Raw genomic sequence first — 115,343 nt, 5'->3', positions numbered from 1 at the left:
CGAAGAAAGCCTGGAAGATTTGCGCAGCCGCTATAAAGCGATCGGCGGATTGTCGCCGCTTGCGAAAATTACACAAGACCAAGCGGATGCTTTAGGCGCTCGCCTAAATGAAGTGCAGGATGAAATCGACTTCAAAGTATACCTTGGATTGAAGCATATCGAACCATTTGTGGAAGATGGTGTTGCTGCAATGGCGCGTGATGGCATTAAAGAAGCCGTATCGATCGTTCTTGCACCGCATTTCTCTACTTTCTCGGTAAAATCCTACAATGGCCGCGCAGCAGAAGCTGCTGAAAAAGCGGGCATCGAGTTAGTATCTGTTGAAAGCTGGTATACAGAGCCGAAATTCATCCAATACTGGAGCGAAAAAGTGAGTGCAACTTTTGCTGCCATGTCGGAAGAAGAACGCGCTAAATCTTGCTTGATCGTTTCTGCGCATTCATTGCCAGAGAAGATCATTGCAAATGGCGATCCTTACCCGGACCAATTGAAAGAGACAGCGGCTTTGATTTCTGAAGCGGCAGGCGTAGAAAACGTAGAAGTGGGCTGGCAAAGTGCCGGCCAAACGCCAGAGCCATGGATCGGGCCGGATGTACAGGACTTAACGCGTGAGTTATACGAACAAAAAGGCTATACTTCATTCGTTTATACGCCAGTCGGCTTTGTAGCGGACCATTTAGAAGTTCTTTTTGACAATGACTATGAGTGCAAAGTGGTTTGCGATGAAATTGGTGCAGCGTACCACCGTCCAGAAATGCCGAATGTGCAGCCTTTGTTCATTGATGGCCTGGCAGATGTGGTATTGAACAAACTAGCAGAATAATAATTGGATCGGGAGTGAATATGAAACGTGACAGAACGGACGCTGAAAGCAGCAGTCGTGGGCGGAGGAATATCGGGCCTGTCTGCTGCATACTATTTGCAAAAACAAGCGAAAGAGCAGGGCATTTCGCTGGATCTCACAATTATTGAAGCGGTGCATCGCTTAGGCGGAAAAATCCAGACGCTTCATAGAGACGGTTTTGTAATTGAGCGTGGACCAGACTCGTTTCTTTCCCGTACGAAAACGATAGATAGCTTAGCCCAAGAGTTAGGAATTGAACACAAGTTGATAGCTAGCGGATCAGGCGAAAGTTTTGTAGTGGTTGAAGATCAATTGCACCCGATTCCGAAAGGGTCCGTCATGGGCGTCCCTACGGAATGGGGGCCTTTTATCGGCTCGCACTTGTCTTCCTGGAGCGGGAAATTTCGTGCAGCGGCTGACTTGGTCATGCCGAAATCTGCCGGATCCGCTGACCAGCCGCTGGGCAAATTCATGCGCCGCCGTTTCGGAAAAGAATTGGTGGAGAATTTGATCGAGCCGATTTTTTCCGGCCTGTACGGCGGTGATATTGACCGCATGAGCTTGGCTTCTACTTTTCCAGCTTTCTATCAAATTGAGCAAAAACACCGCAGCCTGATTGCTGGCGTGAAAAAAGATGAAGCGCTGGATGCAAAAGCTTTTACCACAACGAGTGAAGGCATCTTTCAAACATTCGAGAATGGCATGCAAACCTTAGTGGACGCGCTGGAAAATGCGCTATCCGGTTGCACCATCCTCAAAGGTGTGAAAGTCGATAAGATTCGGCATGAGCAGGACAAAGCGCTTCTGCGTTTGAACAATGACTCGGACCTTCTCGTGGACGAAGTGATTTTTGCCTTGCCGCATGAAAAGATTCAGCCCTTATTTGAACCGGCCGGCTTGTTGAAAGATCTGAAAGAAATGCCATCGACGTCCGTAGCTACGGTGTCCATTGCCTTTTCGCGAGCGGCCATCGACTCTTCTGCTGCAGACGGCATGGGATTTGTGGTTTCCAGAAACAGTGATTTTACGATTACGAAGTGTTTGGCGATGCATACGAAATGGCCGGCCCATGTTCCGGCAGGGAAGATGCTCTTTAAAGCATTTGTCGGCCGGACCGGAGATGAAGCGGTCGTCGATTTATCGGACAAGGAAATTGAACGGATGGTGCTGGAAGATTTGCGGAAAGCCATTCCGATTTCTGGAGAGCCTGACTTTACCGTCGTCACTCGCTGGAATAATTCGATGCCGCAATATCAAGTAGGGCATGAAGCCCGCACCCAAGCGGCAAAAGAAGACTTGAATAAAGCATTCCCGATGGTTCAGCTGATTGGCAGCTCTTTTGAAGGAGGCGGCATGCCGGCTTGTGTCGAGCAAGGCCAAGCAGCGGCGCAAGAAGCCATCAAACGGCACCAATCGAAGAAATGAATGCGGAGGTAAGAACATGAAGAAATTAGCATGGCTCAGCCTGCCGATGCTGCTGTTGGCAGCATGTGGATCGAACGACGATTCAGCTGGCGCCGGAGATTCAACGGAAATTGTAGAAGTGGAAATTACGACGCCGCAGGAAGTAGAAGTGGCTGAAGAAGTTACTTTATCCGTAACGGTGACGCAAGGAAGCGAAACGGTAGAAGACGCTGACGAAGTCGTTTACGAAGTTTGGCAGTCCGGTGACCGCGATAATAGTGAAATGATTGAAGCTGAACATACAGAAGACGGAATTTATGAAGCGGAAACCGTTTTTGAAGAAGAAGGCCTGTATTATATGCAGGCCCATACGACGGCCCGGCGCCTTCACGTGATGCCGAAACAGGAAATCACAGTTGGCGACCCGGATCCCGCTTCCATCGTTCCGGATGACAGCGACGATTCTGAAGGCATGGACAAAATGGATATGGATGAGCATTCCGGCCATTAATTCAGCAAAAGGCAAGCACCCGACGGGGGTGCTTGCCTTTTTTGTTTTACAAATTGATTTTAGAAGTTCGTTTACGATCTCATGCTCCGGCAGATAAGATAAGGCCAAATGAATTTGCCCATATCTTGCCTTTCGAATCTACCCGGGAGCTTCCGCTTTTCTGGTGTCCAGACTCCAGCGCCCAGATTCTCGGATCATAAGCCACTCTGGCTATGCGGCTGAAGAAATGCCGCTTCGCCAGATCGTCTTATGCCTTTCGAATCTACCCGGGCTCTTTCGCTTTTCTATTGTCCAGACTCCAGCGCCCAGATTCTCGGGTCATAAGCCACTCTGGCTATGTGGCTGAAGAAACGCCGCTTCGCCAGATCGTCTTATGCCTTTCGAATCTAACCGGGCGCTTCCGCTTTTCTATTGTCCAGACTCCAACGGCCAACTCCTCGGCCTTAAGCTGCTCTTCCTGTGCGGCAAAGAACGCCGCTTCGGAAGTTCAGCTTAAGTCTGCCGGAGCTACCCGGCCGCTTTCGCTTTTCTGTACTACAACTCGTTGCAGGACTCACATTTGCTTCCGTAGCACTCGTGCTGCTCTTCAATCTTTTCTCCACATGTTACGCATTGTTTCGGCGGCAAGTTCTTGAAAAATTCGACTACGTTTTCAATCATTCATCCCAGCTCCTTTGTTATAGTACTGATTCGGTTTATTGAATTGTATTATAACAGTTTGGATTCGTCAACCCTAAACCATGAAATTTTTCAAATTATCCGTTAAACTAAACAAGGTAGAGAAGGCAAAGGAGAGAGATTATGTATTTCGTAGACAATAAAGGCATTACAGACCCGCGCATTAACTTGGCAATCGAGGAATACTTATTGAAGACGATGGATGTGGAGAAAGATTCGTTTCTGCTGTTCTATATCAATGAGCCATCCATCATTATTGGGAAGAACCAAAACACGGCTGAGGAAATCAACACCGACTACGTCGATTCGAACGGGATCCATGTAGTGCGCCGCTTGTCGGGCGGGGGAGCAGTTTACCACGATCTTGGCAACTTGAATTATAGTTTCATCACAGTGGACGACGGCAACAGTTTCCGAAACTTCCGCAAGTTTACGGAGCCGGTTGTGCAAGCGCTTCAGTCACTGGGCGTAGATGCAGAACTTTCAGGGCGCAATGATTTGATGGTGGCAGGGCGCAAAATTTCAGGGAATGCCCAGTTCTCCACAAGAGGGCGCATGTTCAGCCATGGCACCTTGATGTTCGATACGGAAGTGGATGCTGTTGTTTCCGCTTTGAAAGTCAGCAAAGAAAAAATCGAATCGAAAGGCATCAAATCGATTCGCAGCCGAGTGGCGAACATTTCGGAATTCCTGGAAGAGCCGATGACGGTCACTGAGTTCCGTGCAGCGATTTTAAATTCTCTTTTTGAAGGGGAAGCCAATGTGAAGTATTGGGAACTGACCGATGAAGATTGGGCAAACATCCATGCACTGTCCGCAGAGCGCTATGGCAACTGGGACTGGAACTACGGAAAGTCGCCAAAGTTCAATATGAAGCATTCGCATCGCTTCCCGGTCGGCGGCATCGATGTCCGTCTGCAAGTTGAAGGCGGAGCCATCAAAGACGCCAACATTTACGGCGACTTTTTCGGCGTCGGCGATGTCGAGGAAATTGAACGGGCGATTACAGGCATTAAATACGACCGTGCTTCGTTGGATGCAGCTATCAGTGAATTTGATATTCCGAAATACCTCGGCGGCATTACGAAAGAAGAGTTTTTGAAATTAATTTATTAAGAATTCATGAAGAGCCTGCTTTTAAGCAGGCTCTTTTGTTAAAATGGAAATAAAACGGAAAGGGGGAATCCGGATGGCAGCCCAACGAATTTTTATCGTAGAAGATGATTTGAAAATCGCGGCATTATTAGCAGAAACGCTTCGCAAATATCATTACGAAGTGGAAACCGCAAAAGATTTTGACCGCATCTTGGAAGAATTCGAAGCATTTGATCCTCATATGGTTTTATTGGATATCAATCTGCCTTCTTTTGACGGCTATTACTGGTGCCGCCAACTTCGCCAAAAATCCACATGCCCCATTCTTTTCATCTCCGCAAGGTCTGGAGAAATGGATCAAGTATTTGCCTTGGAAAATGGTGGAGACGATTTCATCACGAAACCTTTTCATTACGAAATCGTCCTTGCAAAAATAAGAAGCCACCTGCGCAGGGCGTATGGTGAATATGCGCCAAAACAAGAAGAGCGTTCCGTCAAAGCCGGCCGCATCGAATTGTTTTTGGAGCGCATGGAATTGCATGTGAAATCGGTGATTATTCCGCTTCAGAAAAAAGAGTGCACCATTATGGAATTGCTGTTGTCCCAGTACCCGAAAGTGGTCACACGGGAACAATTGCTGGAAGAGCTTTGGGACGATCAAGCTTTTGTAGATGAAAATACATTGAACGTCAATATGGCCCGTGTCCGCAAAAAATTGGCGGATTATGAAGTGAAATCTTCGATTGAAACGGTTCGGGGATCCGGTTATCGTTTGCTGTTGAATGAGGAGGAGCTGTAATGTTCCGTCTGTTTTTTAAAGAGCACGCGGCGTTCATTGTCTTCCAGGCAATTTTGGTGGCCTTCATCATGGCGCTTTACTGGCTGGATGGCTTCCGGAATGTCGATACCGCGATTTATTCGTTTGTCATCAGTACGTTATTGGTCATTACCTTTTTGGCGGCTCGTTTTGCCAAACGCTACCGCTTTTACCAAAAGATTCTCTCTGTTCCGGATAAGATGGAGCATGCCATCCAGCGTGAAGGCCGATCGCCGGAACAGCTGCAAAGCGAAAAATATATGCATGAACTGTACCGCGTGTATCAGCACGAAGCCCAAGCTTTATATGCTGCGGAAAAGCGCCATCTTCAATTTATGAACCAATGGGTGCATCAGATGAAAACTCCGCTGTCCGTCATGCAGCTTCTCTTGCAGGAAGACAAGGAATTGGATAAAAGCAGTGTGCAGGAAGAAATGGATCGCTTAAAAGCAGGGCTGGATACGGTCTTGATGAATGCCCGCCTCGATACATTTGAAGACGATATGCAAATTGAACAAGTCCATTTGCGTGGGCTTGTATCCGAAATCGTAACCGAAAACAAACGGCTGTTCATTTCAAAGCGGGTTTACCCGGAAATTGACGTGGACGATAATTTTACGGTCACAACCGACCGGAAATGGATGAAGTTCATCCTCGGCCAGTTTTTGACCAATGCCATCAAATATACATTTGAACCGAACAAAAAAGTCTACATCCAAGCAAAATGCCAGGAAGGGCATCTCTTGTTGACCATCCGGGATGAAGGCATCGGGATTCCATCATCTGACCTGCCGCGCATTACGAAAGCTTTCTTTACGGGAGAGAATGGGCGGAAGACGGGAGAGTCCACAGGCATGGGCTTGTACTTGGCGAAAGAAGTGTGTGGAAAACTTGGCCACCAATTCTCCATTTCCTCGGTAAAAGGAGAAGGCACGACGGTATCTGTCTTATTTGACAATGAAGATACAGCAACAGGAGGAGAAGGCAATGCCGTTATTGAAAATCGACGAAGTGACGAAGGTCTATGAAGGAAAAGTGACGCATAGAGCCCTCAATCAATTAAGCTTCGAAGTGGAAAAAGGCGAATTTTTGGCGGTCATGGGGCCGTCCGGAAGCGGGAAAACCACCTTGCTGAATTTGATTTCAACGATTGATTCGTTGACGGCAGGGGAGATTCTGATCGACGGCATCAATCCACATCGTTTGGATAAAAATGAATTGGCCCTATTTCGCAGAAGAAAATTGGGCTTTATCTTTCAAGACTTTAATTTGCTGCAGATGCTGACAGTGGAAGAAAACCTGGTGCTGCCGCTGACACTCGATTACGTGCCGGTCAATGATATGGCCACAAGGGTGCTGGAATTGGCGAAGCGCCTGGATTTGACGCCGATCCTGCATAAACGGCCGAATGAAATTTCAGGTGGGGAAGCCCAGCGCACGGCCATCGGGCGCGCGCTGATCCATAAGCCCGCCATCATCTTAGCGGACGAACCGACCGGGAATTTGGATTCCAAAGCGTCCAAAGACGTTTTGGATCTTTTATCGAGAGTCAGCGCCAATGAAGGCGCGACGATTGTCATGGTGACGCATGATCCGATTGCCGCCAGCTATTGCAATCGGGTGCTATTTATCAAAGACGGTGAATTTTTCAATGAAATCTATGGCGATGAACGTCGCCAAACATTCTATCAAAGGATCTTGAATGTATTATCCTTGCTTGGAGGAAATGTGAATGACCTTTCGGCAACTCGCTTACCATAATGTGTTCCGCAACCGGAGAAGCTATGCCGCTTTTTTCCTCGCAAGCGTCGTTTCCGTAATGGTGTTCTTCGTCTATTCGATGTTCATCTTCCATCCATTATTTGAAGAAGACGGCTTGCAGGTGCTCGCTGTCCGCGGAATGTTCATCGCGGAAGTTGTCCTGTATATTTTTACGCTGTTTTTCCTGTTTTATTCGATGAGTGCTTTTTTGCAGGCCCGCTCGAAGGAATTCGGGATTCTCATGCATCTGGGGATGACCAAAAAGCAGCTCAATAAATTAATTTTCTTTGAAACGATGATCCTCGGTTCGGTTTCAACCGTGGCGGGCATCGCTTTCGGTTTTGCCTTTTCAAAGTTTTTCTTTATGATCGGCCGTGAAATCATGGAGCTCGAATCGCTTCCGCTGTATGTTTCGTGGCAGCCCTTTGCCCTGACGATTGGGGCATTTGCGAGCCTTTTCATCATCATTTCGGTGATCAGCGTCGCTTTTATCCGGACGAAAGGAATCTTGGATTTGCTGCAGGGCTATTGGAAAGTGGACGAAATTACGAACGCCTCGCGCTGGCTGTCTTTTTTAGGCTTTTTGCTGCTGGCCATCTCGTACGTGCTGGCCTCGATCGTGACGGATCAGACCGTTTACACCATGGTGCTGATCATTCCGCCGCTGGCTACATTAGGGACCTATCTGTTCTTCACGCATTCCGTCCATTCTTTGCTGAATCTTTACAAACGAAGAAAAGGGATTTACTGGCATAAGACCCGGTTGGTTTCTCTGGCAGAAGCTTCGGTCAAACTGAAAGACAGCGCACAAATGTTTTTCATCGTGACGATCGTGTCCACTGTCGCTTTTTTAACGGTCGGCACACTCGCTTCCTTTATGTCGTATACGGGGGACTACCGGGAATCAAATCCGCTCGGGCTTGTTTACATTTCATTTGACGGCAATGGCAAAGAGGTGGAGCATGTCGAGGCCTTGACGGCTGAACTTGAAGAAAAGGAATTGGCATACGATCTCGTTCCATTAATAGTGAAGCGGCAGACATCCACGTTTACCGGAAACGATGTGGATATCATCCGCATGTCCGAATTCAATCGTCTGGCGGCATCGCTCGGCTTCGAACCTGCGTATCCCGACCGGGGGGAAGCACTGTTCATCCCGTATTCAAAAGAATCCCTAAAAGAACTGGGTAAAAGCCAAGTCCAAACGGAATTGATGGAAAGCGGAGTTGAACTGTCGATCGACCAAGTCTATCCGCATATTCTTTTCCCGGTGCATACGATCAATTTCAATAGCATTGTCGTAAATGACCTGGACTATGCGGCAATCGACGAACCGCTCCAAGGCTATGCGGACGGGGAATCGACTTTCACTTATTACGCCTTCGATATTCCGTCGTGGGAAGAAACGGTAGCCATTGGTGCGGATTTAACCGCTCAAATTGATAAAGCCGTGGAGAAGGAAGATTTCAGCGGGCTGAATTTCTTTTTTGAGAACCCGGGGGAAGATTACCGCTGGTTCAAATCCTCTTTCGCTATCTTGCTCTTTATCGGTGTCATGGTTGCTGCCGTATTCTTGTTGGCAGCCGGAAGCTTCATTTACTTTAAATTGTATACAGGGCTCGAACGGGACCGGAAGCAATACCTGCTCTTGGTCCGCCTGGGGATGACGGAGAAAGAACTTGGAAAGATCGTCAACCGCCAGCTCATCCCGCAGTTTTTCCTGCCGTGGATCGTTGCCTTGCTGCATAGCACTTTCGCGTTCATTTCGCTCCAAGTGGTGTGGGATGAATTTGCGGAGCTTTCGATACTTGGTGAAATGGTTCTGGTCCTGGCCGGATTCACGATTGCCCAAGTGCTTTATTTCTATTTAATACGGTGGCGTTATATCGCCCATTTGCAAGCATCGTAAAAACGGTGCTTGTTGTATTGTCAGAAGATTTATTCTATAATGATATAGTGTAAATAATGAATGACTGTTCATTCAACACGAAAGAGGGATGGAAAATGAATTTAAGCAAACGTGTTCATGAAATTTCACAGCAAGATCCAAGCAAAGCGGCGTATCATTTTATGGGGAAAGATACATCGTACGGGGAATTCGACCAGTCCGTATCCAAATTTGCCGGCGCGCTTAAAGCATTGGGAGTCGCACAAGGAGACCACGTGGCATTTTTGCTCGGCAACTCTCCGCATTTTTTGATTTCTTTATATGCAACGATGCGGCTCGGGGCAACTGCTGTGCCGATCAACCCGATTTACGCGCCGGATGAAATCGCTTACATAGTAAAAGACAGTGATGCGAAAGTGGTTATTGCCCTTGATGCATTATTGCCGCTTGTTGAAAAAGCGCACATGGCGCTTCCGAAAGTAGAGGAGTTTGTCATCTGCGAAACGGATGCAGCGACGGCTGCCAAATTGGCTCAATTGCCGAAAGAGGTCGGACAAAAAGTCGCGGCTTTCTCGGAAATTCTTTACAAAGCAGATCCGATTGAACAGTCGGCTGATGTGCAGACAGATGACAACGCTGTCATTTTGTATACATCGGGTACTACAGGAAAGCCGAAAGGGGCGATGCTGACACACGGCAATTTGTATTCAAATGCCCGCGATGTAGGGGATTACCTTCAGATCGGCCCAGAAGACCGTGTTATCGCAACATTGCCGGTCTTCCATGTATTCGCCTTGACGGTTGTCGTCAATGCACCGTTGATTCAAGGGGCTACGATCATCTTGATTCCGCGCTTCAATCCGAAAGATGTATTTGATGCGATCAAGTCGCAGAAAGCGACCGTTTTTGCCGGAGTACCGACGATGTTCAATTTTATGTATCAATTCCCGGAAGCGCAAACGGCTGATTTTGAAACCGTCCGTCTCGCGATTTCAGGAGGATCGGCATTGCCGGTCGCATTGCTCCATAATTTTGAAGAGAAGTTCAATGTCCGTGTATCGGAAGGCTACGGCTTGTCTGAAGCGTCGCCGGTTACATGCTTCAACCCGGTTGACCGTGAGCGGAAAGCCGGTTCGATCGGAACTTCCATCATCAATGTAGAAAATAAAGTCGTGAATGAATTAGGCGAAGAAGTGGCAGTAGGCGAAGTCGGCGAATTGGTGGTCCGCGGGCCGAACGTCATGAAAGGCTACTACAAGATGCCCGAAGAGACGAATGCTGCACTACGGGATGGCTGGCTCTACACGGGCGACTTGGCTCGAGTAGACGAAGAAGGCTATTTCTATATCGTTGACCGGAAAAAAGACATGATTATTGTAGGCGGCTATAACGTCTATCCGCGTGAAGTCGAAGAAGTGCTATTTGCACATCCAGGCATTTCAGAAGCGGCTGTTGTCGGTTTGCCGGATCCGAATTTCGGAGAAGAAGTGAATGCCTATGTGGTATTAAAAGATTCTTCGATTACGGCAGAAGAGCTTCACGCGTATTGCGCCGAGCACTTGGCGAAATATAAAGTGCCGAAGCATTTTGAAGTGCTTGACGATCTTCCGAAAAATACGACAGGGAAAATTCTTCGCCGTTCCTTAAAAGATCAAGCATTGAAACAATCCTAAAGAAAAGAAAGGCTCAGGCAGTCGGATTGCCCGAGCCTTTTTTTGGCATTTGATTGAAAAGACTGACATTTTTCATTATAGTAGGAGAAGTAGTATTGCGAGTTTCGAAATAATTACCTAGGGGGATTTCACGTGGCGAAAAAAGCAGTAGAAATCAAAGACTTGACCAAATTAATATCGGTGACCGATCCTCACATTTCTCCAGATGGAACGCAAGCCGTGTTCGTCCGGACCCATATGGATGAAGAAGAAAATACATATATTGCCCATCTGTACCATAGTGATTTGGCAAGCGGAAAAGTGACGCAGTGGACGTACGGAAAAGAACGCGTTTCTTCGCCGTCGTGGTCCGCAGATGGAACGAAAATCGCCTTTTTATCGACGCGCGATGAGAAAAACCAATTATACGTCATCCCGTCATCCGGAGGCGAAGCGAAAGCTTTGACGGATTATGAAAAAGGCGTAAACAGTTTTGTCTGGTCGCCTTGCAATCAGAAAATTTGGATCAATGCCATGGCAAAAGACGGAAAAACATTTACCGATAAAGAAGAAAAAGATGAAAAGAAAAAGCCGGAGCCGGTCTTCGTCACGACCATGAAATACAAAATGGACGGTGCGGGTCTTGTGCCGCAAGATGTCCATCGCCAAATTGGAATCGTCGACATTGAAACAAAAGAAGTGGAGCAAATCACAGAAGGCGATTACCATTTCGGTTTGGAGACCATATCGCATGACGGCAGCCGCCTTGTTTACAGCGTAGTACGGGAAGAAAATGTGGATCACCTCTTCCAAGAACCATTGTATTTATACGAAGTTGAAACCAAAAAAGAAACATTGATCATTGATGAAGGCGGTTATTTTGGCGGGGCAGCCTTTTCATTTGATGATTCGAAAATCGCCTTTGCGGGAAGCACTCGTAACTTCGAAAATGCGACACATACAGAAATTTACGTATACGACGTGGCTGCAGGCGGCTATTTCTGCCTGACGGAAAGCATGGATTTCCCGATCGGCGATTATACAGTGGCTGACCATCAGCAAGGCGCCGCTGCCCCGGCAGTGGTCTGGACAAAAGACGACCACCTGTATTTCCAGGTGTCGACTATGGGCGATGTCCGTTTGTACTTCGCTTCGCTCGACGGCGCCATCTACCCGGCATCTCCGGAAATGGAACACATTTACGGCTACGATATTTCACGGGACGGCGTATTTGCAGTAGCTGCCATCAGCAATCCCGTAAATCCCGGGGAATTGTATAAGTTGACCATTGCGACAGGTGAACGCAAAGCCCTGACAGAGTTCAATAAAACCTATCTCGAAGAAACGGAATTGATTCAGCCCGCCTCGATTATCGCAAAAGGGGCCAATGACTGGGCGGTGCACGGCTGGCTGATGAAACCGCGCGGCTATACGGAAGGGGAGAAATATCCGCTGGTCGTGAATATTCACGGAGGCCCGCACGCCATGTACGGCAATACGTTTGTCCATGAAATGCAGTTGCTTGCAGCAAGAGGCTTCGGCGTTCTTTACGTCAATCCAAGAGGAAGCCACGGCTACAGCCAGGAGTTTGTGGATACCGTCCGCGGCGATTACGGCGGGGCGGATTACGAAGATATCATGAAGTCACTCGAAGACATGGTGGCTGAACATAGCTGGATCGATCAAGATCGGTTGGGCGTCACCGGCGGAAGCTACGGCGGATTCATGACCAACTGGATTGTCGGCCATACGGATCGGTTTAAAGCGGCCGTGACGCAGCGCTCCATCTCCAACTGGATCTCGTTCTTCGGAGTGTCGGATATCGGATATTATTTCAGCGATTGGCAAATCGGCGCCGATATGGGCGATATCGAGAAACTATGGAAGCATTCGCCGCTGAAATACGCAGCCAATGTCAAAACGCCGCTGCTGATCCTCCATTCAGAAAACGATTACCGCTGCCCGATTGAACAATCGGAGCAATTCTACATCACGCTGAAAAGCATGGGCAAAGAAACCGAATTCGTCCGTTTCCCGGAAGCCGACCATAACTTATCGCGCACCGGTAAACCGAATCTCCGTTTCATCCGCCTGGAGCAAATTGCCGGCTGGATGGAAAAATACCTATAAGAGTCTAAAGTGAGCGGCGCCTAATTGTTAGGTGCCGCTTTTTTAGGGAGTTTCGGGGTTTATTTGCGGGATTCGAGAGTTTGCTTGCGGGATTCGGAAGGTTGTTTGCGGAATACGTGGGTTTATTTGCGGAATGCGGGAGATTATTTGCGGAATAAAAGAGTTTACTTGCGCGAAGGGAAATTTCAATAAGAAAAGCCGTGCAGGCTGCACGGCTTTTTTCATTTCTTACTATTTTCCTTTGAACACCGGTTTGCGCTTTTCGCCGAATGCCATCAACGCTTCGATGCGGTCTTCGGTCGGAATCGTCAGCTCGTAGGCTTTCCGTTCGATATTCAAACCGGTCTGCAAATCTGCGTTCATACCGTTCTTGATGGCGTATTTCGCTTGCTGCAGTGCAATTGGGCCGTTCGCGAGCATCATATCCGCAAACTGAGCAGTCGCCCCAATCAACTCTTCGCGCGGCACCACTTTGGTCACCAGCCCGTATTCAAGCGCTTCCGGTGATTTCAAGCGGCGCGCCGTCAAGATCAATTCCATCGCTTTCGATTCGCCGATCAGCCGCGGCAAACGCTGGGTGCCGCCAGCTCCCGGGATAATCGCAAGGCTCGTTTCCGTCAAGCCGAGCAGCGTATCATCCGCAATTATGCGGAAATCACAAGCGAGGGCAAGCTCCATGCCGCCGCCGAATGCAAAGCCGTTCATCATGGCGATGGTTGGCTGCGGCAAATTTTCAATCGTTGTAAAAACTTCCCCGATTTTGAAGATATTGCGTTTGACGTGCTGGTCGGTCAACGTTTTACGTTCTTTCAAATCAGCTCCTACGCTAAATGCCTTCTCGCCAGCCCCTGTAAACACTACGACCCGGATATCCGGATTAATGCGGATCGCTTCGACGACTTGTCCAAGTTCCGTCAGCATCTCGTAGTTGAACGCATTCATGGCCTCTGGCCGGTTCAGCGTAATAAAAGCCAGATTCCCTTGTTGTTCGTAATGAATCGTGTTCATTTCCATCCCCCTTTAAGAACTTTCCATCCTTTAAAAACATACCACTTTTTGGACTATTCCGCTAACAAACTCTATAATGGAAGCCAGGGAAGGAGGCTCACAAATGACGCGCATCGCATTCATCCGCATTTTCCGCATTGTCTTCATGGCAATCAAATTCTACACGCAAGTGATGCTTTTCCAGCGCCGCCACCGGGGCAACTGGAATCCGCTTGTGCAGGAAAAATGGGAAAAACTCGTAACGAAACAAGCAAAAGAGTACAAAGTGCTCGCTTTGAAATTAAGCGGATTAATGATTAAACTGGGCCAATTCCTATCTACGCGAGCCGACATCATGCCGCCTTCATTTTTAGTGGAACTGGAAGGGCTGACAGACCGGGTGCCAGCCGTGTCTCGCCAAAAGATTGTCTCGGTGCTGGAGCAGGAGTGGAATTCGCCTCATACCAGCTATTTGGCGAGCCTATCCAATGAGGCGGTTGCTTCTGCTTCTATCGGAGAAGTTTACAAAGGCATTTTAAAAGATGGAACGGAAGTGGCCATCAAAGTGCAGCGCCCTGGCACCGATCGGATTTTGCGCGCTGATTTTCAGGCAATCCGAATCGTGATTTGGTTTCTGCGGACATTTACACCCCTATCCAAACAGATGGATTTCAAGCAATTATACGATGAAATGACGGAAACGATTGGAGCCGAACTGAATTTTCTTCAAGAGCTTCAAAGTGGACGCGCTTTTTCTGAGCGTTTTGAGGGAATGGAAGGCGTCCGTTTTCCTGTCTATTTCGATGAATATACGACGCGCCGCATCCTCGTCATGGAATGGATCGAAGGCGCGCGCATTACGGATCTGGCCTTTATCGAAAAGCACAATCTCGACCGGCATGAGCTGTCTGAGCGTTTGTTCATCCTGTTTCTTGAACAAGTGCTCTACGGAGGACAATTCCATGCGGACCCGCACGGCGGCAATATTTTATTGAAGCCTGACGGCACGATTGTCTTGATCGATTTTGGGATGACCGGAACGATTTCAAAAGCCGATTCACAAGCGGTCCTAAGAATTGCAGAAGGCATCATTTTCAAAAACTACGACGAAGTGCTCGATGCACTGGAAGAGCTGCGTTTTCTTTTGCCGCAGGCGGATCGGGCCCTTCTCGCCGATACGATTGCCCGGCTCGTCGCTGCTTATGAATCGAATGAACTCATGCAGATGGACAGCTTTGTGGTCGAACGCTTGCTGAAAGATCTGCAAGGCATCGTCCGGACGCAGCCGGTTCAGCTTCCGGCAGAATTCGCGTTTTTCGGAAGAGCGGCTTCGATTTTTGTCGGAGTGCTGCATGTCCTGGATCCTGGCATTGATTTGCTGGCGCTGGCCCGTCCGCGCATACTGGAATGGGCTTCTTCCCAAAAAGAAGGGAAGCGGATGTTCGGCAAAGAAGATGTCTGGCGCTGGGTGATTCAAGCATCCAATCCGCTGCGGGTTTTCCCGCAGAAAGTGCTCAATTACTTGGAAGAGCCGGAGCGCATGCGCCATTACCTGGAAAATCGGGACGGCCGCATTCGGGAGCACCAAAGAGATTTGCAGAGCCGCATGTTCGCCGGCATCTTCACGATCTTGTCATTTGGCGGCATCTCTGTAGCAGTCTGGTTTTCCCACGAAGCATTGATTTGGGTATCTTCTGCATTTTTCGTCGGATCTTTATGGACATACCGCTCCATTAAATAACCATCAAAAAAACTGCGCTAATGACAGCGCAGTTTTTTTGATGTGTTGAAAAAGGTAGAAAAGGAAAAAATCCGCCTGAAAATTCGATGCTCTGCAAAACTGCTGCGAAGCGATTGATCGCGGCTTATTGTGGAAACGTTGTCCATAGCGCCGCAGTACGGAATTCAGAAGTACATGCATCAATCCAACCAGTTTCTCGACAATTTGAAAAACTGCGCTAATGGCAGCGCAGTTTTTTTACATAAGGGCTATTGCTTTCTGCCATTTTAGCTGTAAAATGAAAATAAGAACAAATGTTCTCTTTTGGGGAGGTGGACCAGATGCCGTTGATCTCACAAGAGGAAGTAGCCCATTTTGAAAACATGATTTATTTGCCGATGGTGTTGATCATTTTGGAACGCGACCGCGCCTTGATCGAAAAAGGTTCTTTTAAGCTGAAACGGCCCTATTTGGAACTTATAGAAGGCGCGAGCAAACATGCGCAAAGAGAACTGACGGATACAAAAATCCATATGCGGAAGCGCCAAATGAAAGTGATGAGAGGGAAAAGAGATGATACGTTCACCGAATATGTTTTTTACCATGGCGGATTTGAAGACCATCGCCGCTATTTGAATGTCAGGCTGCGCAATCGGGTAGAGGAATTATTGAGGGTGTATTTAGCGATGGCCTACAATGAAACATAAGGTGAAGGAGACGATTGAAAGAGGGTCGATCAGGTAGAAAAGAGGCTGACGAATCGTCGAGGTATGAATCTCTGCCTCTTTGCTTAAAAGAAGTCAATCAGTCGAGCGGATGTTCTTTGCGCGGTGTATAGCGGCGCTTGGTCAAATAGATCATCTGGTGTTTATGGACCTGCTGCGCGTTTTTAAAATAACGGCGAAGCGAACCGGCGAATGAATGCTGGTTGCGGAGTGCGATGGGCGAGACGTCGAGCGGCACCGTCACCCCGTTGCTCAAATGCACAATGCTTCCTTTTCCGCTTTCATCGGTATCGACAAGGTCCACAGCATCAAAGTTAAACCAGACGGAATCTTTGTTCTTCGGGGAATGCGTCGGGAAGAAGAGCAAGGGATTGCCGTAATATTCGCCGATAATGACCGGCGGTTTGTGCTTGACGCGGATGGCCTTCTGGGAATATAGCGTTGCGCTTTCCAAAGATCCCCGGTAAAACGAACAGGAAGAAGTGACCGTTTTATAAACCGATTCTTCCACTATGAATTCACTGCGGTCTTCAATTACCCGTGTGCCCTCGCGGTGGCCGTTCATGTATGGCATAAGAGCGTAAGTGTTGCTGCACACCGTATAAGATATGGGATTTTGATTCCTTCTACCCATGATAAAACACCCCTTTAATTTACTATACATATAACATTATAATAAAATATGGAAATTTAGCAACGCATTTAATCGGAATATAAATTTTTTTCTATTTCATTAGAATTTTCAAAAAAGTTATTGATTATTCCTATTGCTTTCATGTATACTAATGAAAAGCATTCGGGGTGAAGAAGAATGGAAAACTATTATTCTTATGCTGATTTCATGAAAGCGATGGCTCAAACAAAGAAGATTACAGAAGCGGAAAAACTGCTAAATGATATTTATCTGGATTTATTCCTAAAGCATGTTCACCGCTCGCAGCAAGAAGCTCAGCTCATGACACTAATCGATGAAGCCCTGGACAATAATGACCGTCAATCATTCGCCACTTATACCGCACAGTTGCAGAGCCTGCAATGTGATGAAGATTAAATGAGAAAACCGCTCCTTGTGAGCGGTTTTTTTTGTTGGCCGGAAAAGAAAAAACGAAAAAAACATACGTTCGCTTTTTGTTAGGGGATTTTTAGGGCATATGATAAAATAGAGAGAGCGATATAATGGGAGGACGTTGACTATGAAACAGGAATTTAAACTCCAGGCCCCTTATGAACCGGGCGGAGATCAACCGCAAGCCATAGCGGAACTGACAAAAGGCATCATCAATGGCAAGCGCTGCCAGACATTGCTTGGGGCGACAGGGACAGGGAAGACGTATACGATGTCCAATGTCATTCAGCAAGTGAAGAAGCCGACTTTGATCATGGCCCACAACAAAACATTAGCTGGCCAGCTTTACAGCGAGTTCAAAGAATTCTTTCCGGATAATGCGGTCGAATACTTTGTCAGCTACTACGATTACTATCAGCCGGAAGCATACGTTCCGCAATCGGATACTTATATAGAAAAAGATGCCAGCATCAACGACGAAATTGATAAATTGCGGCACTCTGCCACAAGCTCTTTGTTTGAACGCGACGATGTCATCGTCGTTGCCTCGGTATCCTGCATCTACGGGCTCGGATCTCCAAAAGAATACCGCGAACTCGTGGTTTCTCTTCGAAAAGGAATGGAAATCGAACGCAATCAGCTGCTCCGGAAATTGGTTGATGTCCAGTATGAACGCAACGACATCAATTTCATTCGCGGAACTTTTCGTGTGCGCGGAGATGTCGTGGAAATTTTCCCGGCGTCCCGTGACGAACATTGTTTGCGTGTCGAATTTTTTGGCGATGAAATCGATCGGATCCGTGAAGTGGATGCGTTGACCGGCGAAATTATCGGCGAGCGCGAACACGTCGCCATTTATCCGGCATCCCACTTTGTAACCGGTGAAGAAAAAATGACGAAGGCCATTGCCAATATTGAAGCGGAATTGGAAGAACGCCTAAAAGAAATGCGTGCAGAAGATAAATTGCTGGAGGCGCAGCGCTTAGAGCAGCGGACGCGCTACGATCTTGAAATGATGCGTGAGATGGGATTCTGTTCAGGCATCGAAAACTATTCCCGCCATTTGACTTTGCGTCCGCCGGGCGCTCAGCCGTATACACTCATCGATTATTTCCCGGAAGATTTCCTCTTGGTCGTTGATGAAAGCCACGTTACATTGCCGCAAGTCCGAGGCATGTTCAATGGGGACCAAGCGCGCAAAAAAGTGCTTGTGGACCATGGTTTCCGTTTGCCGTCTGCCATGGATAACCGCCCATTGACCTTCGATGAATTCGAAGAGCATATCCATCAAGCGGTATTCGTATCAGCAACGCCGGGGCCGTATGAACTTGAACATACGCCGGAAATGGTCGAGCAGATCATCCGTCCGACAGGCTTGCTCGATCCAACAATCGAAGTGCGGCCGATTGAAGGGCAAATCGATGATTTAATGGATGAAATCCGCCAGCGTGTGGAACGGGATGAACGGGTACTCGTAACGACATTGACCAAAAAAATGTCGGAAGACTTAACGGCTTATTTGAAAGAGGCAGGCGTGAAAGTAAATTACCTGCATTCCGAGATAAAAACATTGGAACGCATTGAAATTATCCGGGAGCTGCGCATGGGTGTCTACGATGTGCTGGTCGGCATCAACTTGCTTCGTGAAGGATTGGATATTCCGGAAGTGTCGCTCGTCACCATTCTCGATGCAGACAAGGAAGGTTTCCTCCGTTCCGAGCGGTCATTGATCCAAACGATGGGCCGGGCAGCCCGGAACGCGAACGGCCACGTCATCATGTATGCGGACAAAATGACCGATTCGATGACGAAAGCGATTGAGGAAACGACTCGACGCCGAACCATCCAAGCGGAATACAACGAAAAACACGGCATCACGCCGGTTACCATCCAGAAGAAAATCCGCGATGTTATCCGGGCGACGACCGCAGCGGAAGGAACCGAAGAATACGTGACAAAAGCAGCGGCAGGCAAAAAGCTCAACAAAGAAGACCGCCTGAAGCTGATTTCGTTATTGGAAACAGAAATGAAAGAAGCGGCAAAAGCCCTCGATTTCGAACGGGCAGCCGAACTTCGAGATACTGTGCTTGAATTGAAAGCGGAAGGGTGATGGAATTTGAAAAACCAGGAAATACGTATAAAAGGGGCGAGAGCCCACAATTTGAAAAACGTTGATGTCACCATCCCGCGCGATCAGCTTGTGGTGATGACGGGCCTTTCCGGTTCAGGAAAATCTTCATTGGCTTTTGATACGATTTATGCAGAAGGGCAGCGGCGCTACGTCGAATCGCTGTCTTCTTATGCCCGCCAATTTTTAGGGCAGATGGACAAACCGGATGTTGATTTGATTGAAGGGCTATCGCCGGCCATTTCAATCGACCAGAAAACGACCAGCAAGAATCCGAGGTCTACGGTAGCGACTGTAACTGAAATCTACGATTATATGCGTTTAATGTATGCGCGGATCGGCAAACCGATCTGCCCGAACCATGGCATTGAAATTTCGTCCCAGACGATTGAACAAATGGTCGACCGCTTGCTCGAATATCCGGAGCGGACCAAAATGCAGGTTTTAGCGCCAGTGGTTTCCGGGCGCAAAGGGACGCATGTGAAGATGCTGGAAGACATTAAAAAGCAGGGATATGTACGGGTGCGCATCGATGGCGTCTTAACCGATCTGGATGATGACATCAATCTTGATAAAAATAAAAAACATTCGATTGAAGTGGTCATTGACCGCATCGTCATGAAAGAAGGCATTGCCCCGCGCCTCAGCGATTCGTTGGAAGCGGCATTGCGCTTAGGCGAAGGCCGCGTGCTGGTCGATGTCATGGAAGAGGAAGAGCTCTTATTCAGCGAGCATCATGCATGCCCGATCTGCGGATTTTCAATCGGTGAATTGGAACCGCGGATGTTTTCATTCAACTCGCCTTTTGGCGCTTGTCCGGAATGCGACGGGCTTGGCCATAAGCTCGAAGTGGACCCTGATTTGGTGATTCCTGATTGGAGTTTGTCGCTCGAACAGGATGCCATCGCGCCTTGGAAACCGACAAGTTCGCAATATTACCCGCAAATGCTGAAAGCCGTATGCAAGCATTATAAGATCGACATGACGGTTCCGATGAACGAATTGCCGGAAGAGCATATCCAAATTCTGCTTCACGGCTCAGGACACGACAAAATCCGCTTCCGTTATGAAAATGACTACGGCCAAATCCGGGACAATCATATCCATTTTGAAGGGGTCTTGACGAACGTCGACCGCCGTTTCCGCGAAACGTCTTCTGACTGGACTCGGGAACAAATGGAAAAATACATGGGCGAACAGCCTTGTCCGACTTGCAAAGGGTACCGCTTGAAACCGGAATCGCTTGCAGTTAAAGTAAATGATCTGCACATCGGTTCCGTTTCTGAATTCTCGATTGTCGAAGCGGATAAATTTTTTGCAAAGCTGGTCCTTTCGGAAAAAGATGCTCAAATTGCCGACGCGATTGTGCGGGAAATCCGGGAACGCGTCAGTTTCCTGATCAATGTCGGCTTGGATTATTTGACGCTGAATCGTGCATCGGGCACGCTATCTGGCGGAGAAGCGCAGCGCATTCGCCTCGCTACACAAATCGGTTCACGGTTGACCGGCGTCTTGTACATCCTGGACGAACCGTCAATCGGCTTGCATCAGCGGGACAATGACCGGTTGATCGGAGCGTTAAAAGATATGCGCGATCTCGGCAATACGCTCATTGTCGTCGAGCATGATGAAGACACAATGCTTGCAGCCGATTATTTAATTGATATCGGACCCGGAGCAGGCGTACACGGCGGAGAAGTGATCGCTGCCGGCACTCCTGAAAAAGTCATGAAGAATAAAAAATCGTTGACTGGCCAGTATTTGAAAGGAACTAAGTTCATCCCAATTCCTGCAGAACGCCGGCAATCGGATGGACGTAAAATTTCCATTCGCGGAGCCAGCGAAAATAACCTGAAGAATGTAGATATTGATATTCCGCTCGGCTTGTTTGTAGCGGTTACCGGTGTATCGGGCTCCGGTAAAAGTACCCTAGTCAACGAAATTCTCTATAAATCATTGGCAAGCCGTTTGAACCGGGCACGCATCAAACCGGGGAAACATAAATCATTGGAAGGCATCGATGAATTGGAAAAAGTCATCGATATCGACCAGTCGCCAATCGGCCGTACCCCAAGGTCGAATCCGGCAACCTATACCGGCGTATTCGACGACATTCGCGACGTATATGCCTCAACGAATGAAGCGAAAGTGCGCGGCTATAAAAAAGGGCGGTTCAGTTTCAACATCAAGGGTGGACGCTGTGAAGCCTGCCGCGGAGATGGTATTATAAAAATAGAAATGCACTTCCTTCCGGATGTATATGTCCCATGTGAAATTTGCCATGGAAAGCGCTATAACCGTGAAACGTTGGAAGTGAAATACAAAGACAAGAGCATATCCGACGTATTGGAAATGACGGTGGAAGCAGCGTCGCAATTTTTCGAGCACCATCCAAAAATTCACCGCAAGCTAAAAACCATCGTCGATGTCGGCTTGGGCTATATTACTTTAGGCCAACCGGCAACCACTCTGTCCGGAGGCGAAGCGCAGCGGGTCAAACTGGCTTCCGAGCTGCATAAACGCTCGAACGGCAAATCCTTCTATATCTTGGATGAACCGACGACGGGGCTCCATGCGGATGACATTTCAAGGCTCCTTCTCGTGCTCCAGCGCTTAGTCGACAATGGCGACACGGTCTTAACCATCGAACATAATCTTGATGTCATCAAGACTGCGGACCATATTATTGACCTTGGGCCGGAAGGCGGCGACAAAGGCGGCACGATTCTGGCGACAGGTACCCCGGAAGATATAGCTGCTGTAAAGAAATCTTATACCGGCAAATACCTTGGCCCGATTTTGGAACGGGACCGCGCCCGTACCGATGCGAAAGTCAAAAAAGCGACAAGCAAGAAAAAAGCAGCAAAATGAAACTTTTCCAGTCAGTAAACGTATGAATAAGTAGAACATTCAGCTTGGATTTTGTTCGGCCAGCAGAAGCAAAGCGCTGGCTGATCAAGAGTTCGGCGAAGAGGAGGCCGCAATACATGCAAAGTGAAAAAGAACGCATATTGGATATGGTCGAAAATGGTACGATTACGGCGAGAGAAGCGGTTGAATTGCTGAGAGCGATTGACGGCGGCGGAAACCAGGAATCATCTCGTGATTCTTCTTACGGCCGCAATGAATACCGTGAAAAACGCGGGAAGCGTGGATTATTCAGACCAGAAGACATGATCAAAAGATTCTCAAAAGATGTTTCCAAAAACGTGACGAAAGATTTTTCGAAGAACGTTTCGAAGGATTTCAATCAATTGGGCGACCGCATGATGACATTTATGCAAAGTTCGGTAAGCAAATTGAAAACCATGGATTTTGATTCGCCTTTCGGTGAAGCGATCCAATTCAGCCATACGTTCCGCGAGGAGAATTTAGCGATTGATAACATCATTGCGGATTTAGCGAACGGGCAGCTTGAAATTTTTGCTTCGCAAGATGAGACCATCCGGGCTGAATGTACCGTTAAAGCATTCCGTGCAGAATCGGAAATGCAAGCGAGAGAAGATTTCCTGGATAAATTTGTTTTTATTGCAGATAACCAAAAGCTGCGGATCATCAGCGACATGAAAACGACTCAAGTAAATGTCGTTCTTTATGTCCCTGCGAAAACGTATGACCATATTACAGCCCGTTTGTTCAACGGCGGATTTACAATGAAGCGCATTGATGCGGCATTGGTCAAAGTGAAAACCGCGAACGGGAAAATCGATTTGAAGAACAGCAATTTCGATGATGCGGAACTGGAAACGGCGAATGGAGCCATCCAAGTCCAGGAAGCCGCAGGGAAATTCCTAGAAACGGAAACGCTGAATGGCCGCATTTATATAGACGGCGATATTCAAACGGTTGAAGCGAAGTCGTTAAACGGCAATGTCGTCGTAACGTCAAGATGCAAAGAAGCACGCAAAGTGGAAGCGAAGACCATTGCGGGAAATTTGGAAATCTACATCCCGTCCCATTTGCCGCTCAGAGGTGAAGTTTCTTCCAACTTAGGAAAAATGGATGTCTTACTGGCAGATGTGGAAAACACCCATGAGCAAGGGCAGTTTATGCAGAAATCCATCCGCTTCTCGAAAGACAGCGGGGAAGCTGTTGCAGCTCCATTACTGATCCATGGCGAAACAAAAACCGGTACGGTTCTTGTCCGCTACCTGACAATCGAATAAACATAAAAAAGCCGGCATGCGTATGCCGGCTTTTTCTATGGAGTTGGGGGATAAAGCTTTTGCAAAAAGGCGATCGACTGGACGATCAGTTCTTTTAAAACACTGACGTCGATATCCTCTGTTTTATTGATGTATACACAGGATTTTCCGCTTGTGTGCTTTCCAAACTTTTCGAGTAATTTGCTTCGTTCGTCGTCGCCCGTTGCGAAGTAAAGCGCCGTTTTTGCTTTGCGCGGCGAAAAACCAACGAGCGGTGCATCGCCTTCATGCCCTGTAGCGTAAACGTAGTGATAGGAACCGAAGCCGACAATGCTCGGCCCCCACATTTTAGCCGGATACCCGCTTGTTTCTTCGAAAATCTCTAGCAATCGATAAGCGTCTTGCCGTTTTTTCGGATTTTCCACCGCTTCGATAAATTCGATGACACTGTCATCCGTTTCTTTTGTCTTCGGTTCGTACATCGTCTTCCCCTCATTTCTGAAAGAATTTATAAAAGGTGCATGGCAGCTTCCGCTTCATCCCATGGCACCTTATAGCCATGGCCTTTGGCACAAAAAATCGACGTAGAAGTATAAGCGGGATCGGCTTCTTTATCGTACTGAATCTGTTGGATGATTTCTTCTTCATTGTGGCAGAAATCATAGCCGCCGAACAGCAGATTTAAACTTCCTTTGCCGTGGGTGAACGAAGCGAATTCCGTACTGTAATTCATGAAAGTGGCTACAGGGACGGTGCCTTCGATGAAAACTTTGCCGTCCGCCGTGTGCGGTGCGTCAAACTTTCCGTGAGCTTGCTGGATATCGGACAGCACTTTGCCCATAAAATCAATGCTCGTACTTATTTTAAACCGGTACATCGGTTCCAAAAGCCGATTTTGGGCTTTTTCAAGCCCTTGGCGCAGGGCTCGGTAAGCGGCTTCACGAAAATCTCCGCCGGAAGTATGCTCTTTATGTCCGCGGCCAGTCAACAACGTAATATGGACATCCGTCAATGGCGATCCTGTCAATAAACCATGATGATCCCGTTCGCTTAAATGGTGAAGAACCAGGTTCTGATTGCCTGTGGATAACTCATCCGCATGGCAAAGGTTTGAAAGGGTGACGCCGCTGCCGCGTTCCGCAGCTTCGATTTTCAGATGGACTTCCGCATAGTGGCGCAAAGGTTCAAAATGGCCGTAACCGGTAACGCTGTCTGTGATCGTCTCTTTGTAGAGAATTTCGGGATTCCCAAACGTGACCGTGAAACCGAAACGGTCTTTGACGATTTGCTCGAGCACTTCCAACTGGATCACGCCCATCACGTGGATATGGAGTTCCTGAAAATGCTCATCCCAGTTGATATGAAGCGAAGGGTCCTCGGCATCGAGAAATTGAAACGCCTTCAACACTTCTTTTACGGAAAGAGAATCTTCAAAAAGCACTTTCGATTTCAATGCCGGAATCGTATCAGTGGAAGGGGAGTGGATCAATGTTCCCACCCCTTCGCCAATCGCAGTTTCGCTTAAACCGGTTGCAGCAATCAGTTCGCCGGCATGCGCCAGCTCAGCCGGTTGGAATTTAGCGCCGCTGTAAACCCGGAGCTGCGTCGCTTTTTCTCTTTTTCTCGAACCAGGTTCTCCGTATTCGATTTCATCGCGGACACGCAGCGTTCCGCTCAGGATTTTAAAGAAAGTCACGCGGGTGCCATTGGCTTCGTGCCGAATTTTATAGGCTTTGGCAGAAAATGGTTGTTCTTCGTCATAGGAGGTTTCCGTCAAGGCATCCAGCTTCTCGAAAAATGTTAGGACACCGATGTCTTTTAGCGCAGAGCCGCTGCCGCTAAGGAAAATCCGGCGGTCACGGATCATGGAGATTAAAGTTTGCCGCCATAACTGCGCATCGTAGCCCCATTCCATATAATGCTCCAACAGACCCTCGTCCCGTTCTGCAATAAATTCAATAAATTCCTCGGAAAGCTCTTCATTGCTAAATTCCTTCGTCATATCAAAAACGTCAGGCGTCAACTCATGTTTCATTTCTTGTAAGACCGCTTCCGGATCTGCTCCTTCCCGGTCGGTTTTATTGAGAAAAAAGAAGACCGGCACGTTATATTTGTCCAGCAGCTGCCATACAGTTTCCGTATGGCCTTCGATGCCGTCAGCCGCATTCACGAGCACGATGGCATAATCCATCACTTGGATGGCCCGTTCCATCTCCGGAGAAAAATCGACGTGGCCTGGCGTATCGATTAAATAGTAAGTCGAATCGCCATGCTGAAATCGGGCTTGGTCAGCAAAAATAGTAATTCCCCGGTTTTTTTCGATTTCATGGCTATCGAGAAACGTGTCCTGATGATCGACGCGCCCGCGCTGCCGAATGCTGTGTGTATGAAAAAGCAGCTGTTCGGAAAAGGTGGTTTTTCCTGAATCCACATGCGCTAAAATTCCAATTGTTTTGTACATCATGCACCTCTTTATGTTCAACTTCTTAAAACAAGTGTAGCAGAAAGGGCAGAAAATAAAAAAACCGAAGGAAGCGGTTAGGCTTTCCTTCGGGAATGCAATGCAGTCTGATAGCAATTGATGGCGAAAACAATGGCACCGGCGCAAGAAGTTCGGTAGTTTTCGGATTTTAATAACTCCAGTTCGATCCGGTTTGTCATAAAGCCGCATTCAATTAAGACGGCCGGCATTGACGTGTCGCGGAGAACGGCAAAATCAGCTCCTTTCACACCGCGATCCGGGCGCCCGGTTGCAAGAACCAAAGCGTTTTGGAGGGAGGCGGCTAATGTTTTGGCAGCTGCGGAAGGCTTCGTATACGTAAAGCATTCAATTCCGCAGCTCGAATTAAAAGCAGAACCGAATGCATTAGCATGGATAGAGATGAACAATTCCGCTTTTAGCCGGTTAGCCAGGTGCGTCCTTTCGTGCAGCGGGACATCGGCCTCTTTTTGGTGGCTGAAAATGACCGAATGGCCATCTAACACCAGCCGTTTTTTGACCGCCTCCGCGACAGCGGAATTAAAGTGAAATTCCCGAAGCCTGCCGTCAGGAGAGCGCTTGCCTGGCGTTTCCGGGCCATGCCCTGCATCAATGATTATTTTCATATTTTCTCCTCCTTTTCCACTTATATAGAAGAGAGCGGACAGAAAGGAGACATCAAAAACTTCAATTTCATTGTTTCCATGTTAAAATAGGAGCAAACCGCTTGAAAGAAGAAAGAACTTTGAAAAAGTTCTTTCGTTCTGAGTGTAAAAGGAATGAGGGTAAAGATGGGACAAGTTACAACAAAACAAGTAATGGAAACATTTGATTTGAAATTGATCAGCGGCGAAGAAGGGTTGGGCCGCCATATTCCGATCAGCGATATCTCGCGTCCAGGCCTGGAGATGGCCGGATACTTCACGCATTATCCGGCAAACCGGATGCAATTGCTCGGCAAAACAGAATTGTCGTTTTTTGCTTTATTGGAAGCGGATGAACGCCGTACCCGCATGATGAAACTCTGCACCGAAGAAACTCCGGCAATCATCGTTTCCCACGGCATGGATGTGCCAGTGGAATTGGTGGATGCCTCAAGCAAAACGCACGTACCGGTGCTCAGCACGCAAATGCCGACTACGCGTTTTTCCAGTTTGTTGACGAATTACTTGGAAAGCCAACTGGCGCCGACAACAGCGGTTCATGGTGTGCTAGTCGATATTTATGGCGTGGGGGTGTTGATTACGGGCAAAAGCGGCGTCGGGAAAAGTGAGACTGCGCTCGAATTGGTCAAAAAAGGCCATCGCTTAGTGGCAGATGACTGCGTAGAAATCCATCAGGAAGGCGAAAATACGCTGGTTGGCCATCCGCCGAAGTTGATTGAGCATTTGCTTGAAATCCGCGGCGTCGGCATCATCGACATCATGACGCTTTTCGGTGCAAGCGCCGTCCGGATGTTCAAACGGATTTCATTGGTCATTGATTTGGAGATTTGGGACCAGGAAAAAACTTACGACCGATTAGGGTTGGAAGAAGAAAAGATGCGAATCATCGATACAGATTTGACGAAATTAACGATTCCTGTCCGGCCCGGGCGGAACTTATCCGTCATCATCGAAGTGGCCGCTATGAATTACCGGTTGAAGCGCATGGGCGTCAATGCAGCGGAAGAATTTTCAAAACGTCTGGACGAAGTGATTGCCCAAGATGCAAATTAAGTGGACAGGAAGGTGCAAGTCATGTATTCGATTTTAGCTGTAATTGATCCGGTCGCGTTTTCACTCGGCCCGATCGATGTCCGGTGGTACGGCGTCATCATTGCTACGGGCATCATCATTGCGTTTTTAGTAGGCCAGCGGGAAATGGTCAAACGGGGGCTGCATCCGGACTTTTTGACGGATCTCCTCATTTGGGCAGTGCCGCTTGCCATTGTGGGGGCGCGGATTTACTACGTTGCATTCCAGTGGGAGCATTACAAAGACCATCCCGCTGAAATCATCGCCATTTGGAATGGCGGAATTGCAATTCACGGCGCGTTGATTGCGTCGGTCATTGTCGCCTATATTTTCACGAAACGCCGCAATACGCCGTTTTTGAAAGTGGCGGACATTTTAGCGCCAAGCATCCTCATCGGCCAGGCTGTCGGCCGGTGGGGGAATTTCATCAACCAGGAAGCGCACGGCGGAGAAGTTTCACGAAATTTCCTGGAGAATTTGTTTTTGCCCGACTGGATTATTAACCAAATGTACATAGACGGATCGTATTACCATCCAACGTTTCTTTATGAATCGCTGTGGAGCCTTGTCGGCATCATCCTGTTATTGCTGCTGCGCCGGGTGAATCTGGTCCGCGGCGAAATGTTCTTCTTCTATGCAATCTGGTATTCAGTTGGCCGTTTCTTCATAGAAGGAATGCGGACGGACAGCCTGTATGTGATCGGGGAGCTTCGTGCGGCGCAAGTCGTGTCGATTGTTGCGATTTTGATCAGTGCTGTGTTCATCATTTACCGGAGAGTGAGCTTGAAAAATCCTCCCCGTTATTTGGATAAATAATAGAGAAAGAAGCGATGGAATGTCTACTTTGAAAAACGGATTAAAAGCAGGCCTTAAAACGACATGGACACTCGGGAAAGTGATTTTCCCGATTACCTTAATCGTGACCATGCTCCAGTTCACGCCTGTTTTGCCTTTTATAATTGATTTAGTATCTCCGCTCATGGGATTGTTTGGGCTCAGCGGAGATGCCGCCATCCCGCTGGTTCTCGGGAATGCCTTGAACCTTTATGCCGGCATTGCCGGAATCCTTTCCTTGGATTTGACCGTGAAGGAAGTCTTCATTCTCGCGGTCATGCTGTCGTTTTCGCATAATATTTTTATTGAAACCGGGGTCGCCTTGAAAGTTGGCGTTAAACTATGGGTCGTGTTAGTGGTCCGTTTCGGATTAGCTGCGCTTTCAGGAATTATCATCAACCTGGTGTGGAAAGGCGGCGGCGAAATTGCCCAGTACGGATTTGCACCGGAAGCGGCAGCCGATCCTGAAAGCTGGATGGGCATTTTCCTGTTAGGCCTTGAAAAAGCGACATTCGGTGTTTTGCAATTAGCGATGATTGTCATCCCGCTTATGCTCATGATCCAAATATTGAAAGACAAAGGGTATTTGCAGCGCATTTCGGATGGCATGGGGCCATTGACACGCCTTCTGGGAATTAAAAAAAATGCTTCTTTAACTTTGGCATCCGGCTTGATTTTCGGCTTGGCGATGGGAGCAGGCGTCATGATCCAAGCCGTCCAGGAGGACGGGGTCAGCAAAAAAGATGCAACGTTGGCGTTTATCTTCCTCGTTGCCTGCCACGCCATCGTCGAAGATACGCTGATCTTTATTCCGCTTGGTATCCCGATTTGGCCGCTGTTCTTGATCCGGCTCGCCACAGCCCTTGTTTTGACGATTTTCGTATCGTACGTCTGGCGGAAATCGGAAGCTAACCGGAAGGAAGTGTATTCGACATGACGAAAGAAATCAATGCACTGCTGTTCGACTTTGACGGCACGCTGCTCGATACTAACGAATTGATCATCCAAACCTTTATGGCGGTTCTTGCAGAGCATTTCCCAGGGCGCTATGAAAGGGAAGACATCCTGCATTTTATCGGTCCGTCGCTCGAGCAGACATTCGAATCGATCGATGCGGAGCGGGCTGTCGAATTGATCGCACAATACCGCGCAACCAATAAACAAATGCATGATGAACTGGTGACTGAATATGATGGAGTTGCTGAAACGTTGCGCTTGCTGAAAGCGCGCGGCGTGAAGATGGCGATTGTGTCAACGAAAAGAAGTGCGAACATTCGGCACGGCTTGAAGCTGATGGGGATTGAAGAAGTGTTTGAGCATGTCATCAGTTTGGATGAAGTGAAAAATCCAAAGCCGGATCCGGAGCCCATTTTATTGGCATTGGAGAAGCTGGGCGCTTCAAAAGAAGAAGCGTTGATGATCGGCGACAATTACCACGACATCGAAGGCGGCAAAAATGCCGGCGTCCGGACGGCGGGAGTTGCTTGGTCGATTAAAGGAGAAGCTTTTTTAGCAAGCTACGAACCGGATTATATGCTGCAGCACATTAGCGATTTGCTGGAATTGACGAAAGAAGCGGTCCAATGAGAAAGACGGAGCGCCATTTCGTCACTGGCCCTAACTCACTTTGGCATGTCTACAAGACGGTTCCGTTCTGGAAAGTCGCAAAGAACTTTGTGGTTATTCAAATAGCGCGCTATACTCCGTTTTTGCCCATGAAAAATTGGCTTTACAAAACGTTTCTCGGCATGAAAATCGGCGAGCATTCTTCCTTCGCTTTAATGGTGATGCTCGATGTCATGTTTCCGGAGAAAATCAAAGTCGGCAAAAATTCGGTCATTGGCTACAACACCACGATTCTTGCCCATGAATATTTAATCGAAGAATACCGGCTCGGGGAAGTGGTGATTGGCGACCGGGTCATGATCGGTGCAAACAGCACCATTTTGCCCGGCATTGCCATTGGAGACGGCGCCATCGTTTCTGCTGCCACATTGGTCCATAAAGACGTTCCAGCCGGCGCTTTTGTCGGCGGCAATCCGATGAAGGTCATTTATACAGCTGAACAAATGGCAGAACGCCAATTAGAAAGCGCTGCTGAACAAGCAGCAATAGAAAGCCTGTGAAGAAAAACAACCCTTTTCTTCACGGGCTTTTTTTCTAATTCCTTGACGGTTGATAGAAAGATAAGTTAAAATTAAAAATACTTCACCACTCTAACTAACTAAAGTAAAATAACCAAATTTAGGAAGTGAATCCAATGACGATCCAAATGTTCGAAAAACCGCTCGGCATGCGGGATGATTTCCCTTTTATCGCAAAAAAGAAAACGGAATTGCGTTCAAAAGGCACATCCATTATGGAAAAAGCAGGCTATGATCTGTTGCAGACGCCGACGCTTGAATATTACGAAACGATCGGGAAAATCAGCGCAATCGCTGACAATGCCCTCTTTAAATTATTGGACAGCCAAGGCGAAACCTTAGTACTGCGTCCAGACATGACTTCGCCGATTGCACGCGTTGCGGCATCCAAATTATTAAAAGAAAAAATGCCGGTACGCTTGGCTTATTACTCCAATGTTTTCCGGGCGCAAAAGCGTGAAGGGGGACGCCCTGCGGAATTTGAACAGATGGGCGTTGAATTGATTGGGGATGATTCTCTTTATGCGGATGCGGAAGTGATCATTCTCGCTTCTTCCATCCTGAAAGAGCTGCAAGTGGAATCGGTTCGGGTGGTCATCGGCCATACCCAATTGCTTCAGTTGATCTTAAAGGATTTCGGCTTATCGGAGGAACAGATCGATTTGGTCCGGGAAGCGTTAGTTTCCAAGAACAGTGTCGGATTTGAACAATTGGCTTTAACCTTGCCAATAAAAGAAGAATCATTAGAAAGCTTTAACCGGCTGATCACAACTTCTGAGCTGGAAGAATGGAAGCAATGGATCGACCCTTTAAATACAGAACAAAACAGCTTATATGAAGAAATGCTGAAATTGCATACCATTATGGAACGCAATGGCCTGACGGATTCAGTTACATTCGACCTGTCGTTTATTAGCCATATGACGTATTACACAGGGCTGGTTTTCGAGTTCTACGGAGCAGGAAGCGGATTTCCGCTCGGCAATGGCGGACGCTACGATGGATTGATGAAGCAATTCGATCTTCAAGTCGGCGCAACCGGATTTGGTTTGCGGGTTGACCGCCTGCTGGAAGCAATGGCGCCAAACCGCGAAAAAGAATCGCAGACGCTTGTTTTGTTCACAGAAGAAACGGAGCAGGAAGCGCATGGATTGGCGCAAAAACTTCGTTCGGAAGGGCAGCGGACGACGCTTCAGTACGCTCCGGCTGTGCAGGCTTTAGATGAATTTACGGCATTGTTCAGCGATGTCAGACGATTGGACGGTGGGAAGAATGGATGAATTGACGATTGCGATGCCAAAAGGGCGCATTTTTGAAGAAGCTTATGAGTTATTGGTGAAAGCAGGCTATGACTTGCCGAAAGAACTGGACGATTCCCGCAAGCTGATTGTCGAAGCGCCGAACGAGCGTTTTCGATTTATCCTGGCAAAACCGATGGATGTACCGGTTTATGTAGAACACGGAGTTGCCGATGTCGGGATTGCCGGCAAAGATGTGATGCTCGAACATGACCGTTCGGTCCATGAATTATTGGACCTTGGCATCAGCAGCTGCTACATCGCGACAGCCGGTTTGCCGAATACGACCATGAACGAAGTGACGCCGCGCATCGCGACGAAATATCCGGAAGTCGCTTCCCGCTTTTATCGCAGCAAAGGCGAACAAGTGGAAATTATCGAATTGAACGGTTCGATTGAACTGGCGCCGATGATTGGCCTTGCGGACCGCATTGTCGACATCGTTTCGACAGGAAAGACGTTGAAAGAAAACGGCTTAGTGGAATATGAAAAAATTGTCGATATCACGTCCCGATTAATCGCGAATCCAGTTAGCTACCGATTAAAACAGCAGCGCATCTCGGAAATGGTTGAAAAGCTGAGAAAGCAGGCGCTAAAATGAAACAAACGAAATTAGCAGCAGGCATTTCGCTCAGAAGAACCGTAGCGGAAGGAAACGCCGCCCAATTGGCGGCCGTCAAAGAAATCATCCAACAGGTCCGTGCAAGCGGAGACCAGGCCTTGCATGAGTATACAGCGAAATGGGACGGGGTTGAACTCGACAGCCTTCGTGTCAACCAAACAGAAATCGATGAGGCCGTTGCCCGTTTTGACCCGCAATTGCTGGAAGATTTGAAGGAAGCGGCAGCAAATATCCGAAGCTACCATGAAAGCCAAAAGCAGGAAGGCTATAAAAACGAGAAAGCGGACGGATCTTATGTTGCGCAGCGGGTGACGGCGATTGGGTCGGCCGGACTTTACGTTCCGGGCGGCACAGCCGCCTATCCGTCATCTGTATTGATGAACGTCATCCCGGCTCAAGTGGCAGGCGTGCGGCGCATCGTCATTACATCGCCTCCTGGAAAAGATGGGGCATTGTCAGACGGCGTTTTAGCAGCTGCCCATATCTTAGGGGTTGTGGAAGTCTATAAAGTCGGCGGGGCACAGGCGATTGCTGCACTTGCGTATGGCACGGAAACGATCCAAGCTGTGGATAAAATTACGGGGCCGGGCAATGTGTTTGTGGCGCTTGCTAAACGCGAAGTGTACGGTGACGTCGCGATTGACATGATTGCAGGACCGAGTGAAATTGCGGTCATTGCAGACGACACCGCTTTTGCCGATGAAGTGGCAGCGGATTTATTGTCTCAAGCCGAACATGACCCGATGGCGAGTGCGATTCTGCTCACGACCAGCGAACAACTGGCTGACGCAGTTTCAAAAGAAATCGACCGGCAGCTTGAAACTTTGCCGCGGCAATCCATTGCGGCGCAAGCGATCCAGGAGCACGGCATGATTTATATCGGCGAAATGATGGGTGAACTGATCCGGGCAGCCAATGAGCTGGCGCCTGAACACCTTGAAATTATTGCAGCCGATGCAGAAGCAGCGGCTGAAAAAATCGAGAATGCCGGCGCCATTTTTATTGGGCGCTATTCATCGGAGCCGGTCGGCGATTATTTTGCCGGCACGAACCACGTGCTGCCGACAAACAGCACGGCCCGGTTCTCAAGCGCATTATCGGTCTATGATTTTATCAAACGGACGAGCGTCGTTTATTATAGTGAACAGGCATGGCATAACAACGAAGCGAAGATTGCGAGGCTTGCGCGTCTAGAAGGGCTGGAAGGCCACGCACGGGCAGTGGAATCGCGTTCATGGGAAAAGGGGAACTGATGATGAGAAAAGCGGAATTGAAACGAGATACGAATGAAACGAAAGTGGCGGTTGCCTTTTCACTGGATGGCGAAGGAAAGGCCGATATCGAAACCGGCGTCCCGTTTATGGACCATATGCTGGATCTGTTCATCAAGCACGGGTTATTTGACGGCGAGATTAAAGCGGACGGCGATACGCATATTGACGATCACCACACAACGGAAGATATCGGCATTGTGCTCGGCCAGGCAGTGAAAGAAGCCCTGGGTGATAAAAAAGGGATTCGCCGCTACGGCAACGCATTTGTGCCGATGGACGATGCACTTGCCCAAGTGGTCATCGACTGTTCCAACCGCCCTCACCTTGAACTGAGAGGCGAAATTCCAAATGCCAAAGTCGGCACATTCGATACGGAATTGGTGCAGGAATTTCTGTGGAAATTCGCGCTTGAATCCCGCATGAACGTCCACGTCATCATCCATTACGGCAAAAACACACACCATATCATCGAAGCGGTTTTCAAAGCACTCGCGCGTGCACTGGATGAAGCGACAAGCATCGATCCGCGTGTGAAAGGCGTGCCTTCGACAAAGGGGTTGTTGACATGATCATCGGCATTATCGATTACGGCATGGGCAATCTCTTCAGTGTGGAACAAGCGCTGAAGAAATTGGATTGCACGGTAATTCTTTCAGACGATCCCGAGATTCTGAAGGAAGCGGAAGGGATTTTGCTTCCGGGCGTCGGGGCTTTTCCGGACGCGATGGAATTGTTGAATGAAAAAGGCTTGTCTTCGTTTATCCGGTCGTTGCCGGAACGGAAAATTCCGCTTCTCGGAATTTGCCTCGGCATGCAATTATTATATGAAGACAGTTCAGAAGTAAAACCGGCAAATGGCCTTGGCTTACTGAAAGGCCAGATTCGCCGCTTCGAAAAAGGCACGCACCGCATCCCGCATATGGGATGGAACCGTTTGGAGTTTTCGCGGATGCCTTACTGGCTTGATGACCTGCAAGTCGACACACACGTCTATTTTGTCCATTCGTTCTTAGCGGTCAATACCGACGAACAGGAAGTATTTGGAACTGCTAGCTACGGGGAAGTGCAGGTGCCGGGAGTGGTCGGCTCCGGGTTGATCACCGGCATGCAGTTCCACCCGGAAAAATCAGGTGATTTCGGCCATTATTTATTGGAGCAATGGATTGCAAATGTCAGGAGGAATCTCGATGAGCAAGTTTCAGATCTACCCCGCCATTGATTTGCGCGGCGGCAAATGCGTACGCCTTTACCAAGGGGATTACGACCAGGAAACGGTATACGGCGATTCGCCGGTGGACATGGCGAAGCAATTCGCAGCATCAGGAGCGGAATGGATCCATATGGTGGATTTGGACGGTGCCAAAGACGGCGTCCGCATCAACGACCAAGTCGTGATCGAAGCGGCGAAATTGCCGGTTAAAGTCCAAATCGGCGGCGGCATCCGTACCCGTGAAGACATTAAACATTATTTATCAAACGGCGTGAGCCGGGTCATTATCGGCAGCCTTGCCATCCGCAACCCGGAACTTGCGGTTTCCTTTATAGAAGAATTTGGAGCCGAGAAAATTGTCATCGGCATTGATGCGAAAGACGGCATGGCGGCGACTGAAGGATGGCTTGAAACGTCGAGCCAATCGGCAACGGATGTCGCCAACTTTTTCGCTTCCAAAGGCGCGAAGCATTTCATCTACACGGATATTGCTACAGACGGTACGCTGCAAGGCCCGAATATCGAGGCCAATAAAAAATTGGTGTCAGCTGATCAGGCGGAAGTGATCGTTTCGGGCGGCATCGGGACGCTTGAAGATATCCGCAGCGTTAAACAGGCGGCGGCCGACAGTTCGATTGCCGGCGTCATCATCGGAAAAGCATTGTATGAAAAACGCTTTACGCTCGAGGAGGCGCTGTCATGCTGACGAAACGCATTATTCCGTGCCTCGACGTCAAAGAAGGGCGCGTTGTCAAAGGCGTCAGTTTTGTGTCGCTCCGGGATGCCGGAGATCCGGTGGAGCTTGCCCGTTTTTACGATAAGCAAGGCGCCGATGAATTGGTGTTTCTCGATATTTCCGCATCGCACGAAGGAAAAGAGACGATGGTTGAAGTCGTAAAAACCGTCGCGACCGAATTGTCGATTCCGTTTACAGTCGGCGGCGGCATCCGGACGCTTGAAGACATCAAGAGGATGCTGCGAGCCGGAGCGGATAAAGTGTCGTTGAATACGGCGGCGCTGGACCGGCCGGAATTGATCAAAGAAGGCGCCGACTATTTCGGTTCGCAGTGCATCGTAGTTGCGATCGATGCGAAAAGAAACGGCGACAGCTGGGACGTCTATACGCACGGCGGACGCAATAAAACCGAATGGGACGCTGTCGAATGGGCGAAGCGGAGCGTCGAACTTGGCGCCGGTGAATTGCTTCTTACGAGCATGGACAAGGACGGACAAAAAGACGGATTTGATTTGAGCATGATTCAGGCGGTCCGGGAAGCGGTCGAAGTGCCGGTCATCGCGAGCGGCGGTGCAGGAAACCGCGAGCATTTTGCCGAAGTCTTTGAAGAAGTGGACGCAGATGCGGCACTTGCCGCTTCGATATTCCATTACAAGGAAACGAGCATTGCTGAAGTAAAAGATTATTTAAAAACTAAGGGAGTGAATGTCCGATGAGCAAAATCCAATACGATGAAAACGGGCTGATTCCCGTGATTATTCAAAACGCTGAAACGAAAGAAGTATTGACCTTGGCTTATGCCAATGAAGAAGCGGTCAACAAAACCATCGAACTTGGCGAAACATGGCTGTATTCGAGAAGCCGCAAGGAACTTTGGAACAAAGGGGCGACGAGCGGCAATACGCAGCAAGTGACCGCTGTACGCTTGGATTGCGACGGCGACGCGCTGATCTACGAAGTGATTCCGAACGGGCCTGCCTGCCACACAGGAGAAAACAGCTGCTTCAATGAAACACTTTCCGGAACGCCAAATCCGTCGAAAGCGGACATGTTCAAGGAATTGACCGAATTGATTCGGAACCGGGAACAGGAAATGCCGGAAGGGGCTTATACAACCTACCTCTTTACCGAAGGCGTCGATAAGATCTGCAAAAAAGTCGGAGAAGAGGCAGCGGAAGTCATCATTGCCGCTAAAAACCGGGATCCACAGGAATTATCGATGGAAACGGCCGATTTGTTCTATCACGTACTGGTCTTGCTTCAAGAACAAAAAGTGGATTTGGACCAGGTGATTGCTGTGCTCCAAGAGCGGCATGCAGTAAAAACTTCAAGTAAATAACAGGGAAATATGCTATAATGACAGCATATTTAAGTGAAGGAGCGATGACTATCGTTCCTTTTACTTTTGCGGAGGCATATTTTGGAGAATAAAAAACAGAAAAACCATCAGAATGTCCTGTCGTTCATTCCAACAGGCGAATATTATTACAAAAAAGGCTTAAAAGAGCTGCAGAAAGAGCAGTATCCAAAAGCCCATAAATACTTGCAGCGGGCAACAGAATTAAGCCCTGAATCAGCGGTCATCTGGACGCAATTCGGCATTGTCCTCATGGAGATGCAGGAATTTGAGCAGGCGATGGAAGCGCTGCGGACAGCGCATGAGCTGGATCCGCTGCAAGCTGAAACCCTCTTTTTCCTGGCAGAAGTCCATGCACATCTCGGCATGTTTCTGGAAGCGCGGAATTATGCCAAGAAATATACCGAAAGCGTTCCTCAAGGGCAGTATGTGGCTGAGGCGCTCGAAATCATCGATTTTGCGGAACAGGAAGACTGGCAGCTGTTTGATGATGAAGGGGAAGCGCAGGACAGCGAAGATTTCTATCAACAGGAAAAAGCGCGGCGCCTCATGGAGCAAGGCGATTTTGCGAAGGCCATCACACTCCTTGAAAATCTGATTGAGGAAAAACCCGATTTCTGGGGAGCCCACAATAATCTGGCTTTGGCCTATTTCTATATCGGGGAAACGGAGATGGCAAAAGCGCTATTGCATGATGTGTTAAGACGCAATACGGGCAATCTCCATGCGCTGTGCAATCTGGCCGTATTTCATTATTACGAAAAGAACGAGGAACTTGAAGATGTCTTGGCGCTTTTGAAAAAGATCCAGCCTTATGTTTTTGAGCACCGCTATAAATTAGGAGCTACATTTGCGCTTGTCGGCAAATACAAAGAAGCTTATCGCTGGCTCAGAAGCCTTCAAAAACGCGGCTTTGATGGAGACCCGGCTTTTTATTTCTGGCTGTCGCATGCAGCCTACCATTCGGGCCATGAAGAGGTCGCAAGACAGGCCTGGAAGCAACTAACGAAAATGGATCCCGGCAAAGACGGCTATGAACCGTGGTACGAACATGAGAAAATGCCCCATGAAGATGCATTGGAGCATAACCGCGACTATTTGATCGACAAGCTTGACCACGAGCATCGCAGTGAACGGCTATTCGGCCTGTTCTTACTCGGAAAATCATCCCATAAACAAGAAATCATTTCGCATCCGAAATGGCTGAAGGCAGAACAGCCGACGGTCCTTGAAACGTATTTGCTCGGATATGCACTGGGCCATTCCTTTAATGACTCGATCCAGGAAGAAAAAGCATTTTTGCGGGCGATGGAAGCGACGGAGATTCTGTACGCTGAAGAAAACATGGTCACAGAGAAAGGCTCCTATGCATTCCAAATGTGGTTCATGTTAGTGGAAAAAGCCTTTGATCGCGGGTATGAATTTAAAAACCCCCGGGCGCTTGCGGCGGCAGTGGATTATATGGTCAAATCCTCGCGAGACCATGCCATTACAAAAAAAGGAATTGCCGCGCATTTCGGAGTATCCGCGGCGACTTTAACAAAATACGTCAATCAATTGATCCAATATTTGCCGATTTTTGAGTCCTAGGCAAAAACCTTGCCGGAAAAGAAAATATCTTATACGATTTACTTATTGAGACCGAGGAGGGCCTATTATGACTGAAACAACAAACATTTACGACGTGATTATTATCGGAGCCGGACCAGCAGGCATGACCGCTGCTGTGTACACTTCAAGAGCCAACCTTTCAACGTTGATGCTTGAACGTGGTATTCCAGGCGGACAAATGGCCAACACCGAAGAAATCGAAAACTATCCAGGCTTTGACCATATCTTAGGGCCGGATCTTTCCAACAAAATGTTCGAACATGCGAAAAAATTTGGCGCAGAATATGCGTATGGCGATGTAAAAGAAATCATCGACGGCGAAGAATACAAAACGATCAAAGCGGGCTCGAAAGAATACAAAGCGCGTGCAATCATCATTACAACCGGAGCCGAATACAAAAAAATGGGCATCCCGGGCGAAAACGAATTGGGCGGACGCGGAGTCAGCTATTGTGCGGTTTGTGACGGGGCGTTCTTTAAACAGAAAAACCTGGTCGTAGTGGGTGGAGGAGACTCTGCAGTAGAAGAAGGCGTCTACTTGACGCGCTTTGCTGACAAAGTGACGATTGTCCACCGCCGGGATGAACTAAGAGCTCAAAAGATCCTTCAGGACCGCGCATTTGCCAATGACAAAATTGATTTTATCTGGAGCCATACGGTGAAAGAAATCAACGATGAAAATGGTAAAGTCGGCAGCGTGACGCTGGTGTCAACAAAAGACGGAGAAGAGCAGGAATTTAAAGCAGACGGCGTATTCATTTATATCGGTATGCTTCCATTGACTAAGCCATTCGCTGAATTAGGCATTTTAAATGACGAAGGCTATGTCGTAACGAACGAAAAAATGGAGACTTCTGTGCCAGGAATCTACGCTGCAGGGGACGTACGCGAGAAAATGCTTCGCCAAGTGGTGACAGCTACAGGCGACGGAAGCATCGCTGCCCAGGCTGCTCAGCATTATATTGAAGAATTGCTTGAAAAAACAGGGATTAAAGCTTAATTTAACGCGTTCTTAACGCTTTTGTAACACCGTTGACATGAACCGGTGGTATAGTAAAGATAGTAAATTGACCCCCTTTTTATAAAGTAATTTGACAGGCCGTTTTCCGGAAATTCCGGGAGGCGGCCTCTTTTTGTGTTTGTCATCCATCTGCCGAGGTTTAACAGGACGCTTCTGCTTTTCTTTCTGTCTAGCTCCAGCACCCAGCCTCTCGAGGTCGCTTCGGTCTTACGGTAAATGGCAAAGAACGCCATTCACCTTAAGCCCTCCAGCGCTTGTCGAGGCTACCCAGGCGCTTCTGCTTTTCTTTCTTTGCATGACACGCCAGGATAGTTGTATAATGGAGAGAGTTTACAAAAGATACGGAGTGTCGAATGTGCAGAGAATTGCGAATTTATTAGTAGTCCGTGATGGACAAGTACTGTTATTAAGAAAACCTCGGCGCAATTGGTATGTCGCTCCGGGCGGAAAAATGGAATCAGGCGAGTCGATTTATGAAGCGGGGATCCGGGAATTCACGGAAGAAACCGGAGCAAAACCGATCGGCACCCATTTAAAAGGCATTTATACAATGATGATTTATGAAAACGGTCAAGTTGTCGATGAATGGATGCTTTATACATTTATCGCGAGAGATTTAGAAGGCCAATTATTTGAAGAGACGAGAGAAGGATTGCTGGAATGGCATCCGGTCGAGAGTTTGGCGTTTTTACCAATGGCAGAAGGAGACCGCAGCAATTTGCTGTTTGCGGTAAACCAGCCAGGTATGCAATACGGGACTTTCCATTACACAGCGGATTTTGAATTGATCAAGGAAAGTTTACAAACATCGGTCGAAGAGGAGAATCCCCAAAATGGATAAACATGTAGAAGAGACAGAGTTAATCATTATTACCGGCATGTCTGGAGCCGGAAAAACGGTCGCTATCCAAAGCTTTGAGGATCTTGGGTTTTTCACCATTGACAATTTGCCGCCGGCATTATTGCTGACGTTCATCCAGTTGATGAGAGATTCCGGAAAATCGATGAAGCGAGTCGCGGCCGTGATGGATCTTCGGGGAGGCGACTTTTTCGATAGCCTGGTCGATGCAATCGACAACATTTCGAAAGAGACGAAAGTTTCAACGACCTTGCTGTTTTTGGATGCTGACAACCAGACGCTTGTCAGCCGCTACAAAGAGTCAAGACGCTCACATCCGTTATCTCCGGGCGGCTTAGTGCTCGGCGGGATCAAAAAAGAGCGCGACATGCTGATGGACCTTCAAGGAAGAGCGAAATACATCTACAATACTTCTACTATGACCCCACGGCAATTGAAAGAGAAAATTGTCAGCGATTTTGCATCAACTTCAAGCAATGTTTTTACCGTGAACGTGATGTCATTTGGATTCAAGCACGGCATGCCGATTGATGCCGACTTGGTCTTCGATATCCGTTTTCTGCCAAACCCCTATTATATAGAAGAGCTAAAACCGATGTCGGGTCTCGATGCACCGGTCTCGGATTATGTGCTCCAATGGACCGAAACGCAGACCCTGATCGAAAAGCTGACCGATCTGTTTGAATTTATGATTCCCCAGTACAAAAACGAAGGCAAAGCACAGCTGGTGATCGCTTTTGGCTGTACGGGCGGACAGCACCGCTCCGTGACTTTTGCCGAATATTACGGAAAACTGCTGGCAGAAGGCAATAAAACCATTATTACGCATCGCGATGTCAAAACAAGAAAGGGCTGAGTACATGACAGGTGCTTTACGCCGTAAGCGTGTTGTCATTATAGGTGGGGGCACGGGGCTTTCCACTTTGTTAAGAGGATTAAAGAAATTTCCGCTTGATTTAACGGCTATCGTCACGGTAGCCGATGACGGAGGAAGCTCAGGACGCTTGCGCAACGATTTGGACATTCCGCCGCCAGGCGATATCCGGAATGTCATGGCGGCTTTGTCGGATGCAGAGCCGCTCGTTGCTGAAATGTTTCAGTACCGTTTTAAACAATCGCTTGATTTGGACGGGCATTCATTAGGGAATTTGATGCTCGCAGCTTTAACTGAAATCACAGGAGATTTCTCGCACGCAGTGCGGGAAATGAGCCGGGTGCTGAATGTCAATGGGACGGTATTGCCCGCTGCCAACCAGTTGGTCACGCTTCATGCCGAATTCGAAGATGGCACCATTGTGAGCGGCGAATCCAAAATTCCTGCTTATCTGCAGCCCATTAAACGGGTTTTTTTAGAGCCGAATGACGTAAAAACCTTGCCGGACACCATTGCCGCGATCAATAGAGCCGATGTGATTGTTGTCGGGCCGGGTTCTCTCTATACCAGCATTTTGCCGAATTTATTGGTAAAAGATATTAAAAAAGCCTTAATGGCATCACAAGCGAAAAAGATCTACATTTGCAATTTGATGACGCAAGCAGGCGAAACCTACCACTATACAGCTTCCGACCATGTCCAAGCTTTGTATGACCATGTAGGAGAAGACTTTTTAGATGCTATCCTCGTCGGGAAAATTCAATTTCCGCCGTCGGTAGTGGAACGCTATAAGAAAGAACGGGCTTGGCCAGTAGAATATGACGAAGAACATCTGCGGAACATGGGACTTGAAGTCTACAAAGAAGAAATCACGAATATCTTTGGAGAGGCCGTGCGCCATGAACCGATGAAAGTTGCAGAATGGTTATTTGGATATGCCGGTGGCCTTGCTAAAGAAGATTCAAAGCATCTTTACTTCTAATGCTTTGAAGAGGGGGGACTAGGTTTGTCTTTTGCATCGGAAACAAAAAAAGAACTGACTCAAATAGAAGTCGATGATTGCTGTGGAAAGGCGGAATTATCCGCATTGATCCGGATGAATGGCACATTGTCTTTCTCGAATCGGCAATTGAGCCTGGATATCCAGACGGAAAATGCGGCGATTGCACGCCGAATCTATACATTGCTGAAAAGATTTTACAAAGTCTATTCGGTCGAATTGCTCGTCCGCAAAAAAATGCGGTTGAAAAAGAACAATGTCTACATTTGCCGCCTACGCGAAGGCGCGAAAATGATTCTGGAAGATTTAGCGATCATTTCGGAAGGCTTCCAGTTCCATCACGATATCGACAAAAAATTGATTGAGAAAAATTGCTGCAAACGTTCATATTTAAGAGGCGCTTTCCTAGCAGGAGGATCGGTCAACAATCCCGAAACTTCTTCTTACCATTTGGAAATCTACTCGTCTTATAAAGACCATGCGGATTCTTTGGTGGAACTCATGAACGAATTCCAACTGAACAGCAAAACCATTGAACGGAAAAAAGGCTTCATCACTTATTTGAAAGAAGCGGAAAAGATTGCAGATTTTCTCAGCCTGACGGGCGCGCATTCAGCGCTGCTGAAATTCGAAGACGTCCGGATCATCCGCGATATGCGAAACAGCGTCAATCGCCTGGTCAACTGCGAAACCGCCAATCTGAATAAAACCATCGATGCGGCTTTGCGGCAAGTGGAAAATATCCGGTTTATCGACAATGTGATCGGCATCGACCAGCTGCCTGAGCGGCTCCGGGAAATTGCGCGCTTGCGCGTTGAATACCAGGATGTTACCTTGAAGGAACTGGGGGAAATGGTGTCGACGGGAAACGTCAGCAAGTCTGGCGTCAACCACCGTTTGCGCAAAATCGATGAAATTGCTGAATCGCTGAGAAAAGGAGAAATGATCGGCCGGTAGCCCCGTCCGTTCTTTCATATATTTTTAAAGAGTCTAGTCAGTTTTAGAGGAGGATCAGCATGGTTGAAAAACAAGTGGAAGTTCAATTGAAATCCGGTTTGCAGGCACGGCAAGCGGCTTTGTTTGTTCAGGAAGCAAACCGCTACAGTTCAGATGTGTATCTTGAAAAAGATGATAAAAAAGTAAATGCGAAAAGCATCATGGGCATCATGAGTTTAGCAATCAGCAAAGGCACGACCGTAAAAATTTCGGCTGATGGCAACGATGAGCAAAATGCCGTGGATTCACTGGCCGGACTCGTTGAACAAGAAGGATAATAAAAAAAGCTTGCAGCCATTTCGGCTGCAAGCTTTTTTCGTGTCAAACTTATTTTTCTTCCAACATTTTGTTGCGCGTGATGATTTGGTCAACCAGACCGTATTCAAGCGCACGTTCCGCAGTCATGAAGTTGTCGCGGTCAGTATCTTTTGAAATCACTTCAAGCGGCTGTCCAGTACGCTCCGCTAAAATTTCGTTCAATTTTTCGCGAAGGTGCAAGATGCGTTTTGCAGCGATTTCAATTTCAGTTGCTTGGCCTTGAGCACCGCCAAGTGGCTGGTGAATCATGACTTCAGCATTCGGCAATGCATAGCGTTTGCCTTTTGTTCCAGCTGCAAGCAAGAAAGCGCCCATTGAAGCCGCCATCCCGATGCAAACCGTTTGGACATCCGGTTTGATGAATTGCATAACATCGTAGATCGCCATACCAGCTGTGATGCTTCCGCCCGGGCTGTTGATGTAGATGGAAATATCTTTTTCTGGATCTTCCGCTTCAAGGAACAGCAGCTGAGCGACGATTGAGTTTGCCACGTTATCATCGATTCCGCTTCCCAACATAATGACGCGGTCTTTCAAAAGGCGAGAGTAAATGTCATATGCACGTTCGCCTCTGCTTGTTTGTTCAATTACTGTAGGAATTAAGTTCATAAGATAGTTCCTCCTCATAATAGATAGTTTCTAGCCATGCTGAAAAATTCATTTCAGCTGTATTAATATCATACACATCATGGTCAATGAAGGTCAAATCTAACGAATTGCAAAAATCAACTTGAAATGTTTTTTTGTTATGGTTATAATAGAAAAGTCGTTAAGGACCATTTGCCCTCGTAGTGTAATGGATCACACGCAAGATTCCGGTTCTTGAAATGGGGGTTCGATTCCCTCCGAGGGTATCCGTAGCCGCTCGCTCCACTTTATTCAGTGGAACGGGTGGCTTTTTCTTTTGGCTGAAGAGAGAGCTAGCGGGCAAATCTAAGGATTTCCGCGTCAGACAAGTTGCTTAATTATATTATGGGTGAATAGTATAATAGCGTCACTGGCAAATAAAAATGAAAGAGGGAAAGCAATGCTTACTTTATATACCCGTTCAAATTGCGAACTATGCGAAGAAGCGAAATTGATGTTGGAGCTGGTCAAAGAAGATTTTCCGCTGGAGTATCAGGAAGTCGATATTGAAAGCGATGAACAGCTGCACGAAAAATATATGCTGATGATACCGGTTATTGAAAGAGAAGGAGAAATTCTCATCTACGGAAGGATCGGCTACGTTGAACTGCTCGAAGCGTTAGAATTTTAACGCTTCTTTTTATTTGCATTTTGGAAAGCCGTTCGGTAGAATGTAACTAGTGGGACAGAAAAATATTGAGTGGGACAAAAAACGTCCAACTTGAAATGGAGTGAATCAATGGATCCATTAACGGAAGCGAAAAAAAAGCTCATGCCGGAAATGACCGACCTCCTAACAAAACGTTATCAAATTCTTCAGACGATCCAGATGGAAGAGCCGATTGGCAGGCGTACGCTGAGTGAACTTGCTGGAATGACCGAACGCGACATCCGGAAAGAAACGGATCTTCTGCGAGGCCAGCAATTGATTGAAGCGAAAACTGCCGGGATGGCGATATCGCCGCAAGGAATAGAAGTGCTGGAGGCATTAAAAGAATTCATGCGTGAAATGTCCGGCTTATCCAATATGGAAAAGCAGCTGAAAGCCATTTTAGGGATTTCGCAAGTGCTGATCTTGCCTCAGGACAGCGACGATATTCCAGCAGTAAAAACGAAAATCGGTAAAGAGGCCGCAAGGTTATTAGAAATGAAGTTCCCACTTCATAAAAAAATCGCCGTGACTGGCGGCAGTACGATGGCTGCTATCTCAAAAGAGATTTCTTCTGACAAACGGGACCGGTCGCTGCAATTTATTGCAGCGCGAGGCGGACTCGGGGAAGATGTGCTTCATCAGGCAAACACCATTGCATCACTTTTTGCAGAGAAGACAGGCGGAGCGGTCAAAACACTTTACTTGCCAGACCACCTCAGCGCAGAAGCCTACGAAATGATGATGCGTGAACCGGTCATCAAAGAAATGATGGATTTGTATGATGAGACGGACGTCGTCGTGCATGGAATCGGCAACGCCGAGGAAATTGCGCTTCACCGGAAATCATCGCCGGAAGAAGTCGAGATGATCCGCAAAGGCGGCGCGGTCAGCGAAGCATTCGGCTATTACTTCGACAATGAAGGAAATGTTGTTTATCGCATCCGAACTGCGGGAATCCAAATGGAACAGGTCCAAAAAGCGAAAGCCATTTTGGCTGTAGCGGGAGGACGATCAAAAGCGAAAGCGATTCTTTCTTATTTCAACATTGCACCGAGACAGACCGTGCTCGTTACGGATGAAGGTGCAGCAAGAAAAATAATTGAGTTAACTACAAAACAGGAGGAATTTTAAATGACTTTAAAATTAGCGATTAACGGATTTGGACGTATTGGACGTATTGTATTCCGCCAAGCATTGGCAAACGAAGAAGTGGAAGTTGTCGCAGTAAACGATTTAACAGATGCTAAAATGTTGGCACACTTGCTTAAATACGATTCAATCCACGGCACATTGGATGCAGAAATTTCATCTGAAGGCAATGACTTGATCGTAAACGGCAAGAAAATCCACGTTTACTCTGAAAAAGATCCTGCAAACTTGCCATGGGCAGAAAACAACATCGATATCGTTATCGAATCTACTGGATTCTTTACAAATGCTGACGATGCGAAAAAACACATCCAAGCAGGCGCTAAAAAAGTTATCGTTTCAGCTCCAGGCAAAAACATGAAGACACTAGTAATGGGTGTTAACCATGAAAGCTACAACCCACAAGAAGACGACGTGATTTCAAACGCTTCTTGTACAACAAACGGCCTTGCTGGAATTTCTAAAATCTTGAACGACAAATTCGGCATCAAAAAAGCGATGATGACAACGATCCACTCGTACACAAACGACCAAATCCTGTTGGATTCACCGCATAAAGACTACCGCCGTGCACGTTCTGCAGCAGAATCAATGATTCCGACAACTACAGGCGCTGCAGTTGCCGTAACAAAAGTATTGCCAGAACTTGAAGGCAAACTTGACGGAATGGCAATCCGCGTTCCTACACCAAACGTTTCATTGATCGACTTAGTTGCTGAGTTGAACACAGACGTAACAGTAGAAGACGTAAACAATGCGTTGAAAGAAGCAATCGACAAAGACGAAAATGCTTTCTTGAGCTACAGCGAACTTCCGCTTGTTTCACGCGACTACAACGGAGTGACAGCTTCATCTACTGTTGACCTATTATCTACAATGGAACTTGGCGGCAACATGGTAAAAGTTCTTGCATGGTATGACAACGAATCAGGCTATTCTGCACGATGCATCGACATCGCGTTGCACATGTACAAAACAGGGCTGTAATCCCAAAATCATAGCTTAATTTCCGATGAACCTCTATAATGAAAGAGGGTAAAAGGGGTGGGGATTTACCCCACCTCTTCTTTTTATTTAAACGAACGGGAGGTAATTTCATGTTGAAGAAGATGACCATGAAAGACGTGGACTTAAAGGGGAAACGTGTATTTTGCCGAGTAGATTTCAACGTGCCAATGGCTGAAGGAAACGTAACTGACGACACGCGCATCCGTGCGGCATTGCCGACCATCGAATATTTGGTGGAGAACGGTGCGAAAGTGATACTGGCGAGCCATTTAGGCAGACCAAAAGGCCAAGTCAGCGAAGACTTGAGACTGGCTCCTGCCGGTGCAAGGCTGGCTGAATTATTACATAAAGAAGTAAAGAGCCTCGATGAGTCGATCGGGGAAAACGTGGAACAGGCCATAGCGGCTATGGAAGAAGGCGATATCGTCTTGTTGGAGAATGTCCGCTTCCATCCAGGTGAAGAAAAAAATGATCCGGAATTAGCAAAAGCTTTTGCTGATTTGGCTGATGTCTTTGTAAACGATGCATTTGGCGCAGCACACCGGGCGCACGCAACTACTGCCGGTATTGCCGAGCATCTTCCAGCAGTTTCCGGTTTGCTTTTAGAGAAAGAATTAGATGTCCTAGGAAAAGCTTTGTCTGAACCGGACCGCCCGTTCACAGCGATTATCGGCGGCGCAAAAGTAAAAGACAAAATCGGGGTCATTGACCACTTGTTGGATAAAGTCGATAACTTGATCATTGGCGGCGGCTTATCGTATACATTTGTGAAAGCGCAAGGCTATGAAATCGGAACTTCTTTATTAGAAGAAGATAAAATCGATTTGGCACTGTCTTTCATCCAAAAAGCGGAAGAAAAAGGCGTGAAAATGTATCTTCCGGTTGACGTAGTCACGACAAAAGAATTTTCAAATGACAGCGAAACGAAAGTGGCTGACATAAAAGAAATTCCAAGCGACTGGATGGGGCTGGATATCGGGCCGAAAACAGTGGAACTTTATGCAGACGTCATCAAGAATTCGAAATTGGTCATCTGGAACGGGCCAATGGGCGTTTTTGAAATGAGCTCTTTCGAAAATGGCACGAAATCGGTAGCGCAGGCGATGGCTGAAACGGATGCTTACACGATTATTGGCGGCGGCGATTCAGCAGCGGCAGTAGAGCAATTCCACGTAGCCGATCAAATGGACCATATCTCAACAGGCGGCGGTGCCTCTCTTGAATTCATGGAAGGCAAGGATCTTCCAGGAGTCAGTGCACTGACGGACAAATAAACAATAAAATTAACAATGTTTAAGAAAACGGATAAGAGGAGTGGATTTCTTTGAGAAAACCGATTATTGCAGGTAACTGGAAAATGTACAAAAAGTTTTCAGAAGCTAAACAATTCATCGAAGAAGTAAAAGGATTGGCACCGGATGCAGATAAAGTCGATTCGATCATCTGCGCACCTTCCCTATTCCTTCAACCATTAGTGCAGGCTACGGAAGGCAGCACGCTTCAAATTGGTGCCCAAACGATGCATGATGCAAAAGAAGGCGCCTATACTGGGGAAGTCAGCCCGGTCCAATTGAAAGATATCGGCATCAATTATGTCATTCTTGGCCATTCGGAGCGCCGCCAGTATTTCAATGAAAGCGACGTTTCGGTCAATAAAAAAGTCAAAGCTGCATATGAACATGGCATTACGCCGATCATGTGCGTAGGTGAAACATTGGAGCAGCGTGAAAGCGGCGCAACCGCTTCGATCGTAGAAAACCAAGTAGCAGCAGGCGTTGCCGGGTTGGCTGAAGAGCAGATCAACCAATTGGTCATTGCCTATGAGCCGATTTGGGCGATTGGAACTGGAAAAACAGCCACTGCTGAAGATGCGAATGAAGTTTGCGGCGTAATCCGCAAAAAAATCGCGAGTCTATACAGCCCGGAAGCGGCCGATCAAGTCCGCATCCAATACGGCGGCAGCGTCAAACCGGCGAATATCGAAGAATTGCTCGGTATGGAGCACATCGACGGCGCATTGGTCGGCGGTGCAAGTTTAGAGGCAGATTCATTTGTCAAATTACTAGAGGCGGGATTGCATGCGTAATACAGAAAATCCAGTGGCACTTATCATTTTAGATGGCTTCGGCTGCCGCCAGGAAACATTCGGCAATGCTGTGGCGCAAGCGAAAAAACCTAATTTTGATAAACTCTGGGAAACCTATCCACATAATCTTTTAACGGCATCTGGCGAGGCTGTCGGCCTGCCGGATGGCCAAATGGGCAATTCGGAAGTCGGGCATTTGAATATAGGTGCAGGCCGCATCGTTTATCAGAACTTGACCCGCATCCATAAATCAATCCGTGATGGCGACTTCTACCAAAACCCGGCGTTTCTTGAAGCGGTAGCCAATGTAAAAGCGAAAGGTACTTCGCTTCACTTGATGGGCTTATTGTCAGACGGCGGTGTCCATAGCCACTATGAGCATTTGTTTGCGCTTTTGGAACTTGCGAAGCAGCAAGGTTTGACGGAAGTCTACGTTCACGGCTTCCTAGATGGCCGTGACGTCGGCCCGCAAACGGCGCTCGGCTATATTGAAAAAACAGAAGAAAAAATGGCAGAAATTGGCATTGGCCGGTTTGCATCCATCAGCGGACGCTATTATGCCATGGACCGCGACAAACGTTGGGACCGTGCAGAAACAGCTTACCGCGTCATCGTCGACGGGGTGGGCCTGACTGCATCTTCTGCAACAGAAGGATTAGTTGAATCGTATGACCAGGGCGTCATGGACGAATTCGTTGTGCCGTATGCGATTGTCGAGGAAGGCGAACCGGTTGCAACGATCAACTCGGATGATTCGATCATCTTCTTTAATTTCCGTCCCGACCGGGCGATCCAGTTGACTTCGGCATTGATTACGGAAGATTTTAATAGCTTCCCGTTAAGCGCCAATCATCCGAAGAACCTGACTTTTGTATCTTTCACTTCTTATAGTGACCTTCTGCCAACGCGCATCGCTTTTGAAACGGTGAACTTGGAGAATACAATCGGCGAAGTGATTTCGGCAAATGGTTTGACGCAGCTGCGCATTGCAGAAACTGAGAAATATCCGCACGTTACGTTCTTCATGAGCGGCGGACGCGAAAATGTTTTCCCGGGTGAAGACCGGATTTTGGTCGATTCACCGAAAGTGGCGACTTATGACCTGCAGCCGGAAATGAGCGCGTATGAAGTGACAGAGAAATTGGTCGCTCAAATCGAAGCGGATGCACACGACGCGATTATCTTGAACTTCGCTAATCCGGATATGGTCGGCCATAGCGGAATGATTGAACCAACGATCAAAGCCATCGAAACCGTTGATGAATGCTTAGGCAAAATCATTGATGCGCTGCATGCAAAAGGCGGTTCGGCCATCATCACAGCGGACCACGGAAACGCGGACGAAGTGGTGACAATCGACGGCTTGCCGATGACGGCGCATACGACAAACCAAGTGCCGGTCATCGTCACTAAACCAGGAGAAGTGCTGCGAAACGACGGCATCCTGGCCGATTTAGCACCAACTGTTCTCAAATTATTGAACATCGAACAACCGAAAGAAATGACAGGAAGACCACTATTCTAAACTAAGGGAGCTGTTTTTACATGCCAATCATTACTGACATTATTGCACGCGAAATTTTGGATTCACGAGGAAACCCAACAGTCGAAGTTGAAGTATTCACAGAAAGCGGCGCGTTCGGCCGCGCAATCGTTCCATCTGGAGCATCTACAGGAGAATATGAAGCTGTAGAACTTCGCGATGGTGACAAGAGCCGCTACCTTGGAAAAGGCGTTCTTAAAGCAGTTGAACACGTAAACAGCGAAATTGCGAATGAACTAGAAGGCAACTTCTCCGTTCTTGACCAAGTTTCGATCGATAAAGCGTTGATCGAATTAGATGGCACTGAAAACAAAGGCCGTCTTGGCGCTAACGCAATTCTTGGCGTTTCAATGGCAGTGGCTCATGCAGCTGCAGATTACTTGGACCTTCCGCTTTATCAATACTTAGGCGGCTTCAACGCAAAACAATTGCCGGTTCCAATGATGAACATCTTGAACGGCGGCGAGCACGCAGATAACAACGTCGACATCCAGGAATTCATGGTTATGCCAGTAGGCGCTGAATCTTTCCGCCACGCAGTTCGCATGGGCGCTGAAATCTTCCATAACTTGAAGAGCGTCTTGAAAGAAAAAGGCTACAACACTTCTGTTGGGGACGAAGGCGGATTTGCTCCGAACTTAGGATCAAACGAAGAAGCGCTTCAAACAATTATGGAAGCGATCGAAAAAGCCGGCTACAAACCAGGCGAAGATGTCTTGCTTGCCATGGACGTTGCGTCTTCTGAAATCTACGATAAAGAAAAAGGCGTTTACAACTTGCCAGGCGACAACACAGTGAAAACTTCTGCTGAAATGGTTGACTGGTACGAAGAGCTTTCAAACAAATACCCAATCGTTTCAATCGAAGACGGTTTGGATGAAAACGACTGGGAAGGCCATAAATTATTGACTGAACGCATTGGCGATCGCGTTCAATTAGTAGGGGACGACTTATTCGTAACCAATACGAAGAAATTGGCTCAAGGGATTGAGCAAGGCGTCGGCAACTCCATCTTGATCAAAGTAAACCAAATCGGTACGTTGACAGAGACATTCGACGCTATCGAATTGGCGAAACGTGCAGGCTACACAGCAGTCATCAGCCACCGTTCTGGTGAATCCGAAGACGTTACGATCGCGGACATCGCGGTAGCGACAAACGCTGGGCAAATCAAAACGGGTGCCCCTTCCCGCACAGACCGCGTTGCTAAATACAACCAATTGCTGCGCATCGAAGATCAGTTGAACGAAACTTCTCAATACCTTGGTGTGAAAACTTTCTACAACTTGAAAAAATAAATGCAAATCATGACTTTTTAACGATGCTATTGTCATAGTTCTAAGTTTTTGGTAAACTTAGTCTTGTTGTGAAAGTTCTTGTCCAGGAGGTGGAATTTATGCATACGTTGTTAATGACGCTTCTTGTCATCGTATCGCTCGCATTAATCGTTGTCGTTTTATTGCAATCAGGAAAAAGTGCAGGTCTTTCGGGAGCCATCTCCGGTGGAGCAGAGCAACTTTTCGGCAAGCAAAAAGCACGTGGGCTGGACCTAGTCTTGCACCGAGTAACGATCGTGCTGGCTGCCTTATTCTTTATTCTGGCTATCGCCGTTACAAAAGTTTAATGTAGAGATTAAATCGCCTGACCAATACACTGGTTAGGCGTTTTCTTTTAGGAATGTATATTTTTAATGTGGTATAAAGAAATCGCTTCTGGCGGACGCTTTCCGCGGGCAAGGCTTCTGCCGCTTCCCTCGCTTCGCTCAGTCCAGTGGCTCCAGCTCGTGCTGTTCCCGCAGGAGTCGCCGCCATCCGCTCTTTCTTCTAGCTTAAATATTTTTGAAGTTCTAAATAGAATTAACTTACTTTCATATCAATAAATCTCAAAATACTTTTACATATGTAAATCTATTTTGCGGAATATCGAATAAATGAGAAACTTTTATAAATTAGGATGGAGGATTTTTATGCGAATTTCGCAGCCAAAACCATTTTTCTTTAAATCAGGGCCGAGAGCGGTCTTGTTGTTGCACGGATTTACAGGGAACTCGGCGGATGTACGAATGCTTGGCCGGTTCTTGGAAAAGCATAATTATACATCGATTGCGCCTCATTACGCAGGGCACGGCGTAGAGCCGGAAAAGCTGATTCCGACAGGGCCGGAAGATTGGTGGAAAGATGTCGAGTCAGCTTATCACCAATTGCGGGATGAAGGCTATACCGAAATTGCCGTGGCTGGATTGTCGCTTGGCGGCGTATTCACACTGAAATTAGGGTATACATTCCCTGTGAAGGGTTTGGTGACGATGTGTGCGCCGATGTATATGAAAACAACCGACTTGATGTATGAAGGCGTTGTAAAATATGCACAGGAATACAAGAAGTATGAAGGAAAAAGCGACGAAGTTATCGAAGAAGAAATGGAAGAGTTCAAAAAGCACCCGATGGAATCTCTGGCTGATCTGCAGGCACTAATCGCGGATGTGAAAGAACATGTCGACCATGTCTATGCACCGCTATTTGTCGTCCAAGGCAGATTAGACGATGTCATCAATACGGATTCTGCGAATGTCATTTACGAGAACGCAGAATCATTTGAGAAAAAGATAAAGTGGTATGAGGAATCCGGGCACGTCATCACGCTCGATAAAGAAAAAGAACAATTGCACGAAGATATTTTAGCGTTTCTCGAAACACTCGATTGGGGTGTGTGAAGCGTCTAAAGGAGGAAATGTAGATGGGAAAAAATGAAGCGTCTCTGGACCAAAGGTTATTGTCGTTTATGCGCGAAGATGCGTATAAGCCTTTGACTGTACAAGAAATAGAAGAGCAATTCGGCTTTGAAGATGCCGATGAATTTAAAGAATTGGTGAAAACTTTAGTGAAGCTGGAAGAAAAAGGGCTGCTCGTCCGTTCACGCGTGAACCGCTACGGCGTACCGGAGCGCATGAACTTGATGCGCGGAAAATTCATCGGCCATCCACGAGGCTTCGGTTTTGTGGCGCCTGAAGAAGCGGGCATGGATGATGTGTTTATTCCGCCGACGGAAGTAAACGGTGCGATTAACGGAGATACGGTATTGATCCGAATTTCTGAGAATTCGTCCGGCGACCGCCGTGAAGGAGCGATTATCCGTATCCTTGAACGCGGAACGACAAAAGTGGTCGGCACGTTCCAGGACAATCGCGGCTTCGGCTTCGTGATATCCGATGATAAGAAAATGAACATGGACATCTTTATCGCCAAAGAAGACACGTTAGGCGCTGTAGATGGCCATAAGGTCGTTGTGGAAATCACAGGCTGGCCGGAAGGCAGAAAATCTGCGACCGGCATGGTCACGCAAATTCTTGGCCATAAAAACGATCCGGGTGTCGACATTTTATCGATCATCCATAAATACGGCATTGAAACAGAATTTCCGGCAGATGTGCTGGAAATGGCAAACAGCGTACCGGAAGAAATCGATCCCGCTGATTTGAACGATCGCCGCGACTTGCGGAATGAGCAGATCGTGACGATTGACGGCGCCGATGCAAAAGACTTGGATGATGCGGTTCAAGTCGTGAAGCTGGAAGACGGCACGTATAAACTCGGCGTCCACATTGCCGATGTCAGCCATTACGTAACGGAAGATTCGCCGATCGACCGGGAAGCATATGACCGCGCAACGAGCATTTATTTGACGGACCGCGTGATTCCGATGATTCCGCATCGCTTGTCGAATGGGATTTGTTCGTTGAATCCGCAGGTGGATCGCCTGACACTATCGTGTGAAATGATTTTCAACGATAAAGGGGAAGTGCTGTCGCATGACATTTTCCAAAGTGTCATCAACACTTCTGCCCGGATGACGTATACGGACGTATACGAAATTTTGGAGCAGGACAATAAAGAACTAAAAGAAAAATACGCTGAACTTGTGCCGATGTTCGAGCTCATGAAGGAACTTGCTGCGATTCTGCGCGACCGCCGCATGCGCCGCGGGGCCATCGATTTCGATTTCAAGGAATCGAAAGTGCTGGTGGATGAAGACGGCTACCCGGTGGATGTCGTGGTCCGCGAACGTACGGTGGCTGAACGCTTGATCGAAGAATTCATGTTAGCTGCGAACGAAACGGTCGCAGAGCATTTCCATCGCATGGAGGTCCCAGCGATTTACCGGATCCACGAAGATCCGAAGCCTGAGAAACTGCAGCGCTTCTTTGAATTCGTGACGAATTTCGGGATTGTCGTGAAAGGGACGGGGAACCAGATCCATCCGAAGGCCTTGCAGGAAATCATTGAATCGATCGAAGGCACACCGGAAGAGCCGGTCGTTTCGACGATGATGCTTCGTTCGATGCAGCAGGCGAAATACTCTTCGGAGAGCCTTGGGCATTTCGGTTTGTCGACTGAATTCTATACGCATTTCACCTCGCCGATCCGCCGTTATCCGGATTTGATCGTGCACCGCTTGATCCGGACGTATTTGATCAATAAAGACTTGTCAAAAGCGACAATCATGCATTGGGAAGCGAATATGGATGAAATCGCGGAGCATACGTCCGAGCGTGAGCGCCGGGCGGTAGAAGCAGAACGCGATACCGATGCGTTGAAGAAATCGCAATACATGGCAGATAAAATCGGGGAAGAGTTTGACGGCATTATTAGTTCGGTTACGAATTTCGGATTATTTATCGAATTGCCGAACACGATTGAAGGGCTCGTGCACGTCTCACACATGACCGACGATTATTACCGCTTCGACGACCGCCAGATGATGATGATCGGCGAACGCAGCAATCGCCAGTTCCGCATCGGCGACGAAATTCGCATCAAAGTCATCGGCGTGAAGCCGGAAGAATCCGCGATCGACTTTGAAATTGTCGGCATGCCGGAAGTGAAGCGCCGCACGCGGAAAGACGCACCAAAAGTCATCCGTGCGACGAAAAAAGAAGGCGCTGGGAAACCGGGCCGCGGCGGCAAGCCAGGCCGCGACGGAAGATCAGGCGAAGGCGGCGGACCGACACGCAAACCGAAAAACAAAAAGAAAAAGTTCTATGAAGGCGTAGCAAGAAACAAGAAGAACAAAAAGAAAAAATAAACCGGTTTAATAGAATAGACAGTATAGAGTTGCGCGTTCAAGGTGTAAACATCGGCGTCCCAGAGTAGATGGGGCGCTCGCGCTTTTCTGAATCCAGTTGAGGTGAACAGCATGGCAAAAGGTGAAGGCAAAGTCATTGCCCAAAACAAAAAAGCCGGCTTTGATTATTTCATCGAAGAAACGATCGAAGCGGGCATCGTATTGCAAGGAACAGAAATCAAATCGGCACGAAACGGCAAAGTCCAATTGGTCGATGCATTCGTCCGGATCCGGAACGGCGAAGCGTGGATTTCGAATATGCATATTGCCCCGTACGAGCAAGGCAATATCTTCAACCACGATCCGACCCGCGTCCGGAAACTGCTTTTGCACAAAAAGCAGATCAACGAATTGATCGGCGTCTCAAAAGTGCAAGGAGCTGCGATCATTCCATTGAAGATGTATTTAAAAGATGGGTACGCGAAAGTGCTCCTCGGCATCGGTAAAGGGAAGAAGAACTACGATAAGCGCCAGGATCTGAAGAAAAAAGATGCGAAGCGCGAAATCGACCGGGCCATCAAGGACCGCGGCCGCTACTGATCGCTTTTCTTGATATTTAGTCCCTATTGCCCTATAATTAATTTATAACACCGAAGCTAACATCTTCCGTGTTCCCTTTTATATGAGGGGACGTTACGGATTCGACAGGGATGATCTGGGCTTGGGTCGCGCGTCGGAGGATCGGCTCCGTCACCAACGTAACTATAGTAACTGGCAAAACAAACCAAAACCTAGCATTCGCAGCGTAAGCTCGGATCTGCTCTTAGCATCCATCACCCATGTGGCTGTGTAGAGCTCAACTTTAGTGGGATACGGTCGGCAGTGCAACTTGAGCTGTCGGCAAGAGATTTTCAAGTTAGCGCATACGACGCCTGCTTATCGGCATAGTACTGCGCGAAACCTAAATGGATAAGCTACACGCGTAGACGCTCAAGTAGCGGAGTTTCTGGACGCGGGTTCGACTCCCGCCGTCTCCATAGTGAGATAAACAAAGAAGAACGCCAAAACCTTTTCGGAGGTTTTGGCGTTTTTTGTTATGTAAAGAGACAGAGTTTATAATGTTAAGTCATTTTATAAACCTGATTTTTTTATAGAAGATAACTGGCTAATATTGTGATAAATGAATTATTTTATTGATCTATTCGTCTTTGCTCTTTAAACTATAGTTACATTAAGAATGAGGTGCATAGGATGAAAGATATAAATAATCACTGGCAATTTTCCAGAATTCCCAATATTGAAGAGTCTAATTTCAATAAAATATTAGAACGTTTCTATAGTTTAGGTGTCGCAGGTCTGACTCGTGAGAACATCCAGAATTCCTTGGATGGCCGATTAAAGGAAGCCGATCAGCCGGTTGTGGTAAAAATTGAATTGGGGACTGTTAAGAGGCAATCGATTCCAGGGATAGAATCTATTGTTCAGCGTATCAATAGTTTAGAAGGCCGAAATGGTTATACAAAAGAAACAATTAGCCATATGAAAGCTTCGATGTTGGAAGATAAAGTTCGTTATATTTCTTTTGAAGATAGCAACACAAAGGGATTATCAGGTGCCAAATATGGTCAAACTAATTCGAAAGATCATACATGGGGAATATATGCTTATAACAAGGGTGTACATTTTGAAGAGAAGGATGAAAATTTCGAAGCTTCGCGCGGCGGTTCACATGGTGTAGGGAAAATCGCATCGAATGCCGCATCCGACATTCATATGATGTACTTTGCAAATTGTGATGCTGAGGGTGAACAGCATTTAGGTGGAACCATACAGCTTATTGAGCATAAATTAGGGAACAACTATTATCGTTCTACAGGTTATTTTGCAAAATTAATTGATGAAAAATTCATGCCGTTTGAAAATCATTTTCATCAGATTTTCGAGAAGAAGACACGTGGTTTAAAAATTGTCATTCCTTTCCTCAGAGAGAATTTTTATAAAAAAGATGAAATAATCCGTGCTATTTGTGATAGCTTCTTCGTTTCAATCATTGAGGAAAAACTTATTGTCCATGTGAACGATTTGATCATCGACAGCAAGACAATTGATGCGATTGTCTCGGATCCTCAATACTATACTCAGGAAATCGAGATGATGAAAAAAGTTTTCACGCCTTTATATGTCAATACTTATAAAAATATGCAGCCACGCACAATTGAAGTAGGAAACCAAACCAAGATCTATAAATTTAATCTGTACTTCAATTACGATGAGCGAATTCCAAAGGGGCGAATGGCAATCATTCGAACCATCGGGATGAAAATTGAGGACTTCGCTGTGAAAAACAATTCGACCAAGCCTTTTAATGCGGTGTTAATAGGAGGCATTGAAGAGGATAGCTATTTAAAATCGTTGGAAAATGAATCACACACAAAGATTTCAAGCGATGACATTAAGGACCCTCACTTAGTGAAGCAGGCCCGGAAATTCATCGGTAATTTGAATAAGGAAGTCGTTAAAGTTATTGAAGAAGAGATTCGAAAGTCCAATCCTGTAGACGGAAAAATCAATACAGGAGATCTCTTGTACACAATGGAACTTGATTTCAAGGATAATTTATCGCAAGCGTTTGCGGCCACGAAAATAAAAAACGGCAAAAGTCTTGTAACAAATGAAACTGGCGAAAATACAGATGCTACTCAAGCAAAGATCAAACGTAAAAAGAGAGAAAAGACTGCTAAGGTAGATTCGACTGATACAGGGGTCCGAAAAAAGGGCAAAATGCGGGAAAAAGGCGTAAATGAAAATGCAGCTGAAGATCAAAAGGACGAATATAAAATTAATCCAGCTCGTGTTGAGCGGTTATTGATGCAGAACCAGGAAGTTATACAATTGAATCTTGCTAGCAATCCCGAGGTGGCTAAAGCTCAAAGCTGTCAGATCAAATTTAATATTATCGATGGAATGGGAAAAGAGTATTTGAACGAGTTCAATATGCTGGAAAATTATTCGACCGTAATAGATACAAATAGTGGCAATGATTGCGAAATCAGCCCAGATTCAATTAAAAATGTTTCAATCAAAGATGGTATTGTCAGCTTACAATTAGCATTAAAACCTGCTTTTAACCGCTCATTAAAATTTATGTATTACGTAGAGGTGTAATATGATTTATAAAAAAGATGCTAATTTCCCTTATCCAATACTTTCTTCGAATTCTTTCGCTTATGAAGAAAGTGATTTTACAATCAAGATAAGCTTTGAAGAAGACAGCGAGATTTATCGTTTTAAGGTGGAAGAACAGCTTTCGTCTCCATTTATTAAAAGCTTGCTTTTGCGGGGGATGGCACAGTATGTATTGGTCATTCAGTCGAAGGATACGAAGTTTTTCACTTTAGAGACGAATCATTTACAGGTAGAAATTGCGAAAAACCGCATGTCTTTATCGAGCCGCACATCAATTCAACTTCATATTGTTGCAAAATCAGCAGTTAACTTTGGGGAAAATCAAGAGCTGAATAGCTTCTATAACAATTTTAAGAGTTCTATCGATGTCCCTAAATTTTCTATGCTGGGCTTCTCAAACATCGTCATTTTTGAAGGAGGCATGAAAAATCCGTTGGATATCTTTGAGAAACGACTAGATCCAAGCCTAAAATCAGCTATCAAATTTGAATTAGGTTCTGAATGCATTATCCTCCACTTCCGAGATGAGGAGACGCAATTCCACTCAATGTCCAAAGGAAGTGCTTTTATCAATCCTTATTTATACACAGGATTGCGAATGGCTCTAGAGCGGTTCGTTCAAAGCTATGCAGATGAAGATGACGATTTAGTAGAGTTGCTTCAAATCCCTCAACCTGAGGATTTATTAGATTTCAAACTCTATAACCTGATGGTGAGCAAGGGAATAGAATCACTTGATAACGAAAATATTGATGAAGTTATAGGCCGCATATCTCACCAAATCGTCGAGAAATATGTGAAAGCTATAAAGGAGCTAACAATCCATGAAGATTAGACTTTTAAAAGAAGGATACAAAGGCGATGAGCAACTCTACCTGGCATTTAAAAACGGCGAAGTAAATGATGATTCGTTTTTTTCAGAGGAGATTGTTGAAACCGGAGAGGCACCTGATTTTCCTTTTTATATGGGAAAAGGATCAGAAGAAAAACGAAAAGCTGACTTTTTGGCAGCTTTTCAAGTGATTGCTAATCATTATGTGAAGCTAGATCGCGATATTCATTTTGACGAGCGTTTTTGGCACTCCTTATTAATTACAAAAAAGCGTGCGTATATATTAGAAAATTATCCCCAAGCTTTGGATAATTATCGCGAGTTTTGCAATATCGTAATTAAAGTATTTGACTGGGAAAACTATATTTATAAATGTATTCTGGCGGTCGAGTATGTGGAAGATTCAAAAGAACAAGCTTTTTCGAAGGAGCAATATTACGAGTTGATCATAGAGAACCTCGATATCTTTAACTACCTCATTAAGTATTCCATCTTCAGAAACGGTGAGTTTTTAATTAAGGTATTGACGGTCATCCATAATTTAGGACTGAGCGAAATCTTAAAAGCTAAAATCACGGATCGGCCAGATTTAGGAAAAGATGAACGATACGGAAGACGTGTAATTTTTGAGTTGAATAAAGCTTATCCCGTATTGATGTCTCCATTGCTGGATGTTAAAGAACTGGAAGTGGAATTTTTAAAAGCACTTGGAAACTATTACGACGTCACAGGAGATAAAAAAGAGGAAGAAGTTCCTCCAAGCAAACCCAGTTTGTTGAAGAGGTTTGCAAATATATATCGATAAGTGAACAGAAAAATGTATTTTTTCTACTTTTGTTTTAAGTCGTTCTCCAGTAGGAGTCCGGCTTTTTTATTATATAAATTTATTCCCTTTAAATTCTCTAGTGCTTTTACAGTTCCTCCTTTTACAGGAACCTATTTCAATTCTTTCAGTCTAATAATCAAAGAGATTTTTAAATTACAAAACGCACTTTAGCAATATCCATCAAAAATCCATTCTCCATTTTCGGTATGATCATTTTGAGGTGAACAGGATGCAGTACAGTGAAGTGACGCAAAGGACGATTTCGTATATTGAATGCCGGCTGCAGGAAGAACTTCCGCTCGATTCGTTTCCGCGAGCCGTCGGGTATTCGAAATACCATTTGCTGCGGGTGTTCAAAGAAGAGACCGGCAGGACGATTGGCGAATACATCCGGATGCGCCGGTTAGCGATGGCTTCGATGCTTCTTTTGTACAGCGATGAATCGATTATCGCGATTGCTTTTCAGCTTCATTTTCAGTCGCAGGAAGCCTTTACACGGGCATTCAAAGATGCGTATGCTGTGCCGCCTGGCAAATACCGAAAACTGATGCGAGCTGTCAGAATGATGGAGGAGGAAGAAATGATGGCGACAAGTGAACACGTAAAAGGGTGGAGTTTGAGCGGATCGAATCCAGAGTTGTATGAATTGATGACGGATTCAGCGGTGTGCCATACGGGAATGAAATCCGGCTTATTATACGCCAAAGAAGTCGTAAATGAGCAGCAATTTGCAACGATGATGCAAGGGTTTCAGACGCGTGAATTTATTGGCAAACGGATTAAGCTTTCCTGTTTTTTGAAAACGGAACAGGCAGATAAATGTGGAGCTTGGCTTCGAATCGATAACGCTTCGGGGGATACGGTCCAGTTCGATAATATGGACAATCGGTCGATTCAAGGCACCACCGATTGGAATCATTACTCGATTGTGCTCGAGGTCCCGGAAGACAGCGCATCCATCCATTTCGGCGTTTTGCTGATTGGCGGCGGCAAAGTGTGGGCGGACGGTTTCCGCTTTGAAGAAGTGGGGCAGAACGTGCCGACGACCAATATGCTTTCGGAAGCACAGTTGCCAGCGCAGCCGGTTAATTTAGACTTTAGCGAATGAAGGGGAAATGAGGGGGATCAGATGAAGCAATTTTGGAAGCTGAATGCAGTAAGCATGCTATATGCACTTATGATCGCTATCCCCGTTGAATTAATGTTGAATGTTTACAGAATCAGCCGGGTTGGGAACATGGAAATCGGGACGGTAAATAGCTTGACTGGAATCATCTTGCTTCTTGAAATGACGTTGGGTACGCTACTATTCTATAAGCTCATCCAGAAGTGGTTGGGAAGGAAGAATTCAAACTACTGGACCGTTATTTTGTGGCTGCCTTATTTTGTTCTGTACCTTTACGGGTTTGCTACGCTTTTCCCCATAAGCTATGGAGGCGATATGCCAAATCCTGCTTCGGGTCTTATGATAATAGCGGGACTTTTCGTATATCCATTTTACATCCTCATCCTTACATCAGCTGCATTGCCGATTGACTATGGAAAAAAAGACGAAGCCGATTCGCTACTCAATTGAAGTTTATACAGAATACCCCAGTTCAATGGAACTGGGGTATTTATATAGTGGAAGTTGGGTTTCTTTCTAAAAAATAATGAGAATTCTTATGGAATATTATGTTATTCTTAGCTATAAAAGGGGGCTTTCGATTGAAGAAATTAGGGTTAGCTTTAGCAGCCACATTGTTCGTTTCAAGTTTTTCCGCATCTCCATCTTCAGCAGCCGGATTTCCCGATGTGAGCGACACCAATCGCTTCCATAAAGAAATCCAGTATCTTTCGGATGAAGGAGTCATTACCGGTTTTACGGATGGAAAATTTCAGCCGAAAGCGGGGGTGACGCGCGGGCAGGCGGCGATCATGCTTGGCAAAGCGCTTGGCTATTCTGCCGAGAAGCAAAATACACCATTTAAAGATGTAGACGCTTCTATCGTTTCGAGCGGCTATATTGAAAAGCTTGTAAAAGAAGGCATCATCAGCGGCTATCCGGACGGCACGTTCAAACCGGCTAAAACGGTGACGCGGGCGGAAATGGCGATTTTCATTTCCCGTGCGTTTGATTGGGACTATGAAGGCGAACCGGAATATTTCTTTGATGTCCAAAAAGGGATGAAAGCTTACCATGCAATTCAGAAGCTATCCGCATGGGGCGTTGCAGCGGGCTATGAGCAAAGCATGTTCCGCCCGGCTGAAACGCTGACGCGGGAACAGTTTGCGGCATTCACTGCACGGGCGATGAATTTAAACGAATTCGGTGTTGGTCCTGATGAAGTGGAAGTGGCGTTCCTCGATGTCGGGCAAGGCGATGCGACATATGTAGAGTACGCAGACGGGCGGGCGGTCCTCATTGATGCCGGCCCCAATGCGGAACAGATCAGCCGTGCTTTAAAAGAAATCGGTGCGCGTCCAATCGATGCGCTGATTTTGACACATCCGGATCCTGAACATATGGGCGGAGCCGCGTGGGTAATTGAGAACTATGGCGTCCAAAAAGTTTATGAAAGCGGATTGCCGATAGATCCGGTTGTTTTCAAAGATTACGAAAATGCGATTCAACAAAATAACGTCGCTGTAAAAACCGCAAAAACCGGTGACAACCTGTCACTGGATGCTTCAGTTGCGATTCAAGTCCTCCATGCAGACCCGAAAGCGGAAACTGCGGATGACGGCGGAATGGTCTTGAAAATGACGAGCGATTTATGGGATTTTCTCTTAGCTGGAGATGCGACGCCGGAAGTCCAGCAGCACTTGGTCGATAAATACGACTTGAAAGCGGACGTGTTGCAAGTGCCGCATCACGGAGAAGAAACCTATTACACTTATCCGCTGATTGATGAAGTAAAAGCGCGAATGGCGATCCTGTCCTATTCCGGGAAGCCAGACGACAGCGTCGTGAATGACCTTCGGGCAAGCGGGTCGGATATTTACGATACGCATAATCAAGGCAATGTCATCTACGTGATCACCGATGAATTCATGCGGATGAATGTGAACCGCTACTTATTTGGCTATGGCCAGCTCGTTCCGGATATTCGCATTGTGAAGAAAGATTTGAAAGCGGAAGTGGTCACGCTGACGAACTACGACCGGGTGAATGCCGACATGACCGGATTCACTTTGGTCAGTGTGAAAGGCAACGAAACCTTTAAATTCCCGGATGGTTTTATTCTCCGCTCGGGCCAGAGCGTTGATATCACTTCTGGGCCGAACGCTGTCCATCAGCCGCCAAAAAGCTTGAAGTGGACGAATGCCGAAGTATGGGACGATCGCGGAGATGCTGCGAAACTGTTTGAATTCCCAAGTTCGATGCTGGATGAAATGCCTTAACTGAATGAAAAATGGTAGCCGCTTTCTTGAGTCTAATCACTCAAGAAAGCGGCTTTTTTTGAAGATTTAATGCGTCTCGTTTAAAGGGGAAATGGGAGGGTAATCTACTATTGTCGAATTCAATCACAAAATTTACCCACTAGGAGGAGCTTATGGAATATATCTATCTAGGAAAATCAGGAATGCGGGTTCCAAAATACATACTGGGGACGGTCCCGTTCAGCGGAACGAACGGCTTTGAAGCAGCAGGGGATGTCAAAGAAGATTTGGCCCGGCGCATGGTCGACATGTCGCTGGAGGCCGGCATCAATATGTTTGATACCGCAAATCTCTATTCAAAAGGCGACGCTGAGCGCGTGCTGGGAGCGGCAATCAAAGGACGCCGCGACCAAGTATTGCTCACGTCGAAAACCGGATTTCCGCTGAGCGACAATCCGAATGTGCGCGGAGCTTCCCGCAATAATATCTTATCTTCAATCGATCAAACCTTGGAGCGGCTCGGAACAGATTACCTTGACCTGTATTTCGTCCATTTATGGGACGGGCAGACGCCGGTCGAAGAAACGGTGGAAACGATGACGCAATTAGTGAAGTCCGGCAAGATCCGCCATTGGGGCGTTTCGAATTACAGCGGCTGGGCACTTGCACGAACGGTGACCATTGCGGAGCAAAATGGGTTTATTCCGCCGATTACCCAGCAAATCTACTACACGCCGGAAGCGCGGGAAGCGGAGTATGAACTGCTGCCGGCTGGGAAAGAGCTTGGGGTCAGTTCCATGATCTGGAGCCCGCTTGGTGAAGGCTTGCTGAACGGGAAGATCGGGCGCAACAAAACAGCGCCAGAAAACACCCGGCAAGGTGCCGGATGGCCGGAGCCGTGGGTGCAGGACCAGGAACGTCTTTATCAGGTCATTGATGCCTTGGAGGAAGTGGCGGCGAACCACAACGCCTCGGTCCCGCAAATCGCCTATGCATGGGTCCGCGACCGTCCAAATGTCGGGCCGATTGTCATTGCTGCGCGAAACGAAGAACAATTGAAAGAGAATATCGCTTCGTTTGACATTCAATTGACGGAAGAAGAGCAGGATAAAATCGAGGCCGTGGCACGTCCGGTGCCGATTTATCCGCTTTGGCACCGCGCCATGAGCGCACCAGACATGGGCAGCCCTTCTGAAATTCCGTACTTGAACGGCTACCGGAAATCGATGGGAATCGACGAATAAAAGAAGTACCGCATTCAAAACCTGTATTCAGGTGTTGGGTGCGGTTTTTTCTTTTGATTAGCCAGAATTTTACTCATGCAGTAGACTGGTGAAACAGGGAGTAGGATTTTTGGAGTTTCCTATGAGGCGGAGAGGAAGAGGCAATTGAAAACAGAAGAATTATTGAATCTCATCAAAATGAAAACGGTCGAAGGCGTTGTGCCTCATAATATAGAAGGAATTCAAATGGATTCCCGGCTTGTCCAACCAGGAGATATATTTGTCTGCATTGCAGGCTATACCGTTGATGGCCATGAATTTGCCTTGGATGCGGTGAACCGGGGCGCTTCATTGATCATTGCAGAAAATGAAATCAGCCAGGTGCCGGACAATGTTTGTGTGGTCCGGGTAAAAGATTCGGCTAAAGTGCTCGCGCGTTTCGCTCATCATCTTCATGGCTACCCTGCAGCCAGACTTTCCACCATTGGCGTGACCGGAACGAACGGCAAAACGACGGTTTCGCATCTGATCCATGAATTGTTGGAGAAAGCCGGGCAACAATCAGCGGTAGCCGGAACGCTCGGGTTCCGTTCAGCAGATGACTGGCGCTCAACGCGGAACACCACGAGCGATGTCCTGACCAACTTGAAAATGTTGAAAAGAGCGGCCGAAAGCGGTTGTTCTGCGATGATTTTTGAAACCTCTTCCCAAGGACTCGTGAACGGAAGGATGTGGGGAGTTGATATGGATATCGCGGTCTTCACCAACCTGAGCCACGACCACTTGGATTTCCATAAGTCGATGGAAAGCTACGGACATGCGAAAGGGCTTTTATTTTTGCAGCTGGGGCAAGACGTGGGGAAAGCCAAATTCGCCGTCTTGAATCAGGATGATTCCTGGTCTGCGCGATTTTCGCAAATGACGCCTTTTGAAACCATCAGCTACGGGCTATCGGAAGAGGCCGATTTTCAGGCGAGCGGAATTCGGTACACGGAACAAGGGACGGAATTTCAGCTTCATTCGCCCGAAGGGGTCTTTGCTGTGAAAACGGCTTTTATCGGGAAATTCAATGTGTATAATGTGCTCGCAGCCATTGCTGCTTTGTATGCATACGGATTGGAAATCGAAGCGATCCTTGCACATTTGCCGGAAGTCTATCCGGTGGAAGGGCGTATGGAGAAATTGACATCTTCAGATGGGCCAACTGTCTACATCGATTATGCGCATACACCGGATGCCATAAAAAAAGCGATCGACAGTCTGTTGCCATTTAAAAAAGGCAGACTGATTATCCTCATTGCCGGGGGGAATTACCGCGATCAGCTCAAACGGCCGATCATGGCGGAAAAAGCGTCCGTGGCCGATTATGTCATCATCACGACCAACAATCCGGGGCAAGAGCCAAGCAGTGAAATTCTCAAAGCTTATGAAAAAGGGATGCTTCACCGCCGCTACACGTTGATCGCAGAAAGGGCAGAAGCGGTCCGGCATGCCATTGACATGGCCGAGAAAGACGATCTTGTCTTGTTGACGGACAAAGGGCATGAAACAACCTTGCTCGTTGGCGATCGCTATTTGCCTTATGACGAGAAAGAAATTGTTTTGGCGCAGCTCGCTCTTCATGCAGCAAAAAAGAACGCATAAATTAAATCCAAAAAGAATGCAAGAAGCATCGATTCAGTTCTGGAAAAGAGCATGGATTCGATGCTTTTTTGATTGGAGCAGAAACGCATTTAACCATTTCACATTTTTTCCAAATTTAGCTGTCGAATTAAAAGAATTATTGCTAAAATTAGAGAAATGAAATATTTAACATCTTTTTGAAACTTTGGGAGTTGTTTTCCCATTTACTGCTAAAGCCGAGGTGCAGACATGAAAATTTTAGTCATTATTATCACTACTGCTGCAGTTGAAACAGCAGTGCTCTGGGCAATATCTCTATTTTTTGATTGGCATTTCATCGATATCATGCTGCTTGGCGGACTGTTGATATTCGGAGCTATTTGGCTTCTGCAGCTTTACTCCAATCAAACCAACAACCACTACCACGCATTTTCAAGGATCGATAACAGGCAGGAAACGCCGCAAGCCGTACCGTTCTATTTTAAAATTTCTCCGTTGATCTATGGCCTGCTGCTATTCAACTTGATGAGTTTTGTCATCACGGTTGTGAAGTTTTATCCGTATTTTATTGATTGACCTAACTATTTTTCTTAAGCAAAGGAAGCGTTCGGTATGGCTAAGACCAATGTTAAAATTGCAGCTCTCCTCATCTTGATTTTATTTTCTTTAATAGGCTGTTCGGAAGATAAAAAGAAAGATGCGTATCAGGAAGGGAAGCCTACTTTTTCGTTCGAGCACGAGGAGCAGGAGTTTACGGTAGTGAATTATTTGCCGGCTATGGAGGAGTTTATCAAAGCGGCAGAGGCGGATCCGGATAATAAAGACGAACTCTACAAAAAGATCGTTCATGGCAGCCTTCGTGATCATGGATTGGGCTATAGCATTTTGGAGGAATGGATATTCGCCGTGCCTTTTGATTTAGCAAAATTGGAGGCTAGTGTGACGGAGTTAACCGAGCAAAAAGAACAGTATGAAGAAGCCATTAAAGAAGCGCTCGTGTTATCGGCCGATCTTCTGCCAGGTGAAAATAAAACGATACATGTTTTTCCAGCGTTGCCTGAGTTTGCGAGATCGATGGAAGAAGTGGATTATGTAACAGGATTTGTCTGGGAACAAGGCGACATGGTCCTTTTACTTGACCCGCGTTTTAATGAAGATTCGCTAAAGCAAACGGTAGCCCATGAATACCATCATATGGTTTACGAAGAAAAGCAAAAAAATCTTTTATTCACGGTGGCTGAAAGATCGGTGATGGAAGGGAAAGCAGATGTGTTTGCGAAAATGATTTATCCGGATCAGATTCCGCCATGGGCAAGCTTTTCATCGGAATATGAAAAAGCGAATGCAATTGAAAATTTCAAAGCATTTAACCAATCGGCGGATCCGGAAATAATCATGGAGTTCCATAACGGGAGCCCCGTGAAACAAATTCCGCAATGGGCCCATTACAAAGTTGGAAACGACATGGTCCAGACGTATTTGAGCGAACATCAAGAAATGTCCATTCCAGAGTGGACTGCTCTGGAGACAGAAGCTTTTTTGAAGAATAGTGGATACCAGGATGGAGAACAGTAAAGAAAAGGCGGCGGTTTGTATCGAGTTCAACGTAGACTACCCATTCATTTATTTTCTAAGAGATCACCGGATCGTCTTCGTTTATGAAATCACTTCAAAAAAAGCCATCAATGCTGAAGTGCTGTTCAATAGCGACCGGTTCAGAGCAATTGAGATGAGCGAAGAGGAAGCGTTTGAAACGTTTAAGCATGGAGGCAGAATGACGCCGGAAGGAACCAGCTTCTTTATGAAAGAGGATGAGTTAGCGAAGCTTGTGGAACAGATTAATCGAGTGATTGAGGATTATTAAAGAGAAGAAAAGAGGTGGCTAAATGCCAGAAAAAATTGCGGTGTTGGCCGATATTCACGGCAATTATTCAGCGCTTCAGGCGGTGCTGAAAGAAATTGACCAGGATCCAGAAATTTCCCGGATTTATTGCGTGGGCGATATGGTCGGCATCGGCTATGAAACAAACAAAGTATTGGAAATGCTCTGTTCGCGTGATGACGTGACTATGATTTTAGGAAATCATGAAGAGGAGCTGCTAGCCCTTTTAAACGGGGGCGAAGGTGAAAGCCAGGGCGGCGAGCGTGTGCATCATGAATGGCTGCTGGAACGGATGGATAAAAAGTTTATCCCGGTACTCAAAGCGCTCCCAAAAGAGCTGGCGGTGCAGCATGGCAGCAAAACTATGCTGCTGACCCATTATCATTTGGATCCGGCGAAAAACTATTTGCCAATCGATGAAGCGCCGACTTGGGAAAAGTTCGAAACGCTTTATAAGGATTCCGCTGCGCAACTCGTATGCTTCGGCCACCATCATCCGGTCCATTATTTCTCGACTAACTCGAGAACCTATTTGAATCCTGGCTCTCTTGGCTGCAGCAATTGGCCTTATGCCCGGTATGCGACCGTGTCGTTTAACGGAGCGATCGAAGTGGAATTGAAGGAAGCAGCTTATGACAATAAAGAATTTTTAGCTGGATACGAAAAGCTGAAAGTGCCGGAAAGAGAGTTTATCTTAAACGTATTTCACGGCAATCAGCATTTGCTTTAAAAAGAACTCTATTACCGCTCCTTGCGCCTTGAAAGGGAATGAACATGAAAACAATCTATAGTTTCGAAACGGCGAAAGCCTATGAAAAGTATCGAGACATTACAGAAAGCTTCAATCGGCGCTTATTGGATTACCAAAAACTATTGGAAAAAGACTTTGCCTTGACCGAGCTGCCAAAAGCCATTGTCTGGACTTCTGCGGAACTGGCAACGACCGTTTTTTCAGAAGTGCCGATCCCTGCGTTTACGAATAAAGACATTATTTATATGTCACCGGATCTTGCAGAATGGCGACAGCTTTTCCTCAAGCAATTGGACGGCAAAGACTTGCCGCATATCGAGCGGTTCTATGCGGACTACTCGGAAAATCAGCTGTTCACCATCGCAGCGCATGAGCTGACGCATCATTCCGATTTATTTGTGGATGAATTTGAGGGTGAACGCGATGACAGCATTTGGTTTGAAGAAGGCATGTGCCAATATTTGCCGCGAAAATTCGTATTGAACCCGGCAGAATTTGATGAAATTACAGCGATTGAAAGCGAATTGGTGAAGGTATTCACGGAAGACTACGGCGGGCGTTCGCTTGATGATTTTGGAAGTGCCTCCTATTTGGGGAGCTTGTCCAGTATCATGTTTGATTATTGGCGGAGTTTTCTTGCGGTGAAAGAACTCATAGAAGGCCGTTTTAACAATGACATTCAGGCGGTATTTGAACAATATCGGCAATGGCATGAAGGCGGGTGGAAAATACCTTTGACTGCGTTCTTCGGAATTGGCGAATAAAAAAGAATAGGAAGTTAAAAGATGATCAATCCATTAAAATTACAAGAAGCCATTAGGCATGCGGAAGTGGAAACACCGGTATTTCTCGGAGAAGGGGCTTGGCATCATGCCTGGAAAGTGCGAAAAGATGGAAGCGACTGGGTGCTGCGGATTCCGAAAGAAATAGCTTATGGCCAACCGGTCCCGTTTGATGAGGCTGCTTTAAAGGCAGAGTACGGTGGAACCCAGCTTTACTACGCAGCTGTCAATCAAGCGGTAAAGGGGGCAGCGCCTATGCATTATTCCTTTTATGTAACGGAAGAGCTTACATATACACGGGAATCTTTTGTTGGAACCGCCATTGATCTTGCAGAGCTGAAGCATGAAGCTGCTTTTCAAGTAGGCCAGAACATTGGCGAAATCTACCGAAAGACGGAGAAAATCCCTCATGGATTATCGGGCTACGGTTTTCTTGCGTGGTCTAAGGAAGATGGGCTCCGGGGCAGTATCGAAGGAGATGCGCAGCAAGGATTGAAAGAAGAAAGTGAAGAGCAATTGGCGGATTATGGAACTTTGTGCCGGGATTTCCCGGAATTCCGAAGCGAAGCGGTCGAGAAGGCAATCCATTGGGCGGCAGAACTCAGGCAGCAAAGATTTACCATCCCGCTTCTCACCAACCAGGATGCTTCACCAGAAAATATATTGATGAACGGCACTCAAGTCTGCCTGATTGATCCTTATCCAATTCTCTATTATCCAAGGGGAATGGCCGGCAATTTTATGAACTTATACGAAACTTATTTTGTTTCGCTTGCCGCCACCGAGCGATACAGAAAACATCGATTTGACGTACACGAAGCGAAGATGAAAGCGATCGCTGAAGGTTTTTTAACTGGATACAGCGACGGCATTCCAGAAATTGTCCGCGAAGTCAGAGGTGAACAAGTGCTGCAAGTACTTGAATCGGCTTTTAGCCATCTGCAATTACTGGAAGGAGAGCTGTCAAAAGAAGCTGAAATCCGTTTTGGCACGAAGGAAGATATAGCTGGCCGGTTGCAGCTATTCTTAAAGGAGCTCGAACGATTGGCAGCAATCAATCAACAAATATAGCTCACTCGAAAATTGCCGGAAGGACAGGAGTTATGTCATGAATAGATTAGCCATCATCACTGTCGGCAAAACACATAGCGGAAAATCGACATTTGCGAAGTATCTTGAAAAAAGGTTGGCCAATTCGATTGTTGTCGACCAAGACAATCATGCAGAAATTCTTCTAAATTATTATCCCGCATTGATTCCTGAAATAGGACCGAATGAAATCAAATTTGCCTTGACCCGGACTATCGTCGATTACGTAGTAAATCAAACCGATTGCCATCTCATTTTGTGCAATTCGAATCGAAATGCTAAAAGCAGGGCAGCGCTTTTAATGTATTACCGGGAAAATGGTTTTACAACCGTTGTTGTCAACTTTGACATTCCAGATGAAATTTTAAAAGAGCGGATCGAATCCAGCCGGCGAGATACGGCCATTCTTCGGACTGTTTCATCTTTTAGAGAAGTGCTGGCCCAGCAAAAGGACGATTGTGGGATAACAGAGACTGAAAAGGACATTGATTATTTATTTACCATACAAAGCGAGTTTGACTTTAATAAAGCCATTTCTGAAATTTTAAAGATTCGCTAATAAAAGAAGGAGCGGAACCGTATGGGTTCAAGAATCATGCATTTGATTATTGCAGATAAAGTTTCAAAACGTTTAGAAATGAGCGATACCTCAGAAGTTTTATTAGGCGGCATTGCACCAGACGCCGTTTTTGGACGTGCGCGAAAAGACGCGTCGCATTTCTTTGGAGGAGATTTAGATGACGGCACGCGATTTGCGGACTATCACGCTTTCAAAGAAAAACACCCGCAAGCTTTGGAAGAGGCATTCGGGCTTGGCTACTTTATTCATTTGATCGCAGACGATGTCTGGCTCAAACGAATTTATTTCAAGAACGACTTGAAGAAACGGGTGGACCAGGACCCAAGTTTATTGGATAGATGGCACAGCGATTTCCCGAAGTTGAATGGGCGGTTGCTTGAACAATACGGCGCTAGCGATTTACTTGAGAATTTAGTGGACGCTACTCTTTTGGAGAGTCCTATAGACGAGATCGATATGGGAGACTTGCGCCAATTCAAAGAAGAGGCGCTTAGCGACTTTAACTATCCGAAAGACGAGCTTGTAAGGAAATTGGAAGTGTATTCGTGGAATGAGATACTGTTATACATAGAAGAAGCAGCGGAGAAAGCGATAGAGGAATGTACGCTTCTATTAAAAGGGTCTGCACGTTTATAGAAAAATGGAGGCGAGACGATGAAAAAGTTTATTTTCATATTCGGTCCGCAAGCTGTCGGAAAAATGACCGTCGGCCAAGAGCTCGCGGCACTTACTCATTTAAAACTTTTCCATAACCACATGACCATCGACTTATTGGAGCCTTTGTACGGATTCACAGAGGAAATGTGGCGGCTCAACGCGCTGTTTCGCCGGCAGATTTTCGAAAGCTTTGCGGGCAGCGAAGCGTATGGAATGATTTTCACGAAGCTCTGGTATTTTGACAAGCAAGAGGACTGGGACGAAGTGGAGTGGATGTGTACGCTTTTCAAGTCGCATGGCGTCGAGCTTTATTTTGTGGAGTTGGAAGCAGATACGGAGGAGCGCCTCATCCGCAATAAAACAGCGCACCGGCTAGCACACAAGCCGACGAAACGGAACACGGAACAGTCGGAACAGCATCTGCTCCATACGATGCAGCACAACCGGGTGAATTCTGTCGAAGGGGAAATCACAGAAGCGAATTATTTGCGGATCAATAATACCGCGTTGAGTGCAAAAGAAACAGCGACTTTAATCAAGAGGCAATTTTCTTTGTAAAGGAGGGGACGATCATGCCGTTGACTGTCTGGAAAGGCGCCGCTGCGGTGGTGGTGGAAGAAGGTCGAATGCTGATGATCAAATCAAAAGAAACCAATGCGTGGAGCATTCCGTCAGGCGGTTTAGAAGAAAGCGAAACACCGGAACAGGCTTGCATCCGTGAAGTTTGGGAAGAAACAGGATATAAAGTTGCTATCCATGAGGAGTTGCCGGTTAAAAGAACGCAGATTGGAGATTACGATGTCACGACCCATTATTTTCTTTGTGAAAAGATAGCGGGTTTTATTTCGTATCAGGACCCTGACGCAGAAGTGGAAGAAATCGGGTGGAAAACAGCTGAAGAAATCAGCGGATTGGTCCATAATTATCCGGAAGACGTGGAGATGCTTGTGTCGCTTGTTCAAAAATCGGTAGGGGAAGAAGTTTAAATGAGAGACCGGAGTGCAGTGGTCATCATTCAAAACAATCGGGTCGCATTAATCAAACGCGCGCGGACCGATTCAATCTACTACGTCTTTCCGGGCGGCGGCATCGAACCCGGAGAAACTCCGGTAGCGGCAGCGAAACGGGAAGCGTGGGAAGAACTTGGCGTAAAAGTCGAAATCCAGGAATGCTTGGCCGAAGTGGCATTTAACGGCACCCAGTATTTCTTCCAGGCAATCATTCTGGAAGGGGAATTTGGTACAGGGAGCGGCGAAGAGTTTAGTGATCCACAAAGAGGAACCTATGAGCCAGTATGGGTGGAGCTGAATGAGCTGGTTCACTTAGACGTGAAACCGAGGAGCATGTCTAATAGCATACAAAAAGGGAGGAAGAGAAACGGAAATTAAGTTTCTCTTCTTTTTTTACATTTCTTTTAGTAAAACTGTAACAATATAGAAAGCAAGACGTGTTACATAGAGAAAAGATAAAGGGGGAGCGAATGAAAAAGCAGCAGTTGGAAACTCTTTATGAAAACTATTCAAAGCCCCTTTATTATTTTTTATGGAAAATGTCCGGTTCGTCTCATTTAGCTGAGGACCTGACACAGGAGACGTTCGTTCGCGCGACAATTTCCCTCCATACTTATGAGGGGGAAGAAGCACGCGCCTGGCTGTTCAAAGTGGCGAGGAATATTTACATTGACGAATGGCGGAAACGGAAACGCAGACAAGCGATTCCGTTCCTGAACTTGTTTTATTCAAACGAAGAAATGATCAGCCCTTACGGATTGCCGGAAGAATCTGTTTTAGCACAAGAATCGGCGGGCGATTTAAACGAATTGTTGAGCTTTTTGCCGGAGCATTACCGGACGATTCTGTATTTGCGGGAAGTTGAACAATTTACATACGCCGAGATCCAGGAAGCGATGGATCTGTCGGAAGGCCAAGTAAAGGTCAATTTGTACCGGGCACGGAAAAAGTTGGAGGCAATCGGAAAAAAGAGAGGGTGGCAGGATGAGCGAATGGAATAAAGAATTGGAAAAGAAAATATTGAAAAAATCGCGCTTTACATTGACGATCCGGATTTTGCGGATTTTTGTCTTGTGCATGCTGGTGTATGGGATTTATACGATTTTGTTGAATGTGTTTTCGGATCGTTTTCACTTTGCCGAAGAAAATGATTTTAACACGAAGCTGGCTTTGGAATGGAAGACACCGAATGTTAGAGGAACATTTGACTACAAAGCAGATGGAATTTCTTTTTTCGGAACAACAGAAGTCACGTACCCGATTGTCAAAAAAGTGGGGAAAGAAGACCTGGTTATCGGGGAAGCAAAAGCCGTCAAGCGTTTAAGCGACACCAACTCGTATATTGAGTACCAAACCCCTGGAAAGGATCAGCTTAACTTTTTCCCTTTCTTTTATCCGGAAGACCCAAGAACTGGAGACAAACTAGAGGCGAATCCTGAGCCAGACGTATGGAAGACTTTAGACATGCTGCATGAAGGGATTGTCGGAGAATTGGCATTCTCAACGGATCGCTTCATGGAGCCCGAAGAATTGATTGAAAGCCTGGAACCTTACGATTTGGACATTCTCTGGATGCAGCTGCATACCGGAGAATACACGGATTTCAGTCCGGGAAGTTCCGGTGGCAGTGCGACAGAAGTAACTGTATATGATGGTATCGGACTGCCGCCTGCCCGGACGATGGCCGAAGATTATTTGTCGAGCACGATGGCGTTTGAACTGGACGCATCATCAATCGAAGAAAGTAAAATTGCGATGCTCGATAATATGGAAAAGCTGATTTCAGATAAATCCACTGATTATCTTGAGTTTTACCTTGGACTTAACAATTTACAAGTTCGTTATGACTACCTGAAAGAAAACGGCTTTATCGTATATGGTGCTGTTGTGACTGGACCTGTGAAAGAATTATTGAAGCTGCAGGATGAGGAATGGGTTCGGGGTGAACAATTAGGCGAAGTCGAATTATGGAACTGGAGTGAGGAATAGCTTATGGCTAAAAACTTGGAAAAGTTATCTTCAGAAATGGAGAACTATTTAAAGCAGCTGAAAGACGGATTAGAGTCGATTCTAGGAGATGAAATTACCGGGACGTACGTTCATGGCTCGCTTGCTCTTGGTGGATTTAACCCGGAGAGAAGCGATGTCGATTTGATGGTTGTGGTACGAAACCCTCTGCCTGAGAACATCCAAAAGGAATTGGCCCATTATTTACTGGGAATCTCTAATCATCCGCATCCAATAGAAATTAGTATCTTAGCCGAAAAGCAGCTTATACCTTGGAAGTTTCCAACACCGTATGAATTTCATTTCAGTGAATATTGGCGAGTTCGGTATGAACAGGAGCTGGCAGAACCGAAAGGCCTTTATTTTCATTCAGAGAAAAAAACGGATCCGGATCTGGCTGCACATATCACGATTTTACACCATTGCGGGATTTGCCTGTCGGGAAAGGCAATTGAGCTGGCCTTTCCGGAAGTGCCAAAGGAAGATTATCTCGCTTCACTGATAGGAGATTATGAAGAATGCTTGCAGGATATTTAGGAAAATCCGGTATATAGCATTTTGAACTTGATCCGAGTTTATTGGTATTTAAAAGAAGAAAAAATTGCTTCAAAGAAAGAAGCAGGCACATGGGGGAGCCGCGTTCTGCCGGAAACTTTCCGGCCTTTGATCCGCCAAGCCGCCCAGGTGTATGATCAAGCAGGAGCGAATGAAAAATTTAATGAAAAGGATTTAACTAAATATAAGGATTTTCTAAAAGTAGAAATCGAAGAACTTTTAGATGAAAAAGTGCGTCTCTCTTTATAAATAGACACTAAAGGAGAACTACATGAAACCAGCATTTATTTTTGATATGGATGGCACACTTTTTCAAACGGACCGAATTTTGGAAGCGGCGCTCGAAGATGCATTTTCACAGTTAAGAAACAGCGGGTTGTGGCACTCGCCAACACCAATTGAGAAGTACCGGGCCATCATGGGTGTGCCGCTGCCGAAAGTGTGGGAAACCTTATTGCCGGAACATCCCCAAATGGTCCGTGAGGAAACGAATGCGTATTTCCACGCACGCTTGATTTGGAATATCCAAAACGGCAAAGGCGCCCTTTATCCGAATGCCGAGAAATTATTCGGCTACTTGAAGGATGGGGGCTATCCAATTTTTATTGCGAGCAACGGGCAGAACGAATATCTCAAAGCGATCGTGGATTTTTATGGATTGGATCAATGGGTGACTGAAACCTTCAGCATCGAACAAATCCCGACCTTGGATAAAAGGGATCTTGTAAAATCGATTGTTGAAAAACACGCCATTTTAGAAGGAGCAGTTATCGGAGACCGCCTTTCTGATATTCAAGCGGCAAAAGCAAATGGATTAACCGCTATCGGCTGCCGATTTGATTTTGCGCAGGAATCGGAACTGAGAGAAGCGCATTTTATCGTTGAAGACCTTCAGGAAATCAAAGGGATTCTTCCGGAAATTAGAAAAAATATACTTTGAATATCAAAGTCTAATCGTGTTCTTTCTTAGAACAGTTGACTGCTAAAACACCGTCTTTCTCAAGAAAAACGGTGTTTTTCTATTTCCATTTTCCTCTAGCTTATTTTGTTTTGAAACGGGGTAAGGATTATATAGTTCTTCATAAGCGGATTTTGTATACATAGCAAGCCATTTGACATAGGCTTTGAACTTCCGTAACATGAACAATTGTGATAAAAAAACAGGGAGGTACTATATGAAGAAAGTAACCAATGTCTTCTGGATTTCGCTTGCGCTTGTTTTGCTGGCAGTAGCATACGGCGCATTCGCTCCAGATAATTTCGCAGAAGTTACAGGAAATATAGAAGGATTCCTGACAACTTCGTTCGGGTGGTATTATTTATTGATCGTGTCGATCATGGTTCTGTTCTGCCTATTTTTCCTCATCAGTCCGATGGGGCAAATCAAATTGGGGAAAGAAAATGAAAAACCGGAATTCTCATTTATTACGTGGGTCTCGATGCTGTTCTCAGCAGGGATGGGTATCGGCTTAGTGTTCTGGGGTTCAGCTGAACCTCTTTCGCATTTCGCTATCAACCCCGCTACAGCAGAACCTGAGTCTGCGGAGGCATTCCGTGAATCGATGCGGTTCACTTTTTTCCATTGGGGAATTCATGCATGGGCCATTTATGGCGTCGTAGCGCTTGTGCTGGCCTATTTCCAATTCAGAAAAGGGGAGCCAGGTTTAATTTCATCGACGCTCAAGCCGCTCTTTGGCGATAAGATGAAAGGGCCATGGGGCATCCTGGTGGACGTCATTGCGATATTCGCTACGGCTATTGGGGTAGCAACCACACTTGGCTTCGGAGCGATCCAAATCAATGGCGGTCTGTCTTATTTATTCACCGGCATTCCGAATGATAATTTCATCGTTCAAATCATCATCATTGTTGTTGTGACCGTTCTTTTCACCATTTCTGCATGGAGCGGTGTCAGCAAAGGCATCAAGTATTTATCCAATACGAATATGGTGCTCGCTATCATCTTGCTGATCATGGTCGTGATCGTGGGGCCAACGCTGCTCATTCTCAATACGTTTACGGATACGATCGGAAGCTATGTACAGAATATCGCGCAGATGAGTTTCCGGACAGCGCCAGTGGATTCAGAAGAACGCGCTTGGATTGACGGCTGGACCATTTTCTATTGGGCATGGTGGATTTCATGGGCGCCATTTGTCGGCATTTTCATTGCCCGCGTATCCAGAGGGCGCACGATTCGCCAGTTCTTGACAGGGGTCTTGATGATTCCAGCCATTTTCAGTTTTATTTGGTTTGCGACATTCGGCACCACTGCTATGGACGTTCAAAAAAGCGGAGTGGATTTAACTGGATTATTGACGGAAGAAACCTTATTTGCGATTTTCAATGAATTGCCGCTCGGCATCATTATGTCGATTGTGGCGGTTATTTTAATTGCAGTATTCTTCGTTACTTCAGCCGATTCCGCTACCTTCGTTCTGGGGATGCAGTCGACGAACGGGTCGCTGGATCCGGCCAATACCGTGAAAATATCGTGGGGCGTTTCGGTATCCCTGATTGCGGTGATTTTACTGTCGACTGGAGGCTTGGATGCGCTTCAGACGGCGCTGATCATTGCCGCCTTCCCGTTCTCCTTCATTATGCTGATGATGATGGGATCCTTCTACAAGGCAATCAATCTGGAATACAAAGCCATTAAACGCAAACGATAAAACCGCCGCTTCGGCGGTTTTTTTGCATGAGAAGCGGTATAATGGAGAGAGTGTTTGACGAAGGTGAGGAATAAAGATGAATGAGAAACCGCATGTTTTATTAGTAGACGGAATGGCGCTGCTGTTCCGTTCGTTCTTTGCAACTTCTGCTGTGGGCCAGTATTTCCGGACAACAGAAGGGCTTGCGACAAACGGGGTCCAAGGATTTGCGCGCCACGTGCTGGCAGCAAAAACCATGATGAAACCGACGCATTTGGCTGTCTGTTGGGATATGGGGGCGACGACATTCCGCACGGAAATGTTCGACGGCTATAAAGCAAACCGGCCTGCGCCGCCGGAAGATATGCTGCACCAATTCGATTTGGCGAAAAAAGTATCGGAGCAATTGGGCTGGAAAAATTACGGCGAAGCCGGCATCGAAGCAGATGATTTTATCGGTTCGTTCACAAAGCAATGGGAAGGCGAAGCGGACTTTACCATTATTACAGGTGATAAAGACATGCTTCAGCTACTGAACCCTTCCGTAAAAATTGCGTTCATGAAAAAAGGCTTCCATATTTACGATGTGTACAATGAAGACCGCTTTAAAGAAGAATACGGCATTTCGCCTGTGCAGTTTGCCGACGTAAAAGCGTTTATGGGCGACCCGAGTGATGGCTATCCGGGAGTTAAAGGAATCGGGCCGAAGACCGCTTTGCAGCTGATCCAAAATTACGGTTCAACAGATGGCGTGCTTGCCGCAATCGACGAGTTAAAACCGGCGCAAAAGAAAAAGATAGAAGAGCATAAAGATATGCTGCTTCTATCTAAAGAACTTGCGGTCATCAAATGCGACATTCCGCTCGATGTATCGCTCGATGAAATTGTGGTGCCGAATTACACAAACGATATGGTCCAATTATTCGATGACCAGGAATTGAAATTGCTGGCCCGCCAATTGGAGAAAAGTTTGGCTCCGGTCAATCCGTTTGAGTAGGAATGATTTTTAAGAACGTCAGAACTTTTCGGTTCTGCTCATAAGAAACCGCCTGGACTTTACTCGGGCGGTTTCTTTTTCCGTTGTCGTGGATAAACAGGATCAAATCATCCGGACGTTCTTCAAAGCCGATCAGCGGAACCCAGTGATACTTATAGGAAGAAGGGAAGCGCCAGCGGAATGAAAAATACCGGTCGAACTTCATCGCCATCGGCCGGCCTTGCAGCAGCTCTTCTTTCACTTGATCAATGGAACGGGTTTTCGCCACACGGTATCTTTTCTTTCCAAAGCGGTTCAGTTTTCTTTTGAATCTCCAGGTGAACAGCCCGATGCGCGTCGTACCAAGTGCGCGGTAAAGTTCATTGACATCATAGTCCTGCTTTTCATGATGCTTTAGAATCGCAGCGGCGGTTGTCGGGCCGCAAGCGGAACCTTGCAGCTCCGGCGCAATCGACGGGTCGTATTGGGACATGCCTTGAAATGGAATGAGCACTTTCATCGCCAACACCTCCTGTAAGGATCACATGGAATAAAGCGATTCGTCCCGTTCGCTCAGCAAACTCTTCAAAGCAGCGCGGAACGTGTTAAAGACTTCGAGCTCTACTTGAATTCCTGCGTGTACAATTTCACGTACAAAACGAGGGTTAAATCCGACGTAAATTGGGCGAAGGCCCATCAGTTTTAAAGCGCTGTTCAATTGCGAAAGCTCATTGGCCAATTCGTTGTAGTCGAATGATTCCACATCTTCCATGCGGACACCGGTAAAATCAAAGACGACACAATAGATTTCCCGGTTATCGGCTGCATGCTGGAGCACTTTCGTACGGATGGTTTCAAACCGTTCGCTGAAAATATATCCGGCAATCGGCACTAAAATCGTATTCGGCACGATAGAAGGGATGATGGGCGCTGACATATTGCGGATCACTTTTTCGTAATGCTTGATCAATTCTTTTAGTTCTTGAATTTCATTGGTTGAATCCATAAGTACACCTCAATTTAATTTGTTTCCCCAGCCATTTTACCAAACTCCCGATGCAGCGAAGCGATGAAAGTGTCAAGGAATGGAGAATCTTTACAATGACATCTATTATAGCGCAAAAAAAAGAAATAGACGAATGTCTATTTCTCCTGAGAAGCTAAAAAGTCTGTGACTGATTCAGGCGATTTTGCGTTTGCGCTGTGCAAGTGCGCTGTTTTTTCACCGTTTTTGAAAATCAGCAAGCTTGGAATGCCCATTACTTCATATTTTTCTGCCAGTTCAGGCAGCTCATCACGGTTTACGTCATACCAAGTGTATTGGTTGTATTCTTCGACGATCGGGTCGATGAACATATCCATGCGTGTGCAATCCGGGCACCATCCTGCTTGGAATTTAACAATGACAGGATCAGTTCCTCCTATTACAGTGTTGAATTGTTCAGTTGATGTAATTGGTTTCATCATTTCTCCTCCTTAACTGGTTCTTCTTCAGTTTACCTTGTCTGCCGCTTTTCGAAAAGAAAACAAACTTGAAAGGAATGGATATTTTTAAGGATTAAATATTGCGAAAAAAGGAAAAATAATTTACACTAAGGTCATAGAGAACGTTCTATTTTTTTTACGATAAAAATGAATGAGGATTCATTCAAAAAACTCAAGGAGGGTTTGCTCGTGGCATACCAAATCAAAAAAGCGGCGGTGCTCGGTTCAGGCGTTATGGGTTCAGGAATTGCAGCACACCTTGCAAACATAGGAATTCCCGTACTATTGCTGGACATTGTACCGCGTGAATTGACAGAAGCAGAGCAGGGGAAAGGTTTGTCTCTCGAAGACAAAGCCGTGCGCAATCGAATTGCTTCCACTTCAATTCAGAAGCTGTTGAAACAAAAACCGGCTCCACTGACTGCAAAGAAAAATCTTCAATTGATTACTCCAGGAAACTTAGAAGACGATTTGGAAAAACTAAAAGATGTTGATTGGATCATCGAAGTGATTGTTGAAAACTTGGATGTGAAAAAATCTTTATATGAAAAAATCGACGCGGTGAGAAAACCAGGCACGATTATTACGTCCAATACATCAGGCATCAGCATCAACGCCATGGCAGAAGGGCGCTCAGAAGATTTCGGCAAGCATTTCCTTGGAACGCATTTCTTCAATCCCCCGCGCTACTTGAAATTGCTTGAAGTGATTCCTGCGAATACGACAGCGCCGGAAGTGGTTGAGTTCATGGTGAAATTCGGTGAAGACCGCCTTGGGAAAGGCGTCGTTATCGCAAAAGATACACCAAACTTTATTGCGAACCGCATCGGTACATACGGCTTATTGGTGACGCTCCGTGAAATGCAGAGCCGCGGCTACTCTATCGGTGAAGTGGATTCAGTCACTGGCCCGTTGATCGGCCGGCCGAAATCAGCGACGTTCCGGACCTTGGATGTTGTCGGACTTGATACGTTCATGCATGTTGCCAAAAACGTCTATGACCAAACTTCTGGAGACGAGCAAAAAGTGTTTGAAGCCCCTGAATTTATGAAGAAAATGGTGGAAAACGGCTGGCTTGGCGCAAAATCGGGCCAAGGGTTCTTCGTGAAAAAAGACAAGGAAATCCATGAACTGGATCCGGAAACCCTGGAATACCGCCCAGCCGGAAAATTGAAAACGCCTTCACAAGAAATGGCGAAGCAGCAAAAAGGCTTATCCGCGAAAATGAAAACGCTTGTTTACGCTGAAGACCGTACAGGTGAATTGCTATGGAGCATCCTTTCGCCGACGCTACGCTATTCGGCAGAGTTAAACGGTGAAATCGCTGATGATATCGTCGCCATCGATAATGCGATGAAATGGGGCTTCGGTTGGCAGCAAGGTCCATTTGAAACGTGGGATGCAATCGGCGTCCAAAAATCCGTTGAAAAAATGAAGCAGGAAGGCCATGAGACGCCCGTCTTCGTGCAGCAGTTACTCGATTCAGGCAACGAAAGCTTCTATAAAGAAGAAAACGGAGATCTTTACTTCTTTGACGGAACGGATTACAAGCCGGTGCCGGTCAATGAAAAAGTCATTGATCTTAAGAGATATAAGAAAAAGCACGGCGTCATCAAATCAAATTCAGGAGCTAGCCTGATCGATCTTGGCGACGGCATCGCCTTGCTGGAATTCCATTCCCGCTCGAATGCAATCGGCCTGGATATCATGCAAATGATTAATTTCGCTGTAGATGAAGTAGAAAAGAACTTTAAAGGCTTAGTCATCGGGAACCAAGGAAAGAACTTCTGTGTCGGTGCGAATCTGGGCATGATTTTGATGGAAGCTCAAGACGACAACATCTTTGAACTCGACTTCACGATCAAAACGTTCCAAAACGCCATGATGAAGATTAAATACAGTCCAAAACCGGTCGTAGCAGCGCCATTTGGCATGTCGCTTGGCGGCGGAGCGGAAGTCGCGTTGCCGGCAGCCCACATCCAGGCTTCGATGGAAACGTATATGGGCCTTGTTGAAGCAGGTGTCGGACTGATTCCAGGCGGCGGCGGAAACAAAGAGCTCTACATCAAACATTTGAAAGGCTTGCCGAACGGCGTAAATGTGGATCTTCAGAATATCGCGAGCAATGTTTTTGAATCGATTGCGATGGCCAAAGTATCGACTTCTGCCGAAGAAGCGCGCGAAAACAACTTCCTGAACTTCGTTGACGGAATTTCAGTGAACAGCGACCACTTGATCTACGATGCGAAGCAAGCAGCGTTAGCTTTATATGAAAATGGCTACCAAGCGCCGCTTCGCGAAAAGATTCCCGTTACCGGCGAACCGGGCTACGCAACGCTTCTTTTGGGAGCGCAAGGCATGCTCAGTTCCGGCTATATCAGCGAATACGATTTGAAAATAGCGAAAAAACTGGCCTATGTGCTATCAGGAGGCAAACTTCCTTACGGCACGAAAGTGGACGAACAGTATCTATTGGATTTGGAGCGGGAAGCGTTCCTAAGCCTTGTCGCAGAACCAAAAACCCAGCAGCGGATGCAGCATATGCTCGTTAAAGGCAAACCGCTCCGCAACTAAGAGTTCGATATTAAAGGAGGAAACAACATGCGCGAAGCAGTAATCGTGGCCGGAGCACGCACGCCGGTCGGTAAAGCAAAAAAAGGCTCTCTCGCCACAGTGCGCCCGGATGATTTCGGGGCACTTGTTGTCAGAGAAGCATTAAACCGGGCTGGATATGATGGCCCAATAGATGATTTGATTATGGGCTGTGCGATGCCGGAAGCGGAACAAGGCATGAACATTGCGCGCAATATCGGAGCGCTTGCCGGACTGCCGGATACGACTCCTGCAGTAACGATCAACCGTTTTTGTTCTTCGGGGCTGCAGTCAATTGCCTATGCAGCGGAACGGATTATGGTAGGTTCTGCAGAAGCGATCATTGCAGGCGGCGTCGAATCGATGAGCATGGTGCCGATGATGGGCAACGTCATCCGTCCGAATGCGAAACTCGCTGAAACTGCACCGCAATACTACATGAGCATGGGGCATACAGCAGAGCAGGTCGCCACCCAGTACGGCGTAAGCCGGGCTGATCAGGATGCTTTTGCGGTCCGTTCCCACGAAAAAGCTGCAGCTGCCATCGAAAAAGGCCATTTCGTAGAAGAAATCGTGCCGGTCGAAGTGACAAAGCGATTCGTGGATGAAAACAATAAATACCAGGAAAAAATATTTAAGTTTGAAATGGATGAAGGGGTACGCCACGGCACGACCGTCCAGACATTGGATAAATTGCGGGCAGCCTTTTCTGCACGCGGCACCGTCACAGCAGGAAATTCTTCCCAAACTTCAGACGGTGCTGGCGCACTTCTTGTAATGGACCGCGAAAAAGCGGAATCATTGGGATTGAAGCCGATTGCGAAATTCCGTTCCTTCGCGACAGGCGGCGTGCCGCCGGAAGTGATGGGAATCGGACCCGTTGTCGCGATTCCAAAAGCATTGAAACTGGCTGGACTTTCCATCGAAGACATCGACGTTTGGGAATTGAACGAAGCCTTCGCTTCCCAGTCGCTTGGCGTTATCCGCGAGCTTGGACTGGATATCGATAAAGTGAACTTTAATGGCGGTGCGATTGCACTCGGCCATCCACTGGGCGCAACCGGATCCATCTTAACGCTGCGCATGATGAGCGAACTCAAGCGCCAAGGAAAGCAATTCGGCGTTGTCACGATGTGCATCGGCGGCGGAATGGGCGCAGCAGGCGTCTTTGAAATGCTATAGAAGAAATTTTATGAGTTGAAGGTTAAGAATCTATCCACCGCTTCAGTCGGTCCGGGCAGGAAAATGATCATTAATTCTGTATTGCTGCGCCAGCTTCTAAACATAAAAGTGCGTTGCTCTTGCACAGATTCAACGTAAATGGAAGCCTTGATATGGAGCAAAACAGCGGAGACTCCTGCGGGAACAGTGAAGTGCTAAGATCCACTCGGGCGTCTAGCCCGAGTTAGCTTAGCGCGAGCCCGCGGAAAGCGCAGCTGTTTTGCGGAATATCAATTAGTAAAACTACTTAGTTCAACTTATATAAACATAAATTAGGAGGAATGAAAAATGGCAGAGTCAAAAACGTTAATTAAAGGCGGCAGTTTTTTAATTGAAGATGCAGATTTATCACGGGTATTCACACCGGAAGATTTTACAGAAGAGCATAAAATGATCGCAAAAACGACGGAGGATTATGTGAACAACGAAGTCATGCCTGTCGTCGAAAAATTGGAAAACCACGAATTTGAGCATTCCGTGCGTTTATTGAAATCAGCAGGTGACCTTGGGTTGCTTGGAGCCGATGTTCCGGAACAATACGGCGGACTGGGCCTCGATAAAATTGCTTCCGCTCTAATCGCAGAGAAAATGTCGAAAGCGGGCGGATTCTCGATCACACACGGTGCGCACGTCGGCATCGGATCCTTGCCAATCGTACTTTTCGGAAACGAAGACCAAAAACAGAAATACTTGCCGCGCCTTGCGACAGGTGAAATGATCGCTGCTTACGCGTTGACGGAGCCAAGTTCAGGATCCGATGCATTGGGTGCAAAAACCGTAGCGAAGCTTAACGAAGCAGGCACACATTTCGTCTTGAACGGCGAAAAGCAATGGATCACAAACGCAGGGTTCGCGGATGTATTCGTGGTTTATGCGAAAATCGACGGAGATAAATTCTCTGCATTTATCGTAGAACGCGAATTCCCAGGCGTATCGGTTGGACCGGAAGAAAAGAAACTGGGGATCAAATCTTCTTCAACGCGCACACTGATCTTAGAAGACGCAGAAGTGCCGGTTGAAAACTTGCTGGGTGAAGCAGGGCGCGGCCACATCATCGCCTTCAACATCTTGAACATCGGACGCTATAAATTGGGCGTAGGCACAATCGGAGCTTCAAAACGTGCAATGGAATTGACGATTCCTTATACAAACCAGCGCCAGCAATTCAAAACGCCGATTTCTTCATTCAACTTGACGCGTGAGAAATTAGCGACAATGGCTTCCCATCTATACGCGGTTGAAAGTTCCGTTTACCGCACCGTCGGCTTGTTCGAAGACCGCATGAGCGGATTCACGGATGAAGAACATGCGGACGGCAAATTGGTCGCAAGCGCTATTGCTGAATTCGCTGTGGAATGCTCAATGAATAAATTCTTCGGAACGGAAACTTTGGATTATATCGTCGATGAAGGCGTACAAATGCACGGTGGATACGGCTTTATGCAAGAGTACGAAATCGAGCGCATCTACCGCGATTCGCGCATCAACCGTATTTTCGAAGGAACAAACGAAATCAACCGCTTGCTTGTACCGGGAACGTTGATCCGCAAAGCAGTCAAAGGCGAACTTCCATTGCTTCAGCATGCACAGCAATTGCAGGAAGAATTGCTGATGATGATGCCGGAAGAAATCGGCACAGAAGCTTTGGCGCAAGAAAAATACTTGGTGAAAAATGCCAAGAAGATTGCGTTGCTGGCAGCAGGCCTTGCAGCACAAACATTCGGCACGAAACTTGAAAATGAGCAGGAAGTGCTTGTCAATATCGCGGACATCGTAAGCAACGTTTTCGCGATGGAATCTGCAGTGCTTCGCACAGAAAAAGCGATTGCAGCTTCAGGCGAAGAAAAAGCCCAGCAAAAATTGCTTTATACGCAAATCTATTGCCAAGAAGCGTTTGATAAAATCGAAAAAGACGCGAAGGAAACATTATTGGCTGCAATCGAAGGCGACAACCAGCGCATGATGCTTTCAGCGCTTCGCAAATTGACGCGTTCAACGCCTTACAACGTCATCGCGAAAAAACGCGAAGCGGCGGTAAAATTGATCGAAGCGGAAAAATACGTCGTGTGATTTTTTGTAAAGCGCAGCTTGCGGGCTGCGCTTTTTTTCTCGTCGACCATCCGCCTTTATTTTGGTAAGCTTGTGGAAAAGGAGGTTTCTATATGATTACCTATTACGCTTATCCAAAATGCACAACGTGCCGCAAAGCGAAAAAATGGCTGGAGCAGAACGGCGTGGAATTCAATGAGATCCACATCGCTGAAAATCCGCCGTCAAAAGAAGAGCTAAGAAAGATTTATGAGAGCAGCGGCATGGAATTGAAGAAATTCTTCAATACTAGCGGCATGATCTACCGATCGCTTGGCTTGAAAGAAAAGTTATTCAATATGTCCGAAGACGAACAGCTGGAATTGCTGGCATCTGACGGCATGCTGATTAAACGTCCGCTGGCTTTTGACGGCCAGAAAACGACGCTTGGGTTCAAGGAAGCGGATTATCAGAATGCTTGGCTCTGACGCATTTGAAATCTTGTATTTCAATGGGGTTTATGTCAAACTGAAATTGAGTTAACTACATATCTGGAGGGATTTCGATGAGTACACCACAAGAACTTCGTTATTCAAAAGAACATGAATGGGTAAAAGTAGAAGGCGGCACTGCCCGCATTGGCATTACGCATTTTGCACAAGCTGAACTTGGCGATATCGTTTTTGTTGAGCTTCCGCAAATCGGCGACGAAATTAAGAAAGATGAGCCATTCGGCAGCGTTGAATCGGTAAAAACGGTATCAGAATTATACGCACCAATCAGTGGACGTGTCATCGAAGTGAACGCGGAACTCGAAGACAATCCGGAACATGTGAACGAGTCTCCATACGAACAAGCATGGATGGTGGTAATCGAATCTCCGAATGAAGCTGAAGTTGGCGAATTGATGACTGCAGACCAATACAAAGAAATGATCAATGAATAAAATCAAAGCGCCTTTTCGGGCGCTTTTTTTCATCCCCAAATTTGAATAGGCAGGATCCTAGAACAAATCCAGCAATCGTTTTATAATAAGATGTATGAACTCATGCTTAAAAGCTTTTGCAAATTGAGGCAGCTATCTACTTCCTGTGAGGTGTAGTCTTATGGAAAAGGTGATCGTGGTCGAAGGGCGCAGCGACAAAACCCGAATTGCACCGCTCATTGCAGAACCCGTGACGATTCTATGCACAAATGGTACAGTAAGTGCGTCAAGGCTTGAAGAATTGCTGCTGCCTTATGAGGATCTGGATATCATCATTCTGGTAGACGCGGATAAATCAGGTGAACAGCTCCGGAAACTAGTTAAACGGGAATTTCCGGAAGCCCGGCATTTCTATATCAACCGAAGCTATAAGGAAGTGGCGGCAACACCGATCCGGATCTTGCTGGACGTACTGATTTCAGCAAATGTTCAAGTCAATAAGCTAGTAACCGAGGGATGAACAAGATGAATGAATGGACACATAAAGAATGGCTGAAAGAAAAGAACACCCATCAATCAGCCGCTTACTATTTATATACGCCCATGTGCGGCACCTGCCAGGTTGCTTCTAAGATGATGGATGTCGTCAAAGAACTGGTCCCGAATGTCCGCTTGGGCAAAGCGAATTTAAATTATGTACAGGAAATTGCTTCTTTGTATCAAGTCGAAAGCGTGCCATGCCTCCTCATTACAGAGAATGGCCGATTGAAGGAAAAGATCTATGCGTTTCATTCGGTGCCTTTTTTATACGAAAAGTTAAAAACGGTTGACGAATAAACCCCTGCATGGTAAATTGAATTTCTGATTACTAATTAAATAGCGTAACTCTTATTAAGAGTGGTGGAGGGAAGTGCCCTATGAAGCCCGGCAACCGTCATGAAAATGAAATGGTGCCAAATCACACAAAGTCTGACTTTGGAAGATGAGAGAACGGTTATCGTGTTATTGCACGTTCACCCTTCTGCTCAATGGTGCGCAGAAGGGTTTTTTATTTTTGGGGGCAGGAGTTGTAAAAGATGATTGAATTGAAAAAACTATCGAAGGTATTCGATACAGGAAAAGGGGCCCTTACCGCCGTTGATGATGTGGACTTGTCCATTGCAGCCGGTGAAATTTTCGGCATCATCGGCTATAGCGGCGCCGGTAAAAGTACGTTGATCCGGTTATTGAACGGTTTGGAAAAACCATCAAGCGGATCGGTTGTCATCAATGGCCAAAACATCACGGCGATAAAAGGCAGCGAACTTCGCAAAGCCCGGCAGAAAGTCAGCATGATTTTCCAGCATTTCAACTTGCTGTGGTCGCGCACGGTCAAAGAGAATATTGAATTTCCGCTTGAAATCGCAGGTGTGCCGAAAAACAAGCGAGATGCGCGCGTGTTGGAACTGGTCGAATTGGTCGGTTTAAAAGGACGGGAAAATGCGTATCCATCCCAGCTGTCGGGCGGGCAGAAACAGCGGGTCGGCATTGCAAGAGCCCTCGCGAACGAACCGGAAGTGCTGCTTTGCGATGAAGCGACTTCTGCACTGGATCCGCAAACAACGGACTCGATTCTCGAATTGCTGGTCGATATCAACAAGCGGCTCGGATTGACGATTGTTTTGATTACCCACGAAATGCACGTCATCCGGAAGATTTGCCACCGGGTAGCTGTAATGGAAGGCGGGCGCGTAGTAGAGCTCGGCGATGTGCTGCAAGTTTTCCAGTCGCCGAAAGCAGAAATTACAAAGCGGTTTGTGGCTCAGGTGACAGATACGGAAGACTCCCAGGAAACGATAAAAAATCTGCGGAAGCTGTATCCGACGGGCGAATTGGTCAAATTGGTTTTTGTCGGCGACCAGACCGAACAGCCGATTTTAACCCAGCTGATCCGCAAGTATCCAGTCGATGTCAACATCGTGCAAGGGAACATCGCCCATACGCAGCGCGGCGCTTACGGAACCTTGGTTTTACAGATGAAAGGCTCTGCCCAGGAAATTAGCGAGGCGCTCGCTTACTTGAATGCAGAAAGCGTTCAAACGGAGGTGATGTCAAATGGTTGAATCATTATTCCCGAACGTTGATTGGGAGAACATGTGGGAAGCGACGCTTGAAACGCTTTACATGACGGCCATGTCCACGTTCTTCACATTTGTCATTGGGCTGGTTCTCGGAATCGTACTCTTTTTGACAGCACCAAAACAATTATGGGCAAATAGCATCGTCAATTGGCTGACCGGTGCATTTGTCAATATTTTCCGGTCTATTCCGTTTATTATTCTCATTATCTTATTGATTCCATTTACAAAATTCCTGATCGGCACCATTCGCGGACCGAACGCGGCTTTGCCGGCGCTGATTATCGGTGCGGCTCCGTTTTATGCACGCATGGTGTTGATTGCGTTAAAAGAAATTGACAAAGGCGTCATTGAAGCTGCGCGCTCAATGGGAGCGACCACGTGGACGATTATCCGCAAAGTGCTTTTGCCGGAATCCAAGCCGGCGCTGCTTTCAGGAATTACCGTTACCGCTATCGCGCTTGTCGGATACACGGCGATGGCCGGCATTATTGGTGCCGGTGGACTGGGGACTTTGGCTTTCCTTGATGGATTCCAACGGAGCCGTGAAGATGTCACGCTGATGGCGACAATTTTGATCTTGGTGATTGTGTTTGCAATTCAATTTATCGGCGATTGGATGACCACTCGTTCAGATAAGCGTTAACCATAAAACATTTTAGAAAAAAGGGAGATCACAAACATGAAGAAACTTGTAGCAGGAACATTACTATCCGTACTGGCATTAGCGGGCTGCGGAAGCGACAACGGCGGATCAAGCGAAGAGTCGAGCACATTAAAAGTCGGGGCATCCAACGTACCGCACGCGGAAATTTTAGAAAAAGCCAAACCGATTCTGGAAGAGCAAGGCATTGACTTGGAAATTGAAACGTACCAAGATTACATCCTGCCAAACCAGGATTTGGATTCAGAAGAAATTGATGCGAACTACTTCCAGCACATCCCGTACTTGGAGTCTCAAATTGAAGAATTCGGCTATGATTTTGAAAACGCCGGCGGCATCCACATTGAGCCAATCGGCGTTTATTCACAAAAGTATGCATCATTAGAAGAACTGCCTGAAGGCGCAACAATTCTAATGAGCAACTCGGTAGCCGACCATGGCCGGATCTTATCGCTTCTTGAAGCAGAAGGGTTGATCACTTTAGCTGAAGGCGTCGATAAGACAGTAGCTGAAGTGAGCGATATCGTGGAAAACCCGAAAAACCTTGAATTTGATGCAAACTACGAAGCAGCATTGATGGTTCAATTATACGAATCTGGCGAAGGCGATGCGTTGTTGATCAACTCGAACTATGCGATTGATGCCGGATTGAACCCGCTGGAAGATGCCATTGCTTTGGAAAGTTCTGAGTCTCCATACGTAAACGTGATTGCTGTTAGAGCTGGCGATGAAGACAGTGAAAACGTGAAAGCTTTGGTTGACGTATTGAAATCAGAAGAAATCCAGGATTTTATCTTGGAAGAGTGGGGCGGTTCAGTCGTACCGGTTGACTGATCACTGCCAAAAAGAAGGCCCAAGTAAAATTGAGCCTTCTTTTTTTATGGGAAATTATAGCTAAACAAAAGAAAAATATCGTTTGTAGAATAATGAAAATATTACGAGAATAGGAGAATGGGTTACAATTATGTGCGCTCTGTGCTATTTTTAGATAATAAAATATACATTTGTTCATCTAGGGAGGACAATCGCATGAAGTTTAAAATCGGCTTATTGCCGCGAATTATTTTAGCCATTGCTTTGGGCGTCTTGATCGGTTCATTTGCGCCTGAATGGATGGCGCGCATCTTTGCGACATTTACGGCCGTCTTCGGAAATTTTCTTAATTTTGTTGTACCGCTCATTATTCTTGGTTTTATCGCTCCCGGCATTGCGAAGCTGGGAAAAGGATCTGGAAAACTGTTGGGGCTAGCAACAGGCTTTGCCTATGCTTCGACAATTGTTGCCGGAATCCTTGCATTCTTTGCAGCAAGTTCCATTTTGCCGAACTTTATGGAGAAAGGTTCCATGAGCGGTGTGGACGATCCGGCAGAATCTTTGGCAACCTCTTTTATCGATATGCCGATGGAGCCGGTTTTTGGCGTCATGACAGCATTGATTTTAGCGTTTTTGCTGGGAATCGGAATGGCTTCGACTGGCAGCAAGACGATGTTCTCATTTTTCGAAGAGTTTCAGTCCATCATTGAGAAAGTAATCACTTATGTGATCATTCCATTGTTGCCGTTCCACATTTTCGGAATTTTTGCCAATATGGCATACGGCGGCGCGGTAGCGAAAATTCTTTCCTTGTTCGCTGTCGTTTTTGTCCTGATCCTCATTTTGCATTGGGTCATGCTCGTGCTTCAATATTCAGCAGCAGGCGCAATGACGAAGAAAAATCCTTTTTTCTTATTGAAAACAATGTTGCCCGCTTATTTCACGGCTCTTGGAACGCAGTCATCTGCTGCTACCATTCCGGTAACGGTAAGACAAGCCCGGAAAACTGGAGCGAACGAACGAGTTGTAGATTTTGCAGTGCCGCTGTTTGCGACGATTCATTTGTCCGGCAGCACCATTACTTTGGTTTCTTGTTCAATTGGAGTTCTCTTTTTAAGTGGCCAAACGCCTTCTTTCACTTCGTTTTTGCCTTTCATCTTCATGCTTGGCGTGACGATGATCGCTGCTCCCGGCGTTCCTGGCGGGGCCGTTATGGCGGCGCTTGGTTTGCTTGAAGTGATGCTTGGATTTGATCCGACAATGATTGCTTTAATGATTGCTTTGTATATGGCCCAAGACAGTTTTGGGACAGCCACAAACGTAACAGGCGACGGAGCATTGGCCATGATTGTCGACCGTTTCGCAAACGGCAAAAAGGTTTAGAATACATTTGAAATTCGCTCTATTCCGGCTATTCCCCCAACTATATACGCTTTTATAGGCTTATGCTATTATATGGAAGGATTATGATACCAAGGGGGAAAACATCATGAAAAAACTACTTGCAATCGGCTTTTCGGCTGCATTATTCTTAGGGGCTTGCAGCGATGATACAGCTTCTGATGAAAAAGCTTCAACCGATAAAGAAACAGAAGAAACAACTGAGCAAAATGGGGATGTAAAACAGGAAATGATGAAATTCTATCTTTCCATTTCGAAAACGATCAACGCAGTTGACGGCGACTTGAACGCTTACGAAAATGCCCAAGCGGAAGAAACGCTTCCAGAAGGTGCAGATCTTCAAACAATGAAGGACGCTGCAAAAACTTCAGCAGAAGAATCAGCGAACGCTGTCGAGGGAATTGAAATCCCTGCGGAGTTGGAAGAGCAGCAAGCAGATCTTGAAACTTCATTCGCATCAATTAAAGAAGCATATGATATGAAAGCGGAAGAGCTGACAAAAGAAGCGCCTTCTTTTGAAGCAGCAAACGCAAAATTCACAGAGGCTGATGAAAAACTTAACGCATTACTAGAAGAGCAGGGATTAATTCCTTCAAGCCTTCTTAACGAAGTATCTCAATAATCAACTCTGAAGACCCAGCCTAGCCTGGGTCTTTTGTTTTACATCAATTTTATCCGACGATGGGGCTAATTTCAGAAAAATCCGCTTAAATGGGTTTTTGCTGGAAAACAAGGGGTATAATGAGAGTGAAACAAAATCAGAGAGGAATGGTTCATTATCGATTCACACGGAATTGAACATACCGAAAAGATGGAACAGGCGTTTAGAAACGTACACGGATTTGGTATCGACGAATATCAAAACGACACTGACAAGATTGTACAAGTGGAACAACGGAGAGAACGAGATTATCAGCAAGGCCAGCAAGTGGCTGCTCGTTTAGAGCGTCTAGTACACCGTGACTAATAGAAAAGCAGAGCCAGCGCGAATGAGCGCTGGTTTTTTTATTGATATGTATTCTCATTTAGTTGAGCGGTATTGAAAATAAAATTCATGCAGCTCAAATGGAATTTCTCTTTAAAAACCTTGTTAAAATAAGGGTTATAAAATGTTTTTAACACAATTTTTGATTCGGTTTAAAGATTTGCTACTCAAGTGGATTTGGGTTAAGATTAGAATGATACTAATTAAGAATGGTTTCCATTCAAAATTCACTTTATGGAGGTATTTACATGTCAACTTTGGTCATTACAGATTTACACGTTAAAATCGAAGACAAAGAGATTTTAAAAGGTGTGAACTTAACAATTAATACAGGGGAAATCCATGCAATCATGGGACCTAACGGAACTGGGAAATCTACATTGGCTTCAGCTATTATGGGCCATCCTAAATATGAAGTGACGCAAGGAAGCATCACTTTGGACGGCGAAGACGTTCTGGAGATGGAAGTTGATGAACGCGCTCGCGCTGGCCTTTTCCTTGGAATGCAATACCCAAGCGAAATTTCTGGTGTGACGAATGCCGACTTTATGCGTTCGGCTATGAATGCTCGCCGTGAAGAAGGCGATGAAATTTCATTGATGAAATTCATCCGTGAATTGGATAAGAAAATGGACGTTCTTGATATGGACCAGGATATGGCTCAGCGCTACTTGAACGAAGGTTTCTCCGGCGGCGAGAAAAAACGCAACGAAATTCTTCAAATGATGATGATCAAACCGAAAATCGCTGTTCTTGATGAAATCGATTCCGGTTTGGACATTGATGCATTGAAAGTCGTTTCTGAAGGCGTTAACCAAATGAGAGGCGAAGACTTCGGCTGCTTGATCATCACTCACTACCAGCGTTTGCTGAACTACATCACTCCGGACCATGTCCACGTAATGATGCAGGGCCGTGTCGTGAAATCAGGCGGAGAAGAACTTTCTCACAAACTGGAAGCGGAAGGCTATGACTGGATCAAAGCTGAACTTGGAATTGAAGACGAGACTGTAGGACAGGAAGCATAATTGGAAGGGGAGACTAACGTGACGGTTGAAACGAATATTAAAGTGACCGAGCAGGACGTGCGCTCCTTCTCGGCTTCTCATAAAGAACCAGAAGAGTTTACAAACTTGCGCATCCAGGCGCTGGCAGCTGCAGAAGCTTTACCGCTGCCAAAACCGGATAAGACAAAGATCGACAAATGGAATTTCACGGAATTTCCGGTGCACGCTGTGGAGAGCTCAACTTACAGCTCTTTAGAAGAATTGCCGGAAGAAGTGAAATCAGTCGTAGACTTAGAACAAAAAAATATTTATATCCAGCACAATAACACTCCTGCTTACTCGGCTCTTTCAGAAGACTTGAAAGCGAAAGGCGTTATTTTGACGGATATTTTCACGGCAATCCGCGAACATAGCGATCTTGTCGGAAAATACTTCATGAAAGAAGCTGTTCGTGCTGAAGAGCATAAATTGACTTCTCTCCATGCTGCTCTTTTAAATGGCGGTGTGTTCCTATACGTACCTAAAAACGTTGAAATTGAAGAGCCGGTACAAGTGGTATTCATCCACGACGACGAGCAGGCATCTCTTTTCAACCACGTATTGGTTGTAGCGGATACAAGCAGTAAAGTAACGTATGTCGAAAACTATTTCTCAACAATTCCGCATTCTAATGGATTGGCGAATATAGTTTCTGAAGTAATTGCTGAAGACAACGCAAGCATCACTTACGGTGCTGTAGACGTGTTGGCAGAAGGCTTTACCACTTACGTCAACCGCCGCGGAATTGCAAAACGCGATGCACGCATCGAATGGGCGATCGGCATGATGAATGACAGCGACACGATTTCTGAAAATACAACGCATTTAATCGGCGATAATTCAATCGGCGATACAAAAATGGTGGTTGTCGGACGCGGAACGCAAAAACAAAACTTTACCACTCAAGTAATCCACTGGGGCAAGAACTCTGATGGCCAAATCTTGAAGCATGGTGTCATGAAAGATTCTGCTTCTTCTATCTTTAACGGCATTGGCAAAATCGAGCATGGCGCGACAAAAGCCAATGCTGAACAGGAATCACGCGTATTGATGCTGAGCCCAGCGGCTCGCGGAGATGCGAACCCGATTCTTTTGATTGATGAAGATGATGTAACAGCCGGCCACGCTGCATCTGTCGGCCGCGTTGATCCGCTTCAATTGTATTACTTAATGAGCCGCGGGATTACAAAACAAGAGGCTGAACGTCTTGTTATTCACGGTTTCTTGGCGCCAGTTGTTAATGTGCTGCCAATCGAAGGCGTTAAAAAGCAATTGACGGAGGTTATCGAAAGGAAAGTCCGCTAATGATCAACCAAGAGATAAAAAGCTATTTCCCTATATTAAATCAGGAAATAAATGGCCATCCGCTTGTTTATCTGGATAGCGCAGCTACTTCACAAAAACCGGTCCAGGTTATCGAAGCGTTAAAGTCTTATTACGAATTCGATAACTCCAACGTCCACCGGGGGGTACATACCCTCGGCAACCGGGCTACGGAAAAATATGAAGGCGCTCGTGAGAAAGTCCGGAATTTCATCAATGCCAATTCAACAGAAGAAGTTGTTTTCCTTCGCGGAACGACAACGGCCATCAACTTAGTAGCGCAAAGCTACGGCAGAGCCAATGTTGAAGAAGGCGATGAAATCGTCATTACTTACATGGAGCACCATTCCAATATCATTCCATGGCAGCAATTGGCAAAAGAACGCGGAGCCATCTTGAAATACGTCGAGCTTGAAGAAGATGGAACGATTTCATTGGAGCAAGTTCGTGCCGCAGTCACTGAACGCACGAAAATCGTTTCCATGGTCTATGTATCCAATGTTCTTGGAACGATGAATCCTGTTAAGGAAGTTGCTGAAATTGCCCATGAAAATGGAGCAGTCATGGTAGTGGACGGAGCGCAAGCCGCCCCGCATCTGAAAATTGATGTGCAGCAGCTGGATTGCGATTTCTTCGCTTTTTCCGGACATAAGATGTGCGGTCCGACAGGCATCGGTGTCCTGTACGGCAAAAAAGCTTTATTGAACGACATGGAGCCTGTAGAATTCGGCGGAGAGATGATTGATTTCGTCGGATTATACGACTCTACATGGAAAGAACTGCCTTGGAAATTTGAAGGCGGAACCCCGATTATCGCTGGAGCGGTTGCACTCGGTGCAGCGATCGACTTCCTGAATGAAATCGGATTGAATGAAATTGAAAAACATGAACATCAAATGGCTGCCTATGCGATGGATAAGATGAGTGGAATCGAAGGCCTTTCGATTTACGGACCGAAAGATCCTGCGAAACGGGCGGGCATTGTGACGTTCAACCTGGAGGATGTCCATCCTCATGATGTGGCGACCGTCCTTGATATGAACGGCATTGCTGTTCGCGCCGGACACCATTGTGCTCAACCTCTTATGAAATGGCTGGAGGTATCAGCTACAGCACGCGCAAGCTTCTATCTCTATAATAACGAGTCGGATATCGACCGTTTAGTAGAAGGATTGCGTTCGGCAAAGGAGTATTTCAACGATGTCTACTAATAACTTAGATCAATTATACCGACGCGTAATCATGGATCATTACAAAACGCCGCGCAATAAAGGCACGCTGGAAAATGAAAACGTAAAAATCGATATGAACAACCCGACGTGCGGCGACCGCATTCATTTGACTTTGCAAGTGGAAGATGGCATCGTTAAAGATGCGAAATTCGACGGAGAAGGATGCTCGATTTCGATGGCATCCGCTTCGATGATGACGCAAGCCGTAAAAGGAAAAGATGTCGATACCGCAATGAAACTTTCAAGCATCTTTTCAGATATGATGCTTGGCAAAGATTATGATGATTCCATTGACCTTGGCGATATTGAAGCCTTGCAAGGCGTTTCCCAATTCCCGGCGCGGATCAAATGTGCCACGCTTGCTTGGAAAGCGATGGAAAAAGGCGTACAAAACGAAGACAAATCGTAACGAAGAACGGAGGAACGATGATGGCTAAAAAAATGCCGGAAATCGGTGATTATAAATATGGGTTCCACGACAAAGACGTATCCGTTTTCCGCTCAAAACGCGGATTGACGGAAGAAATCGTTCGTGAAATCTCAAACATCAAGAGTGAACCGGAATGGATGCTCGAATCACGCTTAAAAGCATTGAAATTGTTCTATTCAATGCCAATGCCGCAATGGGGCGGAGATTTAAACGCTTTGAATTTTGACGAAATTACGTATTACGTAAAACCGTCGGAAGCGAGCCAAACTTCATGGGACGAAGTTCCAGACGAAATCAAAGCCACATTCGACAAATTAGGGATTCCAGAAGCGGAGCAAAAATACCTTGCCGGTGTTTCTGCCCAGTATGAATCAGAAGTGGTTTACCACAACATGAAAGTGGAACTTGAGGACATGGGCATCGTCTTTAAAGACACGGACGCTGCGCTTCGCGAAAACGAAGACCTGTTCAAAGAGTACTGGCAGACGGTTATTCCAGCTGCTGACAATAAATTTGCTGCGCTAAATACAGCGGTATGGTCAGGCGGATCGTTCATCTATGTGCCAAAAGGCGTTAAAGTGGAATCTCCGCTTCAAGCTTATTTCCGCATCAACTCGGAAAACATGGGACAATTCGAACGTACATTGATTATCGTTGATGAAGGCGCAAGCGTTCACTATGTAGAGGGCTGTACAGCACCGGTTTATACAACGAATTCACTTCACTCAGCAGTTGTTGAAATCATTGTGAAAAAAGATGCTTACTGCCGTTATACAACGATCCAAAACTGGGCGAACAACGTCTACAACCTTGTAACAAAACGCGCATTCGTTGATGCGAACGGTACAATGGAATGGATCGACGGCAACATCGGTTCTAAATTGACGATGAAATACCCAGCTGTCTACCTTCGCGGTGAAGGCGCTCGCGGAATGACGCTTTCCATTGCGATTGCAGGGAAAGGGCAGCACCAGGATGCTGGAGCTAAAATGATTCACTTGGCTCCGAATACTTCATCTTCAATTGTTTCGAAATCCATTTCGAAACAAGGCGGTAAAGTATCGTACCGAGGAATTGTCCGTTTCGGCCGTAAAGCGGATGGCGCACGTTCAAACATTGAATGTGACACGTTGATCATGGACAACCAGTCAACTTCAGATACCATCCCTTACAATGAAATCTTGAACGACAATGTTTCATTGGAGCACGAAGCGAAAGTTTCGAAAGTATCGGAAGAGCAATTGTTCTACTTGATGAGCCGCGGCGTTTCTGAGCAAGAAGCGACAGAAATGATTGTAATGGGCTTTATCGAACCGTTCACAAAAGAACTTCCAATGGAATATGCGGTAGAAATGAACCGTTTAATCAAGTTCGAAATGGAAGGCTCTATCGGTTAATTTTCCAATACAGAAAGCCCGGTGCCTATAAGGCGCCGGGCTTTTTTGTTAATCCTGCTCATTTTATCGGCAGCATACCAGTTTCTTAATGGATATTTCTCAATGCTTCCCGTCGGCTGAGCGGCATAAGCGAATGACGTCCCGTAAAAGACCCGACCCATTCCGGATTGGTTTTGGCATATTCCCGCAATGCCCAACCGATCGATTTCTGGATGAAGAATTCTGTAGAGGCTGCGTGCTGCTGAACGATCATAGCCAATAATTCTCTGTCGGTCTCCCGTTTGTATTTCAATTGGTGCAAAATAGCGGCCCGATTCGTCCACACATTATCAGCCTCTGACCATTCAAGCATGATAGCTGATCCCTGCAGCCGGTCTGTAGCCACAACATGGCCGACAATTTTTGGTGCAATCGAATCTACGCTGTCCCACCAAGAGTCGCTTTCAATAAGCTGCCTTAAAGCAGGGAGGTCTTTTAGCGTTAACTGGCCCTTCCTTTTTTCAAGCAAAGCGATGGCGGCATAATGATATTCCCGCTCCGGCAAGCGGTATAGTTTCCAGACTTCTTCAATGAGCTGATCGGTTGAAGGCAAGTGATATTCTTCGAACTGCTGTTTTAATAAAGCGTTTCTGAGCGGGGTTTTAATGCCGAGAAAAGGGAATTGGTTGCGCATATAAGCAGCCATCGGCAAAGCCAGCTCCCCATTCCGGTTCGCTTCAAATTTTTCAACAAGTGCTTGATGATCCCACTTTTTTTTCATGGCGGCTTGCTCCTGTTCTATAGATAAGTGTAATTTCGGAAGGAACTGGGAAAAGGGAATAAAGGATATTTTCGCTTTATAAGCATCCTTTTCCTTCAAAGGCAGCTCTTAATAAGACGCCTTATTTTTTCTATGCTATCATAAAATAATAACGAATATTGGAGGCGGACTCATGATATATGTAGGATTGACTGGATGGGGCGACCATCCGGATGTCTATAGCCCAGGTTCTAAAAAAACAGAAAAGTTAATTGACTATAGTGCACATTTTCCAATTGTGGAATTGGATTCTTCTTTCTATGCGGTCCAGCCTGAACGGAATATCCGGAAGTGGATCAACGAAACGCCGGAAGGCTTCCAATTTGTCGTCAAAGCTTACCAGGGGATGACTGGGCATCAACGGGGAGAAAACCCGTTTGAAAGCCGTGACAAAATGTTCGAGGCCTTTATTTTATCGATACGGCCGCTAAAAGAAGCTGGAAAATTGGCGATGGTGCTATTGCAGTTTCCCCCGTGGTTTGATTGCCAAAAAGACAATGTGGAGCAGATCCGTGAAATCACGGGCCGCCTGAAAGAATTCGATCTGGCGGTAGAATTCCGCCATCAATCCTGGTATGCGCCTGAACTTCGCGATAAGACGCTTGAGTTTTTCAGAGAGAACAACCTGATTCACTCTGTCTGCGATGAACCGCAAGCGGGCGAAGGATCGATTCCTTTGGTTCCTGTATCTACACGGGAAGACAAAGTTTTGATACGGCTCCATGGGCGAAATGTCCATGGCTGGCTGAATCCGGGCCATGGCCAAAAATGGCGGGAAGTGCGCTATCTTTACGATTATAATGAAAAAGAACTGGCAGAAATCAGCGAAGCGGCCAAACTTCTGGAAAAATCGACGGACCGGGTTTATATTGTTTTCAATAATAACTCTGGCGGACACGCCGCAGGAGATGCGAAGCAATTCCAGGAAATGAACGGATTGGAATTCAATGGACTATCGCCGAAGCAGCTTGATTTATTCGATGGAGGGTTTTGATGATCTTTCTTTTGATCGCGCTTGTCGGTTTGCTTTCGGGTATCGTCGGAGCGCTAATCGGCCTTGGAGGCGGCGTTATTTTAGTGCCGGCGATGCTTTTTCTCGGAACTTCGTTCGCCTTTTTTCCGGAACTTCCGCCTCAGAAAATTGTCGGGCTATCTGTGATCATGATGATTTTCACCGGCCTGTCCTCTACGCTTTCTTATATGAAAGTCAAGACAGTGGATTACCGGAGCGGCCTGCTCTTTTTTGCCGGCAGCGCACCGGGGACGATTATCGGTGCTTTTGTCAATAAAGGATTGGATCTTCCTTCATTTCAATTGTATTTCGGTATTCTATTGGTTTTTCTGGCCTTGTTATTATTGGTGAAAGACCGGTTAAAAGCGGTCCATTGGTTTGTGCAAAACGGCCGAAATTTCACTTTCCGGGATTCGATGAACAAGGAATATGTATACGGCTATCCTGTGTGGTTTGCGCTGCTATTAACGTTTGGCGTAGGCTTTGCCTCCGGCTTATTCGGCATTGGCGGCGGATCGATCATGGTGCCGGCCATGATTCTACTGTTCTTATTTCCTCCCCATGTGGCGGTTGGGACTTCGATGTTCATGGTGTTTTTATCGGCCATTGTCAATTCCATCACCCATCTTTCGCTTGGCAACGTTCCATGGCTTTATACGCTGGCAGTGGTGCCAGGAGCCTATGTCGGGGCAAAAATAGGAGCCGCATGGAATAAAAAAGTGGATTCCGGGACACTCGTCGTTATTTTGCGGATTGCTTTGTTGGTTTTAGGGCTCCGGTCTGTTTACGAAGGAATATTTAGTTCTTAAAGAGGTGTAAGTCATGGGTGAAACCCTTCACATTTATCATACAAACGATGTGCACAGCCATTTTGCAAATTGGCCGCGCATCCGGTCATTACTGAAAGAGCGAAAGCGCTGGCACGAAGAAGCGGGAGATTTTTGCCTAGTCCTGGATATTGGCGACCACGTGGACCGCTCGCACCCTTTCACCGAAGGAACTTCCGGTAAAGGGAATATCGAATTGCTGAACGGCGCAGGCTACGACGCTGTGACCATCGGCAATAATGAAGGCATCACCTTGGCGAAAGAAGAGCTCAATTCGCTTTATCTGCAAGCGGATTTTGAAGTCATTGTGGCGAATTTATTTGATTTGGATGGCAGCCGCCCAGAATGGGCAAAAGCTTTTCATGTAATGGAAACAAAGAGCGGGATAAGGCTGGCTTTGGTCGGGGCTACAGCCGAATTCACGCCGTTCTATCGGCGTTTGGGATGGACAGTGACCGATGCGAAGGATTCAATTGTTCAAGCCGTTGAAACGGTTAAAGATCAAGCGGATTTCATCATCTGCCTGTCTCATCTCGGCATAAAAGAAGATGAACAGCTAGTGGAGTTATGTCCGGAAATCGATGTTTTGCTTGGCGCACACACCCACCACATTTTCCATGAAGGGAAAGTAATAGGGGATACATTGCTTGGAGCGGCAGGCAAATTTGGCATGTACATCGGCCATATCGCGGTCGATTTAGAAACCGGCGCCAAAGAAGCGGATTTAATCGAAACAGCTTTGCTTCAAAGTGTAGAAGAAGATTTTGATGATTTGCTCATTGCACAAGGCAAAGAACAATTGAATGATCCAATTTTCTACAATGAACAGGTACTGGATGCAGACTGGTTTAGGGACTCGAAACTTGCTGAGATGTTTGGGGAAGCGATGATTGAATTTTCAGGTGCGGATTGCGCCATCTTCAATGCAGGCCTCTTTATGGAAAATATGCCGCTCGGGACAGCGACGCGCTACGATTTTCATAAGATGCTGCCGCATCCGATCAATCCTTGTTTAATCGAATTGACAGGCGCCGAGCTGAAAGAAATTTATCTGCAATCGTTGAATGCCGATTGGCCGAAAATTGAATTGAAAGGGATGGGTTTCCGGGGAGCGGTTTTCGGCAAAATGATCCGCATCAATCTGTCCATGGAGAATCGGCAATTATTCATCGGGGAAATTCCAGCGAATCCAGACCAAACCTATAAACTGATCACTTTGGATATGTTCACGTTCGGCTATTTTTTCCCGTCCTTGAAACGCGCTCCGAAAAAATACTTTATGCCTGAATTCCTGCGGGATGTATTTAGCCAATATTTCAGAAGCAAAACGTTAAAATGAAAGAATATTCGAACTTGAAACACAGTTGATTTTGTCTTAATTATGGGCTATGCTAACTAAGAAATAAATTATATCGATGGGTAGAGGCTGCGGAATTTATCAGTACGGTGCGCGAGTTTGACAACGTTGAACGCATCTGAAAGGAAATTTTGCCGAAGTTCTTTTTTCACAGTCAATGGAAAAAGTGCTGGGGTCATTCTGAAGAAGAATGGCACTGTCATTTGCGTTTTGCGCAAATGAAGAGCTACAGGGATGTTTGATGTTTGATCACACAGACGAATTGTAGAAGGCTGATTGTACCCTTGGGGAGACAATCAGCCTTTTTTCTCTTCCATCCTACTAAAAAAGGAGGATTTTTTCATGGAGAATACGATTTTCTCAATTTTGCCGCCAATTATCGCCATTGCGATGGTATTATTGACGCGGCGCGTACTGTTGTCCCTTGGAGCAGGGATTATCGCGGCAGCATTTATTTACACTTCATTTGCGCCGGTAGCGGCATTAAAAGAGCTCTACATGTCTTTTGCGATTATTTTTTGGGACGGGGGCTTCAATGCTTATAATGTATTCATTATTCTTTTCTTGCTACTTTTAGGAGTCATCACCGCTTTTGTCAGCTTGTCTGGCGGAAGCCACGCTTTTGCGGAGTGGGCATCTACTCGGATTAAATCGAGAAGAGGCGCTAAGGTGGTAACAGTAATTTTAGGGATTGTCATTTTCATTGACGATTATTTCAATGCCCTGGCAGTAGGGCAAGTTGCCCGTCCGATTACGGACCGTTATAAAGTATCACGCGCGAAACTCGCTTATTTTATCGATTCGACAGCTGCGCCTGTCTGTGTGGTGTCGCCTGTATCGAGCTGGGGCGCTGCCATTATCGGTATTGTAGCTACCATATTAGCGGGCCAAACTTATGTTGAGTCCTCCGCTCTGGAAGCTTTTATATGGATGGCGCCAATGAACTTCTACGTGGTCGCTTCCCTAGCCATTGTCTTTTTTGTAGCCATCCGCGATGTGGATTTTGGTGAAATGAAAAAGCATGAGAAGCTGGCAATTACGAAAGGCCAATTGTTCGATCCGGCTAAAACAATTCCGGGCGAAATGAAAGAGGAATTTCCAAGCCATTCCCATGGCCGGGTTCTTGATTTATTGTTGCCGATCTTGGTATTGGTTGCCGGAACAGTCGGGGCTATGATTTGGACGGGTTACCAAAACTCAGATCAGGTTTTTGATATCTGGCTGATTTTCGAAAACACGGACGTTCCGGCCTCATTATTAGTGGGCGGAGGCCTCGGGGCTTTAACTTCCATTCTTCTCTATCTATTGCAGATGCGAAAAAATGAAACAGCGACAGCCGGTTGGGTAGGAAAAGGAATTTTCGCTGGAATCAAATCGATGATTGGAGCGGTTCTGATCCTTGTATTCGCATGGTCATTGACGTATTTGATTGGCAACCTGGAAACGGGACAGTATTTGGCGGATGTAGTGACGGAAGCAAATATGCCGACTTCCATCTTGCCGGTCTTGCTTTTCTTGCTGGCAGGTGTCATGGCTTTTTCTACCGGTACTTCTTGGGGATCATTCGGTATTTTGCTGCCGATCGCAGGGCAAATCATGTCTCAAGCTGAACCGGAATTATTATTGCCGACGTTGTCAGCAGTTTTAGCTGGCGCTGTATTCGGCGACCACTGTTCGCCGATTTCTGATACGACGATTTTGTCTTCTACAGGAGCTGGGAGCAACCATATGGACCATGTCGTTACTCAGTTGCCATACGCGATTACAGCTGCAGTAATTGCGGCAGTAGGGTATATTGTCATAGGTTTTACCAATTCCCTTTTGCTGGCTTTAGGAGTGGTAATTGTTATTTTAGCGATATTATTCGTTGTTTGGTCAAAACGTACAATCTTGTCAGAAAAACATGGGAATATAAAGTGATTGCAAAAGCAGGGAAAAACTTTCTCTGCTTTTTTATTATTCCAGAAATAGCTTTAATTAAAAAAACGAGAAATTATCTTTACTTTGGCAAACTCCCTCGTTATACTATTTTTAGATTAGCAATAATCTGAAAATAAACAAACTTCCTATTTTTCTGTAAGAAAATTGGAAGGATACTAAGGGGGAAGAGAGATGGAACGTTCGCAATGGGGTACGCGCGCTGGATTTATCATGGCGGCTGTCGGCTCGGCGGTAGGTTTAGGGAACATTTGGCGTTTTCCATATGTTGCCTATGAAAATGGTGGAGGAGCATTCTTTATACCGTACTTATTCGCTCTGTTAACCGCAGGGATACCAATTCTTATTTTGGAATTCACCATTGGCCATAAATACCGGGGATCGGCACCGCTATCGTTCTTCAGAATGAGCGGGAAGAAATTGGAATGGATGGGATGGTGGGCTGTTTTTGTATCATTCGTCATATCCGTCTACTATGCAGTGATCATTGCATGGGCAATGCGGTACACAATTTTCTCCTTCAATCAAGCTTGGGGAGACGATACAGAAGGATTCCTATTCAATGATTTTCTTCAATTGACTGTACAGCCGGGTGAAACTGGTGGAATAGTATGGGGTGTATTTATTCCGCTGGCACTTGTCTGGATTATTACCCTTGGCATTTTGCTTGCCGGAGTTAAAAAAGGAATTGAAATGGCTAACCGCATTTTCATTCCAACTTTAGTCGTAATTTTCTTGATTGTTGTTATCCGTGCTGTCACATTGGACGGAGCGTCTATGGGATTGGATGCATTCTTCAAACCGAATTTTGATGCCATCATGGATCCTTCGGTTTGGGTAGCGGCTTATGGCCATATTTTCTTCAGTTTATCGGTAGCATTTGCGATTATGATTACTTATGCAAGTTATCTTCCGAAAAAATCGGATATTACCAATAATGCCTTTATCACTGGATTTGCCAACTCGGCCTTCGAATTATTGGCAGGGATCGGCGTTTTCGCAGCACTTGGATTCATGGCTAGCCAACAAGGGGTTGCCGTGGCGGATGTCGCATCAGCTGGCGTCGGATTGGCATTTGTGGTATTCCCGCAGATCATCAATGAATTCCCAGGATTCAATGGCCTGTTCGGTGCATTGTTCTTCCTGTCATTAACGCTTGCTGGATTGACTTCCTTGATTTCCATCACTGAAACTTATGTAGCTGGTTTTTCTGAGAAATTCGGCATTGCGCGCAAAAAAGCGGTTCTGTTCGGCGGCGGTCTTGCTGCATTGATTTCTATCCTATTTGCAACTCAGGGTGGATTGTTCTTCTTGGATCTTGCCGATTACTACATCAACCAATTCGGTGTTGCATTCATCGGACTAGTCGAAGTGGTCCTGGTTGTTTGGGTATTCCGCAAAGCCGGTATGCTTCAGGAACACGCCAATGCTATTTCCGATATCCGCCTTGGCGGCTGGTGGAAATTCAGCTTAGGCATCATCACACCGATCGTTTTAGGTTATATGATGTTTGGACTATTGAAACTGAATATCCTTCAGGAATTTGATAATGAAACTGGGAACTATGAGGGCTACTCCAATATGTTTACATTAACTGGAGGAGTCGCAGTAGCGGCAGGTGCACTTGTTCTCGGGATCCTCTTCTCCATCGGCAAATGGCATAAAGACCATGCGCAATACGAAGAAAACAAATAAGGGAGGTTCACCATATGTCAACAAGTGCAATTATCGTCATGATCATTGGAATGGTAATTATCTGGGGCGGCTTAGCTGCCAGTATTGGGAACGCCGTTAGTAAAAGCAAAGCTAAGCGAAGTGTATAACCTTCCCTTTCCATAGTGCAATAGCAGTAGCCCGGAAGCTAACCCGCTTCCGGGTTTTTCATTTTACAGAAGATGGCAGATACTGTTGTGAGCAAAGATAGAATATGGTACATTTGGAAAGGATAATAAGCGAATACCGAAAACCAAGGAACGAAGGGATGATGTAGTTGTGTCAGAAAAGCAGGAACATCTTAGAAAGCCCGATTGGTTAAAAATTAAGCTTAATACAAATGAAAACTACACAGATTTAAAGAAAATGATGCGTGAAAATAACTTGAATACCGTCTGCGAAGAAGCGAAATGCCCTAATATTCATGAATGCTGGGGGAGCCGCCGTACGGCCACCTTCATGATTTTAGGGGCAGTCTGCACACGGGCTTGCCGGTTTTGTGCGGTTCAAACCGGACTTCCAAATGAACTGGATCTTCAAGAGCCGGAGCGGGTCGCAGATTCCGTGAAGCTGATGAATTTAAAGCATACGGTCATCACAGCGGTTGCCCGTGACGACTTAAGAGACGGCGGTTCTGGGGTGTTTGCAGAAACGGTTCGTGCGATCAAACGGAAAAATCCGTTTACGACAGTCGAAGTGCTTCCTTCCGATATGGGGGGAAGCGAAGAGAATTTAAGGACGTTGATGGATGCACAGCCTGATATTTTAAATCATAATATTGAAACGGTGAGGCGCTTGACGGCAAGGGTAAGAGCGCGTGCAAAATACGACCGTTCGCTGGAGCTGCTTCGGCGCTCCAAAGAAATGTATCCGGACATTCCGACTAAATCTTCTTTGATGATCGGCCTTGGCGAGACAAAGGAAGAAATTATGGAAGTGATGGATGATTTGCGCGCTAATGGCGTAGACATCATGACCATTGGCCAATACTTACAGCCTTCCAAAAAGCATTTGAAGGTGCTGAAATATTATTCGCCGAAAGAATTTAAAGAGCTTTGGGAAATTGCAATGGCGAAAGGCTTCTCGCATTGCCAAGCTGGTCCATTGGTGCGCAGCAGCTATCATGCGGATGAACAAGTCAATGCCGCTGCGAAAGAACGTCAACGTCTCGGAGATCAGCAAGTTGCAGGAGCGAACAGTTAAGAGGTGAAGACGACATGATTACGGTTGATAAATGGCAATACGAAGTGATAATCGATTATCGGGATGGCTTCCAAGAAGAAGCTTTGAACAATCGATACAGCGAAATCCTTTCCAAATACGATTACATTTTAGGCGATTGGGGATATGGCCAATTGCGTTTGAAGGGCTTTTTTGAAGACACGAACCATAAAGCTACGTACGATACAAAAATCAGCACATTGCAGGATTATCTCTATGAATACTGCAATTTTGGCTGCGCTTATTTTGTCATCAAAAAAGTTGGAAAAGCGCCGGAGCCAGCAACGGAAACGAAAGAAATTCCAGAACCAGCTACTGAAACCCTCGAAGCGGATGCATGATCCGCCGAGGGTTTTTCTTTGCGCCTATGATATGATAGAAGGTGGGAATACGATGAAAAGAACAGACCATCAGGAGGGTATAAGATGTATTTTATTGACCGGAACAAAATCACAGAAACCGTAACTTATATGGGGAAATTAATCGATCTTTATGAAGAGAAGGAGCACTGGGCTTCTTTCACGGAAGAACTTGCCTTGGAACGCATAGCAAGCAATATCATTGAATCGATTATTGATGTAGGGAACTCGATGATTGATGGGTTCATCATGCGCGATCCGGGAAGCTACGAAGACATTATCGATATTTTGACGGATGAAAAAGTGGTGACACCTGAAATGGATGAACCGTTAAAACAGGTCATTGGCTTGCGGAAAATGCTGGTGCGCGAATTTGCGGCTGTCAATCATCAGGAGCTGCAAGAAGTATTGAACCAGAACCTGGAAGAGCTAAAGAGTTTCAGGCCAAAAGTGGAATATTACTTGGAGCACGAATTGGGGCCAGTTTCAGCGTTTTTGCCGGAGAATAAAAATGAAAAATTATAAAGCTTATTGCCTGGATTTAGATGGAACGGTTTACCGGGGAAAAGAAGCCGTGCCGGATGCGCCAGGATTTGTGGCTCGGCTCCAAGCTAAGGGAATCGAACCTTTCTTTGTCACGAATAATGCTTCGAAGACGCAGGCGCAGCTGAATGCGAAGCTCGGAACGTTCGGTATTGTGACGGAAAATAAGCAAATCATGTCGTCTGCCATCGCTGCAGCCAAATACATCAGCCGCTGGTATCCAAATAAAAGCGTTTATATGATCGGCTCCGATGGGTTGAAGGATGCGCTTTGGCAGGAAGGCATTGAGCAAGTGGAAGAAAATGCGGATGTTGTAGTGATGGGGATAGATCCCGATATCAATTATGAAAAATTGGCGGTTGCCTGCCTGGAAATTCGAAAAGGGGCAGTTTTCTTATCAACAAACCGCGATCTCGCTTTTCCTTCGGAACGCGGGCTCGTGCCTGGAAATGGAGCGTTTACTACATTGGTGGCTGCTTCGACGGGCGTAGAGCCGGTCTATATCGGCAAACCGGAAGGGCATATGCTGGATGCCATTCTTTATGAGCACGGATTCGAAAAAGAAGAAATGGTCATGGTAGGGGACAACTACGAAACGGATATTTTAGCGGGCATCCATTTCGGTATTGATACTGTGCATGTCAATACAGGCGTCACGCCGATGGAAGAAGTGCTGGAGAAAGATGTTCAGCCTACTTATGCTCTGGAGAATCTGGCGTTATGGGAAGTTTAAGCCTGAAGAATTTCGGGCAAAAAAAATTAAGCCGCGGAAAGCGGCCTAAAATAATGGGTTTTCTTCTATAAACTCATAGACTTTCTGAGTCAATTCTTCAGGCGTATCGCCTTCAACGATTTCGCCGTTAACCAACGCATATAAGGATTCTGCACATTGGGTGCAGTAACTTAAACAGCCATATTCCAATACATCCAAATTTGAATCGCTTTCCAATTTCTCAAACGATTCCTGTGATCCGTTTGCCATGTTGCTAATACAAAATTCAACAATCGGTTTCATTTTGGTCACCTCGCTACTACGAAATCCTACCTTTTTTTATAGCGATAGTCAATTATTTGATTTCTTTGGAATGTATTGTGAAAGTTATCACAATCAGCTATACTCATATTTGAGAAATTAAGCAGACAGATGAAATTAAAGGAGATTTTTATGCGAAAACTAGTCTTACTTGGCGGAGGATACGGCAATATGCGTATATTGCTTCGTTTGTTGCCAAACAATTTACCCCTGGATACAGAAATCATCCTGATCGACCGCACCCCTTTCCACAGTATGAAAACAGAATTCTATGCACTTGCAGCGGGAACCGCATCTGACCATGAAGTTCGAGTGGCTTTCCCGGAAAGCGACCGCTTATCGCTTGTTCATGGTGAAATTCTGGAAATCGACTTGGAAGACAAATGCGTGCTGATGGAAAATGGAGACCGCGTTCAATACGATGACCTGGTGATCGGATTAGGCTGCGAAGACAAATACCACAGCGTGCCGGGAGCGGATGAATTCACATACAGCATCCAGACGATCGGCAAGTCGCGCGAAACATTCAAAACACTTTTAGGATTGCCGTCAGGCGCAGTCGTCGGCATTGTCGGCGCCGGCCTTAGCGGGATTGAGCTCGCAAGTGAATTGCGCGAAAGCAGACGCGATTTAAACATTAAATTATTCGACCGCAGCCCGCGGATTTTGCGTGATTTCCCGGAGCGTTTGAGTAATTTCGTGAAAAAGTGGTTTGATAACCACAATGTAGATGTAGTTTCCAATTCAAATATTACCAAAGTGGAGCCGAATCTTCTTTATAACCACGAAGAAACGATTCCAGTTGACGCTGTTGTCTGGACAGCCGGCATCCAGCCGGTTAAACCGGTTCGCGATCTGGGACTTGAAAGCGACAGCAGCGGACGCGTCGTGATCAACCAATACCATCAATTGCCGAACGACGAACATGTCTATGTAGTTGGGGACTGTGCAGCGCTGCCGATGGCTCCATCTGCCCAGCTTGCTGAAGAACAGGCGGAACAGATTGTTGAAGTATTGAAGCTGACTTGGAGAGACAAGCCGCTTCCTGAAAGCATGCCGGAAATTAAATTAAAAGGCTTCCTTGGCTCCCTCGGGAAAAAACAAGGGTTTGCTTACCTGGCCGACCGGACGGTTACCGGACGAATTGCGCGTCTGATGAAATCCGGCGTGCTTTGGATGTACAAATGGCATAATGGCTGATTCAAGAAAAGCGCGCTCATCTGATGATGAGTGCGCTTTTTTATATTAGTATTTATTCGGTTGCGGCAAAGCCGTGTTTTTCAAGTTCTTTGTAGACCGGCTTCAGTTGAACGTAGCCTTCGCCGACCACTTCGCCTTCCACCAGCACAAGCGGGTAGAAAAATTCATCGTCTAGGATTCGCTCGGCGTAGTCTTTTTGGTGCGCTTCCGTTTGCGGTTTCTCAATATCGATATACGTAATTGAAAATGGCTGGCCTTTGTATTTTCGAGAAATTGCCGCTTGCAGCCATTCATACGTATCAATGGAAGAAGGGGCATTCACGCAGCTTGCACAGATCACTTCGGTTCCGTACACTTCGATGGAAATTTCTTTTGTCATTTTCTAGACCTCCTGGAAATTCAATAGTGGCTTTTTCTACTCAATCACATTATAATGATTATAATGAAAGGAGTCGATATAAATGACTGAAGCTTTGATGGAAGATCAAGTAATGGAAGTCTTAGATAAATTACGTCCATTCCTTTTGCGTGACGGCGGGGACTGTGAATTAGTGGATGTAGAAGATGGGATCGTAAAACTTCGTCTTCTTGGTGCATGCGGAAGCTGCCCAAGTTCGACCATTACCTTAAAAGCGGGGATTGAACGTGCGTTAATGGAAGAAGTTCCTGGCGTTGTTGAAGTAGAACAAGTATTTTAATGCCAAGGGACCTTTCATAGGTCCCTTTTTTGCTACATATTGAAACTGGCAGAGCGGGTTGCTTGAATGGCTTTGCGCAATCTTGCTATGATGGGTATAAGGAGGCGATAATATGGCACAAGTAGTGGAGCTTACAGAAGCAGCTTCTTTCCAAGTGAAAGAAATGATGCGCCATAACGAAGAAGAAGGCGCATTTCTTCGTGTCGCTGTAAAAGGCGGCGGCTGCAGCGGATTGACGTACGGCATGGGGTTTGAAAAAGAGCACGGTCCAGAAGACGATGTGCTCGAACAATTTGGGCTTCAAATTTTGGTGGCAAAAGAAGACGCCCCTATTTTAAATGGGACAGTCGTTGATTACAAACAGTCGTTGATGGGCGGCGGATTTACGATCGAAAATCCAAACGCGATTGCTTCATGCGGATGCGGGACTTCGTTCCGGACGGCTAAAAAAGCGGGTACACCTGAGAACTGCTGATACTTAAAGAACGCCTGCCTTTTACTTTGTAGAAGGCAGGTGTTTTATTTTGCCGATATGTGCTGTTTTGCGGCAGAAAAGCGAACGCTGGAATGGCTATCTCGTGAAAGCTTTTGCCGATACGGGCCGAAGCTCTTGGAAAGCGGGAGAATCCAGTTGAAATCGACTGGTAAAAGGGCTAATATAGAGGGTAGGAGTTTATTGGCACTACTATGATTTCTAATTAAACTTTTTCTGTTTAAAAAAATGACTTGAAGGTGGTTGCGATTGTGTTGAAAAGACCGTCAATATTAGTATTAGGAGCAGGTTACGGTGGATTGATGACTGTAGTTAACTTGCAAAAAGTTCTTGGCACAGATGCCGCAGATATTACATTGATCAACAAAAACGAATACCATTACGAAAGCACTTGGCTGCATGAAGCAGCAGCTGGTACCTTGCTGCCGGAACAAGTTCGCTACGACATCAAAGATGTGATTGACAGCGTAAAAACAAAATTCGTTCAAGCGACAGTTGAAGCAATTGATACGGCAGGCAAAAAAGTAACAACGGACAATGGTGTGTTTACATACGATTATCTAGTGATCGGTTTAGGCTTTGAAGGGGAAACTTTCGGAATTCCTGGCCTGGACAAATACGCGCTTTCAATTGCGAACGTAAAAGCTGCCCGTTACATCCGTGAGCATATTGAATTCCAATTTGCAACGTGGTCGACAGAAGACGTAAAAGACGACAGCCGTTTGACAATCGTTGTAGGCGGAGCAGGATTTACGGGAATCGAGTTCTTAGGGGAACTGGGCAACCGCATTCCGGAATTATGCAAAGAGTACGACGTACCTCGCGAAAAAGTCCGCGTTGTTTGTGTAGAAGCGGCCCCAATGGTATTGCCTGGATTTGATCCTGAACTTGTCAGCTATGCAGTTGGCCATTTGGAATCAAAAGGCATTGAATTCTCAATCGGTACGCCAGTCGTTGAAGCGACTCCAGAAGGCGTTAACATCAAAAAAGGCGACGATGAGTTCGAATTCATCAAAGCTGGGACAGTTGTTTGGGCAGCAGGCGTTCGCGGAAGCAAGCTAATCGAAGAATCAGGCATCGAAAACATGCGTGCTCGCGTAAAAGTGGATGCAGATCTTCGTGCACCAGGACATTCAGATGTATTCGTGATCGGTGACTGTGCATTGATGATCAACGAAGAAACGAACCGTCCTTATCCACCGACTGCTCAAATTGCGATGCAGCAAGGACAGGCAGTGGCAAACAACATCAATGCTTTGATCAAAGGCGAAGAAACACATCCGTTCGTTCCTGACCTTAAAGGAACAGTTTGCTCTTTAGGTGAAAATGACGCAATCGGTGTGGTATTCGGTAAGAAAATCACTGGTAAACGCGCTTCCTTCATGAAGAAAATGATCGATAACCGTGCACTTCTGATGGTTGGCGGACCAGGATTAGTGATGAAAAAAGGTAAATTCAACGTTCTATAAGAGAAGCAAAGGCTCCCATCTTGAACTGCACTGAAATTGTTGGATAATCATCTGGCAATGGAAGCGCCGTTTAGTTGGGGGCTTTTTTTGTTAAAGGAGCTGAAGGCATGAAAAGGAACAAACGGGGCAATGTCTGGTTAGGGGCAGCGGGTTTAGTGATGAATTCAAAAAACCAATGGCTGGTTGTTAAGAAAAGATACGGCGGCCTTAATGGCAAATGGTCATTGCCGGCAGGGTTTGTAAATGGGGATGAAACAATCGATCAGGCCGCTATGCGAGAAGTGAAAGAAGAAACCGGAATTGATTGTACGCTGCTTGGGTTCGTGGGTTTCCGTTCAGGAGTCATTCGAGAAGAAGTGAGCGATAATATGGGGATATTCCTATTGAAGCCGGTAGATGACGAGCAAAGAATCCAAGCGCAGCAAGACGAATTATACGAAGCGGCGTGGCGATCTCCTGAAGAGCTGGCAGCAGATCCCGATGCTTCGGTCATGCTTCATGAAATGGCGGATTTTCTGCTTGATGAAGGGTTTGAAGCCATTGAAGACGTAGATCCGGGGGATGTATTCGGGTATTCTTCCTATAAACTATTCTTTAAAAAATAGAGGATAAAAGAGGAAAAAAGCGCATACGTGAGATAAAGATGGATGTATCCGTTTACATTTTATTGAATTTTCTTGCAAGTATAAAATATCCGTGTTATATTATCAGAATATTAAAACGATAACAGGAGGAGGTGTTTCGAATGACTATCTTCAAAAAAGCAAAGTCTGCGAACCAGTGCCCTTATTGCGGCGGCAAAGGCTATTTCCAGTTGCGTTTAGGCGGTTCGGAAACGTGCTCCTGCTGTTCAGGATCCGGCAAAAAATAACGGCGTCATCAATGTAAGCGTCCATGGGAGAAGCCTCCTGTGGATGCTTTTTTAGTTTGCAAAAAACACCGTTGAAATGCGTAGATTATACAAAGCTGACGCTTTGTTCAAA

At 46.3% G+C, this 115,343-nt stretch carries 117 protein-coding genes, 1 tRNA gene, 1 other RNA gene, 2 pseudogenes and 2 riboswitches (1 of these 123 cut by a window edge); of the genes and pseudogenes, 108 read left to right on the top strand and 13 right to left on the bottom strand.

What is annotated here, in order from left to right; all coding sequences use genetic code 11:
- The 3 genes in view from hemH to BN1080_RS11840 are tightly spaced (at most 27 nt apart) and all read left to right on the top strand, a layout consistent with a single transcriptional unit that may run on beyond the window.
- Nucleotides 1–823, top strand: partial view of a ferrochelatase gene (gene hemH, locus BN1080_RS11850; protein ID WP_052652274.1) — the 3' portion only. It extends 110 nt beyond the left edge of the window; only the last 823 of its 933 coding nucleotides appear in the window; its start codon lies beyond the left edge, outside the window; its stop codon occupies nt 821–823.
- A 27-nt stretch (nt 824–850) separates the two neighbouring features.
- Nucleotides 851–2,269: a protoporphyrinogen oxidase gene (gene hemY, locus BN1080_RS11845; RefSeq protein WP_052652273.1), complete on the top strand. Its 1,419-nt coding sequence runs from the start codon at nt 851–853 to the stop codon at nt 2,267–2,269.
- 16 nt (nt 2,270–2,285) lie between these two features.
- Nucleotides 2,286–2,759: a FixH family protein gene (locus BN1080_RS11840; protein ID WP_052652272.1), complete on the top strand. Its 474-nt coding sequence runs from the start codon at nt 2,286–2,288 to the stop codon at nt 2,757–2,759.
- Between the two features lie 534 nt (nt 2,760–3,293).
- Here the strand turns inward: BN1080_RS11840 and yhfH are convergent.
- Complete coding sequence (gene yhfH / locus BN1080_RS17045; RefSeq protein WP_110925633.1) at nt 3,294–3,419, bottom strand: protein YhfH; 126 nt, start codon at nt 3,417–3,419, stop codon at nt 3,294–3,296.
- Between the two features lie 141 nt (nt 3,420–3,560).
- On the opposite strand from yhfH, the gene BN1080_RS11835 reads away from it, so the two are divergent.
- The 7 genes from BN1080_RS11835 (at nt 3,561) to BN1080_RS11805 (ending at nt 12,780) form a co-directional block, all read left to right on the top strand.
- A complete protein-coding gene (locus BN1080_RS11835) occupies nt 3,561–4,553 on the top strand; it encodes a lipoate--protein ligase (protein ID WP_052652271.1) in 993 nt (330 codons plus the stop codon).
- A 73-nt stretch (nt 4,554–4,626) separates the two neighbouring features.
- Complete coding sequence (locus tag BN1080_RS11830) at nt 4,627–5,331, top strand: response regulator transcription factor (protein WP_052652270.1); 705 nt, start codon at nt 4,627–4,629, stop codon at nt 5,329–5,331.
- Nucleotides 5,331–6,377, top strand: a complete 1,047-nt coding sequence (locus BN1080_RS11825; protein ID WP_052652269.1) for a sensor histidine kinase — start codon at nt 5,331–5,333, stop codon at nt 6,375–6,377. The genes BN1080_RS11830 and BN1080_RS11825 overlap by 1 nt, the downstream gene beginning before the upstream one ends.
- Complete coding sequence (locus BN1080_RS11820) at nt 6,337–7,110, top strand: ABC transporter ATP-binding protein (RefSeq protein WP_052652268.1); 774 nt, start codon at nt 6,337–6,339, stop codon at nt 7,108–7,110. The genes BN1080_RS11825 and BN1080_RS11820 overlap by 41 nt, the downstream gene beginning before the upstream one ends.
- The gene (locus BN1080_RS11815; RefSeq protein WP_052652267.1) at nt 7,082–9,019 is read left to right on the top strand and encodes an FtsX-like permease family protein; all 1,938 of its coding nucleotides are present in this window, start codon (nt 7,082–7,084) and stop codon (nt 9,017–9,019) included. The genes BN1080_RS11820 and BN1080_RS11815 overlap by 29 nt, the downstream gene beginning before the upstream one ends.
- 95 nt (nt 9,020–9,114) lie before the next feature.
- Nucleotides 9,115–10,671, top strand: a complete 1,557-nt coding sequence (gene menE / locus BN1080_RS11810; protein ID WP_052652266.1) for an o-succinylbenzoate--CoA ligase — start codon at nt 9,115–9,117, stop codon at nt 10,669–10,671.
- Between the two features lie 132 nt (nt 10,672–10,803).
- A complete protein-coding gene (locus BN1080_RS11805) occupies nt 10,804–12,780 on the top strand; it encodes a S9 family peptidase (protein ID WP_052652265.1) in 1,977 nt (658 codons plus the stop codon).
- Between the two features lie 231 nt (nt 12,781–13,011).
- Here the strand turns inward: BN1080_RS11805 and BN1080_RS11800 are convergent, their stop codons facing one another.
- Entirely contained in the window at nt 13,012–13,788 is a 777-nt protein-coding gene (locus BN1080_RS11800) for an enoyl-CoA hydratase-related protein (protein ID WP_052652264.1), read from the bottom strand.
- A 103-nt stretch (nt 13,789–13,891) separates the two neighbouring features.
- Here BN1080_RS11800 and BN1080_RS11795 point away from each other — a divergent pair, with 103 nt between their 5' ends.
- Together BN1080_RS11795 and BN1080_RS11790 are read left to right on the top strand one after the other, a co-directional pair.
- Nucleotides 13,892–15,508, top strand: a complete 1,617-nt coding sequence (locus BN1080_RS11795) for an ABC1 kinase family protein (RefSeq protein WP_052652263.1) — start codon at nt 13,892–13,894, stop codon at nt 15,506–15,508.
- Nucleotides 15,509–15,828: 320 nt separating this feature from the next.
- On the top strand, nt 15,829–16,194 hold the full coding sequence (locus BN1080_RS11790) for a YhjD family protein (protein WP_052652262.1): 366 nt from the start codon (nt 15,829–15,831) through the stop codon (nt 16,192–16,194).
- A gap of 97 nt (nt 16,195–16,291) precedes the next feature.
- On the opposite strand, the gene BN1080_RS11785 is transcribed toward BN1080_RS11790, so the two are convergent.
- The gene (locus BN1080_RS11785; RefSeq protein ID WP_052652261.1) at nt 16,292–16,846 is read right to left on the bottom strand and encodes a competence protein ComK; all 555 of its coding nucleotides are present in this window, start codon (nt 16,844–16,846) and stop codon (nt 16,292–16,294) included.
- A gap of 177 nt (nt 16,847–17,023) precedes the next feature.
- Here BN1080_RS11785 and BN1080_RS11780 point away from each other — a divergent pair, with 177 nt between their 5' ends.
- The 4 genes from BN1080_RS11780 (at nt 17,024) to BN1080_RS11765 (ending at nt 23,572) form a co-directional block, all read left to right on the top strand.
- On the top strand, nt 17,024–17,263 hold the full coding sequence (locus BN1080_RS11780; protein WP_052652260.1) for an IDEAL domain-containing protein: 240 nt from the start codon (nt 17,024–17,026) through the stop codon (nt 17,261–17,263).
- Nucleotides 17,264–17,405: 142 nt separating this feature from the next.
- Nucleotides 17,406–19,388 (top strand): excinuclease ABC subunit UvrB, encoded by a 1,983-nt coding sequence (uvrB, locus tag BN1080_RS11775; protein WP_052652259.1) that lies wholly within the window; start codon nt 17,406–17,408, stop codon nt 19,386–19,388.
- Between the two features lie 6 nt (nt 19,389–19,394).
- Nucleotides 19,395–22,277: an excinuclease ABC subunit UvrA gene (gene uvrA / locus BN1080_RS11770; RefSeq protein WP_052652258.1), complete on the top strand. Its 2,883-nt coding sequence runs from the start codon at nt 19,395–19,397 to the stop codon at nt 22,275–22,277.
- Nucleotides 22,278–22,393: 116 nt separating this feature from the next.
- Complete coding sequence (locus BN1080_RS11765) at nt 22,394–23,572, top strand: DUF4097 family beta strand repeat-containing protein (RefSeq protein ID WP_052652257.1); 1,179 nt, start codon at nt 22,394–22,396, stop codon at nt 23,570–23,572.
- Between the two features lie 35 nt (nt 23,573–23,607).
- Here the strand turns inward: BN1080_RS11765 and BN1080_RS11760 are convergent, their stop codons facing one another.
- The 3 genes from BN1080_RS11760 to BN1080_RS11750 form a co-directional block, all read right to left on the bottom strand.
- Nucleotides 23,608–24,033 carry a DUF1801 domain-containing protein gene (locus BN1080_RS11760; protein WP_052652256.1) on the bottom strand — a complete coding sequence of 142 codons (426 nt, stop codon included), beginning with the start codon at nt 24,031–24,033 and terminating at the stop codon, nt 23,608–23,610.
- Nucleotides 24,034–24,059: 26 nt separating this feature from the next.
- The gene (locus BN1080_RS11755; protein WP_052652255.1) at nt 24,060–26,012 is read right to left on the bottom strand and encodes a GTP-binding protein; all 1,953 of its coding nucleotides are present in this window, start codon (nt 26,010–26,012) and stop codon (nt 24,060–24,062) included.
- A gap of 77 nt (nt 26,013–26,089) precedes the next feature.
- Nucleotides 26,090–26,656, bottom strand: a complete 567-nt coding sequence (locus BN1080_RS11750; protein WP_052652254.1) for an N-acetylmuramoyl-L-alanine amidase — start codon at nt 26,654–26,656, stop codon at nt 26,090–26,092.
- Between the two features lie 165 nt (nt 26,657–26,821).
- Here BN1080_RS11750 and hprK point away from each other — a divergent pair, with 165 nt between their 5' ends.
- The 20 genes from hprK to BN1080_RS11645 all read left to right on the top strand — a co-directional run bounded on the left by hprK (nt 26,822) and on the right by BN1080_RS11645 (nt 43,880).
- Nucleotides 26,822–27,748, top strand: coding sequence for an HPr(Ser) kinase/phosphatase (hprK, locus tag BN1080_RS11745; RefSeq protein ID WP_052652253.1), 927 nt, complete (start codon nt 26,822–26,824; stop codon nt 27,746–27,748).
- Nucleotides 27,749–27,769: 21 nt separating this feature from the next.
- On the top strand, nt 27,770–28,582 hold the full coding sequence (gene lgt, locus BN1080_RS11740; protein ID WP_052652252.1) for a prolipoprotein diacylglyceryl transferase: 813 nt from the start codon (nt 27,770–27,772) through the stop codon (nt 28,580–28,582).
- 19 nt (nt 28,583–28,601) lie between these two features.
- A complete protein-coding gene (locus tag BN1080_RS11735) occupies nt 28,602–29,537 on the top strand; it encodes a nucleoside recognition domain-containing protein (RefSeq protein WP_052652251.1) in 936 nt (311 codons plus the stop codon).
- A complete protein-coding gene (gene ppaX / locus BN1080_RS11730) occupies nt 29,534–30,187 on the top strand; it encodes a pyrophosphatase PpaX (RefSeq protein WP_052652250.1) in 654 nt (217 codons plus the stop codon). Before BN1080_RS11735 ends, ppaX begins: the two co-directional genes overlap by 4 nt.
- Entirely contained in the window at nt 30,184–30,726 is a 543-nt protein-coding gene (locus BN1080_RS11725; RefSeq protein WP_052652249.1) for an acyltransferase, read from the top strand. The genes ppaX and BN1080_RS11725 overlap by 4 nt, the downstream gene beginning before the upstream one ends.
- 134 nt (nt 30,727–30,860) lie before the next feature.
- Nucleotides 30,861–32,024: an ATP phosphoribosyltransferase regulatory subunit gene (gene hisZ, locus BN1080_RS11720; protein ID WP_052652248.1), complete on the top strand. Its 1,164-nt coding sequence runs from the start codon at nt 30,861–30,863 to the stop codon at nt 32,022–32,024.
- Nucleotides 32,017–32,643 (top strand): ATP phosphoribosyltransferase, encoded by a 627-nt coding sequence (hisG, locus tag BN1080_RS11715; RefSeq protein WP_052652247.1) that lies wholly within the window; start codon nt 32,017–32,019, stop codon nt 32,641–32,643. The genes hisZ and hisG overlap by 8 nt, the downstream gene beginning before the upstream one ends.
- Nucleotides 32,640–33,917 (top strand): histidinol dehydrogenase, encoded by a 1,278-nt coding sequence (gene hisD / locus BN1080_RS11710; protein WP_052652246.1) that lies wholly within the window; start codon nt 32,640–32,642, stop codon nt 33,915–33,917. Before hisG ends, hisD begins: the two co-directional genes overlap by 4 nt.
- 2 nt (nt 33,918–33,919) lie before the next feature.
- Nucleotides 33,920–34,507, top strand: coding sequence for an imidazoleglycerol-phosphate dehydratase HisB (gene hisB / locus BN1080_RS11705; protein WP_407674782.1), 588 nt, complete (start codon nt 33,920–33,922; stop codon nt 34,505–34,507).
- Entirely contained in the window at nt 34,504–35,157 is a 654-nt protein-coding gene (hisH, locus tag BN1080_RS11700) for an imidazole glycerol phosphate synthase subunit HisH (RefSeq protein WP_052652245.1), read from the top strand. Before hisB ends, hisH begins: the two co-directional genes overlap by 4 nt.
- Nucleotides 35,126–35,854 carry a 1-(5-phosphoribosyl)-5-[(5-phosphoribosylamino)methylideneamino]imidazole-4-carboxamide isomerase gene (gene hisA, locus BN1080_RS11695; RefSeq protein WP_052652244.1) on the top strand — a complete coding sequence of 243 codons (729 nt, stop codon included), beginning with the start codon at nt 35,126–35,128 and terminating at the stop codon, nt 35,852–35,854. Before hisH ends, hisA begins: the two co-directional genes overlap by 32 nt.
- Nucleotides 35,848–36,600 carry an imidazole glycerol phosphate synthase subunit HisF gene (gene hisF / locus BN1080_RS11690; protein ID WP_052652243.1) on the top strand — a complete coding sequence of 251 codons (753 nt, stop codon included), beginning with the start codon at nt 35,848–35,850 and terminating at the stop codon, nt 36,598–36,600. Before hisA ends, hisF begins: the two co-directional genes overlap by 7 nt.
- The gene (gene hisIE / locus BN1080_RS11685; RefSeq protein WP_052652242.1) at nt 36,597–37,223 is read left to right on the top strand and encodes a bifunctional phosphoribosyl-AMP cyclohydrolase/phosphoribosyl-ATP diphosphatase HisIE; all 627 of its coding nucleotides are present in this window, start codon (nt 36,597–36,599) and stop codon (nt 37,221–37,223) included. The genes hisF and hisIE overlap by 4 nt, the downstream gene beginning before the upstream one ends.
- A gap of 81 nt (nt 37,224–37,304) precedes the next feature.
- Nucleotides 37,305–38,831, top strand: coding sequence for a tetratricopeptide repeat protein (locus tag BN1080_RS11680; RefSeq protein ID WP_052652241.1), 1,527 nt, complete (start codon nt 37,305–37,307; stop codon nt 38,829–38,831).
- Nucleotides 38,832–38,898: 67 nt separating this feature from the next.
- Nucleotides 38,899–39,852, top strand: a complete 954-nt coding sequence (trxB, locus tag BN1080_RS11675; protein WP_052652240.1) for a thioredoxin-disulfide reductase — start codon at nt 38,899–38,901, stop codon at nt 39,850–39,852.
- 376 nt (nt 39,853–40,228) lie between these two features.
- A complete protein-coding gene (locus BN1080_RS11665; RefSeq protein ID WP_052652238.1) occupies nt 40,229–40,714 on the top strand; it encodes an NUDIX hydrolase in 486 nt (161 codons plus the stop codon).
- Nucleotides 40,707–41,588 (top strand): RNase adapter RapZ, encoded by an 882-nt coding sequence (gene rapZ, locus BN1080_RS11660; RefSeq protein WP_052652237.1) that lies wholly within the window; start codon nt 40,707–40,709, stop codon nt 41,586–41,588. The genes BN1080_RS11665 and rapZ overlap by 8 nt, the downstream gene beginning before the upstream one ends.
- A gap of 4 nt (nt 41,589–41,592) precedes the next feature.
- Nucleotides 41,593–42,588: a gluconeogenesis factor YvcK family protein gene (locus BN1080_RS11655; protein WP_052654578.1), complete on the top strand. Its 996-nt coding sequence runs from the start codon at nt 41,593–41,595 to the stop codon at nt 42,586–42,588.
- Nucleotides 42,589–42,612: 24 nt separating this feature from the next.
- Nucleotides 42,613–43,563 (top strand): DNA-binding protein WhiA, encoded by a 951-nt coding sequence (gene whiA / locus BN1080_RS11650; RefSeq protein WP_052652236.1) that lies wholly within the window; start codon nt 42,613–42,615, stop codon nt 43,561–43,563.
- Nucleotides 43,564–43,622: 59 nt separating this feature from the next.
- Nucleotides 43,623–43,880 (top strand): HPr family phosphocarrier protein, encoded by a 258-nt coding sequence (locus BN1080_RS11645; RefSeq protein ID WP_052652235.1) that lies wholly within the window; start codon nt 43,623–43,625, stop codon nt 43,878–43,880.
- A gap of 49 nt (nt 43,881–43,929) precedes the next feature.
- On the opposite strand, the gene clpP is transcribed toward BN1080_RS11645, so the two are convergent.
- Nucleotides 43,930–44,529, bottom strand: coding sequence for an ATP-dependent Clp endopeptidase proteolytic subunit ClpP (gene clpP, locus BN1080_RS11640; RefSeq protein ID WP_052652234.1), 600 nt, complete (start codon nt 44,527–44,529; stop codon nt 43,930–43,932).
- Between the two features lie 173 nt (nt 44,530–44,702).
- On the opposite strand from clpP, the gene BN1080_RS11635 reads away from it, so the two are divergent.
- The 39 genes and pseudogenes from BN1080_RS11635 (at nt 44,703) to BN1080_RS11440 (ending at nt 80,060) form a co-directional block, all read left to right on the top strand.
- Nucleotides 44,703–44,774: transfer RNA gene (locus BN1080_RS11635), tRNA-Arg, on the top strand.
- Nucleotides 44,775–44,947: 173 nt separating this feature from the next.
- Complete coding sequence (locus BN1080_RS11630) at nt 44,948–45,178, top strand: glutaredoxin family protein (RefSeq protein ID WP_052652233.1); 231 nt, start codon at nt 44,948–44,950, stop codon at nt 45,176–45,178.
- Nucleotides 45,179–45,286: 108 nt separating this feature from the next.
- Nucleotides 45,287–46,330 carry a sugar-binding transcriptional regulator gene (locus BN1080_RS11625; RefSeq protein ID WP_052652232.1) on the top strand — a complete coding sequence of 348 codons (1,044 nt, stop codon included), beginning with the start codon at nt 45,287–45,289 and terminating at the stop codon, nt 46,328–46,330.
- Nucleotides 46,331–47,335: a type I glyceraldehyde-3-phosphate dehydrogenase gene (gene gap, locus BN1080_RS11620; RefSeq protein WP_052652231.1), complete on the top strand. Its 1,005-nt coding sequence runs from the start codon at nt 46,331–46,333 to the stop codon at nt 47,333–47,335.
- A 113-nt stretch (nt 47,336–47,448) separates the two neighbouring features.
- On the top strand, nt 47,449–48,630 hold the full coding sequence (locus BN1080_RS11615; RefSeq protein ID WP_199876663.1) for a phosphoglycerate kinase: 1,182 nt from the start codon (nt 47,449–47,451) through the stop codon (nt 48,628–48,630).
- Between the two features lie 50 nt (nt 48,631–48,680).
- Nucleotides 48,681–49,442 carry a triose-phosphate isomerase gene (tpiA, locus tag BN1080_RS11610; RefSeq protein WP_052652229.1) on the top strand — a complete coding sequence of 254 codons (762 nt, stop codon included), beginning with the start codon at nt 48,681–48,683 and terminating at the stop codon, nt 49,440–49,442.
- A complete protein-coding gene (gene gpmI, locus BN1080_RS11605; protein WP_052652228.1) occupies nt 49,435–50,967 on the top strand; it encodes a 2,3-bisphosphoglycerate-independent phosphoglycerate mutase in 1,533 nt (510 codons plus the stop codon). The genes tpiA and gpmI overlap by 8 nt, the downstream gene beginning before the upstream one ends.
- A gap of 20 nt (nt 50,968–50,987) precedes the next feature.
- Complete coding sequence (eno, locus tag BN1080_RS11600) at nt 50,988–52,283, top strand: phosphopyruvate hydratase (RefSeq protein ID WP_052652227.1); 1,296 nt, start codon at nt 50,988–50,990, stop codon at nt 52,281–52,283.
- A 98-nt stretch (nt 52,284–52,381) separates the two neighbouring features.
- Nucleotides 52,382–52,609 carry a preprotein translocase subunit SecG gene (gene secG / locus BN1080_RS11595; protein WP_008429540.1) on the top strand — a complete coding sequence of 76 codons (228 nt, stop codon included), beginning with the start codon at nt 52,382–52,384 and terminating at the stop codon, nt 52,607–52,609.
- Nucleotides 52,610–52,951: 342 nt separating this feature from the next.
- Nucleotides 52,952–53,698 (top strand): alpha/beta hydrolase, encoded by a 747-nt coding sequence (locus BN1080_RS11585; protein WP_052652225.1) that lies wholly within the window; start codon nt 52,952–52,954, stop codon nt 53,696–53,698.
- Between the two features lie 23 nt (nt 53,699–53,721).
- Nucleotides 53,722–56,067 (top strand): ribonuclease R, encoded by a 2,346-nt coding sequence (gene rnr / locus BN1080_RS11580; protein ID WP_052652224.1) that lies wholly within the window; start codon nt 53,722–53,724, stop codon nt 56,065–56,067.
- Nucleotides 56,068–56,178: 111 nt separating this feature from the next.
- A complete protein-coding gene (smpB, locus tag BN1080_RS11575; RefSeq protein WP_052652223.1) occupies nt 56,179–56,646 on the top strand; it encodes an SsrA-binding protein SmpB in 468 nt (155 codons plus the stop codon).
- Nucleotides 56,647–56,732: 86 nt separating this feature from the next.
- Nucleotides 56,733–57,086, top strand: a transfer-messenger RNA (tmRNA) gene (ssrA, locus tag BN1080_RS17040).
- Nucleotides 57,087–57,297: 211 nt separating this feature from the next.
- Nucleotides 57,298–59,211: a glycosyltransferase family protein gene (locus BN1080_RS11570; protein WP_052652222.1), complete on the top strand. Its 1,914-nt coding sequence runs from the start codon at nt 57,298–57,300 to the stop codon at nt 59,209–59,211.
- 1 nt (nt 59,212) lies between these two features.
- Nucleotides 59,213–60,067 (top strand): hypothetical protein, encoded by an 855-nt coding sequence (locus BN1080_RS11565; RefSeq protein ID WP_052652221.1) that lies wholly within the window; start codon nt 59,213–59,215, stop codon nt 60,065–60,067.
- Nucleotides 60,057–60,869, top strand: a complete 813-nt coding sequence (locus tag BN1080_RS11560) for a hypothetical protein (protein ID WP_052652220.1) — start codon at nt 60,057–60,059, stop codon at nt 60,867–60,869. Before BN1080_RS11565 ends, BN1080_RS11560 begins: the two co-directional genes overlap by 11 nt.
- Nucleotides 60,870–61,119: 250 nt before the next feature.
- Nucleotides 61,120–61,998, top strand: coding sequence for a helix-turn-helix transcriptional regulator (locus BN1080_RS11555; RefSeq protein ID WP_052652219.1), 879 nt, complete (start codon nt 61,120–61,122; stop codon nt 61,996–61,998).
- A 21-nt stretch (nt 61,999–62,019) separates the two neighbouring features.
- Nucleotides 62,020–62,466, top strand: coding sequence for a hypothetical protein (locus tag BN1080_RS11550; RefSeq protein ID WP_052652218.1), 447 nt, complete (start codon nt 62,020–62,022; stop codon nt 62,464–62,466).
- A gap of 131 nt (nt 62,467–62,597) precedes the next feature.
- Nucleotides 62,598–64,274, top strand: a complete 1,677-nt coding sequence (locus BN1080_RS11545; protein ID WP_052652217.1) for an S-layer homology domain-containing protein — start codon at nt 62,598–62,600, stop codon at nt 64,272–64,274.
- Nucleotides 64,275–64,426: 152 nt separating this feature from the next.
- Nucleotides 64,427–65,497 carry an aldo/keto reductase gene (locus tag BN1080_RS11540; protein WP_052652216.1) on the top strand — a complete coding sequence of 357 codons (1,071 nt, stop codon included), beginning with the start codon at nt 64,427–64,429 and terminating at the stop codon, nt 65,495–65,497.
- A 144-nt stretch (nt 65,498–65,641) separates the two neighbouring features.
- Complete coding sequence (locus BN1080_RS11535) at nt 65,642–67,120, top strand: UDP-N-acetylmuramoyl-L-alanyl-D-glutamate--2,6-diaminopimelate ligase (RefSeq protein WP_052652215.1); 1,479 nt, start codon at nt 65,642–65,644, stop codon at nt 67,118–67,120.
- Between the two features lie 228 nt (nt 67,121–67,348).
- Nucleotides 67,349–67,675: a hypothetical protein gene (locus tag BN1080_RS11525; protein ID WP_052652213.1), complete on the top strand. Its 327-nt coding sequence runs from the start codon at nt 67,349–67,351 to the stop codon at nt 67,673–67,675.
- A 36-nt stretch (nt 67,676–67,711) separates the two neighbouring features.
- Nucleotides 67,712–68,674 (top strand): DUF2268 domain-containing putative Zn-dependent protease, encoded by a 963-nt coding sequence (locus BN1080_RS11520; protein WP_052652212.1) that lies wholly within the window; start codon nt 67,712–67,714, stop codon nt 68,672–68,674.
- The gene (locus tag BN1080_RS11515; protein ID WP_052652211.1) at nt 68,661–68,963 is read left to right on the top strand and encodes a hypothetical protein; all 303 of its coding nucleotides are present in this window, start codon (nt 68,661–68,663) and stop codon (nt 68,961–68,963) included. Before BN1080_RS11520 ends, BN1080_RS11515 begins: the two co-directional genes overlap by 14 nt.
- Before the next feature lie 22 nt (nt 68,964–68,985).
- Entirely contained in the window at nt 68,986–69,711 is a 726-nt protein-coding gene (locus BN1080_RS11510) for a metallophosphoesterase family protein (protein WP_052652210.1), read from the top strand.
- 44 nt (nt 69,712–69,755) lie between these two features.
- Nucleotides 69,756–70,496 (top strand): hypothetical protein, encoded by a 741-nt coding sequence (locus BN1080_RS11505; protein ID WP_052652209.1) that lies wholly within the window; start codon nt 69,756–69,758, stop codon nt 70,494–70,496.
- Between the two features lie 21 nt (nt 70,497–70,517).
- Nucleotides 70,518–71,585 (top strand): hypothetical protein, encoded by a 1,068-nt coding sequence (locus tag BN1080_RS11500; RefSeq protein WP_052652208.1) that lies wholly within the window; start codon nt 70,518–70,520, stop codon nt 71,583–71,585.
- Between the two features lie 37 nt (nt 71,586–71,622).
- The gene (locus BN1080_RS11495) at nt 71,623–72,162 is read left to right on the top strand and encodes an AAA family ATPase (RefSeq protein WP_052652207.1); all 540 of its coding nucleotides are present in this window, start codon (nt 71,623–71,625) and stop codon (nt 72,160–72,162) included.
- Nucleotides 72,163–72,183: 21 nt separating this feature from the next.
- Nucleotides 72,184–72,819: a hypothetical protein gene (locus tag BN1080_RS11490; protein WP_052652206.1), complete on the top strand. Its 636-nt coding sequence runs from the start codon at nt 72,184–72,186 to the stop codon at nt 72,817–72,819.
- Between the two features lie 18 nt (nt 72,820–72,837).
- Nucleotides 72,838–73,398 carry an AAA family ATPase gene (locus tag BN1080_RS11485; protein WP_052652205.1) on the top strand — a complete coding sequence of 187 codons (561 nt, stop codon included), beginning with the start codon at nt 72,838–72,840 and terminating at the stop codon, nt 73,396–73,398.
- Nucleotides 73,399–73,412: 14 nt separating this feature from the next.
- A complete protein-coding gene (locus tag BN1080_RS11480) occupies nt 73,413–73,826 on the top strand; it encodes an NUDIX hydrolase (protein WP_052652204.1) in 414 nt (137 codons plus the stop codon).
- Nucleotides 73,827–74,228, top strand: a complete 402-nt coding sequence (locus BN1080_RS11475) for an NUDIX hydrolase (RefSeq protein ID WP_052652203.1) — start codon at nt 73,827–73,829, stop codon at nt 74,226–74,228.
- Between the two features lie 92 nt (nt 74,229–74,320).
- The gene (locus tag BN1080_RS11470; protein WP_052652202.1) at nt 74,321–74,851 is read left to right on the top strand and encodes a sigma-70 family RNA polymerase sigma factor; all 531 of its coding nucleotides are present in this window, start codon (nt 74,321–74,323) and stop codon (nt 74,849–74,851) included.
- Nucleotides 74,835–75,839 (top strand): anti-sigma factor, encoded by a 1,005-nt coding sequence (locus tag BN1080_RS11465; protein ID WP_052652201.1) that lies wholly within the window; start codon nt 74,835–74,837, stop codon nt 75,837–75,839. The genes BN1080_RS11470 and BN1080_RS11465 overlap by 17 nt, the downstream gene beginning before the upstream one ends.
- A 3-nt stretch (nt 75,840–75,842) precedes the next feature.
- The gene (locus BN1080_RS11460) at nt 75,843–76,394 is read left to right on the top strand and encodes a nucleotidyltransferase domain-containing protein (RefSeq protein ID WP_052652200.1); all 552 of its coding nucleotides are present in this window, start codon (nt 75,843–75,845) and stop codon (nt 76,392–76,394) included.
- Between the two features lie 15 nt (nt 76,395–76,409).
- Nucleotides 76,410–76,661, top strand: a pseudogene (locus tag BN1080_RS11455) (aminoglycoside adenylyltransferase domain-containing protein); the annotation flags it as partial.
- A 13-nt stretch (nt 76,662–76,674) separates the two neighbouring features.
- Nucleotides 76,675–77,352: pseudogene (locus BN1080_RS11450) on the top strand (HAD family hydrolase); the annotation flags it as partial.
- A 235-nt stretch (nt 77,353–77,587) separates the two neighbouring features.
- Nucleotides 77,588–79,084 (top strand): glycine betaine uptake BCCT transporter, encoded by a 1,497-nt coding sequence (locus tag BN1080_RS11445; RefSeq protein ID WP_052652197.1) that lies wholly within the window; start codon nt 77,588–77,590, stop codon nt 79,082–79,084.
- 76 nt (nt 79,085–79,160) lie between these two features.
- Nucleotides 79,161–80,060 (top strand): 5'-3' exonuclease, encoded by a 900-nt coding sequence (locus BN1080_RS11440; RefSeq protein ID WP_052652196.1) that lies wholly within the window; start codon nt 79,161–79,163, stop codon nt 80,058–80,060.
- Here the strand turns inward: BN1080_RS11440 and BN1080_RS11435 are convergent.
- The 3 genes from BN1080_RS11435 to BN1080_RS11425 form a co-directional block, all read right to left on the bottom strand.
- The gene (locus BN1080_RS11435) at nt 80,044–80,559 is read right to left on the bottom strand and encodes a C39 family peptidase (RefSeq protein WP_052652195.1); all 516 of its coding nucleotides are present in this window, start codon (nt 80,557–80,559) and stop codon (nt 80,044–80,046) included. The genes BN1080_RS11440 and BN1080_RS11435 overlap by 17 nt on opposite strands.
- A 21-nt stretch (nt 80,560–80,580) precedes the next feature.
- Nucleotides 80,581–81,045, bottom strand: coding sequence for an STAS domain-containing protein (locus BN1080_RS11430; RefSeq protein WP_052652194.1), 465 nt, complete (start codon nt 81,043–81,045; stop codon nt 80,581–80,583).
- A gap of 137 nt (nt 81,046–81,182) precedes the next feature.
- The gene (locus BN1080_RS11425; protein ID WP_052652193.1) at nt 81,183–81,503 is read right to left on the bottom strand and encodes a thioredoxin family protein; all 321 of its coding nucleotides are present in this window, start codon (nt 81,501–81,503) and stop codon (nt 81,183–81,185) included.
- Between the two features lie 210 nt (nt 81,504–81,713).
- On the opposite strand from BN1080_RS11425, the gene BN1080_RS11420 reads away from it, so the two are divergent.
- The 17 genes from BN1080_RS11420 (at nt 81,714) to sufB (ending at nt 99,698) form a co-directional block, all read left to right on the top strand.
- The gene (locus tag BN1080_RS11420; protein ID WP_052652192.1) at nt 81,714–84,098 is read left to right on the top strand and encodes a 3-hydroxyacyl-CoA dehydrogenase/enoyl-CoA hydratase family protein; all 2,385 of its coding nucleotides are present in this window, start codon (nt 81,714–81,716) and stop codon (nt 84,096–84,098) included.
- 27 nt (nt 84,099–84,125) lie between these two features.
- Entirely contained in the window at nt 84,126–85,298 is a 1,173-nt protein-coding gene (locus BN1080_RS11415; protein WP_052652191.1) for an acetyl-CoA C-acetyltransferase, read from the top strand.
- Between the two features lie 327 nt (nt 85,299–85,625).
- Nucleotides 85,626–87,407, top strand: coding sequence for an acyl-CoA dehydrogenase family protein (locus BN1080_RS11410; RefSeq protein ID WP_052652190.1), 1,782 nt, complete (start codon nt 85,626–85,628; stop codon nt 87,405–87,407).
- Nucleotides 87,408–87,499: 92 nt separating this feature from the next.
- Nucleotides 87,500–87,853 carry an arsenate reductase family protein gene (locus BN1080_RS11405; RefSeq protein WP_052652189.1) on the top strand — a complete coding sequence of 118 codons (354 nt, stop codon included), beginning with the start codon at nt 87,500–87,502 and terminating at the stop codon, nt 87,851–87,853.
- Between the two features lie 77 nt (nt 87,854–87,930).
- On the top strand, nt 87,931–88,311 hold the full coding sequence (gene gcvH / locus BN1080_RS11400; RefSeq protein ID WP_052652188.1) for a glycine cleavage system protein GcvH: 381 nt from the start codon (nt 87,931–87,933) through the stop codon (nt 88,309–88,311).
- A 160-nt stretch (nt 88,312–88,471) separates the two neighbouring features.
- Nucleotides 88,472–88,810, top strand: a complete 339-nt coding sequence (locus BN1080_RS11395; protein WP_052652187.1) for a ribonuclease M5 — start codon at nt 88,472–88,474, stop codon at nt 88,808–88,810.
- Between the two features lie 5 nt (nt 88,811–88,815).
- Nucleotides 88,816–89,127, top strand: coding sequence for a thioredoxin family protein (locus BN1080_RS11390; protein WP_052652186.1), 312 nt, complete (start codon nt 88,816–88,818; stop codon nt 89,125–89,127).
- A gap of 48 nt (nt 89,128–89,175) precedes the next feature.
- Nucleotides 89,176–89,279, top strand: a riboswitch (SAM riboswitch).
- 87 nt (nt 89,280–89,366) lie between these two features.
- Nucleotides 89,367–90,392: a methionine ABC transporter ATP-binding protein gene (locus tag BN1080_RS11385; RefSeq protein ID WP_052652185.1), complete on the top strand. Its 1,026-nt coding sequence runs from the start codon at nt 89,367–89,369 to the stop codon at nt 90,390–90,392.
- Nucleotides 90,385–91,053, top strand: coding sequence for a methionine ABC transporter permease (locus BN1080_RS11380; RefSeq protein WP_052652184.1), 669 nt, complete (start codon nt 90,385–90,387; stop codon nt 91,051–91,053). Before BN1080_RS11385 ends, BN1080_RS11380 begins: the two co-directional genes overlap by 8 nt.
- Before the next feature lie 36 nt (nt 91,054–91,089).
- Nucleotides 91,090–91,905 carry a MetQ/NlpA family ABC transporter substrate-binding protein gene (locus BN1080_RS11375; protein WP_052652183.1) on the top strand — a complete coding sequence of 272 codons (816 nt, stop codon included), beginning with the start codon at nt 91,090–91,092 and terminating at the stop codon, nt 91,903–91,905.
- A 195-nt stretch (nt 91,906–92,100) separates the two neighbouring features.
- Nucleotides 92,101–93,267: a dicarboxylate/amino acid:cation symporter gene (locus tag BN1080_RS11370; RefSeq protein ID WP_052652182.1), complete on the top strand. Its 1,167-nt coding sequence runs from the start codon at nt 92,101–92,103 to the stop codon at nt 93,265–93,267.
- 106 nt (nt 93,268–93,373) lie between these two features.
- Nucleotides 93,374–93,907, top strand: a complete 534-nt coding sequence (locus tag BN1080_RS11365) for a hypothetical protein (protein WP_052652181.1) — start codon at nt 93,374–93,376, stop codon at nt 93,905–93,907.
- A 611-nt stretch (nt 93,908–94,518) separates the two neighbouring features.
- Entirely contained in the window at nt 94,519–95,298 is a 780-nt protein-coding gene (sufC, locus tag BN1080_RS11360; RefSeq protein ID WP_052652180.1) for a Fe-S cluster assembly ATPase SufC, read from the top strand.
- 18 nt (nt 95,299–95,316) lie between these two features.
- Nucleotides 95,317–96,621: a Fe-S cluster assembly protein SufD gene (gene sufD, locus BN1080_RS11355; protein ID WP_052654576.1), complete on the top strand. Its 1,305-nt coding sequence runs from the start codon at nt 95,317–95,319 to the stop codon at nt 96,619–96,621.
- Entirely contained in the window at nt 96,621–97,850 is a 1,230-nt protein-coding gene (locus tag BN1080_RS11350; protein WP_052652179.1) for a cysteine desulfurase, read from the top strand. The genes sufD and BN1080_RS11350 overlap by 1 nt, the downstream gene beginning before the upstream one ends.
- Entirely contained in the window at nt 97,840–98,280 is a 441-nt protein-coding gene (gene sufU, locus BN1080_RS11345) for a Fe-S cluster assembly sulfur transfer protein SufU (protein ID WP_052652178.1), read from the top strand. The genes BN1080_RS11350 and sufU overlap by 11 nt, the downstream gene beginning before the upstream one ends.
- 20 nt (nt 98,281–98,300) lie before the next feature.
- Nucleotides 98,301–99,698 (top strand): Fe-S cluster assembly protein SufB, encoded by a 1,398-nt coding sequence (gene sufB / locus BN1080_RS11340; RefSeq protein ID WP_052652177.1) that lies wholly within the window; start codon nt 98,301–98,303, stop codon nt 99,696–99,698.
- Nucleotides 99,699–99,783: 85 nt separating this feature from the next.
- On the opposite strand, the gene BN1080_RS11335 is transcribed toward sufB, so the two are convergent.
- Nucleotides 99,784–100,458: a DNA alkylation repair protein gene (locus BN1080_RS11335; RefSeq protein ID WP_110925630.1), complete on the bottom strand. Its 675-nt coding sequence runs from the start codon at nt 100,456–100,458 to the stop codon at nt 99,784–99,786.
- Nucleotides 100,459–100,630: 172 nt separating this feature from the next.
- Here BN1080_RS11335 and BN1080_RS11330 point away from each other — a divergent pair, with 172 nt between their 5' ends.
- The 10 genes from BN1080_RS11330 to BN1080_RS11290 all read left to right on the top strand — a co-directional run bounded on the left by BN1080_RS11330 (nt 100,631) and on the right by BN1080_RS11290 (nt 110,200).
- Nucleotides 100,631–101,491, top strand: a complete 861-nt coding sequence (locus tag BN1080_RS11330; RefSeq protein WP_052652176.1) for a DUF72 domain-containing protein — start codon at nt 100,631–100,633, stop codon at nt 101,489–101,491.
- Nucleotides 101,491–102,318 (top strand): sulfite exporter TauE/SafE family protein, encoded by an 828-nt coding sequence (locus BN1080_RS11325; protein ID WP_052652175.1) that lies wholly within the window; start codon nt 101,491–101,493, stop codon nt 102,316–102,318. Before BN1080_RS11330 ends, BN1080_RS11325 begins: the two co-directional genes overlap by 1 nt.
- Nucleotides 102,319–102,331: 13 nt before the next feature.
- Nucleotides 102,332–103,675, top strand: a complete 1,344-nt coding sequence (locus BN1080_RS11320) for a bifunctional metallophosphatase/5'-nucleotidase (RefSeq protein WP_052652173.1) — start codon at nt 102,332–102,334, stop codon at nt 103,673–103,675.
- Between the two features lie 73 nt (nt 103,676–103,748).
- Nucleotides 103,749–103,930: riboswitch (Lysine riboswitch) on the top strand.
- A 105-nt stretch (nt 103,931–104,035) separates the two neighbouring features.
- Nucleotides 104,036–105,613 (top strand): Na+/H+ antiporter NhaC family protein, encoded by a 1,578-nt coding sequence (locus BN1080_RS11315; protein ID WP_052652171.1) that lies wholly within the window; start codon nt 104,036–104,038, stop codon nt 105,611–105,613.
- Nucleotides 105,614–105,805: 192 nt separating this feature from the next.
- Nucleotides 105,806–107,326, top strand: a complete 1,521-nt coding sequence (locus BN1080_RS11310; RefSeq protein ID WP_052652169.1) for a sodium-dependent transporter — start codon at nt 105,806–105,808, stop codon at nt 107,324–107,326.
- A 14-nt stretch (nt 107,327–107,340) separates the two neighbouring features.
- Nucleotides 107,341–107,454: a methionine/alanine import family NSS transporter small subunit gene (locus BN1080_RS17035; RefSeq protein WP_110925629.1), complete on the top strand. Its 114-nt coding sequence runs from the start codon at nt 107,341–107,343 to the stop codon at nt 107,452–107,454.
- A gap of 133 nt (nt 107,455–107,587) precedes the next feature.
- Nucleotides 107,588–108,547, top strand: coding sequence for a lipoyl synthase (gene lipA / locus BN1080_RS11305; protein WP_110925628.1), 960 nt, complete (start codon nt 107,588–107,590; stop codon nt 108,545–108,547).
- Between the two features lie 14 nt (nt 108,548–108,561).
- On the top strand, nt 108,562–108,906 hold the full coding sequence (locus BN1080_RS11300) for a YutD family protein (RefSeq protein ID WP_052652165.1): 345 nt from the start codon (nt 108,562–108,564) through the stop codon (nt 108,904–108,906).
- An 84-nt stretch (nt 108,907–108,990) separates the two neighbouring features.
- Nucleotides 108,991–109,449 (top strand): type VII toxin-antitoxin system HepT family RNase toxin, encoded by a 459-nt coding sequence (hepT, locus tag BN1080_RS11295; RefSeq protein WP_052652163.1) that lies wholly within the window; start codon nt 108,991–108,993, stop codon nt 109,447–109,449.
- On the top strand, nt 109,436–110,200 hold the full coding sequence (locus tag BN1080_RS11290; protein WP_052652161.1) for a TIGR01457 family HAD-type hydrolase: 765 nt from the start codon (nt 109,436–109,438) through the stop codon (nt 110,198–110,200). The genes hepT and BN1080_RS11290 overlap by 14 nt, the downstream gene beginning before the upstream one ends.
- A gap of 45 nt (nt 110,201–110,245) precedes the next feature.
- Here BN1080_RS11290 and BN1080_RS11285 read toward each other — a convergent pair whose 3' ends face one another.
- On the bottom strand, nt 110,246–110,482 hold the full coding sequence (locus tag BN1080_RS11285) for a YuzB family protein (RefSeq protein WP_052652159.1): 237 nt from the start codon (nt 110,480–110,482) through the stop codon (nt 110,246–110,248).
- Between the two features lie 150 nt (nt 110,483–110,632).
- On the opposite strand from BN1080_RS11285, the gene BN1080_RS11280 reads away from it, so the two are divergent.
- Nucleotides 110,633–111,700, top strand: a complete 1,068-nt coding sequence (locus BN1080_RS11280) for an NAD(P)/FAD-dependent oxidoreductase (RefSeq protein ID WP_052652157.1) — start codon at nt 110,633–110,635, stop codon at nt 111,698–111,700.
- 52 nt (nt 111,701–111,752) lie between these two features.
- Here BN1080_RS11280 and BN1080_RS11275 read toward each other — a convergent pair whose 3' ends face one another.
- Nucleotides 111,753–112,079, bottom strand: a complete 327-nt coding sequence (locus BN1080_RS11275) for a YuzD family protein (RefSeq protein ID WP_052652155.1) — start codon at nt 112,077–112,079, stop codon at nt 111,753–111,755.
- An 82-nt stretch (nt 112,080–112,161) separates the two neighbouring features.
- Here BN1080_RS11275 and BN1080_RS11270 point away from each other — a divergent pair, with 82 nt between their 5' ends.
- The 5 genes from BN1080_RS11270 (at nt 112,162) to BN1080_RS17245 (ending at nt 115,231) form a co-directional block, all read left to right on the top strand.
- Nucleotides 112,162–112,398: a NifU family protein gene (locus BN1080_RS11270; RefSeq protein ID WP_052652153.1), complete on the top strand. Its 237-nt coding sequence runs from the start codon at nt 112,162–112,164 to the stop codon at nt 112,396–112,398.
- Between the two features lie 112 nt (nt 112,399–112,510).
- Nucleotides 112,511–112,873, top strand: a complete 363-nt coding sequence (locus BN1080_RS11265; RefSeq protein WP_052652151.1) for a HesB/IscA family protein — start codon at nt 112,511–112,513, stop codon at nt 112,871–112,873.
- A gap of 272 nt (nt 112,874–113,145) precedes the next feature.
- Nucleotides 113,146–114,360, top strand: coding sequence for an NAD(P)/FAD-dependent oxidoreductase (locus tag BN1080_RS11260; RefSeq protein ID WP_052654573.1), 1,215 nt, complete (start codon nt 113,146–113,148; stop codon nt 114,358–114,360).
- A gap of 107 nt (nt 114,361–114,467) precedes the next feature.
- Nucleotides 114,468–114,965, top strand: a complete 498-nt coding sequence (locus tag BN1080_RS11255) for an NUDIX domain-containing protein (protein WP_052654571.1) — start codon at nt 114,468–114,470, stop codon at nt 114,963–114,965.
- 140 nt (nt 114,966–115,105) lie between these two features.
- Nucleotides 115,106–115,231 carry a YuiA family protein gene (locus BN1080_RS17245; protein ID WP_199876618.1) on the top strand — a complete coding sequence of 42 codons (126 nt, stop codon included), beginning with the start codon at nt 115,106–115,108 and terminating at the stop codon, nt 115,229–115,231.
- Nucleotides 115,232–115,343: the final 112 nt, after the last annotated feature.

The sequence above is a fragment of the Planococcus massiliensis genome, from assembly GCF_000821325.1.
GTDB lineage: Bacteria > Bacillota > Bacilli > Bacillales_A > Planococcaceae > Planococcus > Planococcus ruber.
This window is presented reverse-complemented; position numbering and strand designations above follow the sequence as displayed.

Bases quoted from the DNA above. Each gene is read 5' to 3' on its own strand.
- BN1080_RS11840 (WP_052652272.1), top strand. From the start codon at position 2,286: ATGAAGAAATTAGCATGGCTCAGCCTGCCGATGCTGCTGTTGGCAGCA.
- yhfH (WP_110925633.1), bottom strand. From the start codon at position 3,419: ATGATTGAAAACGTAGTCGAATTTTTCAAGAACTTGCCGCCGAAACAA.
- BN1080_RS11835 (WP_052652271.1), top strand. From the start codon at position 3,561: ATGTATTTCGTAGACAATAAAGGCATTACAGACCCGCGCATTAACTTG.
- BN1080_RS11830 (WP_052652270.1), top strand. From the start codon at position 4,627: ATGGCAGCCCAACGAATTTTTATCGTAGAAGATGATTTGAAAATCGCG.
- BN1080_RS11825 (WP_052652269.1), top strand. From the start codon at position 5,331: ATGTTCCGTCTGTTTTTTAAAGAGCACGCGGCGTTCATTGTCTTCCAG.
- BN1080_RS11820 (WP_052652268.1), top strand. From the start codon at position 6,337: ATGCCGTTATTGAAAATCGACGAAGTGACGAAGGTCTATGAAGGAAAA.
- BN1080_RS11815 (WP_052652267.1), top strand. From the start codon at position 7,082: ATGACCTTTCGGCAACTCGCTTACCATAATGTGTTCCGCAACCGGAGA.
- menE (WP_052652266.1), top strand. From the start codon at position 9,115: ATGAATTTAAGCAAACGTGTTCATGAAATTTCACAGCAAGATCCAAGC.
- BN1080_RS11800 (WP_052652264.1), bottom strand. From the start codon at position 13,788: ATGAACACGATTCATTACGAACAACAAGGGAATCTGGCTTTTATTACG.
- BN1080_RS11795 (WP_052652263.1), top strand. From the start codon at position 13,892: ATGACGCGCATCGCATTCATCCGCATTTTCCGCATTGTCTTCATGGCA.
- BN1080_RS11790 (WP_052652262.1), top strand. From the start codon at position 15,829: ATGCCGTTGATCTCACAAGAGGAAGTAGCCCATTTTGAAAACATGATT.
- BN1080_RS11785 (WP_052652261.1), bottom strand. From the start codon at position 16,846: ATGGGTAGAAGGAATCAAAATCCCATATCTTATACGGTGTGCAGCAAC.
- BN1080_RS11780 (WP_052652260.1), top strand. From the start codon at position 17,024: ATGGAAAACTATTATTCTTATGCTGATTTCATGAAAGCGATGGCTCAA.
- uvrB (WP_052652259.1), top strand. From the start codon at position 17,406: ATGAAACAGGAATTTAAACTCCAGGCCCCTTATGAACCGGGCGGAGAT.
- BN1080_RS11765 (WP_052652257.1), top strand. From the start codon at position 22,394: ATGCAAAGTGAAAAAGAACGCATATTGGATATGGTCGAAAATGGTACG.
- BN1080_RS11760 (WP_052652256.1), bottom strand. From the start codon at position 24,033: ATGTACGAACCGAAGACAAAAGAAACGGATGACAGTGTCATCGAATTT.
- BN1080_RS11755 (WP_052652255.1), bottom strand. From the start codon at position 26,012: ATGTACAAAACAATTGGAATTTTAGCGCATGTGGATTCAGGAAAAACC.
- BN1080_RS11750 (WP_052652254.1), bottom strand. From the start codon at position 26,656: ATGAAAATAATCATTGATGCAGGGCATGGCCCGGAAACGCCAGGCAAG.
- hprK (WP_052652253.1), top strand. From the start codon at position 26,822: ATGGGACAAGTTACAACAAAACAAGTAATGGAAACATTTGATTTGAAA.
- lgt (WP_052652252.1), top strand. From the start codon at position 27,770: ATGTATTCGATTTTAGCTGTAATTGATCCGGTCGCGTTTTCACTCGGC.
- BN1080_RS11735 (WP_052652251.1), top strand. From the start codon at position 28,602: ATGTCTACTTTGAAAAACGGATTAAAAGCAGGCCTTAAAACGACATGG.
- ppaX (WP_052652250.1), top strand. From the start codon at position 29,534: ATGACGAAAGAAATCAATGCACTGCTGTTCGACTTTGACGGCACGCTG.
- BN1080_RS11725 (WP_052652249.1), top strand. From the start codon at position 30,184: ATGAGAAAGACGGAGCGCCATTTCGTCACTGGCCCTAACTCACTTTGG.
- hisZ (WP_052652248.1), top strand. From the start codon at position 30,861: ATGACGATCCAAATGTTCGAAAAACCGCTCGGCATGCGGGATGATTTC.
- hisG (WP_052652247.1), top strand. From the start codon at position 32,017: ATGGATGAATTGACGATTGCGATGCCAAAAGGGCGCATTTTTGAAGAA.
- hisD (WP_052652246.1), top strand. From the start codon at position 32,640: ATGAAACAAACGAAATTAGCAGCAGGCATTTCGCTCAGAAGAACCGTA.
- hisB (WP_407674782.1), top strand. From the start codon at position 33,920: ATGAGAAAAGCGGAATTGAAACGAGATACGAATGAAACGAAAGTGGCG.
- hisH (WP_052652245.1), top strand. From the start codon at position 34,504: ATGATCATCGGCATTATCGATTACGGCATGGGCAATCTCTTCAGTGTG.
- hisA (WP_052652244.1), top strand. From the start codon at position 35,126: ATGAGCAAGTTTCAGATCTACCCCGCCATTGATTTGCGCGGCGGCAAA.
- hisF (WP_052652243.1), top strand. From the start codon at position 35,848: ATGCTGACGAAACGCATTATTCCGTGCCTCGACGTCAAAGAAGGGCGC.
- hisIE (WP_052652242.1), top strand. From the start codon at position 36,597: ATGAGCAAAATCCAATACGATGAAAACGGGCTGATTCCCGTGATTATT.
- trxB (WP_052652240.1), top strand. From the start codon at position 38,899: ATGACTGAAACAACAAACATTTACGACGTGATTATTATCGGAGCCGGA.
- rapZ (WP_052652237.1), top strand. From the start codon at position 40,707: ATGGATAAACATGTAGAAGAGACAGAGTTAATCATTATTACCGGCATG.
- BN1080_RS11655 (WP_052654578.1), top strand. From the start codon at position 41,593: ATGACAGGTGCTTTACGCCGTAAGCGTGTTGTCATTATAGGTGGGGGC.
- BN1080_RS11645 (WP_052652235.1), top strand. From the start codon at position 43,623: ATGGTTGAAAAACAAGTGGAAGTTCAATTGAAATCCGGTTTGCAGGCA.
- clpP (WP_052652234.1), bottom strand. From the start codon at position 44,529: ATGAACTTAATTCCTACAGTAATTGAACAAACAAGCAGAGGCGAACGT.
- BN1080_RS11630 (WP_052652233.1), top strand. From the start codon at position 44,948: ATGCTTACTTTATATACCCGTTCAAATTGCGAACTATGCGAAGAAGCG.
- BN1080_RS11625 (WP_052652232.1), top strand. From the start codon at position 45,287: ATGGATCCATTAACGGAAGCGAAAAAAAAGCTCATGCCGGAAATGACC.
- gap (WP_052652231.1), top strand. From the start codon at position 46,331: ATGACTTTAAAATTAGCGATTAACGGATTTGGACGTATTGGACGTATT.
- gpmI (WP_052652228.1), top strand. From the start codon at position 49,435: ATGCGTAATACAGAAAATCCAGTGGCACTTATCATTTTAGATGGCTTC.
- eno (WP_052652227.1), top strand. From the start codon at position 50,988: ATGCCAATCATTACTGACATTATTGCACGCGAAATTTTGGATTCACGA.
- secG (WP_008429540.1), top strand. From the start codon at position 52,382: ATGCATACGTTGTTAATGACGCTTCTTGTCATCGTATCGCTCGCATTA.
- BN1080_RS11585 (WP_052652225.1), top strand. From the start codon at position 52,952: ATGCGAATTTCGCAGCCAAAACCATTTTTCTTTAAATCAGGGCCGAGA.
- rnr (WP_052652224.1), top strand. From the start codon at position 53,722: ATGGGAAAAAATGAAGCGTCTCTGGACCAAAGGTTATTGTCGTTTATG.
- smpB (WP_052652223.1), top strand. From the start codon at position 56,179: ATGGCAAAAGGTGAAGGCAAAGTCATTGCCCAAAACAAAAAAGCCGGC.
- BN1080_RS11570 (WP_052652222.1), top strand. From the start codon at position 57,298: ATGAAAGATATAAATAATCACTGGCAATTTTCCAGAATTCCCAATATT.
- BN1080_RS11565 (WP_052652221.1), top strand. From the start codon at position 59,213: ATGATTTATAAAAAAGATGCTAATTTCCCTTATCCAATACTTTCTTCG.
- BN1080_RS11560 (WP_052652220.1), top strand. From the start codon at position 60,057: ATGAAGATTAGACTTTTAAAAGAAGGATACAAAGGCGATGAGCAACTC.
- BN1080_RS11555 (WP_052652219.1), top strand. From the start codon at position 61,120: ATGCAGTACAGTGAAGTGACGCAAAGGACGATTTCGTATATTGAATGC.
- BN1080_RS11550 (WP_052652218.1), top strand. From the start codon at position 62,020: ATGAAGCAATTTTGGAAGCTGAATGCAGTAAGCATGCTATATGCACTT.
- BN1080_RS11540 (WP_052652216.1), top strand. From the start codon at position 64,427: ATGGAATATATCTATCTAGGAAAATCAGGAATGCGGGTTCCAAAATAC.
- BN1080_RS11525 (WP_052652213.1), top strand. From the start codon at position 67,349: ATGAAAATTTTAGTCATTATTATCACTACTGCTGCAGTTGAAACAGCA.
- BN1080_RS11520 (WP_052652212.1), top strand. From the start codon at position 67,712: ATGGCTAAGACCAATGTTAAAATTGCAGCTCTCCTCATCTTGATTTTA.
- BN1080_RS11515 (WP_052652211.1), top strand. From the start codon at position 68,661: ATGGAGAACAGTAAAGAAAAGGCGGCGGTTTGTATCGAGTTCAACGTA.
- BN1080_RS11510 (WP_052652210.1), top strand. From the start codon at position 68,986: ATGCCAGAAAAAATTGCGGTGTTGGCCGATATTCACGGCAATTATTCA.
- BN1080_RS11505 (WP_052652209.1), top strand. From the start codon at position 69,756: ATGAAAACAATCTATAGTTTCGAAACGGCGAAAGCCTATGAAAAGTAT.
- BN1080_RS11500 (WP_052652208.1), top strand. From the start codon at position 70,518: ATGATCAATCCATTAAAATTACAAGAAGCCATTAGGCATGCGGAAGTG.
- BN1080_RS11495 (WP_052652207.1), top strand. From the start codon at position 71,623: ATGAATAGATTAGCCATCATCACTGTCGGCAAAACACATAGCGGAAAA.
- BN1080_RS11490 (WP_052652206.1), top strand. From the start codon at position 72,184: ATGGGTTCAAGAATCATGCATTTGATTATTGCAGATAAAGTTTCAAAA.
- BN1080_RS11485 (WP_052652205.1), top strand. From the start codon at position 72,838: ATGAAAAAGTTTATTTTCATATTCGGTCCGCAAGCTGTCGGAAAAATG.
- BN1080_RS11480 (WP_052652204.1), top strand. From the start codon at position 73,413: ATGCCGTTGACTGTCTGGAAAGGCGCCGCTGCGGTGGTGGTGGAAGAA.
- BN1080_RS11475 (WP_052652203.1), top strand. From the start codon at position 73,827: ATGAGAGACCGGAGTGCAGTGGTCATCATTCAAAACAATCGGGTCGCA.
- BN1080_RS11470 (WP_052652202.1), top strand. From the start codon at position 74,321: ATGAAAAAGCAGCAGTTGGAAACTCTTTATGAAAACTATTCAAAGCCC.
- BN1080_RS11465 (WP_052652201.1), top strand. From the start codon at position 74,835: ATGAGCGAATGGAATAAAGAATTGGAAAAGAAAATATTGAAAAAATCG.
- BN1080_RS11460 (WP_052652200.1), top strand. From the start codon at position 75,843: ATGGCTAAAAACTTGGAAAAGTTATCTTCAGAAATGGAGAACTATTTA.
- BN1080_RS11445 (WP_052652197.1), top strand. From the start codon at position 77,588: ATGAAGAAAGTAACCAATGTCTTCTGGATTTCGCTTGCGCTTGTTTTG.
- BN1080_RS11440 (WP_052652196.1), top strand. From the start codon at position 79,161: ATGAATGAGAAACCGCATGTTTTATTAGTAGACGGAATGGCGCTGCTG.
- BN1080_RS11435 (WP_052652195.1), bottom strand. From the start codon at position 80,559: ATGAAAGTGCTCATTCCATTTCAAGGCATGTCCCAATACGACCCGTCG.
- BN1080_RS11430 (WP_052652194.1), bottom strand. From the start codon at position 81,045: ATGGATTCAACCAATGAAATTCAAGAACTAAAAGAATTGATCAAGCAT.
- BN1080_RS11425 (WP_052652193.1), bottom strand. From the start codon at position 81,503: ATGAAACCAATTACATCAACTGAACAATTCAACACTGTAATAGGAGGA.
- BN1080_RS11415 (WP_052652191.1), top strand. From the start codon at position 84,126: ATGCGCGAAGCAGTAATCGTGGCCGGAGCACGCACGCCGGTCGGTAAA.
- BN1080_RS11410 (WP_052652190.1), top strand. From the start codon at position 85,626: ATGGCAGAGTCAAAAACGTTAATTAAAGGCGGCAGTTTTTTAATTGAA.
- BN1080_RS11405 (WP_052652189.1), top strand. From the start codon at position 87,500: ATGATTACCTATTACGCTTATCCAAAATGCACAACGTGCCGCAAAGCG.
- gcvH (WP_052652188.1), top strand. From the start codon at position 87,931: ATGAGTACACCACAAGAACTTCGTTATTCAAAAGAACATGAATGGGTA.
- BN1080_RS11395 (WP_052652187.1), top strand. From the start codon at position 88,472: ATGGAAAAGGTGATCGTGGTCGAAGGGCGCAGCGACAAAACCCGAATT.
- BN1080_RS11390 (WP_052652186.1), top strand. From the start codon at position 88,816: ATGAATGAATGGACACATAAAGAATGGCTGAAAGAAAAGAACACCCAT.
- BN1080_RS11385 (WP_052652185.1), top strand. From the start codon at position 89,367: ATGATTGAATTGAAAAAACTATCGAAGGTATTCGATACAGGAAAAGGG.
- BN1080_RS11380 (WP_052652184.1), top strand. From the start codon at position 90,385: ATGGTTGAATCATTATTCCCGAACGTTGATTGGGAGAACATGTGGGAA.
- BN1080_RS11375 (WP_052652183.1), top strand. From the start codon at position 91,090: ATGAAGAAACTTGTAGCAGGAACATTACTATCCGTACTGGCATTAGCG.
- BN1080_RS11370 (WP_052652182.1), top strand. From the start codon at position 92,101: ATGAAGTTTAAAATCGGCTTATTGCCGCGAATTATTTTAGCCATTGCT.
- BN1080_RS11365 (WP_052652181.1), top strand. From the start codon at position 93,374: ATGAAAAAACTACTTGCAATCGGCTTTTCGGCTGCATTATTCTTAGGG.
- sufC (WP_052652180.1), top strand. From the start codon at position 94,519: ATGTCAACTTTGGTCATTACAGATTTACACGTTAAAATCGAAGACAAA.
- BN1080_RS11350 (WP_052652179.1), top strand. From the start codon at position 96,621: ATGATCAACCAAGAGATAAAAAGCTATTTCCCTATATTAAATCAGGAA.
- sufU (WP_052652178.1), top strand. From the start codon at position 97,840: ATGTCTACTAATAACTTAGATCAATTATACCGACGCGTAATCATGGAT.
- sufB (WP_052652177.1), top strand. From the start codon at position 98,301: ATGGCTAAAAAAATGCCGGAAATCGGTGATTATAAATATGGGTTCCAC.
- BN1080_RS11335 (WP_110925630.1), bottom strand. From the start codon at position 100,458: ATGAAAAAAAAGTGGGATCATCAAGCACTTGTTGAAAAATTTGAAGCG.
- BN1080_RS11330 (WP_052652176.1), top strand. From the start codon at position 100,631: ATGATATATGTAGGATTGACTGGATGGGGCGACCATCCGGATGTCTAT.
- BN1080_RS11325 (WP_052652175.1), top strand. From the start codon at position 101,491: ATGATCTTTCTTTTGATCGCGCTTGTCGGTTTGCTTTCGGGTATCGTC.
- BN1080_RS11320 (WP_052652173.1), top strand. From the start codon at position 102,332: ATGGGTGAAACCCTTCACATTTATCATACAAACGATGTGCACAGCCAT.
- BN1080_RS11315 (WP_052652171.1), top strand. From the start codon at position 104,036: ATGGAGAATACGATTTTCTCAATTTTGCCGCCAATTATCGCCATTGCG.
- BN1080_RS11310 (WP_052652169.1), top strand. From the start codon at position 105,806: ATGGAACGTTCGCAATGGGGTACGCGCGCTGGATTTATCATGGCGGCT.
- BN1080_RS17035 (WP_110925629.1), top strand. From the start codon at position 107,341: ATGTCAACAAGTGCAATTATCGTCATGATCATTGGAATGGTAATTATC.
- BN1080_RS11300 (WP_052652165.1), top strand. From the start codon at position 108,562: ATGATTACGGTTGATAAATGGCAATACGAAGTGATAATCGATTATCGG.
- hepT (WP_052652163.1), top strand. From the start codon at position 108,991: ATGTATTTTATTGACCGGAACAAAATCACAGAAACCGTAACTTATATG.
- BN1080_RS11290 (WP_052652161.1), top strand. From the start codon at position 109,436: ATGAAAAATTATAAAGCTTATTGCCTGGATTTAGATGGAACGGTTTAC.
- BN1080_RS11285 (WP_052652159.1), bottom strand. From the start codon at position 110,482: ATGAAACCGATTGTTGAATTTTGTATTAGCAACATGGCAAACGGATCA.
- BN1080_RS11280 (WP_052652157.1), top strand. From the start codon at position 110,633: ATGCGAAAACTAGTCTTACTTGGCGGAGGATACGGCAATATGCGTATA.
- BN1080_RS11275 (WP_052652155.1), bottom strand. From the start codon at position 112,079: ATGACAAAAGAAATTTCCATCGAAGTGTACGGAACCGAAGTGATCTGT.
- BN1080_RS11270 (WP_052652153.1), top strand. From the start codon at position 112,162: ATGACTGAAGCTTTGATGGAAGATCAAGTAATGGAAGTCTTAGATAAA.
- BN1080_RS11265 (WP_052652151.1), top strand. From the start codon at position 112,511: ATGGCACAAGTAGTGGAGCTTACAGAAGCAGCTTCTTTCCAAGTGAAA.
- BN1080_RS11255 (WP_052654571.1), top strand. From the start codon at position 114,468: ATGAAAAGGAACAAACGGGGCAATGTCTGGTTAGGGGCAGCGGGTTTA.
- BN1080_RS17245 (WP_199876618.1), top strand. From the start codon at position 115,106: ATGACTATCTTCAAAAAAGCAAAGTCTGCGAACCAGTGCCCTTATTGC.